This is a genomic window from Inquilinus limosus, assembly GCF_051487185.1.
Lineage (GTDB): Bacteria > Pseudomonadota > Alphaproteobacteria > DSM-16000 > Inquilinaceae > Inquilinus > Inquilinus limosus_F.
In genome coordinates, this window is the sequence record NZ_JAHVDK010000005.1 from 170,226 (window position 1) to 264,862 (window position 94,637).

Genomic DNA, 94,637 nt, shown 5'->3' on the forward strand with positions numbered 1-94,637 from the left:
GTCGGCTTCGCCTCCTCGCAATGACGGTAAGGGAAGAGCGTCCTCAAAGAGCCTCAATTCGAGAGGGTACCCATGGACCGGCTGGACGATCTCGCCGCCTTCATCGCCGTGGTCGAGGCCGGCGGGCTGAGCGCGGCGGCGCGCGACCTGCGCCGGTCGCTGCAATCCGTCAGCCGGTCGCTGGCGACGCTGGAGCAGGGGCTGGGCGTGGCGCTGGTGCAGCGGACCACCCGGCGGTCGACGCCGACCGATGCCGGCCTCGCCTTCTACCGGCGGGTGAAGCCGGCGCTGGCGGAGATCCTGGAGGCGCGGGCCGAGGCCGCGGAACGGCGGGCGGAGCCCTCCAGCCTGCTCAGGATCAGCGCCTCGGTACTGTTCGCGCCGCCGCATCTGGTGCCGGTGGTGGCCGGCTTCATGCGGCGCCATCCGCGGATCGAGGTGGAGCTGAAGCTCTCCGACCGCTTCGTCGACCTGACCGACGGCGCCTTCGACCTGGCGGTGCGGATCGGCGAGCTGCCGGATTCGGCGCTGAAGGCCCGCCGGCTGGGCGCGCTGCGGCGGGTGGCGTTCGGCGCGCCCTCCTATTTCGACCGGCACGGCCGGCCGCAGCATCCCGACGATCTGGTCCGGCACCAATGCGTGGTGCGGACGGCTGAGGGCGAGGCCTGGCCGTTCCGGATCGGGGGCCGGACCCGCACGGTCCGGGTCAACGGCCGGTTCCGGGCCGACGGCACGGCGGCGACCTATGCCGCGGTGGCGGAAGGGCTCGGCATCGGCTTCACGCCGCTGTGGCAGATCCGCGACCTGGTCGACCGGGGCGTGCTGGAGCTGATCCTGACCGAATACGAGGTGCCGAAGGTGCCGATCCACGCGGTTTGGCCGGCGACGCGGCTGCCGCCGGCGAAGACCCGCCTGTTCGTCGACTACCTGGCGGAGAACCTGAAGCTGGACCGGCTCTAGCCGACGCGCTCGTAGCGCAGGCGGCGGGCCAGCCAGCAGCCGAGCTCGACCGCTGTCGCCCGGCCGATGCCGTCGCGGCGGAAGGCCAGCGTCCAGTCGCCCGGCGGGGTGTGGTCCAGCGCGCGCGGGCAGGGCAGGGTCCAGACATCCGGCCCGACCGGGTCCAGCAGCTCCATCCGGCCCTGGCCGAGGAAGCCGGAGAAGCCGCCATAGAGCACGCCGCCGGCGTCGGCGACCTCCAGCTCGGCGTCCAGCTCCGCGCAGCGGTAGCGGCCGGCGAGGTCGAGGGCCGGCGCGCCGGCGCAGGGCACCAGGCGCGAGCTCTGGTTCTCCTGCGGCCGGTCCAGCCACAGCCCGTCCACGGCGGGGCGCAGCCGGGTGCGGCCGTTGCCGGCGCCGCCGTCGGGCCGCAGCTCCAGCCGCTCGGCCGAATGGCCGTAGCGCAGCCGCACCCGGCCCTCCGCCATGTCGATGCGCGCGACCAGGCCGGTCTCGGGTTCGGTGTAGCTGCCCAGCCAGTCCGGCGCGGGCAGGCCGGCGGCCGGCTTCGCCCGCTCCTCGCCCAGCACGGCGGCCAGCAGGTCCAGTGCCGCGGCCTGGGCGTCGGAGAGATGGTTGAACATCACCACGACGGAGACGCGCTCCGACGGCACGTACAGCCGATGGCTGCGCCAGCCGCGCAGCGCGCCGCCATGGCCGGTGATGGCGCGGCCGAACTCGGTCGCCCGGTTCAGGCCGAAGCCGTAGGGGGCTGGGGCTCCGTTCGAGAAGGTGACCGGTGCCGACAGGCGGCTGTACAGGGCCTCGGGATCGTCGCGGGTGGCGTCGATGTGGCGCTCCCAGGCGATCATGTCATCGAGGCTGGCGCCGAGCCCGGCGTCGCCGGTCCACAGCACCCGGTTCTCGGCGGCGCGGAAGCCGCCGGCCTGGCTTCCTTCATAGCCCTCGGTGCCGTCCGGCATGGCGCGGGTGTCGGCGGCGAGGAAGGCGCTGCCCATGCCGACGCGATCGAAGATGCGGGTGCGCAGCAGCTCGCCGAAGCCGCGGCCGGTGCGGTCCTCGATAATGTCCGAGAGCAGCCGGAAATTCTGGTTGACGTAGGAATAGCGGGTGCCGGGCGAGAACTGCAGCGTCCGGGTGCCGGCGATCACCCGCGCGGCCTCTCGGTCGCCGAAGGGCGACTCGGCCGGGGCGCCGTGCAGCATCGCGACGGCCCAGTAGTCGCGCAGGCCGGACTGGTTGTGGCAGAGATGCCGCGCGCCCGGCGCCTCGCCTTCCAGCCGCGGCAGGCGGGCGCTCACGTCGCCGTCCAGCGCCATCGGGTTGGGGAAGGCGTCGAGCACCAGGCCGCAGGTGAACTGCTTGGTGATCGAGCACATCCGGAACAGCGTCCGCGGCGTGAACGGGATGCGCCGTTCGGCATTGGCCCAGCCCCAGGCGTGGCGGGCCAGGACCTCGCTGTCGCGCAGCACGGCGGCGGCGCCGCCCGGCCCGGGAAAGCTGCGGGGAAGGGCGGCGAGAGCCCGGTCGAGGCGGGAGGAGAGAGTCGTCATGATGGCCGCCACCCTGGCGTCCCGCCTCGGTCGTGTAAAGATGGCCGCCGCCGGAATCGCGGGTGACAGCCGCCGCGCCGCGTTTTATCAGACATAACACCCTGCCCGAGAAGCCCCTACCCAAGAAGACTGCCGATGCCGACCATCACCAACATCCAGGACTTGAGAGTGCTGGCGGCGCGCCGCATCCCGCGCGCCATCTTCGACTACGCCGACCGCGGTTCCTATGACGAGGTGACGCTGCGGTCGAACCGGGCGGACCTGGCGGCGATCGGGCTGCGCCAGCGGGTGATGATCGATGTCGACAAGCGGAATGTCGCGACCAAAATCCTGGGCGAGGACGTGACCATGCCCCTCGCGATCGCGCCGACCGGCCTGACCGGCCTGTTCCACGGCGACGGCGAGATCCACGGCGCCCGCGCGGCCCAGGCCTTCGGCATTCCCTTCACCCTCAGCACCATGTCGATCTGCTCGATCGAGGATGTGCGCGGGGCGGTGCAGAAGCCGTTCTGGTTCCAGCTCTACGTCATGCGCGACCGCGGCTTCTCCAAGTCGCTGATCGAGCGCGCCGTGGCCGCCCAGTGCTCGGCCCTGGTGCTGACCCTCGATCTGCAGATCCAGGGGCAGCGGCACCGTGACCTGAAGAACGGCCTGACCGTGCCGCCGCGGCTGACGCTGATGAACGCGCTCGACATCGCCACCAAGCCGGCCTGGGCGATGGGGGTGCTGCTCGGCAAGCGGCGCAGCTTCGGCAACCTGCAGCGCCAGGTGAAGGGGGCGGACAGCCTGACCACCCTGTCGCAATGGATCGCCAGCCAGTTCGACGCCTCGCTGAGCTGGAAGGATGTCGAATGGGTGCGCAGCATCTGGCCCGGCAAGCTGATCCTGAAGGGCGTGCTGGACGAGGAGGATGCGAAGATCGCGGCCTCGACCGGGGCCGATGCGGTGGTCGTGTCCAACCATGGCGGCCGCCAGCTTGACGGCGCGCGCTCCTCGATCTCGGCCTTGCCGGGCATCGTCCAGGCGATCGGCGACAAGACCGAGATCCTGTTCGACGGCGGCGTGCAGTCCGGCCAGGACATCCTGAAGGCGGTGGCGCTCGGCGCCCGCGGCTGCCTGATGGGCAAGGCCTTCCTCTACGGCCTGGCGGCGATGGGCGAGAAGGGCGTGACCCTGGCGCTGGAGATCATGCGCAAGGAGCTCGACGTCAGCATGGCGCTGACTGGCACCAGCGACATCACCAAGGTCGACCGCAGCAGTTTGGTGATCCGGGGGTAGGGGCGGGCGCTGGCGTCTGGCGCTCGGGAGGCGTTCGCCTGGGACCAGGTGAATACCGCGAACGGCGTATGACTATTCGGAATTTGGGGGAGCTTGAGCCACGTATCGGGCGCAGTGCCGGGGCTGGGGCTGTACCATTGGGCTAGTCGCGATCGTGTGAGCAATGAGTCATCGTCCAGCAGACCGCCGGTGAAATTCCCCTGCCAAAGAAGCCATGGGACGGGCGGCGAGGTGAGAAGACACCATCGGCGTCGAACAACGCGGTGGACGCTCGCCCTCTCGAAGAAATGATCTGAGTCGTCATGTCGCCGCTCCGGATCAGGACAGCACATTGCCGCCATCGTTGCGTTGAGCCAGTCGAACTGGCTGGTCCCCGGAATGATAGGCTCGTATCGCGGCTAGACCTCGATATGGGCGAGGAGGTCAGATGAAGTCTCTGGCCGACAATCGGATTCGGCTCGAGCATGAGCGAAATAATGCCAGCAGCACTGCCGTCCGCCGCGCGGCCGCGGTGCTGCTCATCTTCACCTCGGTCGGCTGCTCCACTCTTGACGAGCTGGGAATCGGGTGGGGCGATCCCGCTCCCGTCGCAGCAGCCGTCGAAGCCCCGCAAGCATCCGCCGCCACCAATCCCGCGACCCCTGCTGCGCAGGCCGCGCCCGTGATTCTTTTGGCCCCCGCTCCAGCGGTGGCCGCGGCATCGCCGCAAGAAGCCGGCACTGCTGCCGTTCCGGCCGGCAATCCGGCAGCGGACGTGCCGCTGCCGGACAACGCCTCTGCGGAGCTGCGCGGCCTGGCGCAGAAGGCCATCGCCGGCGACGCGAATGCCGAGTATCAGATCGGCACCGTCTTTGCGCGCGGCATAGACGTGCCGCAGAGCTACGAGCGCGCCGCTTATTGGTATCGTCGCGCCGCCGATCAGGGCATAGCCGGCGCCGCATACGATTTGGGCGTCATGCTGGAACGAGGTCTGGGAGTCCCACGCGATTCCGAGGCGGCCGTGGCACGGTTCCGCGACGCGGCGAAGGCTAAGCATGCCGACGCACTCTATGCTTTGGGCCTCGCCTATCTCAACGGCTCCGGCGTGCCGTCTGACGCAAGAGAGGCGTTGACGTGGTTCCGCCGGGCGAGTGTCGCGGGCAATCCGCGCGGTGCGTACGACGTGGCCCGCCTCTATGAGAGTGGCGAGCTCGGGCCGCCCAATCCGCGAATGGCCGCCCGTTGGTATCGGATCGCGGCCGATGCCGGCGACGAGCAGGCCAAAGAGGCTGTGGCGAGACTGCAGGCGGCCCCAGGCGCTGGCACATCGGCCATGCCCCGCACCGCCCGCACCGGAATTGCCGGCTCGGCGCCGGCCGCCAGCCCTCTCGCACCGACCCCAACCGTCACGGCCGCCACGAGCCCGGAGCGGGTCCTCGAGAATCCAGCGGGCCAGATGGCTGCGCCGGAGCCGGCCGGCCCCGCCGAAACGGCAGCGGCTTCTCCAGCGGCCATGCCTACGCCGCAGCCGACAATGGCGCCGGAACGGCCGGTCACCGGCGCCCAGCTCAAGGAAATCCAGCAGCTGCTCGCGGGGCTGAACCTGGATGCAGGTCAGGCCAATGGCCGGCTGGGGCGCAAGACCCAGGCCGCCATCGCCGCCTTCCAGGAGAGCCAGGGGATGCCGGTCACGGGCCGGCCCTCGACGGCGTTGCTGGAGGCGCTTCGCACCGCCGCTTCGCCGCCTGGCTTTGATTGACCCGCAGCGCCGCAGGACCACCGGCGTGCCGCTGGTTCCCAGTCACTCCGGCACGCCGGCCTTGACGAGGCCCTCGACGAAGGTGTCGCAATGCGCGAAGCCGGCCAGAGCCCGGCGGAGCTCGCCGACATGGATGGGGGGCCCGACCCTGTTCCGCGCCTCGATGAAGGCCTGCGCCTCCTGCATCAGCCCGAGATGGCCGCAGCAGCTGATCAGCGTGTTGTAGTGTCCCGAGTACTCGGCGAACGCGGCCACCGAGGCGCGCAGGAAGGGCAGCGCCTCGCCGAACCGCCGCGCGCCGAGCAGGGCGAGGCCATGGATGGCGGTGTAGATCCCGGCGAAGCTGTCCATCGGGCTCATGCGCAGCGCCTTGCCGGTCTCGGCGATAGCCTCCTCGAACTGCCCGGCGCGGAGCAGCGCCCATCCGAGCGCCGTCCGGCCCAGCGCGAAGCTGGGGTTGAGGTCGTGCATCGCCCGGAGCTCGGCGAGCGCCCGTTCGTGGTGCCTTCCGGTGCTGAGGCTCAGCCCCAGCGTCATTCGCGCCCAGGGCTCGCTGGGATCGAGCGCGATGGCGTCCTCGGCGTGCCGAGCCGCCTGCCGGTAGCCGTCCGTCCTGTCCGGCCACCAGTAGCACAGCGCCGCCCACCAGACGGCCCAGCTCAACAGGGCGTGGGCCCTGGCGTAGCCCGGCTCGATCTCGATCGCCCGCCGTAGGAGGGCCCGCGCCTCCTCGTTCTGCCGGCGGCCGACGCGGTTGATCAGGCCCATCGCGCGCACCACCAGGCCCCAGGCATCGATGCTTCCAGGCGGCCTGGATGCGGCGCGGAAGCTCTCCTCGGCGTAAAGATGGGGCTCGATCGCGGCGACGACGTGGCCGGTGATCTCGTCCTGGACCGCGAAGATGTCGTCGAGCGCGCGGTCGTACCGCTCGGCCCAGATGTGCTTGCCGGTCTCCGCATCGATCAGCTGGGCCGTCACCCGGATGCGTCCGACGGCGGTCCTGACACTTCCCTCGACGACATAGCGGACCCCCAGCTCATGCGCGACCTGCCGGACGTCGACGGATCTTCCCTTGTAAGTGAAGGCCGAGTTGCGGGCGATCACGAAGAGCCAGCGCAGGCGGGAGAGGGCCGTGGTGATATCCTCGGTGATCCCGTCCGCGAGATAGTCCTGAGCGGGATCGCCGCTCATGTTGAGGAACGGCAGGACCGCGATCGACGGGCCGCCGGGAAACCCCGGGGCGCTTTCGGGCGCGGCCCCTCGGCGATCCACCTCGCCGGGCTGCCCGGCGATGACCACACCGAGTGTTTTGACCGGGGTGGCGATATTCTTGAGTTTCCTGGGGCCGAGATCGACGAAGGCGGCATCCACCTTGCCTCGGACCTCATGGTAGACCTTCTCGGACAGGCAGATGCCGCCAGGCTGTGCTATCGCTTCCAATCTCGCGGCGACGTTCACGCCTTCGCCATAGATGTCCGATCCCTCTCCGACGACTTCGCCGAGGTTGATGCCGATCCTGAGGACCATGTGTTCCGGCTCGGGCGTGCCGGCATTGGCCTCAGCCATCTTTCTCTGAAGCTGGATCGCGCACTCGACTGCGGCAACCGCGCTCGCGAACTCCAATAGAACCCCGTCGCCCAGCAGCTTGACGATCCGGCCGCCGTGGGAGAGCACGGTGGGCTCAAGCACCTCGCTTCTGCGTCGCTTCAGCAGCGCGAGCGTTCCCGCCTCATCGGCTTCCACCATCCGTGAAAAGCCGACCACATCTGCCATCAGAATGGCAGCCAACCGGCGATGATGGCCCGATCCTTCAATCAACTTCGGAGACCCGTTGCGACGCAGCGAACGTCGGCCTCGCAAGGGTCTCACGAGCAATGCCCGTTCGCAATGAGGGGAGCGACTGGCGCAATGGCGTTGGCATGCCGACGACCGCTTGTTGGAAACAGGCATCTTGACATGAGACGATCATCTCATGATACGATCTTTGTATCAAATACCCGATCGAGGATCCGGCCATGTCCCTGACACCTGCCGAGATGGATCAGAAGATCGACGAGCACTTCGGCTTCGAAGCCCGCGACGACGTGGACGGCGTTCTGTCCACCCTCGCGCCGGACGTGCAGCATGATGTGATCGGATGGCCGACCGGCCCGATCCAGGGCCGCGAGAATGTGCGGCCCTTCTACGAGGCGCTGTTCGCGGATCTGGCGGAAGGCGAGGTGACGGGCAGCCGGCGGCTCTACGGCGAGGGATTCCTCGTCGACGAATCTATCTGGCGCGGCCGGGCGGTCGGGCGCCCCTTCGGTCTCGAAGGCCGGGGGCGGCCGCTCGAGTTCCGCCTGCTGCACGTGATCGAGTTCGCCGAGGACGGCGGAATCCAACGGGAAGCCGTGTGGACCGATCTGGCCGCGATCATCCGGCAACTGCCGCAGGGCTGACATGTCGACCAGAAGTGCGCCGGAGCGCGCGAACCAGCGCTACCGGACCCGCAAGGACCTGATCGCCGCGGCCGCGCGTCTGATGAAGAACGGGCGGAAGCCGAGCCTCGAGGAGGTCGCCGAGGCGGCGCTGGTCTCGCGGGCCACCGCCTATCGCTATTTTCCCAATATCGAAGCGCTTCTGGTCGAAGCCACCGTCGATATTGCCGTGCCCAACGGCGAGGCCGTGTTCGCCGACGATCCGTCGGAGGACATGGAAGAGCGGGTCGACAGGGCCGAGGCGGCGATGCACCGCATCGTGTTCGGGAACGAAGCGGCGATCCGGCTGATTCTGGCGGCCTCCCTGACCCGGGCGGCGGCGGGGCCGGTCGACGAGGCCATGCCGCTGCGCCAGAACCGCCGCACGCCCCTGATCGAGGCCGCCCTGGCTCCCGCCCGCCGCCGGCTCAGGAAGGACAGCTATGACCGGCTTCGGGCCGCGCTCGCCATGATCTTCGGCTCCGAATCGATGATCGTCTTCCGCGACGTCCTGCGCCTCGACGAGACCGTCGCCCGCGAGGTGAAGAGCTGGGCCGTCCGTGCCCTGGTCCGTGCCGCTCTCGAGGAGTCGCAGCCGGCTCGCCCCGCCGGGGAACGCGTCTCGGAAACTACAGCGAATTCCCGGAAGGGCTCGCGGCTCGGAGACCGGAGCAAGGGCGGGTCGCCCGCCATCGAGCGAAGCCCAGGAGGGTGATTTCCATGCCAAGGTCGACTGTCTGGTCGGGTTCGGTCTGCTCGAGCCCGGAGCCCGTGCACGACGACGCCCGACCCGCCCGGCCCATCAACCCGGACGCGACCGAAGCTTGTCGATCCATGCGCGGGCGGTCCTGAGATCGTTCGTCTCGTAGCCTTCGGTAAAGCGGTCGTAGACGGAGGAGAGGAGTTCGTGGGCCCCGGAGATCTCGCCGCTTCGGTGCCGGAGCTGGGCCAGGCTCGTCGCGGCCCGCAACTCCCATGACAAGGCGCCCTGCCGCCGCGCCAGATCGAGCGCCTGTCGGCAGTCTTCCTCCGATTGCAGGAGCTCGCCCTTGACGCGCAGCAATTCCGGCAGGCACCAGAGCTCCTCGTTCCGCTCCGCCATCCCGAGCGCCTCCTCGATCACGCTGCGGGCCTCCGCCGGCCGCCCGTCAAGGGCCAGGCCCTGGGCCAGTGTCCCGAGATAAGCCGGTAGGCGCATGAAAAACTCCGCCTCGCGAATCAGTCCGATGGCGAAGGCCAGAGCGCTCGGCACGAGTTGCGGATCGCGCAATGGTGCCAGGTCGACAAACCAGATCCCGTGCTCATAGGCGGAAATCAGGGCGTCGGCGGTGGCGAGCGCGACGGTCGTCTTGCCGATGCCGCCCGGCCCGACGATGGAGACGATCCGGTGCTGCGGCAGCTGCCGCAGCAACGCTTCAAGGGTATCGGCGCGACCGATCGTCCGCATGGAGGAACGCGGCAGGTTGTGCAGACGCGGGGCAGCGGGAGGCCGGACCGCCGCGACCGGCTCGCAGAGTTCGACCGGCGCGACGAAACGGTAGCCGCGGCCGGGAACGTTCGCGACATAGCGGTGGCCGGGCCGGCCCTCGCCCAACGCCTTTCTCAGCGCCGTGATATGGACCCGGAGATTGGTCTCCTCGACGATGACATCAGGCCAGACGCGGGCCATCAATTCTCTCTTGGTGACCAACTCGCCTGCACGTTCGACCAGGGCGGCCAGGATCTCCAGGGACCGATGGCCCAGGCGCACTGGTCTTTCCCCCTCCAGAAGGAGTTGCCGGGACGGAAGGAGGCGGAAAGGGCCGAACGAAAAGGCGCGTTCGCGCGAGGCGGACGCGTCGACCACGGCAGTTAACCTCTTTTAACGAATCCTAACTTGACGAAGAGTATGGGCGACGCGGTCGGCTTGTCTATTCGACGGTGCGGGCGCATCGGCGATGCCCGCCGCTCGGAACTGTCAGGTCTCGGATCGTGCGGCAGGACACCGATCCGTCCCTCACAGATTCACAACGCTTAACTCGTCCCGGCCCGCTTCAGCTGGCTAACGTCTGTCGGCCACCTCGATTGGCCGGACAGCCGCGCCCGACCGGAAGGAAGCCCGCCGATGCCCTATGCGCTCAACGTCAATGGCAAGACCCATTCGGTCGATGTGGACGGGGACATACCCCTGCTGTGGGTGCTGCGGGACCTCATCGGCCTGACCGGAACCAAGTTCGGCTGCGGCATCGCGATGTGCGGCGCCTGCACGGTCCATCTCGACGGGCAGGCGGCACGGTCCTGCGTCACCACCGTCGAGGACGCCGCCTCATCCGCGATCACCACCATCGAGGCGATCGGCGAGACCGATCCGGGCGCCCGCGTCCAGCGGGCGTGGCTCGCGGAAGAGGTCGTGCAGTGCGGCTACTGCCAGTCCGGCCAGATCATGTCGGCCGCGGCTCTGCTCGCGGTCAATTCCTCACCGACCGACGAGGACATCGACGCCGTGATGGCCGGCAACATCTGCCGCTGCGGCACCTATCCGCGCATCCGCGCCGCCATCAAGCGGGCCGCCGGCCTGACGGTGACCGAGGAGGGCCGTTGATATGAGCATCCTCGCCGCCACTCTTTCCGGCCAGCTCTCGCGCCGGTCCTTCCTGATTTCCGCGGCCCTGGCGGGCGGCAGCCTGGTGATCGGGCCACGCTTCGCCGAGGCCGCCGAGACGTTCGTCCCGGACCCCTTCATCCGCATTCCGCAGGCCGGCAAGATCGAGCTGGTGATCCCATCCGCGGAGATGGGGCAGGGTGTCTACACGGCGATCGCCATGCTGATCGCCGAGGAGCTGGAGGTCTCGCTGGACCAGGTCCAGGTCACCCCGGCGCCCGCCGATCCCTCGCGCTATGCGCACCCCCTGCTCGGCGACCAGGTGACGGGCGGTTCCGTCACCATCCGCGGCTTCTGGGAGCCGATGCGCCGCGCCGGAGCCGCGGCCCGGATGATGCTGATCGCCGCCGCCGCGCGGGACTGGGGTGTCTCTGCCTCGGCCTGCCGGGCCGAGGGCGGCGAAGTCATTCATCCCGAGAGCGGCCGCCGCGTCGCCTACGGCGCGCTCGCCGACAAGGCCGCGCGGGAACCGGTGCCGCAACAGGTCGATCTGAAGCCGGCGGCGGAGTTCAAGCTGATCGGCAAGACGCTGCGGCGCATCGACACCCCGGACAAGGTGAACGGCAAGGCCCTGTTCGGGCTCGACGCCCATCCGCCCGGCGTCAGGTTCGCGGCCCTGGCCATCTGCCCGACCTTCGGGGGAACGCTGAAGGCGGTGGACGACAGCGACGCGCTGCGGGTCAAAGGCGTGCGCCAGATCGTCCGGCTGAGCGATGCCGTCGCCGTCGTGGCCGACCACACGGGGGCCGCCCGCAAGGGACTCGCCGCGCTGCGCGTCACCTGGGATCCGGGCGCCAACGGCAGCCTGACGACGGCCGAGCTCGAGCGCCGCGCCGACGCCGCCATGGCCGGCGACGCAGCGCTGGTGGCGCATGAGAGCGGCGATGTCGCCGACGCCGAGGCCGCCGGTTCCGGCGGCATCGAAGCCGTCTACCGCATGCCCATCCTCGCCCATACCGCCATGGAGCCGATGAACTGCACGGTCCATGTGCGCCCGGACTCCTGCGAGGTCTGGGTCGGCACACAGGTGGCGGGCCGTGCCCGCCAGGGCGCCGCGCAGGTCACCGGCCTGCCGGTCGAGAAGGTGGTCGTCCACAACCACCTGCTCGGCGGCGGGTTCGGCCGGCGCCTCGATTTCGACGGCGTCGTCATGGCGACCCGGGTGGCGCAGCAGGTGGACGGGCCGGTGCAGGTGGTCTGGAGCCGGGAGGAGGACATCCGCCACGACTCCTACCGCTATCTCAATCTGAGCCGGCTCGTGGTCAGGCTCGGCCCCGACGGGCTGCCGGTCTCCTGGCGGCACCGCGTGGTCGGCCCCGCGATCATGGCGCGGTTCCTGCCGATCCTGTTCAAGGACGGGATCGACCTCGACATCACCGGCGGCGCCGAGAGCCCGTACGACATCCCGAACAAGCGGGTGGAATTCGTCCGGCACGAGGGGCCCGAGGGCATGCTGACGGGCAACTGGCGCGGCGTCGGACCCACCCGCAACGCCCCGGCCATCGAGGGCGGCATCGACGAGGCGGCGCATCTCGCCGGCCGCGATCCCGTGGAGTATCGCCGTCAGCTCCTGGGTGGGGCGCCGCGGCTGCGGGGCGTGCTGGACCTGGCGGCCGAGCGCTCCGGCTGGGGCACGCCGCTCGGGACCGATCGTGGCCACGGCGTGGCCGTGCTGGCGGATTTCGGCAGCTTCGCCGCTCTGGTCGCGCAGGTGCATGTCCACCAGGACGGCACCCTGAAGGTCGAGCGCATGGTCTGCGCCGTCGATTGCGGGCAGGTCGTCAATCCCGACATCCTGCGGCAGCAGGTCGAGAGCGGCATCGTCTACGGGCTGAGCGCCGCGTTGTACGGCCGCCTCACCATCGCGGACGGGGCCGTCGTCGAGGGCAATTTCGACGACTCGCCCGTTCTGCGCATCCACGAGTGCCCCCCGATCGAGATCCACATCGTCTCCAGCAGCCAATCACCGGGCGGGGTCGGCGAGCTCGGCACGCCGGGGGTCGCGCCGGCGCTGATGAACGCGATCTTCGCCGCGACCGGCAAGCGCCTGCGGGAGCTGCCGATCGACACTCGCCAGCTGAGGAGGGCGTGAGGATGCCACCGCGTTCACGCCAGATCGGTCTGGTGGTCCTGGCCTCGATCACCTCGGCGGCGATCACGCTCGGGGTCGGGTACAGCATTGCCAACTCTGCACCGCAGGGCCAGGAGGCGGCCCGGCAACTCAAGGATGTCGCCGCGTTCCAGTCGATCGCGGACATCGGCGACCGCTCGCGCGCCCTCTTCACCGAGGCGGCGAAGGTCATCACCGACCCGCGCTGCATGAACTGCCACCCGGTCACGCGCCAACCCACGCAGGGCGACGACATGCATCCGCACATCCCGTTCATGCAGGCGGGCGTCAGCGGCATCGGCGTGGATGGCCTGGCCTGCAGCACCTGCCATCGGGCGGAGAACACGAGCGTCTCGGGCAGCCGCCTCCGATCCATCCCCGGCAACGCGCACTGGTCCCTGGCGCCGCTGAGCATGGGCTGGCAAGGGCATTCGCTCGGCTATATCTGCCGCCAGCTCAAGGATCCCGAGCGCAATGGCGGCCGCAGCCTGGCCCAGATCCGGCAGCACCTGGCCGAGGACCATCTCGTGGCCTGGGCGTGGCATCCGGGCGAGGGGCGCCGGCCCGCCCCCGGCACCCAGGCCGAGTTCGGCGCGCTCGTCGCCGCCTGGATCGAGACGGGCGCCGAGTGCCCGCCGGAGTGAAGCAGCGGGATCGCCAGGCCGCATCGCGGATGAAGGGAGATCCGTTATGAAGACCTGGTTCATCACTGGCGCATCGCGTGGCTTCGGCCTGCGGATCGCGCAGCTGGCGCTGGCGCAGGGCGACAATGTCGTCGCCACCGCACGCAAGGCGGCGGCCGTGGCCGAAAGGCTGGGGGAGCATCCGAACCTGTTGGCCATGCCGCTCGACGTCACCGACGAAACGCAGGCCCGCGCGGCTGCGGCCAGGGCGGTCGAGCGGTTCGGCCGGATCGACGTGCTGCTCAACAATGCGGGCTTCGGCCTGCTCGGCGCCGTCGAGGAGGCGACGGCCGAGGAGGTCGAGGCGCTGTACCGCACCAATGTGTTCGGCCTGCTCGCGGTCACGCGCGCGGTGCTGCCGCAGATGCGGGCGCAGCGGTCCGGACGCATCCTCAACATCTCGTCGATCGGTGGCTATCGCAGCGCGCCGGGGTTCGGGGTCTACTGCTCGACCAAATTCGCGGTGGAAGGTCTTTCCGAAGCGCTCCACCACGAGCTGGCGCCGCTCGGCATCCATGTCACCGTCGTCGAACCCGGCTATTTCCGCACCGATTTCCTGGATTCGTCATCGCTGACCACGAGCGGCACCCGGATCGGCGACTATGACGGCACGGCCGGCGCCACGCGCAGCCGCGCGGCCGACCTCAATCACGGCCAGCCGGGCGATCCCGACAAGCTCGCCAGCGTGCTTGTCGCCTTTGCCGACACGCCCAACCCGCCGCTGCGCCTGCCGCTGGGGAGCGACACCGTGGCCGCCATCGAAGCCAAGCACGTCGCCGACGCCGCGATCCTGGCGGAATGGCGATCCGTGGCTGTCTCGACCGACTTCGTCCCGCCGGGTTCCGGCGCGGGCTGACGAGCGACACCGCAGCCGGCTTCACGCCGGCTGCGGCAGGCCGGATCAGTCGCCCCGCATCTCCAGCTCCTTGTTCACCCGCAGCGCAGCCAGGGTGCAGACCGCGCCCGACAGCAGATAGGCGCCGACCAGGGCGAGGCCGAACTGGCTGGCGATGACCAGCGCGACCAGCGGCGCGAAGCCGGCGCCGACCATCCAGGCGAGATCCGAGGTCAGGGCCGAGGCGGTGTAGCGGTAGGCGTTCGGGAAATTCGCCGCCACCGCGCCGCTGGCCTGGCCGAAGGACAGGCCGAGGAGGGCGAAGCCGATCATCACATAGGCGACCCGCGCCTCCGGCCCGCCGCCGAGGAGCAGCGGCGTGACGAAGCTGTAGATCGCGATCAGCACCGCGCAGATGGCGAGCAGGGTGCGCCGCCCGGTGCGGTCGGCGATGATCCCCGAAGCCATGATGGTGATCACGCCGAGGACGGCGGCGCCGATCTCCCGCAGCAGGAACGCCCCCGGATCATGGTCGGTGTTGAGCACGACCCAGCTGAACGGGAACACGGTCACCAGGTGGAACAGGGCGAAGGTCGCCAGCGGCACGAAGGCGCCGACGAGGATGTTGGGGCCCTGCGCCTTCACCGTTTCCGACACGCTCCGCGCCTCGAGATCGCGGCTTTCCATCAGCCGCACGAATTCGGGCGTCTCGACCATCCGCAGGCGGGCGAAGAGGGCGACGACGTTGATCGCGAAGGCGACGAAGAATGGGAAGCGCCAGCCCCAGTCGAAGAAGTCCCCGGCCGACAGGCTGGTGACGAAATAGGCGAACAGCCCGGCCGCCAGCATGAAGCCGAGCGGGGCGCCGAGCTGCGGCATCATCGCGTACCAGCCGCGCCGGTTCTTCGGCGCGTTCAGCGCGAGGAGCGAGGCGAGGCCGTCCCAGGTGCCGCCGAGGGCCAGGCCCTGGCCGATCCGGCACAGCGACAAGAGGACGATCGCCGCCGGGCCGATGTCGTTGGTGCCGGGCAGGAAGGCCATCGCCGCGGTCGAGCTGCCGAGCAGGAACATCGCCGCGGTCAGCTTGACGCCGCGCCCGTGCCGCCGGTCGATCGCCATGAACAGGACCGACCCGAGCGGGCGGGCGACGAAGGCGAGGGCGAAGACGGCGAAGGAGTAGAGCTGGGCCTGCAGCGGCGCGGCGTCCGGGAAGAAGAACCGCGGGAAGACGAGGACGGAGGCGATGGCGTAGACGAAGAAATCGAAGAACTCCGCGGTCCGGCCGATCACGACTCCGATCGCGATATCGCCGGGGGATACGCCGGAACGGCGTCGAGACGCGGCGGTCGGGGGCGCAGAGCCGAGGTCTCGACTGACAGTGGCCATTAGGTTTCCTCCTGGGTGGGCCGATGCCGAGATGCCGCTTTTTTCTTTTGAGTATGACCCAGGATTCCGGTGCGTCAAATCGTACCAAGCGAGGCGGAGCGGCGGCTGAATCAACCGGGATCCCTCGCGTCAACCCGGGTGCGACGATGTTGCACTGCAACCATTCGCTATCTGGTAGGACAAACTGTCCACTGTTTAATCGCGTTACGCTTCGGTAAGGCAGCCGCGCCCTTCGGTTTCTCTCTTTCAGGCAACGGCATGCCCATCAAAGCTTTAGGCCGCCTCGCTGCGCTTCCGCTCCTGGTCCTCCTGGGCGGGTGCAATATGGTGGTCCTGCAACCCTCCGGCGATATTGCAGTGCAGCAGCGGGACCTGATCGTGATCTCCACGATCCTGATGCTGCTGATCATCGTGCCGGTGATCGCTCTGACGCTGTTCTTCGCCTGGAAGTACCGGCAGTCGAACAAGGCGGCCGCCTACGACCCCGACTGGCACCACTCGACTCGGCTCGAATTCATCATCTGGTCGGCGCCGCTCGCCATCATCATCGCGCTGGGGGCGCTGACCTGGGTCGCCACCCACAAGCTCGACCCGTACCGGCCGCTCGACCGGATCGATTCGGAGCGGCCGCTGGCAGCCGATGTGAAGCCGCTGACCGTCGAGGTCGTGGCGCTCGACTGGAAATGGCTGTTCCTCTACCCGGAGCAGGGCATCGCCACGGTGAACGAGCTGGCGGCGCCGGTGGACGTGCCAATCCAGTTCAAGATCACCTCCGCGACCGTCATGAACTCCTTCTACGTGCCGGCGCTGGCGGGCCAGATCTACGCCATGGCGGGCATGGAGACGAAGCTGCACGCCGTGATCAACAAGCCCGGCGAGTACGAGGGCTTCTCCGCCAACTACAGCGGCGCCGGCTTCTCCGGCATGCGCTTCGCCTTCCACGGCCTGGCCCCGGCCGATTTCGACGCCTGGGTGCAGAAGGTGAAGGCCGCGGGCGGCAATCTCAGCCGCGAGGAGTACCTGACGCTGGAGCGGCCGAGCGAGCGCGAGCCGGTGCGCCACTACGGCACGGTCGCCCCGGACCTCTACACCGCCATCCTCAACATGTGCGTCGACCGGTCGAAGATGTGCATGAACGAGATGATGAGCATCGACGCCCGCGGCGGCGGCGGCATGGCCGGCCTCAACAACGTCATCGCGCTGACCCATGACAAGGACGTCCGGCGCGGCGCCGGGCCGGTCCGGACCTATGTCGCCGCGATCTGCACCACCGAGGGCGACATGGCCGAGGCCAGCGCGGCGACCCCGCTGCTGACCCGCTGGACGCCGCCGCGAACGGAATGACGGCCGACCCGATGCCCGCCGCGGGTCCAACAGGGGCCGCGCAACCGACACCTTTGCGGAGGCCGCCGCCCGCAGCGACGGTCTCCGGAACGACAGAGTAGCCCGATGTTCTCAGACATAGATCTCCAGAAGCTGGTCTTCGGAAAGCTGACCTTCGAGGCGCTGCCGCTGCACGAGCCGATCCTGGTCGTCACCTTCATCGCGGTGGCGCTCGGCGGCATCGCGCTGCTCGGCGGCATCACCTATTTCCGCCTGTGGGGCACTCTCTGGCGCGACTGGTTCACCAGCATCGACCACAAGAAGATCGGGATCATGTATGTGATCCTGGCGCTGGTGATGCTGCTGCGCGGCTTCGCCGACGCGATCATGATGAGGGCGCAGCAGGCGATCGCCTTCGGCGCCAACGAAGGCTATCTGCCGCCGCACCACTACGACCAAGTCTTCACGGCCCATGGCGTGATCATGATCTTCTTCATGGCCATGCCCTTCGTCACCGGGCTGATGAACTTCGTGGTGCCGCTGCAGATCGGCGCGCGCGACGTCGCCTTCCCGTTCCTGAACAACTTCAGCTTCTGGATGACCACCGCCGGCGCCGTGGTCGTCATGATCTCGCTGTTCATCGGTGAGTTCGCGAAGACCGGCTGGCTGGCCTATCCGCCGCTGTCCGGCATCGCCTACAGCCCGGATGTCGGCGTCGACTACTACATCTGGGGATTGCAGGTCGCGGGCATAGGAACGCTGTTATCAGGCGTCAACCTGATCGCCACCATCGTCAAGATGCGGGCGCCGGGCATGACCATGATGAAGATGCCGGTCTTCACCTGGACCGCGCTGTGCACCAACGTCCTGATCGTCGCTGCCTTCCCGGTGCTGACCGCCGTCCTCGCCCTGCTGTCGCTCGACCGCTACGCCGGGACGAACTTCTTCACCAACGACTTCGGCGGCAGCCCGATGATGTATGTGAACCTCATCTGGATCTGGGGGCATCCGGAGGTCTACATCCTCATCCTGCCGGCCTTCGGCATCTTCTCCGAAGTCGTCGCCACCTTCTGCGGCAAGCGCCTGTTCGGCTACAGCTCGATGGTCTACGCCACGGTGGTGATCACCATCCTGTCGTACCTGGTGTGGCTGCATCACTTCTTCACGATGGGCTCCGGCGCCAGCGTGAACTCCTTCTTCGGCATCACCACGATGATCATCTCGATCCCGACCGGGGCGAAGATGTTCAACTGGCTGTTCACCATGTATCGCGGCCGCATCCGCTTCGAGGTGCCGATGCTGTGGACGATCGGCTTCATGGTGACCTTCGTCCTCGGCGGCATGTCGGGCGTGCTGCTGGCGGTGCCGCCGGCCGACTTCGTGCTGCACAACAGCCTGTTCCTGATCGCCCATTTCCACAACGTCATCATCGGCGGCGTGGTGTTCGGGCTGATGGCCGGCGTCACCTACTGGTTCCCGAAGGCCTTCGGCTTCAAGCTGGATCCCTTCTGGGGCAAGATGTCGTTCTGGTTCTGGCTGACCGGCTTCTACTTCGCCTTCATGCCGCTCTATGTGCTGGGCCTGATGGGCGTGACCCGGCGGATGAACCATTTCGACGACCCGTCGCTGCAGATCTGGTTCGTCATCGCCGCCTTCGGCGCGGTGCTGATCGCCTTCGGCATCCTGTCCTTCATCATCCAGCTGGTGGTCAGCTTCGTCCGGCGCGAGCAGCTGCGCGACCTGACCGGCGACCCGTGGAACGCCCGCACCCTCGAGTGGTCCACCTCGTCGCCGCCGCCGGAGTACAACTTCGCCTTCACCCCGCTGGTGCACGACCACGACGCCTGGTGGGACATGAAGAAGCGCGGCTATGCCCGGCCGCTGGCCGGCTTCAAGGCGATCCACATGCCCAAGAACACCGGCACCGGCGTGATCCTGGCGGGGCTGAGCGTGGTCCTGTCCTTCGCCCTGGTCTGGCACATCTGGTGGCTGGCCGCGTTCAGCTTCCTGGCCATGCTGGCCGTGTCGATCGGGCACACCTTCAACTACAAGCGCGACTACCACATCCCGGCCGACATCGTCGCCAAGGCCGAGGGTGAGCGCAGCCGCGTGCTGGCCCGGGCGGGAGCCGCTTTCTGATGACGCCACCACTCGATCAAGCCGCAGCCGGCGCGGTCCGCTTCCACGTCGAGGAAGAGCACGAGCATTCGGGCGGCAGCACGATGCTCGGCTTCTGGATCTACCTGATGAGCGACTGCCTGATCTTCGCAGTCCTCTTCGCCACCTTCGGCGTGCTCGGCCGCAGCTACGCCGCCGGCCCGTCCGGGGCGGATCTGTTCGACCTGCCGCTGGTGGCGGTCAACACCTCGATGCTGCTCCTGTCCTCCATCACCTGCGGCTTCGCCATGCTGGAGATGGAGCGGCGGCGCGTGGGGGCGACGCTGTTCTGGCTGGGCGTCACCGCCCTGTTCGGCGTCGCCTTCGTCGGCCTCGAGCTCTACGAATTCGCTCATCTGATCCATGAGGGGGCGGGGCCGTGGCGCAGCGCCTTCCTGTCGTCCTTCTTCACCCTGGTGGGGACGCACGGGCTGCACGTCACCGTCGGCATCGTCTGGATGGTGACGATGATGGTCCAGGTCGCCCAGCACGGGCTGATCGCCGACAACAAGCGGCGGCTGATGTGCCTCAGCCTGTTCTGGCACTTCCTCGACGTCATCTGGATCGGCGTCTTCACCTTCGTCTATCTGATGGGGACCCTCCAGTGAACGCACAGTCCCACGCCCACCACGACCATCACGACGACGGTGCCGCCCACGGCACGCTGAAGGGCTACCTGACCGGCTTCATTCTGTCGGTGATCCTGACCGCGATCCCGTTCTGGCTGGTCATGGGCGACGTGCTGGCCGACGCCCAGACCACGGCGCTCGTGATCATGGCATTCGCGGTCGTCCAGATCATCGTCCACATGGTCTACTTCCTCCACATGAACTCGAAGTCGGAGGGCGGCTGGACCATGCTGGCGCTGATCTTCACCGTGGTGCTGGTGGTGATCACGCTCGCCGGCTCGCTGTGGGTGATGTACCACCTCAACCACAACATGATGCCGGTCTCCGCGCACGACATGCGCAACATGCCGTGACCGAGGGCGAGGCCCGCCGGCCCCGCTCGATCGCCGCCCTGATCGTAATCGGGGCGGCGGCCCTCGCGGTGTTCGTCGGCCTGCTGGCGCTCGGCACCTGGCAGATCGAGCGGCGGGCCTGGAAGCACGAGCTGATCGCCCGGGTCGACCAGCGCGTCGGCGCCGAGCCGGTGGCGCCGCCGGACCCGGCCGACTGGCCCGAGGTCACCGCCGCCGCCGACGAGTACCGCCATGTCCGCGTCTCCGGCCGGTTCCTGCACGACCGCGAGGCCCAGGTCGTCGCCTCGACGGCCAAAGGCAGCGGCTATTGGGTGATGACGCCGCTGCAGACGGCAGATGGTTCGGTGATCCTGGTCAACCGCGGCTTCGTGCCGACCGAGAACCGCGATCCGGCGACCCGGGCGGCGGGGCAGGTCGACGGCCCGGTCACCGTCACCGGCCTGCTGCGCATGACCGAGCCGAAGGGCGGGTTCCTGCGCTCGAACGAGCCGGCGGCGGAGCGCTGGTACTCCCGCGACGTCGCCGCCATCGCCGCCGCCCGCGGCCTCGCCGACATCGCCCCCTATTTCATCGACGCCGACGCCACGCCCAACCCCGGCGGGCTGCCGATCGGCGGCCTGACCGTCATCGCCTTCCCGGACAACCACCTGGTCTACGCCATCACCTGGTACGGGCTGGCGGCGCTGCTGGCCTTCGGCGTGGTCCGCGCCATCCGGTCGGAACGCCGCGCCCGGCGGGTGCATCCAAAGGCGCGCTGACGGAAAGCTGGGCAGGGGCCGCGCATGGCCGCTGCCCGCCCGCCGCAGCTTCTCCATCCCGCTGTGCTGCTCTACCGTCGCATCGTCGCCGCCGAGACGGCGGCACGACCGCACGAGGTTCTGATGGCGCACGAATTGCAGTTCTACATCGATGGCGCATGGGTCGACCCGATCACGCCGAAGACGCTCGACGTGATCGACCCTTCGACCGAGGAGCCCTTCGCCCAGATCTCGCTCGGCTCCGCGGCCGATGTCGACCGCGCGGTGGTGGCGGCGAAGCGGGCCTTCCCGGCCTTCTCCCGTACCAGCCGGCAGGAGCGGCTGGAGCTGCTGCGCCGGATCCTCGAGATCTACAAGCGCCGCGCCGCCGACATCGCGCTGGCCGTGTCGCGCGAGATGGGCGCGCCGCGCAAATTCGCGCTCGACTCCCAGACCTGGGCCGGCGAGGCGCATCTGACCCGGATCATCGAGGCGTTGGAGACCTTCCAGTTCGAGCGGCCGAAGGGCACCACGATGGTGGTGAAGGAGCCGGTCGGCGTGGTCGGCATGATCACCCCGTGGAACTGGCCGCTGAACCAGATCACCTGCAAGGTCGGCCCGGCGCTGGCCGCCGGCTGCACCATGGTGCTGAAGCCGAGCGAGATCGCGCCGCTCGACGCCATCATCTTCGCCGAGATCCTGCATGAGGCCGGCGTGCCGAAGGGCGTGTTCAACCTGGTCAATGGCGACGGGCCGACGGTCGGCGCCGCGATCTCCAGCCACCCCGACGTCGACATGGTGTCCTTCACCGGCTCGACCCGCGCCGGCATCCTGGTGGCCAAGGCCGCGGCCGACACGGTCAAGCGGGTGCATCAGGAGCTCGGCGGCAAGTCGGCCAACATCATCCTGCCGGACGCCGACCTGAAGCGGGCGGTGACCAAGGGCGTCGCCGGCTGCTTCGGCAACAGCGGCCAGTCCTGCAACGCCCCGACCCGGATGTTCGTGCCGCTGGACCGGGAGGAGGAGGCGATCGGCTACGCCAAGGCGGCGGCGGAGGGCTTCAAGGTCGGCCCGGCCGACGCGCCGGACACCATGCTCGGCCCCGTGGTCAGCCAGCTCCAGTACGACAAGATCCAGCGCCTGATCGAGAGCGGCATCGCCGAGGGGGCGGAACTGGTGGCCGGCGGCCCCGGCCGGCCGGAAGGGCTGAACCGCGGCTATTTCGTCCGTCCGACCGTCTTCGCCCGCGTGACGCCGGAGACGACGATCGCGCGCGAGGAGATCTTCGGCCCGGTGCTGTCGATCCTGACCTACGAGACCGAGGAGCAGGCGATCGCGCTGGCCAACGACACCCCCTACGGCCTCGCCGCCTATGTCCAGTCGGGCAGCCTGGAGCGGGCGCGCAAGGTGGCGTCGCAGCTGCGCGTCGGCAATGTCCACATCAACTACCCTGCCTGGGACACCGCCGCGCCCTTCGGCGGCTACAAGCAGTCGGGCAACGGCCGGGAATATGCCGAGTTCGGCCTCGAGGAGTTCCTCGAGATCAAGGGCGTGATCGGCTACGAGGCGGCCTGAGTCCTTGCCGGAGCCTTCCCGCGGGAGGGCTCCGGCCGCGCCCGGGCGGATGGGAGGGCCGGACGGGCGAGGCTCAGCCGTTGGCCCGGGACCGGCGCCTCGCCGTGCGGCGCAGCTGGCTGGTCCCCAGCCCCTGGGCCTTGGCGTAGACCGATTTCGACCGGGCATAGTTCGGCGCCACCATCGGGTAATCCGGCGGCAGGTTCCATTTGGCGCGATACTGCTCCGGCGTCATGCCGTAGGTGGCGCGCAGCCAGCGCTTCATCATCTTGAAGGGCCGGCCGTCCTCGAGGCAGATGATGTAATCCGGCGTCACCGATTCCGAGATCGGCACGGCCGGGACGGGGCGGGACGGCAACGCCGCTTGGCGCTCCGCTGTGCCGGACGCGTCCGTTCGGCTCGTCTCCGCGGCGTTGCCGTTGGCCTCTGCGGCGATCCCGGGGACCGGCATGCCGACGGCCTCGATCAGCGACAGATGCACCCTTCGGATGAGGTCAGGCAGGCTTTCGCTGTCCACTGCGTTATTGGACACATGGGCGACGATGATGTCCCTGGTGAAACTCAGGATTTCGCCCTCGCTGAGCGTCGACATCGCGCTGTCCCCTCCGCATCCTTCCCTGTCCGCCGGCCGTGACGCCCGACCGATGCCGCCGCCGAGAATGTGCCCGCTGCGGCAAAGGCTACAAGTCAGGAACGACGGCAGGGTTCCAGAGGATTCAAAAAAAAGGATTTGATCCCGCGATCTTTTCGCTTGGAACCTGCGGAATTGGGAATGTGAGTCTGGTCATTCTCGATTGTTGCGCCGGAGTCCTTCCTCGTCCGATGTCGCCGCGAGGAAGATCTTCCCGACACTTTCCGGTGTGATATCGGAACGAATCCTCCGCCGGCCCTCAGCGGTCGAAATCGACCGCGGTGGTGTTGCCGCCGCTGACCACGACTCCGATCCGCTCGCCCGCGGCCGGCCGGTAGCGGCCCGACAGCAGCGCCGCGAAGGCGGCGGCGCCGCCTGGCTCGGCGACGATGCGCAGCCCCTGCCACAGCGCGCGCTGGGCCTCGCGGATTGCCTCGTCGGCGACCAGGATCGCGGCCGCCACATGCTGCCGAGCCACCGGGAAGACCAGCTCACCGATCCGCTTCGGCGCCAGGGAATCGGCGGCGATGCCGCCGGTCTCGGCATCGACCGGCCGGCCGGCCTCGAAGGCCCGGTGCAAGGTGGGCGAGGCCTCGGGCTCGACGCCGACGACCTTGGTCCGGCCGGCATACCAGGCGGCGATGCCGCCGATCAACCCGCCGCCGCCGACCCCGACCAGAATTGTGTCGAGATCCGGCGCCTGGTCCTCCAGCTCCAGCGCCAGCGTGCCCTGGCCCAGCATGGTCTCGGCCTGGTCGAAGGCGTGGATCGAGAGGGCGCCGGAGGCCGCGACCCAGGTTTCGCAGGCGGCCAGCGCATCTGCGTAGCGGTCGCCGCCGACCACCAGATCGGCACCGGTGCGGCGGATCCGGTCGATCTTGGCGGGCGAGGAGATGCCAGGCACGAAGATCCGCGCCGGCAGGCCCAGCGACGCCGCGGCATGGGCCACCGCCGCGCCGTGATTGCCGCCGGACGCTGCGGCGACCCCGACGGCCGGCACCTCGCGGGTCAGCAGGTTGGCGAAGGCGCCGCGGGTCTTGAACGACCCGGCATGCTGCAGCAGCTCCAGCTTGAAGGTGATCGGCCCGGCGTCGATGCCGAAATCGCGCCCGGCGGCCTCGATCACCGGCGTCCGCCGGATATGCGGCCGGATGACCGGTTCGATCCGCGCGATGCTGTCCCGGTCCACCCGCGTCTCGGCCATTCTCGTCTCTCCCGCTGGGAATCGATGGTCCGGCTGGTTGGCCAGATAGTTCGTCACATAGCTAATTGCCTACGCATTGGAAAGCAACAGGGATGGATCGGCAGGCTCGCGGCGCTACAGCGTCAGCGAGCGGACGAAGTCGCTGACGCCACTCAGCGTGATCTGCGTGCCGACGCACAGCAAGAGGAAGGCCATCAGCCGCGACAGCACGCGGGCCTGGGATTGGCCCAGCAGGGCGACCAGCCGGTCGGCCGAGGAATAGGCGATCCAGACGCCGATCGCGATCACCAGCGCCGCTGCCGAGGCGCCGAGCACGAAGGGCAGGAAGCTCGGCTGCCCGACCGGCAAGTTCGAGCCGATCGCGATGGCGACGGAGATCGTGCCGGGCCCGGTGGTGAAGGGCATGGTCAGCGGATAGAAGGCGACCGAATCGATGCCTTCCGCCTCCGACGCCTGCTGCTGCTTGCGTTCCTCCTGCTGCTCGGGCGACTGCAGCAGCCGCCAGGCGCTGGCGGCGACGATCAGCCCGCCGGCGATGCGCAGGGCGGAGAGGCTGATGCCGAAGAAGCTCAGCACATAGGCGCCGCCCCACAGCGCTCCCAGCATGACGAGCGCGGAATAGACCCCGATCATCCGCGCCAGCTGCAGCCGTTCCGCATGGGACCGGCCGGCGGTGATCTGGCTGAAGATGAGGGCGGCACCGATCGGGTTGACGATCGAGAACAGGGCCGAGAGGGTGAGCAGAAAGGTCTGGATCGAACCGCTCATCCGCGACTCCCGTTGATTGCCGACAGCCTGACCGATCTGCGGCCCCGGCCGCAATATCGGGATCGGCCGGAGGCGCGGGTTCGGGCGGCCTCGCGGAGCGGTTCGCGGACACAGCGCTCGGAGGGCCGGACCATGGCACAGGTGACGGAGCCGGGATGGATCGTCGTCCTCAACGGGGCGCCACGATCGGGGAAGTCGAGCATCGTCGCGGCGATCCAGGACGGATTCGACGGCCCGTGGATGAATCTGGGCGTCGATGTCCATGCCCGGCATGTGACGCCGCCGCGCTACCGGCCCGGGATCGGGCTGCGGCCCGGCGGCGAGCGGCCGGAGATCGAGGCCTGGGTCCCGGTGTTCTATGCCGCGCTCTACGACTCGGTCGCCGCCCACAGCCGCGCCGGGCTGAACGTGGTGGTCGATGTCGGGCATCACGAGGCGCACGCCACGCACCACGGCATCCTGCGCGACTGCGCCCGGCGCCTGGCGGGGCTGCCGGCGCTCCTGGTCGGCGTGCATTGCCCGGTGGAGGAGATCATGCGCCGGCGGCGGGCCGGGCAGCCGGGACGGGAAGGCGAATACGCCGTCGGGTCGGCGGCCGAACCGGTGCCGGAGGCGGTCCTGCGCTGGCAGAGCGAGGTGCACCGTCCCGGGATCTACGACCTGGAGGTCGACACGGCGCGGCTGAGCCCGGAGGACTGCGCCGCGGCGATCCGTTGGCGCCTCGACGACCCGACGCCGCCCTCGGCTTTTCGCCGGCTGGCCGATCTGGCCTGAACGCTACCGATCAGGCGGCGGGGATGGCCATCAGGCCACCCGCAGCGCGGCCCAGCCGGTAGCGGACGGGGCGCCGCCCGTATAGTGCAGGGTGGTGACGCCGCCGAATTCGTAGATCACGGCGGTCAGCGTGCAGCTCCGATCCGGCGACGCGACGGGATCGGGCACGATCGAGACCGGCGATGCCGGATCGTCGCGTGACGCCAGGGCGGATTTCACCGCCGTCAGATCGACTTGCGCCGCGGGATCGGCCAGGCGCCGCTCCAGCGCGGCGCAGCGCAGGCCTGAATCCGTGCGCCAGTCGTCGCCGATGCCGCCTGAGGCGAAGTCCCGGCTGGCCAGCGGATGATTGGTGTGCCACAGCCGGTCGGCGCCGGGCCGGTGCTCCGCCTTGGCCCCGGCCGAGCATTCGATCATGGCGACGCCGTGCCGGTCGCCGAGCACGTAGTTCTGGCCCGAGGCATGGTCGACCGTGGTCAGAAAACGCGCCGCCGCCGCCCGGTCCGGCTGCGCCAGCACATCGCGGACGACGCAGGCGACGGGCAGGCCCTTCGGGCTGTGGCGCAGCTGGATCAGGGTGTTGACGCACAGGCCGAAGCCGCGGGCGGTCACGCCCATCAGCCCGATCATGCCGGCGCAGGTGAAGATGTAGGCCGGCCCGCCTTCGGCATCGGTGACGCGCAGTACTGCCTGCAGCCCCTCGCGCCATTGCGGCAGGTCCAGCGTCTGCGCGACCCGGGCCGGCCGGCCGTCGCGCGGCGCCAGGGCCAGGCTGCTGCAATGGGCCGGCCATCGGGCGCCGCCATACCACCATTCCTCGTCCAGAAGCTGCAGCGCGAAGATGATCTCCGCCGGCTGGTTCGCGCCTTCGGCGATGCCCTGGATCTCCGACTCCAGCTCCGGGGTCCAGCGGGCGATCGCCGGCCGGAAGTCGGTCTCGGCCAGGAAGCGGTCGAGGAACGCGTCGACGGCGCCGCCGGTCCGGTGCGCGACCCGGCGGCTCCAGCGATCGACCATTTCGGCGATCGGCGGCCGCAGCGCCTCGCCATGCGCACGGCCGCGCTGATGCGGCGTGCCGGCGATATCGACGATCGGCATGTCTTCGGTCCGCATGGTGCCTCTCTGTGATTTTTATTCTCATGAAAGACATAGAAGGGAAGCGTGATCGCGATGCCGGCGTCAAGAGGCGGAGCAGCGGAGACGGGTTAAGCCGATCGTCGCCCGCCCGGCCACGGCGCCCCGCAATTTTAATTTCGGGCTTCGGCGGGGTCATTATGGCCCGGCGCCGGAACCGCTGCCGGCGTCGACCGTTGGCGGGAGAGGGGGAGCAGCCTCGACCGCCATCCGACCCGGCCTCGCGCCGGGCCGTTCCGCAACAGGCCTCGTCCGAAGGCCGATCCGGTTCCGGAGTGGAGACGTCACATGCCCCAGAAGCTCTGCGACATCTGCCAGGCCCGGCCCGCGACGGTGCGTGTCACCGTGCTGCGGAACGGCCAACGCCGGCAGCTTGATGTCTGCGATTTTCACTACGCCCAGATCGCCCGGCATCAGCGCTACGTCTCGCCGCTGGAGGCGCTGGTCCGCGGCGGCGTGTTGGAGGACTTCTTCGGCCAGGCCGAGCCCGTCGGGCTGCCCCGGCGCGGCCCGCCCCGGCCCGAGCATGCTGGCGTGGATCTGCAGAGCCATTTCAGCGAGCAGGCGAAGGAGATGCTGCAGCGGGCGGGCGAGCGGGCGGTCCAGTTCGGCAAAGGGGAGGTCGACACCGAGCACCTGCTCTACGAGCTGACGGAGAGCGAGGTGGTCCAGACGATCCTGCATGCGTTCAAGATCTCGCCCGAGGATCTGCGCAGCTATATCGACCAGAATGCGCTGCGCGGCAATGCCCGGGTCGGGCCGCGCACCGAGATCGGCGTCTCGCCGCGGATGAAGGCGGCGCTCGACCATGCTTTCCTGACCTCGCGCCAGCTCGGCCACAGCTATGTCGGGCCGGAGCACATGCTGCTCGGCCTCGCCGAGGTGCCGGAGAGCTTCGCCGGAAACCTGCTGCGCAAATACGGGCTGACGCCGCAGGCGCTGCGGCAGCAGGCCGTGCGCATCGTCGGCCCTGGGGCGGAGGAGGGGCGTGTGGCCGTCCCGTCCAACACACCGCAGCTCGACAAGTACAGCCGCGACCTGACCCTGCTGGCGCGCGCGGGCAAGCTCGATCCCGTGATCGGCCGGTCGCGGGAGGTTGAGACCACGATCGAGGTGCTGGCCCGGCGCAAGAAGAACAACCCGGTGCTGATCGGCGAGCCCGGCGTCGGCAAGACCGCGATCGTTGAAGGGCTGGCGCAGCGCATCGTCAGCGGCGACGTGCCGGAGACGCTGCGCGACAAGCGGCTGGTCGAGCTCAATGTCAACAGCCTGGTTGCCGGCTCGAAATACCGCGGCGAGTTCGAGGAGCGGGTGAAGCAGGCCCTCGACGAGATCACGCAGCACCGCGATGAGCTGCTGCTGTTCATCGACGAGGTGCACACCATCGTCGGCGCCGGGCAGGGCGGCGGTGAGGGCGGGCTCGACATCGCCAATGTGTTCAAGCCGGCTATGGCGCGCGGCGAGCTGAACCTGATCGGCGCCACCACGCTGAACGAGTACCAGAAGTATATCGAGAGGGACGCGGCGCTGGAGCGGCGCTTCCAGCCGGTCTTCGTCTCCGAGCCGACGGTGGAGCAGACGGTCAACATCCTGCGCGGGCTGCGCGACCGGTTGGAGGGCCACCACAATGTGACGATCCAGGACCAGGCCTTCGTCGCGGCGGCCGAGCTGTCGGACCGCTACATCTCCGGCCGCTTCCTGCCGGACAAGGCGATCGACCTGATCGACCAGGCGGCAGCGCGGGTGCATCTCTCCACCACCTCGCGCCCAGCCGAGATCCAGGAGCTGGAGGCGGAGATCGCCCAGCTCAAGCGCGAACAGGACTATGCCGGCTCGCGCAAGCGTTACGACCAGGCCAAGGCGTTCGCGGAGCAGATCGCCGAGAAGGAGAAGGAGCTGGCGGCGCTGACCGACGAGTGGAAGCACCGGATCGGGTCGAGCACGGCCGAGGTGATGGTCGAACACGTCGCCGAGATCGTGTCGAAGCTGACCGGCATCCCAGTCACCGAGCTGACGGCGGAGGAGAAGACGAAGCTGCTGCAGATGGAGGAGCGGCTGCACCAGCGGGTGATCGGCCAGGAGGAGGCGATCCGCGCGGTCAGCGACGCCATCCGCCTGGCCCGGGCCGGGCTGCGGCAGGCCGACAAGCCGATCGCCACCTTCCTGTTCCTCGGCCCGACCGGCGTCGGCAAGACCGAGCTGGCCAAGGCGCTGGCCGAGGTGATGTTCGGCGACGAGAACGCAATGATCCGCATCGACATGAGCGAATACATGGAGCGCCACACCGTGTCGCGGCTGATCGGCGCGCCGCCCGGCTATGTCGGCTACGAGGAGGGCGGCCAGCTGACCGAACGCGTGCGCCGGCGGCCCTACAGCGTGATTCTGCTCGACGAGATCGAGAAGGCGCATGCCGATGTCTACAACGTGCTGCTGCAAGTGTTCGACGACGGCCGGCTGACCGACGGCAAGGGCCGGGTGGTCGACTTCACCAACACGCTGATCGTCGCGACCTCGAACCTCGCCTCCGACATCATCATGGGGCGGCAGCGCCCGGTCGGCTTCAACGTGACCGCCGCCGCGGTGCAGGACGATGTGATGGGCGTGCTGCGGCAGCATTTCCGCCCCGAATTCCTGAACCGGATCGACGAGATCATCATCTTCCAGGCGCTGACCACGGAGCAGATCAAGCAGATTGTCCAGCTGCAGGTCGATGGCGTGATCAAGAGCGCACGGGGGCAGGACATCGAGCTGGTGATCGATGACTCCCTGGTCGATCACCTCGCCGCCGAAGGCTACCAGCCGGAATACGGCGCCCGCGAGCTGCGGCGGCAGATTCGGCAGCTGGTGGAAACCCGGCTGGCCAAGGCGATGCTGAGCGGCGAGGCGAAGGAGGGGGATCGCGTCGTCTTCAACTACGACGAGGGCAGGGGCGAGGTTGCCATCAAGGTCAGGGGGCCGAAGCCCGCCAAGCCATGGGAAGGCAAGGCGGCGCCGGCGAGGCGCGCCAAATCGGCGAAGGGCGGTCGGGCGCCGGCGAAACGAGCGGCGGCGAAGACGACCAAGACGACGAAGCGCAGTCCGCGGCCCCGGCCGAAGGGCTGATTCACGGCATTTGCCTCGCTTTTGGGCAGGCGCGGGGCGGCGACGGGCCGCACCCGCGCCTGCCTCAACCGACGCATGCGCCGGACCGGCCCTAAGCCCGCATTTCTCTCTGGCACTTGCCGCCCGGGCCGTCGATAACAGCGGCTCGATGTGGTCCCGAGGATTGGATACATGATCGCGCGCGTCATCGCCGTGGAGCCATTCGACATCGTCGTGTTCGGCGCGACGGGAGACCTGTCCCAGCGCAAGCTGCTGCCGGCGCTCTATGAGCGCGACAAGGCCGGGCAGGTGCCGCGGGAGGCGAAGATCATCGGCACGTCCCGCCGGCCGATGTCGGATGCCGAGTTCCGCGATTTCGCCCGCAAGGCGGTCCTGGAGCATATTCCGTCGGCGGAGCAGAGCGGCACGGTTCTCGACGATTTCCTGGCCCGGCTGTCCTATGTCGCGATCGACGCCACGGCCCAGACCGGCTGGACGGATCTGGGCCGGGCCCTGGAGTCGAACCCGGACCGCATCCGCATCTTCTATCTCGCCACCTCACCCGACCTGTTCGACGAGATCTGCGGCCAGCTGGGCCGGCACGGGCTGGTGACCGAGAAGGCGCGGGTGGTGGTGGAGAAGCCGATCGGCAAGGACCTGGACTCGGCCCGGGCCCTGAACGACGCCATCGGCAAGGTCTTCCCCGAGGAGTCGATCTACCGGATCGACCATTACCTCGGGAAGGAGACGGTGCAGAACCTGATGGCGCTGCGCTTCGCCAACGCCCTGTTCGAGCCGCTGTGGAACGCGTCCCACATCGACCACGTCCAGATCACCGTGGCCGAGAGCCTGGGGGTCGAGGGCCGCGCCGGCTACTACGACGGCGCCGGCGCGCTGCGCGACATGGTGCAGAACCACATGCTGCAGCTGCTCTGCCTCGTCGCCATGGAACCGCCGACCTCGATGGACGCGGATGCGCTGCGCGACGAGAAGCTGAAGGTGCTGAAGGCCCTGAAGCCGATCACCGAGGCCACGGTCAACCACATCACCGTGCGCGGCCAGTACCGCGCGGGCGCCTCCTCCGGCGGCGCGGTGCCTGGCTATCTCGATGAGCTCGGCAATTCGGCGAGCCACACCGAGACCTTCGTCGCGCTGAAGGCAGAGATCGAGAACTGGCGCTGGGCCAACGTCCCCTTCTATCTGCGCACCGGCAAGCGCTTGGCGACCCGGATGTCGGAGATCGTCGTGACCTTCCGCGCCATCCCGCACTCCGTGTTCGACAACTCGGCCGGCACGATCTCGCAGAACCACCTCGTCATCCGGCTGCAGCCGGACGAGGGCGTGAAGCTGTGGCTGATGATCAAGGATCCGGGCCCGGGTGGCATGCGGCTGCAGCACGTGCCGCTGGACATGAGCTTCGCCGAGGCCTTCAACGTGCGCAATCCCGACGCCTATGAGCGGCTGGTGATGGACGTGGTCCGCGGCAATCAGAGCCTGTTCATGCGCCGCGACGAGGTCGAGCAGGCCTGGACCTGGGTCGACCCGATCATCGAGGCCTGGCGCGCCTCGAAGGAGCCGCCGAAGCCCTACACCGCCGGCACCTGGGGCCCTTCCGCCGCGATCGCCCTGATCGAGCGCGACGGCCGCACCTGGCACGAGGACGAGGATTGAGGCCATGCCGATCGCCCGCCACGACTTCCCGACCCCCGAGGCGCTGGCGAATGCCTTGGCCGATCGCGTCGCGGCGGCGCTGACCGCTCGCCTGTCCCGCTCCGATCGCGCCGCGCTCGCCGTCTCCGGCGGGCGCACCCCGACCCGGTTCTTCGAGGCGCTGTCGAAGCGGTCGGTGGAGTGGTCCCGGATCGACGTCACCCTGGTCGACGAGCGCTGGGTGGGCGAGGATTCCGACCGTTCCAACGCCCGGCTGGTCCGGGCGCATCTGCTGCAGGGGCCGGCCGTGGCGGCGAGTTTCGTGCCGCTGCATGTCGATGCGCCGACGCCCGAGGACGGGCTGGCGCAAGTGGAGACGCGGATCGCCGCCCTGCCGCTGCCCTTCGCCGCGCTGGTGCTGGGCATGGGCGACGACGGCCACACCGCCTCCTTCTTCCCCGGCGGCGACCGGCTGGCCCAGGCGCTGGATCGGACCCCCGGGCAACTGCTGGAGACCATGCGGGCACCCGCGGCGGGCGAGCCGCGCATCACCCTGACGCTGCCGGTCTTGCTGGCGGCGGAGACTCTGTGCCTTCATATCGAAGGGGCAGGGAAGCAGCGCGTGCTGGAGGCGGCCCTGGTCAGTGGCCCGGCCGAGGCAATGCCGATCCGCGCCGTGCTGACCCGGTCGGAGCGGCCGGTCGAGATCTTCTGGTGCCCATGACGGCCCTGCCGGAAGGCCAACAATAAACTTCAACATAGCGTGCTAACGTATTGATCATGTTGCATGATCGGGCCGGAGGCTGCCGTCTGGCCCGGTCGGCGGCGAGACAGTGAGCCAAGGAGCCAGCCCGATGGTGCAAGCCCGCATTGCCGAGGTGACTGAGCGGATCGCGCGGCGCAGCCACGACGCCCGGTCCGCCTATCTCGACCGCGTCGCCAAGGCGGCGGAGGCCGGCCCGGCCCGCCGGCGCCTGGGCTGCGCCAACTTCGCCCACGGATTTGCCGCCTGCGGCATCGACAAGGGCGCGCTACGCGAGGGCGAGGGGCCGAACCTCGCCATCGTCACCTCCTACAACGACATGCTGTCGGCGCATCAGCCCTTCGAGCGCTTCCCGGAGCTGATCCGGCAGGCCGCGCGGTCGGTCGGCGGCACGGCACAGGTGGCGGGCGGCGTTCCGGCGATGTGCGACGGCGTCACCCAGGGCGAGGCGGGGATGGAGCTGTCGCTGTTCTCGCGCGACGTCATCGCCCTCTCCACCGCGGTCGCCCTGTCGCACCAGATGTTCGACGCCGCCGTGTATCTCGGCGTCTGCGACAAGATCGTGCCCGGGCTGGTGATCGGCGCGCTGTCCTTCGGCCATCTGCCGGCGGTGTTCATCCCGGCCGGACCGATGACCTCCGGCCTGCCGAACGACGAGAAGGCCAAGGCCCGGCAGCTCTACGCCGAGGGCAAGGTCGGGCGCGACGCCCTGCTGGAGGCCGAGGCCAAGTCCTATCACGGGCCGGGCACCTGCACCTTCTACGGCACCGCCAATACCAATCAGATGCTGATGGAGATCATGGGCCTGCACCTGCCGGGCTCCTCCTTCGTCAACCCGAACACGCCGCTGCGCGACGCGCTGACGCTCGAGGCGGCGAAGCGGGCGCTGGCGATCACGGCTCTGGGCAACGAGTTCTTGCCGGTCGGCCGGCTGCTCGACGAGCGCGCCTTTGTCAACGGCGTGATCGGGCTGCACGCCACCGGCGGGTCGACCAACCACACCATCCACCTGATCGCCATGGCCCATGCGGCCGGTATTACCTTGACCTGGGACGATTTCTCCGACCTCGCCGAGGTCACGCCGCTGCTCTGCCGCGTCTATCCGAACGGCAAGGCCGACGTGAACCATTTCCACGCCGCCGGCGGCACCGGCTTCCTGATCCGCGAGCTGCTCGGCGCCGGCCTCTTGCACGACGACGTCGCCACCGTCTGGGGCGGCGGGCTGGACCGCTACACGGTCGAGCCCGGCCTCGACGGCAATGGCGAGGTGGTGTGGCGCGACGTGGCGGAGGCCAGCGGCGACACCGCGGTGCTGCGCGGCGCGGCCGAGCCGTTCCAGGCGACAGGCGGACTGCGGGTGCTGGACGGGGATCTCGGCCGGGCGGTGATCAAGACCTCGGCCGTGGCGCCGGAGCGGCATGTGATCGAGGCGCCGGCGAAGGTCTTCCATTCTCAGGAGGAGCTTCAGGCCGCGTTCCGAGCCGGCGCGCTCGACCAGGACTTCATCGCCGTGGTCCGGTTCCAGGGGCCGAAGGCCAACGGCATGCCGGAGCTGCACAAGCTGATGCCGCCGCTGGGCGCGCTGCAGGACCGCGGCCGCAAGGTGGCGCTGGTCACCGACGGCCGCCTGTCCGGCGCCTCGGGCAAGGTGCCGGCGGCGATCCATGTGACGCCGGAGGCGGCAGTCGGTGGGCCGATCGCCAAGCTGCGCGACGGCGACATCCTGCGCCTCGACGCGGTGACCGGCCGGCTCGAGATCCGCGACATCGACGCCGAGGAATGGGCGGCGCGCAAGGACGCCACGGCGGATCTGGCGCCGTCGCATGTCGGGGTCGGGCGCGAGCTGTTCGCCGCCTTCCGCCACGCCGCCGGACGGGCCGATGCCGGGGCCTCGATTTTCTGAGGGGCTGCGTCAGGCGATCCCGAGCAGCCGGATCAGGCCGAAGCTGATCGCGCCGAGCACCAGCAGCGACAGGGTGACCGCCGCCGTGACCCGGCCGCCCGCCTTCGCCACGCTGCCGAGGTCGGTGCTGAGGCCGAGCGCGGCCATCGACAGCACCGTCAGCCAGGTCGCCGCCGCGGCCGCCGGGGCCAGCACCACCTCCGGCAGCAGCCCGAAGGAGCGCAGGACGGCCAGCAGCAGGAAGCCATCGATGAACCATGGCACCAGCCTGTGCCACGGCATCCGGCGCGTGGAGGCCGGGGCGGCGCCATCGGTCCGGCGCCGCGTCACCAGCGTCAGGACCAGGATCATCGGCCCGAGCATCAGCACGCGCACCAGCTTGACCAGCGTGCCGAGCTGCAGCGCGATCGCCCCGATCGGTGCCGTGGCGGCCAGCACCTGCGGCACGGCATAGACGGTCAGCCCCGCCAGCACGCCGTACTGCACCTCGCTGATCTGCAGCAGCGCCGGCAGGAACGGCAGGCCGAGCACCACCAGGACGCCGAGCACGGCCGTGAAGGCGATCGACGCCGCCACCTCCTCGCCGTCGGCGCCGATCACCGGCGCGACGGCAGCGATCGCGGAGTTGCCGCAGATCGAGTTGCCGCAGGCGACCAGGACCGCCATGCGGTGGGGCAGGCCCAGCAGGCGCCCGATCCCGTAGCTGGCGGCGATGGCGGCGACGACCACGGCGGCGATGCCGAGCAGCAGCAGCGGGCCCGCGGACACGATCGCGCCGACGCTGACCGAGGCGCCGAGCAGGACGACCGCGATCTCCAGCAAAGTCTTGGCGCTGAAGGCGATGCCAGGCATCCAGTGCCGGCTCGGCGTCCATAGCGTGCGCACCAGCGCGCCGACCAGGATCGCCAGCACCAGCGCTTCCAGCCAGGCATGGCCGAACAGCCCGGCTTCGATGCGCTCCAGCAGCAGGGCGGCGAAAGTCACCGCACCGCACAGCACCAGGCCGGGGGCCATCCGGGCGATGGCGCCGGGGATCGACCCGGCGGCCGTCAGGCGTTGCGTTGCGGGAAGGGAAGGCCGGAGCGGATTGACGATCGCCATGACAGTCTCGTTGCAGAACCATCACGAAGATGATCCGCGGCTTTCAACCAATCCAACGCATTCGTTTTTTGAAATCGATCGATTTTGCCGATTGGTTTGTATTTTACAGGCTGCCGGCGCGGCATGCCTTTGAAGTGTGAAGAGCGTCGATCCAATAGGAATGTGTTGCACAAAATTGTAACAATAAATTCACATTTGTGCCGGCAGAACGCGAGGATTTCCTCCCTAGGAGTCGCGTAAGAAGGGCGATCGTGAGCTTCTCTTGGGGGAGAAACCATGTCGCTCAGAATCGAGCGCAGTGACCGGCCGTTCGTCAGCACCAGCATCTCGGGGCAGCAGCAGGCCTTCCAGGCGGCGCTGCAGCGGGCGGCCTCGGCGCGCCCCGCCTCGCTGCCTGCCTACGTGCCGGAGGAACCATCGACGGAAGCGGAACTGATCGAGCTGCTCCGCAGTGAGATCGTGATGGAGCGCAACCCCGAGGCGAACGAGATGGGCGGGGCCATGGCCCTCAACCAAGTGATGCCGTTTCTCGAGAAGCAGCGTCCGGCGGAGCGGCAGGCGACCGTGCTGCGCCTGCTCGAGGCCTTCCCGAAGGGCGGCACCTCGGATGCGACGGACACGAGGGAAGCCTGGGTGCGAAACGGCATCGAATACGCCGCCACCCTGGCGGGACTCGCCACGGACCCTGCGGAGGCGCAGCGGCGCGAAGGCGAGGAGGCGTTCGCAACGCAGCTCTTCAGCCGCGGCAACCGGCTCGAATACCACCCCGACGAGACCGACGACAGCGCAGGGGCGATGGCGGACGACATCCGGGCATTCCTCGACGAGACGACGCGCGGCGGCGAGAGCGCCTCGGCCTCGAAATGGGGAGTGCTCAATCGGCTCTACGAGCGGGATTGGGTCGATGCCGGGCCGGTGATGCAGGCCATCGAACAGGTCGCCGCGGAGGATTTCGGCCGGGAGCTGGAGCCGACCTCGCACAAGGGCGCGGGCACGCATGCGGCGGCCGAGGCGATCCATGCCAGGGCGGCCGCCATGGGCGGCTATTCCGAGACGCAGGAATACGGCATCCCGAACCAGCAATTCTATGACCTGGCGATCGGCGCCCGATATGCGTCGCCGGCGGCGCAGCAGGAGCTGGCGCAGAAGCTGTCCGAGGAACGCTTCGCCCTCAGCTCCCTCAGCCGGTTCGTCACGATGCCGCTGGATGATCCTCGCCGGTCCCTGCACGAAGGCGGGCTGGAGATGTTCCGGCGCCTGGAATGGCTGACCCGGGACATGGAAGGGCCTCTGGCCGCGCAGGTCGTCGGCCAGAGCCTGAACGAGATGGAGAGCTTGGGCGGCCTGCCCGACCCGATCGACTTCACCGGCTGGAAGGGGGACTCGGAGTCGTTCGAGGGCAGCGCCCTGGGCAATCTGCACGCCGTCGTGAACCGGATCGAAGGCACGACGGACGGCGACGCCGTGATCACGCGGATGCGGGACCACGGCATGATTCCAGACTAGGCAGCCGAAGACAGAAGGAGCAGTCGGGCCTTACGCCGTCTGCTCCTTGGTCTTCAGGAAGCGCAGCGCCGGGTTCTCCTTGGTCACCGTCTCGAGGTGCCAGGCGTTGCGCGCCAGGAACACGGGCGCGCCGTCATGGTCCTCGGCCATGGCGCTGCGGACGCTGTCCTGGAAGGACTTGAGGGCAGCCGGATCGTCCGACTCCACCCAGCGCGCGGTGTAGTAGGGCGCCGGCTCGAAATGCACGGGGATGCCGTATTCGGTGCGGATCCGGTCGGCCAGTACCTCGAACTGCAGCGCGCCGACCACGCCGACGATCCAGTTGGCGTCGAGCAGCGGCTTGAACACCCGGGCCGCGCCCTCCTCGGCCAGCTGCTCCAGCGCCCGGCCGAGATGCTTGGCCTTCATCGGGTCGTCCGGGCGCACCCGCTGCAGCAGCTCCGGCGCGAAGCTGGGGATGCCGGTGAAGCGCAGATCCTCGCCCTCGGTCAGCGCGTCGCCGATGCGCAGATTGCCGTGGTTCGGGATGCCGACGATGTCGCCGGCCCAGGCCTCCTCCGCCAGCTCGCGGTCCTGGGCCAGGAACAGCACCGGGTTGTGCATGTTCATGACCTTGCCGGAGCGGACATGCTTCAGCTTCATGCCGCGCTTGAAGTGGCCCGAGGCGAGGCGGACGAAGGCGATGCGGTCGCGATGCTTCGGATCCATGTTGGCCTGGATCTTGAACACGAAGGCCGAGACGCTGTCCTCGAAAGGATTCACCAGCCTGTCCGCCGTCGGCTGCGGCCGGGGCGAGGGGGCGAGGGCGCCGAGCCCGTCCAGCAGCTCGCGCACGCCGAAATTGTTGACCGCCGACCCGAAGAACACCGGCGTCAGATGGCCCTCGCGGAACATCTGCAGGTCGAATTCGGGGCACAGGCCGCGCGCCATCTCCACCTGCTCGCGCAGCGTGGCCACGGCGTCGGCCGGCAGCAGCCGGTCCAGCTTCGGGTCGTCCAGCCCGGTGCAGGTCTCGCCCGCCTCGGGCAGGGCGCCCTTGGCGCCCTTCTCCATCAGCACCAGCCGGTCATGGAACAGGTCGTAGCAGCCCAGGAAGCCGCGGCCGCTGCCGATCGGCCAGGTTGCCGGGGTGACGTGCAACTGCAGCTCCTGCTCGATCTGGTCCAGGAGGTCGAAGGGGTCGCGGCTCTCCCGGTCCATCTTGTTGATGAAGGTGGTGATCGGGACGTCGCGCATGCGGCAGACCTCGAACAGCTTCCGGGTCTGGTCCTCGATGCCCTTGGCCGCGTCGATCACCATCACCGCGCTGTCGACGGCCGTGAGGGTGCGGTAGGTGTCCTCCGAGAAGTCCTCGTGGCCCGGCGTGTCCAGCAGGTTGAAGGTGCGCCCGCCATAGTCGTAGGTCATCACCGAGGCGGTGACCGAGATGCCGCGCTCGCGCTCCACCTTCATCCAGTCCGACCGGGCGCGGCGCTGCTCGCCGCGGGCCTTGACCGCGCCGGCCATCTGGATGGCGCCGCCGAACAGCAGCAGCTTCTCGGTCAGGGTGGTCTTGCCGGCGTCGGGGTGGGCGATGATGGCGAAGGTGCGGCGGCGGTCGATCGGGTCGATGTTCGAAGGCATGGGGGCAATGACATTCATGTTTGTCATTGCCGGGCTTGACCCGGCAATCCAGAAGGTCTCGACAGACTCTGGATGCCCGGGTCAAGCCCGGGCATGACAGGAGTGGGAAAAAAGGGCTTCGGTTAAATCGAGCCGCTACATCAGCCCGTCCCGCCGCAGCAGCGCATCCGGGTCCGGCTCGCGGCCGCGGAAGCGCTTGTACAGCTCCATCGGGTGCTCGGTGCCGCCGCGCTCCAGGATGTTCTCCTTGAAGCTGCGGGCGGTCTCGGGGTCGAATAGACCCTTCTCCTTGAACAGCTCGAAGGCGTCGGCGTCCAGCACCTCGGCCCATTTGTAGCTGTAATAGCCGGCGGAATAGCCGCCGCCGAAGATGTGGCTGAAGCCGGAGGAGGTGTTCGCCTCCGGGATCGGCGACAGCACCTGGGCGCGGGCGATGGCGGCGCGCTCGAACTCCGGCACCGATTCGATCGCGCTCGGGTCCCCGCCGTGCCAGGCCATGTCGAGCAGGCCGAAGGAGGTCTGGCGCAGCGACTGCCAGCCGGCCATGAAGCGGGCGGCATCGCGGATCCTCTGCACCAGCTCGGCCGGCATCGGCTCGCCGGTGCGGTAGTGCCTGGCGAAGAGGTCCAGCCCGTCCTTCTCCTGCACCCAGTTCTCGAAGATCTGCGACGGCAGCTCGACGAAGTCCCAGTAGACATTGGTGCCGCCGAGCGAACGGTAGGTGCAGCGCGACAGCAGGCCGTGCAGAGCGTGGCCCATCTCGTGGAAGAAGGTCCGCACCTCGTCATAGGAGAGGAGCGAGGGCCGGTCTGCCGTCGGCTTGGTGAAGTTGCAGACGATGGCGACATGCGGCCGCTTGATGCCGTCGCGATACAGCCCCTGGTCGCGATAGGTCGTCATCCAGGCGCCGTTGCGCTTGGACGCGCGTGGGAAGAAGTCGGCATAGAACAGGCCGACATAGCGGTCCTCGGCCTCGTCATAGACCTCATAAGCCTTCACGTCCGGGTGCCAGACCGGATAGGCCTCGGACGGCCGGAACACCAGGCCGTAGAGCCGCCGACAGTGCTCGAACACGCCGTCGATCACCCGCTGCAGCGGGAAATAAGGGCGCAGCGCCTCCTCGTCGAAGGCGAAGCGGTGCTGCTTCAGCTTCTCGGAATAATAGCCGACGTCCCAGGGCTGCAGCGGCTCGGGGCCACCGAGAGACTTGGCGTGGGCCTGGATGTCGGCGAGGTCGCGCTCCGCCGCCGGCTTCGAGGCGCCGAGCAGCCGCTCGAGGAAGGCGTGCACCGCGGCCGGCGTCTCCGCCATCCGCTTCTCCAGCACGAAATCGGCATGGGTCGCATAGCCCAGCAGCTTGGCGCGCCGGAAGCGCAGCGCCGCGATCTCCTTGATCAGCGGCTGGTTGTCGAACTCGCCGCCGAAGGCGCGGGAATTGAAGGCGCGCCACAGCGTTTCGCGCAGATCGCGGCGGTCGGCATAGGTCATGAAGGGGACGTAGCTGGGCGCGTCGAGCGTGATCAGCCAGGCTTCCGGCCGGCCGCGCTCCTCCGCCGCCAGCTTCGCCGCCTTGACCGCGCCCTCCGGCAGGCCCGACAGGTCGGCCTCGTTCTCGAGCCACAGGGTGAAGGCGTTGGTCGCCTTCAGGACGTTGTGCTGGAAGTCGGGCGTCAGCTTGGCCAGCCGTTCGTCGATCGCCCGCAGCTCGCCCTTCTCGTTGTCCGAAAGCAGGGCGCCGTTGCGGACGAAGCCGCTGTAGGTGTCGTCCAGCAGCCGCGCCTTCTCACCCGACAGGCCCAGGCTCTCCCGCTTGTCCCAGACTGCCTTGACCTGGGCGAAGACGCGCGGATCGAGCGAGACATCGGAGGAGAAGTTGGCGCTCTTCGCCCCGAAATCGGCGGCCAGCGCCTGCAGCTCGTCCGAGGTCTTGGCCGAGAGCTGGTTGTAGAAGACCGAGGAGACGCGGTCGACATCCTGGCCTGCCTGCTCCAGCGCCACGATGGTATTCTCGAAATCCGGCTCCGCCGGGTTCGCCAGGATCTCCTCGATCCGGCTTTTCGCCTCGGGGATCGCATGGTCCAGCGCCGGCAGGTAGTGCGCGACCTCGATGCGGTCGAACGGCACTGCCTGGTCCTGCAGCGGCGAGGGCGCGATCAGCGGGTTGTCGAAGGATTGCGAGTCCATGCGGCCGGGATGTCCAGTGAGGGGGAAGAGCGGGCGGTGCAGGGGGCAATATAGGGATGGGCACCCACCTCTGCCAGCGGAACGCCACTCACGGCCGGCGGCATCTTAACGAAACGGTCACCTCCGCCGTTTAGACTGCATTTCCGTAAAAACTTGTCAGCGACGAGGTCTTGGTGTCGAAGTTCCTTCGTCTCCGGCGCGAGGCCTATTCTGGCCTAGCGCGATCCGGCCGGCTTGCAGCCGCCGCGGTTCTCATCCTGGTTGCGGCGGCGCTCTCGGTGCCGGCCCAGGCGCAGCCCATCCGCGGTTCGGGATCGACCTTCGCCTTTCCCGTTATCGCCGCCTGGTCGGACGGGTTTCTCCGCGATCGCGCCGATGGCGGCGACTTCGTGAACAACGATGCCGGGGTGGACTACGAGCCGGTCGGATCCCTCGGCGGAATCATGCGCCTGAGCCAGGCCGAGATCGACTTCGCCGCCTCGGACGCACCGCTGCGGTTCGAGGAGACGACCAAGCGCGACCTCGCCCAGTTTCCGATCGTCCTCGGCGGCATTGCGCCCGTGGTCAATCTCGATGGGCTGGAACCGGCTCGGCTGAAGCTGACGGGCGCCGTCATCGCCGACATCTATCTCGGCAGCATCGAGCGCTGGAACCATCCGGCGATCCAGGCCGTCAACCCCGGCCTGGCACTGCCGGACCTGCAGATCAGCGTGGTCCACCGGTCGGACGGCTCCGGATCGACCCTGGCCTGGACCCGGTTCCTGTCCCGCGCGAGCACGGACTGGCGGCAGAAGGTCGGGGCCGACACCCTGGTCGCCTGGCCTCGCGGCGCCGATGCCAAGGGCAGCTCGGGCATGATTGAGGCCGTGGCGGGGACCAGGGGCGCGATCGGCTATGCCGAGTTCGGACAGATCCTTCGCAGCGGCCTTCCCTTCGCGCAGGTCCAGAACCATGCCGGCGTCTTCGTCACGCCTGGCCCCGAAGCCTTCGCGGCGACCGCCCGGGCCGTGCGCTGGGATCCTGACAGAGATTTCTATGCCGACCTCAGCGAGGCCGATGCGGCCGATGCCTATCCGCTCACGGCGGCGACCTTCATCCTCATGCATAAGCGCGACCGGTCCGAAGGGCGCACGCTGAGGACGCTCTATTTCCTGTCCTACGCGCTCGACAAGGGGGCGAAGGAGGCGGCGGCGCTCGGGTATGTGCCGCTGCCCGAGGATCTGGCCGGGCAGGTCAAGGACTACTGGCGGGCCGCTCTTCCCGGCGGCGCCGGCCTCTAAGAGGGCCGGGCGCGACGCCGGCGACAGGCGCGGCCCGTCCGATCTCGATACGATTTTGGATTTTGGGGGACGTCATGCAGGTGGACTATTTCCGGGACATGATCGTCCCCATCATCGGGGGCTTGGGCGTCTTCCTGCTCGGCCTCGAGTTCATGTCGAACGGGATCCAGGCGCTGGCGGTGAATCGCATGCGCGATCTGCTGGCGAAATTCGCCGGCACGCCGTCCAAGGGCGTCGTGGCGGGGACCGTCATCACCGGCATCCTGCAGTCCTCCACCGCGATGACGGTGATGGTCGTGGGCCTGGTCAATGCCGGGGTGGTGGCGCTGCGGCCCGCGATCAGCGTGATCATGGGCGCCAATATCGGCACGACCCTGGGGAACGGCCTGATCGCACTGCCGCTCGGCCCGCTCGGCCTTCTCGGCGCAGGCATCGCGGCCCTGTTCTACGTCTTCGGGAAGAGCGAGAAGACCCGCAACATCGCGCTGGCCTGCATGGGCTTCGCCCTGATCTTCTACGGCCTCAACCTGATGACGGGCGGCCTCAAGCCGTTGCGCAACATGCCCGAGATCATGGAGGTGATCTCGAGCCTGGGGGCCGACAGCTTCGGCGGCCTGATCGCCTGCGTGCTGATCGCGGCCTTCATCACCGCCCTGATCCATTCCTCTTCCGCGACGATCGGAATCGTCATGGGGCTGGGGGCGTCCGGCATCCTCGACTGGCAGACCGCGGTCGCGTTCTCGCTCGGCGCCGATCTCGGCACCACGATCACCTCCTGGATGGCCTCGCTCAACCTCTCGAAGAACGCCAAGCGGGCGGCCTACGCCCATATTTCCTTCAACTTCATCGGCGTGGCGGTGATGCTGCCGCTGTTCTTCCTGTCGATGCCGCTGCTGGAATATGTGATGGGCTGGTTCGGCGGCAATCCGGGCGCGCCGGTGATGGTCGACGGCAAGGAGACCTTTCCTCTGGTGCCGGTCGCGATCGGCCTCTATTCGACCGTCTTCAACATCTTCAACACCCTGCTGCTGTTCCCCTTCGTCGGCGTGTTCGAACGGTTCCTGTCCCGCATCGGCCGCACCGACGCCGAGGACATCGAGGACTACTCGACCCCGAAATATCTCGACCGGTCGATCGCGGGCGACCTGGTCCGCGCCGTGCCGGCGGTGCAGAACGAGACGCTGCGGGACCTGCAGGCCGGGGCGCTGTTCCTCGATATCGCCCGCGGCAAGAAGGGTGTGCCCGCTGACCCCGGAGAGCACTACGTCGCGGTCGATATCCTGAACCGCGATATCCGGTCCTACACCGCGTCGCTGTTCAAGCGGGACATGTCCTATGACCAGCTCGACCTCGTCGCGAGCCTGATCGAGGAGGCGGACTTCACCGCGAGCCTGGCGGAGGCGCTGCATCAGGTCGCGCGTCGGACCAAGCGGCAGACCTTCGGGCCCGAGGCCCAGGCCATCGTCTCCGCGGCGCTCGACAAGCTCGACCTGGCGCTGCGTCCGATCCTGCCGACCGGCCCCCTGGAGCCCACGCTGCCGGCCGGCCACGTCCAGAGCCCGCCGGTGGAGGAGCTGCGCCTGCGGACCTTGAAGGCCGGCGGCATCACCCCGGCCGAACGCGGCGCGATCCTCGCGATCCTCGGCAGCGTCGAGCGTGCGGAGCTGCTGATCGCGCGCATCGACGCGGAACGCCGGTCGGTGGATCGGGCCGCGGTCCTGGAGAGGATGGAGAAGCTGTCCGGGGCCGGCGGCCGGCCCGTCACCGGGGAACCGGGCTTGGTTCCGGCGCAGTGAGAGGAGGCGTGTGCTAGATCAGAACGCGCCCCTCGAACGGGTGCCGGCCCTCGCGGTCCTCGATCTCGACCACCCACAGGTCGGGATCGCGCTGGACCGCGCGGGCGATATAGGCATCGGCCTCCGCCTCCGGCAGCAGCTCGCCTGCCTTGGCGGGCAGCCAGGCGAGGGCGCCGTCCAGGTCGCGCGACTGGCTCAGCACCCGGCAGCCCGGCGCACCCAGGTTGAGCTTGAGGATCAAGAGGCCGGCGCGCGGGTCGCCCTTGCGGACGACATAAGCGGGAATCGCCTGCTGCCCCAGTTGGCGCAGATGGGCGCGGATCCAGAGCTCAGTCGGAAGGCGGTCGGTGGTCATGGGGCAGGGGTATAGCAGAGACACCCCGCCCCGGGGACCCAACGTCGCCCTACTTGAACAGCCCCAGATCCACCGCGTTCGCCATCGCCTCATAGCCGGCGGCGTTCGGGTGCAGGTGGTCGCCTTCGTCGAACTCCTTCCTCAGCTTTGAGGGCTGCGCCGGGTCGCGCACCGCGGCGTCGAAGTCGATCACCGCGTCGCAGCCCTTACCAGTGCGGATCCACTGGTTCACCGCCTGGCGCTTCGTCTCGCCCTCAGCGCTGTAGTAGTTGGCGAAGACCGTGCCCTCATAGGGCGTCAGCGTGGCGCAATAGGCCTTCAGCCCGGCGCCGTGGGCGCGGGCGACCAGCTGGCGCAGCCCGCCGATGATCTCCTCGGCCGACACCGCCTGCTCGGGCAGGCCGGCGGAGCCGGAATGGCCGATGTCGTTGATGCCTTCCATGATGACCACCCAGCGCACGCCGGGCACCGACAGCACGTCGCGGTCGAAGCGCGACAGCGCGCTGGGGCCGAACATCTGCTCCGGCAGGTCGTGCAGGATGCGATTGCCGCTGATGCCGGAATTGACCACGCCGATGGACGGGCCGCCGGCCTTGGCCAGCCGCTCGGCCAGGATGTCCGGCCAGCGCCGGCTGGCGTCGACGCCGGAGCCGTAGCCGTCGGTGATCGAATCGCCCAGCGTCACCACGGTGCCGCCCTCCGCCGCCACCTCGACCCGCGACAGCAGGAAGCGCATGGTCGATTCGGTGGCATCCGGCAGGGTCGGCGCCGCGGTGCTGTCGCCGGCGATCGAGATCCAGGCGGTCTGCACACCGAGCGGATGCACGACCGAAGGGCCGGTCCAGCGCGGCACGAACAGGCTGATGGTCAGCGTGTCGAGCGGAGAGACGGCGAGGTCCACCGGGTCGGAGACGGCCGGCGCGCCGGGCGGGATGGTAATCGAGGTCGCACCGCCGAAGGTCAGCGCCTTGCTGCTGGCCGGGTCGATCGAGCCCGGGGCGTTGCCGGGCCGGGCGATGGTGGCGGCGCCGATCACCAGCGGTTGGGTGCTGGTCTCGTTGGTGAAGCGCACCCGGACCTTGCTGCCGCCGGCGCTGATCCGCACCACCTGGCGGATGGTGGCGTTGTTCAGCTCCGGCCCCACCGGAAAGGCCGGGCTGGCGCCCCAGCTGCCGATCCAGGCCTCCTGCGCCGCGACGGCGCCGGATCCAGCCAGCGCGATCAGCAGGCAGGCGGCGGCCAGCCAGGGCCGCCCGGTTGCGTTGCGTCGGATCATTCGGCTTCTCCTCCCGCTCCGGCCGCCGACGGTTTCGGCGTCCCCACCGGACTCATGCCGGCGGTCGAAGTATGAGGAAAACAAGCCTGTGGGGGCAACGCCGCGCGAACAGGATCGCGGGCGTGGAGAGGTCTCCACGCCCGCGATCAATCCCCCCGATGAGGTTCAGGGGCTAGCGGAAACGCCGCAGCGCTGCCACCTGCTCCGAGGCGTCCTCGCCCTCGGCCAGCCTCTCCAGCAGGCCGTAGAGGCGATCCACCTCCTGCCGGGTCAGGGGCGTCATGCCCATCGGCCCCATATAGGTCTCGCGCCGGCGGTCGATCGGCAGGTTCATCGATTTCCAGCAGGCGATCGCGCCGGTGGCCGAATCGCGGGCCAGGAAGTTGCAGCCGCTGCGGAAGTAGTCCGCCTCCCATGGATCGAGCGGCTGGTTCAGGCGCTGCAGGTAGCGACGGGCCCATTCGGCGGTCATCCGGGTGGGCGGAGGTTGTTCCATACTGCGCATGATCAGTCCCCGAATTGATCGAAGGTTTCGGTCGATATCGTGGGGACGGTAGATCCTTGCGCGTGAATTCACCGTGATTGCGCCGGTCACGATCACGATCAGACGGTGACGACGATCTTTCCGATCTGCTGGTTGGCCTCGAGGTAGCGATGGGCCTCGACGATCTGGTCGAAAGGGAAGACCCGGTCGATCACCGGTTTCAGCGAGCCGTCGGCCAGCCCCTCCAGGATGAAGTGCTTGGCGCGGTCCAGCCGGGCCGGGTCGCGGACGATCTCCTTGTACTGATAGCCCTTGAAGGTCAGCCCTTTGACCAGGGTCGGGAACAGCGGGAAAGGCGTCGGCTCGGGGCTCAGCGCGCCGTATTCGACCAGGATGCCGCCCTGGGCCAGCGCCTCGGCCAGCGTGGCGAAGGACGGGCCGGCGACCGGGTCGAACACCACCCGGACCCCGGCGCCTCCGGTGATCGCCCGGGCTCTCGCCACGAGGTCCTCCTCGTCGGTCACGATCACATGGGCGGCGCCGGCGTCACGCAGAGCCGCGGCCTTGGCGGTGATGCGGGTAGCGGCGATCGAGATCGCGCCGATGCGGTTGGTGATCTGGATCGCGGCCAGGCCGACGCTGCTGGAGGCGGCGGTGATCAGCACCGCGTCACCGCGGCCGACGCTGGCGACCTCGATCAGCGCGCCATAGGCGGTGACATATTGCATCCAGACCGCGGCGGCCTCGGTCCAGGACAGGGTTTCCGGATGCCTCACCGTCACCTCGGCCGGGACATTGGCGACCTCGCCATAAGTGCCCCAGCGTGTGATCGACAGCGGCGGCACGAGACTGACCGCGTCGCCAACGGCGAAGCCGGTGACGCCCGGGCCCAACGCCTCGACCACCCCGGCGGCCTCGTAGCCGAGCCGGGCCGGGAACTCCGGCGATTCCGGGTAATAGCCGGTGCGGAACATCGATTCGGCGCGGTTGAGGCCCAGGGCCTTCACGCGCAGGCGGATCTCGCCGGGGCCGGGCGGCGGCACCTCGACCTCGTCGATGCGAAGCACCTCGGGGCCGCCGAGCTCATGAATGCGGACGATGCGGGCCATGTCGGACTCCTCTGAAAGGGATGTCCGTTCGATATGATTGCCCCTCCGGATGCGATAAATATCGGCTTTGGCGCGATACCCGAAACCAGCGGTTTCCAATCATGGACCGGCTCACCAGCATGGCAGTGTTCGTCCGCGCGGTCGACACCGGCTCCTTCGCCGCTGCGGCCGAGGCGCTGGGCATCTCCGCGCCGATGGTCGGCAAGCATGTGCGGTTCCTCGAGGACCGGCTCGGCGCCAGGCTGCTGGCCCGCACCACGCGGCGGCAGAGCCTGACCGAGGTCGGCCGCGCCTTCTACGAGCGCTGCCGCAACGTGCTGGCCGAGGCGGAGGCGGCGGAGGCGCTGGCCGCGGATCTGCGCGCCGTCCCGCGCGGCCGGCTGCGGCTCAACGCGCCGGTCACCTTCGGCGCGCATGAGCTGATGCCGATGGTGGCGCGCTATCTGCGGGCCCATCCGGAGGTCAGCATCGAGGTGACGCTGAGCGACCGCATCGTCGATCTGGTGGAGGAAGGGTACGAGGCGGTGATCCGGATCGCGCCCTTGCCCGATTCCAGCCTGATCGCCCGCCGGCTGCGGCCCTACCGTCTGGTCGCCTGCGCAGCGCCCGCCTATCTCGCCGAACGCGGCGCGCCGCGGCGGCCGGAGGATCTGGGGAGCCATGAATGCCTCGGCTTCGCCCATTGGATGCCGCGCGACCTGCTGCAATTCACCGGCCCGGACGGGGTTCTGCATTCCGTGCACGTCCGCGGCCGGTTCTCGGTCAACAGCGGCCAGGCGCTGCGCAGCGCCGCGCTGGAGGGGCTGGGCATCATCCTGCAGCCGGAAGGGCTGCTGCGCGACGACATCGCCGCCGGCCGGCTGGTGCGGGTGCTGCCGGGCTACGAGCCGCCGTCGCGGCCGATGCACATCCTGTTCGCTCCGGACCGCCGGCCGACGCCGAAGCTGCGCAGCTTCATCGACGCGGTTGTCGAGGCGTTCGGATAGGGCTGCGAGGGGCGGGGCCTATTCGGCCCCCTCCATCGCGACCCCGGCGGCCCGCCCGCGCGGCTCACGGATGAAGACCAGCGCCGCCAGGGCGCCGAGCACGGCGAGGCCGCCGGCCAGGACGAAGGCGCTGGTGTAGACGCCGCCCGTGGCCTGGACGATGAAGCCGGTGACCGCCGGCCCGATGATGCCGGCGAGATTGGCCAGGAAGTGGATGAAGCCGCCGACGCCGCCGACATTCTCGCCGCGCACCGCGTCCTGGATCACCGCCCAGTAGATCGAGCCGGTGAGGTACAGGCCGAAGATCGACACCGACATCAGCGCCACCGCGCTGCTCACATCGGCCACGTCCCCGGCCAGGGCCACGCCCACGGCGGCGACGCCGAGCCCGCCGATCAGCACCAGCTTGCGCGACACGAGGGCCCGGCCGGTCATGCGGAAGATGCGGTCGGAGACGAAGCCGCCCAGCGCCAAGCCGAGGAAGCCCAGCACCCAGGGGATAACCGTGGCCAGGCTCATATCCTTGATGCTGAGCTTGTGCACCTCGGTCAGGTAGCTCGGGAACCAGGTCAGGAAGAAGAACAGCACGTAGTTGTAGGTGAAGAAGGCGAAGGCGGTGGCCAGCACGATCGGCTGCCGCAGGTAGAAGCCCAGACCCTGGGCCGGCAGCTGCGCGGCCGGGTCGATCTGCGTCTGGCCCTCCTCGATCAGCCGGCGCTCGGCGTCGCTGATCCGCGGGTGCTGGTCGGGGCGGTCGGTCGACATCCGCAGCCAGAAGACCAGCCACACGAAGCCGAGCAGCATGATGATGACGAAGGCCAGGCGCCAGCCGAAGGCCAGCGCCAGATAGCCGACGATCGGGCCGGCCACGGCGCCGCCCAGCGGCGTGCCGGAATTGACAATGCCGATCGCCGTCGCCGCCTCGCGCCGCGGGAACCAGTTGCTGACCGTCTTGCTCATGGTCGAGCTGAGCGGCCCTTCGCCGACGCCGAACAGCACGCGCAGCACGATCATCGAGACGAAGCCGGTGGCGGCCGCGGTCAGGCCGCAGAACAGCGACCACATTCCCATGGCGCCGCTGAACACCGCCTTCGGCCCGATGCGGTCGGACAGCCAGCCGCCGATGAAGTTGAACAGGGCATAGCCGGCGAAGAAGCTGCTGAAGATCACGCCCATCTGCGCGTGGTCCAGGCCGAGATCCTGCTGGATCAGCGGCGCCGCGATCGAGAGGGCCGAGCGGTCGAGATAGTTGATCACGCCGGCGACGAAAAGCAGGCCGACGATCAGCCAGCGAACGCTTCTGAACATGGTTTTCCTTCCGCTTGCGGGGCGGGTGCGGCTCGGAGGCCGCTTAGAGGTCCAGCAGGTGGACCTTCATCGACTGGTTGCGGTCGAGGGCGATCTGGAAGGCCTGGTCCGCGTCGCGGACCGGGAAGCGATGGGTCATCAGCGGCTTCAGGTCGATCCGCCGCCCGGCGATCATCTCGACCGCCAGCGCATATTCCTCGGCGAAGCGGAAGGAGCCGCGATACTCCAGCTCCTTCGCCATCACCAGATTGGCCGAGACCGGCGACTGGCCGCTCGGCAGATTACCGAGCTGGACCACCCGGCCGCGGGCGCGGGCGGCGCGCAGGGCGGTGTCCAGCCCCGCCGGGCTGCCCGAGGCCTCGACCACCACGCCGAAGCGGCCGCGGTTCCGGCTCCACGCCGCGATGCGGTCCTCGTCCTTGGCGTCGACCGCCTCGTCGGCGCCGAGGCCGAGCGCCGTCTCGCGCGCCTTCTCGGCCAGGTCGACGACGGTGATGCGGCGGGCGCCGGCCTGGCGCGCGACCAGCAGCACCAGCGCGCCGATCGGGCCACAGCCGACGATCAGCACCTCCTCGCCCAGGATCGGTCCGGCGCGGCGGACGGCATGCAGCGACACCGCCAGCGGCTCGGCCATCGAGGCCTCGGCGAAGCTGACATGCTCCGGCACCGGGACGCATTGCCGCGCCGGCACGGTGAGGTATTCGCGGAAGGCGCCCTGCATGTGCGGGAAGATCGAGGCGCTGCCCAGGAACCGCATGTTCAGGCACTGGTTCTCCAGCCCGGCCATGCAGTACTCGCAGCGGCCGCAGGCCCGGCTGGGGTTGACCGCGACCGGCTGGCCGATCGACAGCCCCTCGACGTCGGGCGCCACCTCCGCGACCTCGCCAGCCATCTCATGGCCGAGGATCAGCGGCTCGCGCAGATGGAAGTCGCCGGTCTTTCCCTTGGAGTAGTAGGCGAGATCGGAGCCGCAGATGCCGCCGGCGCGGAACCGCACCTTGACCTCGCCGGGGGCGAGCGTCGGCGGCTCGCGGTCCTCGATCCGCAGATCCTTCGCTTGGTGCAGCACGGCGGCGAACATGGGCGTCTCCTGAGGCGATGGTGGCCGGAAGGGTGGTCCTACCAGCTGGTCAGCGTGCCGTCTTCCAGCCGCGCCACCGGCAGATAGGCGGGCTCGTAGGGGAAGCGGGCGGCCAGCTTTTCGTCAATGTCGACGCCATGGCCGGGCGCCTCGCCCGGATGCATGGTGCCGTCGGCGAAGGACCAGGCGTGGGGGAAGACCTCCAGCGCCGGCTCGGGATAGCCCATGTATTCCTGCACCCCGAAATTCGGCACCCACAGGTCGAAATGCAGCGCGGCGCCCATGCAGACCGGCGACAGGTCCGACGGGCCGTGGAAGCCGGTACGCACATGGTGCAGGGCGGCGAAATCGGCGATACGGCGCAGATGGGTGATGCCGCCGGCATGGGTCAGCGTCGCCCGGATATAGTCGATCAGCTGCTCCTCGATCAGCAGCTTGCAGTCCCAGATGCTGTTGAACACCTCGCCCACCGCGATCGGCGTCGTGGTGTGCTGCCGGATCAGCCGGAAGCCCTCCTGGTTCTCGGCCGGGGTCGGGTCCTCCAGCCAGAACAGGGCGCAGGGCTCGACTGCCTTGCCCAGCCGCGCCGCCTCGATCGGCGTCAGCCGGTGGTGGATGTCGTGCAGCAGATGGGTGTCGAAGCCGAACTTGTCGCGCACCGCCTCGAACAGCTTCGGCACGAAGTTCAGGTACTTCTCGGTCGACCAGGGCTGCTCCTCCGGCCAGCCCTTGGTGGCCGGCTCATAGGCGTCGCCGCCCTTGGCCACGCCGTAGACCGAGGCCATGCCGGGCACGCCGCACTGGACGCGGATCGCCTTGTAGCCCTTCTCCAGATAGGCGGCATAGCGGTCCAGCGCCTCGGGGATGTCGCGGCCGGTGGCGTGGCTGTAGACCATCACGCCCTCGCGCGAGGCCCCGCCCAGCAGCTGGTACAGCGGCAGCCCGGCGACCTTCGCCTTGATGTCCCACAGCGCCATGTCGACGGCGCCGATCGCGCTCATCGTCACCGGGCCGCGGCGCCAATAGGCGCCCTTGTAGAGATACTGCCAGATGTCCTCGATGCGGTGCGGGTCGCGCCCGACCAGCAGCGGGCAGACATGGTCGCGGAGATAGCTGGCCACCGCCAGCTCGCGCCCGTTCAGCGTGGCGTCGCCGATGCCGTGTACGCCGTCGTCGGTGACCAGCTTCAGCGTGACGAAGTTGCGGCCGGGGCAGGTGACGATGACATCGGCGCGGACGATCTTCATGGCGCGTTCTCTCCCGGCTTGCCGCTTGTCCATCGCCGCTTTCTCGCGACGGGAAGTAACCCGACCCTTAGCGCATCTTGAATCACCATACAAGTATGGCAAATGTGAATGGTCATGGTCTACCGGACCCGGCGATCCTCTGTATGCTGGGGCACGACGAGCCGAAACGGGAGGAAAGATGGCCGGACGACGAAGGGCGCAGGAGCCGGGGACGTTGCCGGGGCGCATCCCGCTGAGCGGCGAGGGGCCGATCGGCCGGCAGGTCTATGAGGGGCTGCGCCAGGCGATCATCACCGGCCTGCTGCCACCCGGCACCGCTTTGTCCGAGAAGGACGGGTCGGAGATGTTCGGCGTGTCGCGGCAGCCGGTGCGCGAGGCCTTCATAAAGCTGGTGGAAGCGGGGCTGCTGCAGGTTCTGCCGCAGCGCGGCACCCGGGTGCGCAAGATCTCGAAGCGGCAGGTCGAGCAGGGGCGCTTCATCCGCGAGGCGGTGGAGGCGGCGGTGGTGCGCCTCGCCGCCGAGACGATCGGGGAGGCGGAGCTGCAGCGGCTGAACCGCAACCTGGAGGCGCAGCGCGACGCGGCCCGCCGGCAGGACCATGCCGGCTTCCTGGCGCTCGACGAGGCTTTCCACCGCCTGATCATCGAGGCGATCGACTGTCTGCCGGCCTGGAGCACGATCGAGCACATGAAGGCGCAGATGGACCGGGTGCGCTATCTCAGCCTGCCCGACGTCTCGCCTTTGGAGATGCTGATCGCGCAGCATGAGGAGATCGTGGCGGGGCTGCGGGCGCATGATCCCGACGCCGCCGAGGCAGCGATGCGCCGGCATCTGCGCGAGATCCTGTCGTCGCTCGGACCCATCGCTCAACGCCGGCCGGAGCTGTTCGAGCTCGATGCCTGAAGGAGGAAGAAGATGATCGTCCGCGTCTGGCGCGGCTGGGCCGCGCCGTCCAACCCGTTGGCCTATCCCGAGCATTTCCACGGCGCCGTGCTGCCGGCGCTGCGCGGCATCGCCGGGTTCCGCGGCGCCTCGCTGCTGCGCCAGAACCGGCCGGGCGAGATCGAGTTCATGGTGCTGACCCGCTGGGAGTCGATGGAGGCGATCCGCGCCTTCGCCGGCGATGATCCGGAACAGGCTGTGGTCGAGCCGGAAGCCGTGGCGGCGCTGATGCGGTTCGACGGCAGGGTCCAGCATTACGCGGTTGTCGAGGAAGGGGCCGGTCCCGGATGATCGCGGGCTTCTCAAGCGACAGGAGAGACCGGTGAGCGATCGACAGACCCTGGCCCTGATGCGGATCGTGGCCGAGGCGCTGGCCCGGGCCGGCGGCCGTCTGGCCTTGGCCCAGCTGGCCGAGCGCCGGGACCTCGCGGTCGAGGCCAAGGGGCCGCAGGATTTCGTCACCGCGGTCGACAAGGCGGTCGAGACCCTGATCCGCAACCGGCTGCGCGAGACCTTCCCCGACCACGCCGTGCTGGGCGAGGAGTTCGGGCTGGACCGGCAGGACGCCCGCATCGTCTGGGGGCTGGACCCGATCGACGGCACTGCCAACTTCATGCGCGGCCGGCCGATCTGGTGCGTCTCGATCGGCGCCACCGTCGACGGAAAGCCGGCGCTGGGCGTGATCTACGATCCGGTGCATGACGAGCTGTACAGCGCCGTGGCGGGGCAGGGCGCCATCCGGAACGGCGCGCCGATCGCGGTCAACGCCGCCGCCCGGCCGGAGGCGGCGGTGATCGGCGTCGGCTACGCGCCGGGCCGGAAGGTCGACGCGCATGTCCGCCAGATCGACCACATCCTGTCGCACGGCGCGGAATATCGGCGGATCGGCTCCTCGGCCCTGCTGCTGGCCTATGTCGCCGACGGCCGGATCGACGGCTTCTCCGCCGCCCACATCAACGCCTGGGATGTGATGGCCGGCCTGGTTCTGGTGCGCGAGGCGGGCGGCGTGACCGACGATTTCCTGGAGAGCGGGGCGCAGAGTGGCCCGGTCACCGCCGTGGCGCCGGGCGTCGCCGATTTGGCGCGACAGCTGATGGCGCTGGTCTGAGCGCGCCGTCATAGCTCGGCGGCGGCACCCCGGCCGCCAGCCAGGCCGCGATCTCCGCCATCGTGGCGAAGCTGCGGCCGGCGCCGGCGGCCCTGAGGCGCAGCGCCAGCTCGGGGTCGGCATGGCCACCGCCGGTGAAGCCGACCACCTTCATCCCGGCCCGGCGGGCGGCGGTGACGCCAGCGACCGAATCCTCGATCACCAGGCAGTCGGCCGGGTCGGCGCCCATCTGCGAGGCGGCGTAGAGGAAGACGTCCGGCGCTGGCTTGCCGCGCGCCACCTGGCTGGCCGAGAAGACATGCGGGTCCAGCCGCGGCAGCAGCCCCGCCGTCTCCAGGTTGCGGCGCAGATTGGGCAGGCCGGTGGAGGAGGCGACGCAAGGCGGGTGACCGAGCCCGGCGGCCGCCATGATCGCATCGACGGCGCCAGCGATCGGCCGCAGCTCGTCGGCGAAACGGCGGGCGCATTCCGCCCGGATGTCCTCGATCATCCGCTCCTCGACCGTGAAGCCGAGCTCTGCCGCCAGCGTGCTCCAGGCCACATGGTGCGGCGTGCCGCAGAAGCGACGGGCGATCTCGCTCGGCGGTACGAGATGGCCGAGCCGGGCCAGGGCCTCGGAATCGACGGCGCAGAAGATCACTTCCGAGTCGATCAGCACGCCGTCGCAGTCGAAGATCACCAGCATGGCAGGCCCGGGGCAGGAAAAGGCGGAAGGGAAAGGCGGGGCGACAACATCATGTCCCTGCTCTATGTGCAAGGCGCAGAGCGTGAGGGGGAAGTCATGGCGCCCAGACGCATCCACATCACCGGCGCATCCGGCTCCGGCACCACGACGCTGGGCCGGGCGCTGGCGGCTGAAACCGGCGCGCGGCACCTGGACACGGACGACTTCTACTGGCTGCCGACCGATCCGCCGTTCCGGGAGAAGCGGCCGGTTCCCGAGCGTCTGGCGCTGATCGACGAAGCCATCGGCCCGGCCGAACGCTGGGTCCTGACCGGTTCGCTGATGGGGTGGGGCGATCCGCTGATCCCGCGATTCGACCTGGTCGTCTTCCTCACCATCCCGCCAGCGCTGCGGCTCGCCCGGCTGCGGGCCCGCGAGGTGGAGCGCTACGGCGCCGCGGCGCTGGCCCCCGGCGGCGCCATGCATGTGATCCACCAGGTCTTCCTCGACTGGGCGGAGGCCTACGATGTCGGCACCCGCGTCGGCCGCAACCGCGAGGCGCACGAGGCCTGGCTGGCACAGCTGCCCTGCCCGGTGCTGCGCATCGAGGGCGACACGACGGTGGAGGAGCGGGTGCGGCGGGTGCTGTCCTTTCGCATCCGCGAGGGCCGGGCATGGCGGGGATGAGCGGCTGGAGTAGACTGCACGAGACGCGAGAAGGGGATGCATGACCATGACCGAACCTGACGCCTTGCCCCGCCTGGACGGGGAGATGGCCCTGGTCACCGGGGCCAGCCGCGGCATCGGCGCCGCCGCGGCGCGGGCGCTGGCGGCGCAAGGCGCGGCGGTGGCGCTGACCGCGCGGTCGGCCGAGGCGATCGACGGCATCGCCCGCGAGCTGCGCGACGCCGGCGGCCGGGCGATTGCCATCGCCGGCGACATCGGCGACGTCGCCTGGGCCGGCACGATGGTGAAGCAAGCGGCCGACGCGCTGGGCGCGCCGACCATCCTGGTCAACAATGCCGGCATGGTCAGGCCGATCGGCCGGCTCCTCGACTGCGAGCCCGCCGAATGGGCCCGCAATTTCACGGTCAACCTGCTTGGTGCCTATGCCGTGCTGCGGGCGGTGCTGCCCGGCATGGTGGCGCGCGGCGGCGGCACTGTGGTCAATGTCAGCTCCGGCGCCGCCGAGAACGTCTATGAGGGCTGGAGCGCATACTGCGCCGGCAAGGCCGGCCTGGCGATGCTGACCCGGTCGCTGCATCTGGAATATGGCGGGCAGGGCGTCCGCGCCTTCGGCTTCCGCCCGGGCACCGTCGACACCGAGATGCAGGGCGAGATCCGCGCTTCCGGCATCAATCCGGTCAGCCAGATGCCGCGCGAGGCGCATGCGCCGCCGGAGCATCCGGCCCGCGTCATCGCCTGGCTGTGCGGGCCCGAGGCGCAGGACCTGGTCGGGCGTGAGCTCAGCATCCGCGACCCGGAGCTGCGCCGCCGCACGGGGCTGCCGTCATGAGCGCCGGGAAGGAAGCGGGATTCGCCCTCGACCCGCGGATCGCGGCTTCGACCCTGGAATGGCGCGACTGGTCGCTGTCTCAGGTGCGGCTGATGAATGACCGTCGTTTCCCCTGGCTGCTGCTGGTGCCGCGGCGGGCGAAGGCGGTGGAATGGCACACCCTGGCGCCGGAGGACCAGGCGACGCTGCATCAGGAGACGATGCTGGCGGCGTGCGCGCTCGCCGCGGTGTTCCCGGCGATGAAGATCAACATCGGCGCGCTCGGCAACGTCGTGCCGCAGCTCCATGTTCATGTCCTGGCGCGGCGGGCGGGCGACCCCGCCTGGCCCGGCCCGGTCTGGGGCGCCGGCACCGCCGAGCCCTACGGCCCGGGCGAAGCCGAGGCGCTGTTGGCGAAGCTGGGGACGGTTCTCGACGAAGCGACGTGAGCCATGCACGGCGCCGACCTTGCATTTCGCCGCCGGTTTCGTTATACGGCCCCCTCGTTTGTGCGGAGCCCCCGGCCATGAAGACCGATATTCATCCTGACTACCACGAGATCACCGTCGTGATGACCGACGGGACCGAGTTCAAGACTCGCAGCACGTACGGCAAGCCGGGCGACACCCTGCGTCTCGACATCGACCCGAAGTCGCACCCGGCCTGGACCGGTGTGCAGAAGCTGGTCGACCGCGGCGGCCAGGTGGCGAAGTTCAACAAGCGCTTCGAGGCGTTCGGCCTGAAGAAGTCCTGATCGCGCGGCGCCCGGACGGGCGCCCGACGATGCTGGTCCGCGAGCCGGCCCCCGCATGGGAGGCCGGCTTTTCGTGTTCTCAGGCCTGCCGGCCCAGCGGGATGATGTCGCGCGACGACGGCGTCCAGGGGGCGCCGGTCCAGTCGCCCAGCCAGGAATCGACCGCCAGCCCGGCCTCGGCGATCAGCCGCTCGAGCTGGTCGCGCGGCGGGAAGGCGATGCGGGAGCATGAGGACAGGACCCGGCCGTCGGCGATGATCCGGTAGAAGGTGCCGTAGGTCACGATACCGGTGGCCGGGTCGTGCTCGACATCGTTCCAAGCGTCCACCGCGCCGAAGCGGGGATGCTCGATCCGGCGACCCGACTCCGCGGGCGTCCACTCCCGCCACTCCTCCATCGCCGGGTTGCGGCTGTCGAAGATGAACCGGCCTGCCGGCGCCAGATGCGCGGCGATGGTCTGCAGCGCCGCCAGCTGGTCCTCCGGCGTCAGGAAGACCTGGAAGGCGTGGCCGGTCAGCACGATGAAGTCGAAGCGCCGGCCCAGCCGGACACTGCGGCCGTCGCCCTGGACCCAGGTCACCCGGTCGCCGACCGGGCGGGTGCGGGCGATGTCCAGCATGGCCTCCGCCGGGTCGACGCCGAACACCGTGCGTCCCGGCTCGCCCGCCAGCTCCGCCGCCAGCCAGCCGGTGCCGCAGCCGAGATCGAGGACGGAGGCGCATCCCGCCGCCAGCGACCGGCAATACTCCCGGTCCGTCGACCAGCCGTTATCGACATCGTAGAAGCTGGCCAGATCCGGGTCGCCGTAGAGCCGATCCTGGGTCATCGGAATCCCCCAACCATCGTTATCAAGAACTCATGCCCCTCGTCGTCATGGCGAGCCCCGAAGGGGCGTGGCCATCCAGCGGCGCCGGCCCCTGGATGGCCGCGGCGCTGCGCGCCTCGCCATGACGAAAAAGGTCGGAAAGGTCGATCTCAAAGGCAGCCGGTCTTTCAGCGCCGCAGCTTCTTCCGGTCCAGGAATGCCTCGTTGACGCAGTTGCGCAGGGCGCCGCTGCGCAGATAGGTGACCGCGGTCTCGGCCGAGAGACGGCGGGCATCGGCTTGGCTCTCCGGGCTCGACCAAGCCGCGTGCGGCGTCAGGATCAGCCGGCCGCGCAGCCAGTCCGGCTGGTCGCGATAGGCGGCCAGCAGCGCCGGCAGCGGCTGGGGCGGCGGCTCCTCCGGCAGGACGTCGAGCGCGGCGCCGGCGATCCGTCCCGCCTCCAGCGCGCGGTGCAGCGCCTCCAGGTCGACGATGGCGCCGCGGGCGGTGTTGATCAGCACCGCGTGTGGCCGCATCACCGAGAAGGCGGCGTCGCCGAACAGCCGGCTGGTCTCCGGCGTCAGCGGCGCGTGGATCGATACGATGTCCGAGGCGGAGAGAAGATCGGAGAGGGTCTCGACCCGGGTGATGCCGAGGGCGATCTCCTGGCCGCGCGGGATGTAGGGGTCGTAGGCCAGGATCTCCAGCCCGAAGGCCCTGGCCCGCATCGCTGTGGCGGTGCCGATCCGGCCCAGCCCGACGATGCCGAAGCGGCCGCCGCGGATGCGCCGGGTCAGGCGCCCGGCCTCCAGCACGTAGTTCCCGGCCGGATCGGCCTGCAGCGCCTGGTCATAGGCCGGGATGCCGCGCAGCAGCGCCAGCATCAGGCCGATCGCGTGGTCGGCGACCTCGCTGGTGCCGTAGTCGGGTGTGTTCGCCACCGGGATGCCGGCGGCGCCGGCCGCCGCCAGGTCGATATGGTCGAAGCCGACCCCGGCGCGGACGATGACCCGGCAGCGGGTCAGCTTGTCGATCACCGACTGGTCGATCCTGAGCTCGTGCCAGGTCAGCAGCGCGTCGCAGTTGGCATAGACCTCGTCCGGGATCTTCCGGCGCTCGCGCTCGCGCCGGATCACGAACTCGACATCGGCGCCGCCGACCTGCCGTTCGATCACGGCGTCGTCGGCATATTGCGCGTCGGGCGACAGGATGGTGAAGCGGGGTGCCATCGCGGACCGGCCGGTCAGTGGTCGGCGCGGTGCAGGATCGTGCCGGCCAGGCCTGTGTCATAGGCCAGGCCGTCGGCGGTGAGCAGGGCGGCGCCGGGGAAGCCGGAGCGGATCAGCCCCTTGCGCTCGAGCGCCGCGAACACCGCGATGTTGTGCAGCCCGGTCATGTCCCGGCCCATCACCACCGCGTCGCCGACATGGTAGTGGTCGCCATGCGGCGGCGGGAAGCTGGAGACCAGCACCGTGCCGTCCTCCTGCGGCGTGGCGAAACGGGGGGTCTGCGCCATCTGCTGCAGCACCGTCAGGGTCTTGAGCTGCAGCGGGTTCAGGCCGAGCGGGTTCTTCTTGGCAGGCATTGGGCGTCGTCGGTTGTGAGCGTGGCGGGCCTCGAGAGCCGTCACGGAACCGTAGCAGCGCCGGCAGCCGGCCGCCACCGTCCCGCCGGTCAGCCGAATTCGGGACAGGCTGGTCCAGGACGAGTTGGCGTATAATTGACTTCAAAAGCAGCTCGAACGAGCCGGGAGGCCATATTCGGGGAGGAATTCGGAATGACGGTCTCGGCACCCACGGTTGCTGAAGGCGGCCGCCTCGTCAGCCGCCAGGAAGAGCGCAAGGTCATCTTCGCCTCGTCGCTCGGCACGGTCTTCGAGTGGTACGATTTCTATCTCTACGCGACGCTGGCGCCGTTCTTCGCGGCGCTGTTCTTCCCGCCCGGCAACGAGACGGCGGCACTGCTGTCCGCCTTCGCCACCTATGCCGCGGGCTTCCTGGTGCGGCCCTTCGGCGCCGTGGTGTTCGGCCATGTCGGCGACATCGTCGGACGGAAATACACCTTCCTCGTTACCATCCTGGTGATGGGCAGCGCGACCGTCCTGGTCGGTCTGCTGCCGACCTATGAGGCGATCGGCTATCTGGCGCCGATCCTCCTGGTCACGCTGCGCCTGCTGCAGGGGCTGGCGCTGGGTGGTGAATACGGCGGCGCCGCGACCTATGTGGCCGAGCACGCGCCGGCCAAAGGCCGCGGTTATTCCACCAGCTGGATCCAGACCACGGCGACGCTCGGCTTCTTCCTGTCGCTGCTGGTCATCGGCCTCTGCCGCATCGGCATGGACGACGCCTCGTTCCGGTCCTGGGGCTGGCGCGTGCCATTCCTGCTCTCCTTCGTCCTGCTGGTCTTCTCGGTCTACATCCGGATGCGGCTGAACGAGTCGCCGGTGTTCCGGCGGATGAAGGCGGAGGGCCGCGGCTCGGACCACCCGATCCGCGACAGCTTCTTCCGCTACCCCAACAACAAATACGTGTTGCTGGCCCTCCTGGGCGCCACGGCGGGGCAGGGGGTGATCTGGTACACGGGACAGTTCTACGCCCTGTTCTTCCTGCAGATCACGCTGAAGCTCGACTACCTGACCGCCTATACGCTGATCGCGATCGCGCTCCTGATCGGCACGCCGTTCTTCATCTTTTTCGGCTGGCTGTCGGACCGGATCGGCCGGCTGAAGATCATCCTGGTGGGTTGCCTGCTCGGCGCGCTCACCTATTTTCCGCTGTTCCAGGGCCTGACCCACTACGTCAACCCGGCGCTGGAGAGCTTCCAGGCGACGACGCCGATCACGGTCACGGCCGATCCGGCGACCTGCAGCTTCCACCTGTTCCCGACCGCCAGCACCGCCTACAGCGAATGCGACCGGGTGAAGAACTTCCTGACCAATGCCGGGCTGTCCTTCACCAGCGCCGACGCAGCGGCAGGCAGCCAGGTCGTGACCAGGATCGGCAACACGGAGGTCGCCGGCTGGAACCAGGACCAGCTCAAATCCGTGCTGACGGAGGCGAAATATCCGGCCGTCGCGGACCCGAGCCAGGTCAATTACGGCATGACGCTGCTGATCCTGGTGGTGATGCTGATCTATGTCACCATGGTCTACGGGCCGATCGCGGCCTTCCTGGTGGAGCTGTTCCCGACCAGGATCCGCTACACCTCGATGTCCCTGCCGTACCACATCGGCAACGGCTGGTTCGGCGGCATGCTGCCGCTCCTGGCCACCGCCGTGGTCGCGGCCTCGGGCAACATCTATGCCGGGCTGTGGTATCCGATCGGGGTCGCGGTGATGACGGTGGTCATCGGCCTGCTGTTCCTGCGCGACCGGACGAACGTCGACATCACGCAGTAGAACGCGCTCCGATCACGCGCCTCCCGGCGCGATGCCCTCCCGCATCAGCAGGCGGCGCAGCGGCGCGACCCGCTTCACCGCCTGCAGCGCCAGGGCACGCAGGGCGAGGGCAGGGGCCGCGTCGGTCAGCAGCGACCGGTTCAGCAGGTCGACCCCGGCGCTGCGGCTGGCGACGTCGCCGCGCCGCCGGGCCTCGTAGCGCGCCATCGCCGCCGCGGCGCCAGGGTTCGTTCCGGTGCGAACGGCCGCGGCCGCGATCTCGGCGATGGCGGCGGCGTCGCGGAAGCCGAGATTGAGGCCCTGGGCGCCGATCGGCGGCAGCGCATGGGCCGCCTCGCCGACCAGCGCCGCCCGCGGCACCGCCAGCCGCCGCGCGGCCAGGCCGGACAGCGGGAAGATCTGGCGCGGCCCGTCCAGCGTCACCGCGCCCAGGATCGGCTCGGCCCGCCGGCCGATGGCCCGGGCCAGCGCTGCGTCATCGAGCGCCGCCAGCGCCTCGGCCTCGGCCGGCCGTGTCACCCAGACCAGGCTCGACCGCCGCTCGCCCAGCGGCACCAGCGTGAAGGGGCCGGCGGTGGTGTGGATCTCGGTCGAGGTGTCGTCGTGGCCGCGGGCGTGGCGCAGCGTGGTCACCAGCGCCGCCTGGTCGTAGCCCCAGCGCCGCACACCGATGCCGGCTGCCGTGCGCACCACGGAATTGCGGCCGTCGGCGCCGACCGCCAGCCGGCCGCGCAGCGTCTCGCCGGCGCGGGTCCGAACCGTCGCACCGCCGATGCCGATGCGGATCTCCGCGGCCGCATCGGCCACCCGGCGCAGCTGCGGCGCGGCGGCGACGGCGTCGGCCAGGGCGGCGACCAGGTCGCGGTTGGCGACGTTGAAGCCGAAGGCCTCCAGGCCGATCTCGGCGGCGCGGAACACGACCTCCGGCGCGCGGATACGGCGATCGCGGTCGTCGATCAGCCGGATCGCCCGCATCGGCGCCGCCACGGGCCGCAGCGCCGGCCAGACCCCGGCCTGCTCCAGGATCCGCACCGACCCGGCCAGCAGCCCGGTGGTGCGATGATCCTCCGGCGCCGGCGGGGCGACCAGCACGGTCGCGATGCCGCCCCGGGCCAGCAGCAATGCCGTCAGCAGCCCGGCCGGGCCGCCGCCGACCACGATCGCGTCGGTCTCCGGGGCAGGTGTCTTGCGGGTGCGAGTCATGCCCATGTCATAGCAGGCGGAGAAGCGATGCGCCCATGGCCGAAGCAACCCTGGTTTTCGGCGTCCCCATGGGCTAAAACCCGGGCCTCCCCAGACCGGTTTGTGACGGAGCGGCTTCGATGGCCTCCTACCAGTACGTCTTCGTGATGAAGGACATGACCAAGGCCTATCCAGGCGGCAAGGTCGTGCTGGAGAAGATCTGGCTGTCCTTCCTGCCGGGCGCGAAGATCGGCGTGCTGGGCCCGAACGGCTCCGGCAAGTCGACGCTGATGCGGATCATGGCCGGCATCGACAAGGAGTTCACCGGCGAGGCCTGGGTGGCGCAGGGCGCCACCGTCGGCTATCTGCCGCAGGAGCCGCAGCTCGACCCGAACAAGACCGTGGCCGAGAACGTTATGGAGGGGCTGGGACCGATCAAGGCGATGGTCGACCGCTTCAACGCCGTCAGCGAGGCGATGGGCGAGCCGGATGCCGATTTCGACGCGCTGATCGCCGAGCAGGCCGAGCTGCAGGAGAAGATCGACGCGGCCGATGCCTGGGACCTCGACCGCACCGTCGAGATCGCCATGGACGCGCTGCGCTGCCCGCCCGGCGACAGCCCGGTGACCAACCTGTCGGGTGGCGAGAAGCGCCGCGTGTCCTTGGCCAAGCTCTTGCTGTCCAAGCCAGATCTGCTGCTGCTGGACGAGCCGACCAACCATCTCGACGCCGAATCCGTGGCCTGGCTGGAGCGTCATCTGGAGGACTATGCCGGCACCGTGGTGATGGTGACCCACGACCGCTACTTCCTCGACAACGTCACCGGCTGGATTCTCGAGCTCGACCGTGGCCGCGGCATCCCCTACGAGGGCAACTACTCGGCCTATCTCGACGCCAAGGAGAAGCGCCTGGCCCAGGAGGCCAAGGAGGAGTCGAGCCGGCAGAAGACCCTGGCCAGCGAGCTGGAGTGGATCCGGCAGGGCGCCCGCGGCCGCCAGGCCAAGCAAAAGGCGCGCATCCACGCCTATGAGGAGCTGCTGGCGCAAAGCCGCGAGCAGGCGCCCGGCCAGGCCCAGATCCTGATCCCGACGCCGGAGCGCCTGGGCGACAACGTGATCGAGGCTCAAGGGCTGTCGAAGGGCTTCGGCGACCGCCTCCTGATCGACAATCTCAGTTTCCGCCTGCCGCGCGGCGGCATCGTCGGCGTGATCGGCCCGAACGGCGCCGGCAAGTCGACGCTGTTCAAGATGATCACCGGGCAGGAGCAGCCGGACGGCGGCACGCTCAGGATCGGCGAGACGGTCAAGCTCGGCTATGTCGACCAGAGCCGCGACGACCTGGCGCCGAACAAGACGGTGTGGGAGGAGATCTCGGGCGGGCTCGACGAGATCGACCTCGGCAAGCGCAAGATGCCCAGCCGCGCCTATGTCGGCGCCTTCAACTTCAAGGGCGGCGACCAGCAGAAGAAGGTCGGCCAGCTCTCGGGCGGCGAGCGCAACCGCGTCCACCTGGCGAAGATGCTGAAGTCGGGCGCCAACGTCATCCTGCTCGACGAGCCGACCAACGATCTCGATGTCGAGACACTGCGGGCGCTCGAGGAATCGCTGCTGGCCTTCCCCGGCTGCGCCATCATCATCAGCCACGACCGCTTCTTCCTGGACCGCCTGGCCACCCACATGCTGGCCTTCGAGGGCGACAGCCAGGTGGTGTGGTTCGAGGGCAACTACGAGGATTACGAGAAGGACCGCAAGCGCCGCCTGGGTGTCGAGGCGGACCAGCCGCACCGGATCAAGTACAAGCCGCTGACTCGTTGACGGAACGGGCCGGCCCCGTTTTTCTCTAGATCCACGCGGGCGGGAGGGGCTTGCTCTCCGCCTGCGCCGGAACCGAGGGAGGCGGGGCATGGGCGATTTCGCGAGGATCGTCGCGCTGGCGGCGGAGCGCCGGGGCGGCATGGACGTGCTCGAGCGCGCGTTGGCCGAGACCAGGTCCCGCACCCCCGCGGAGATCGCTGCGACGCCGGACGACCGCATCCTCTCGGCGATGACGCGGCGGGTGTTCTACGCCGGCTTCTCGTCCAAAGTCATCGACAGCAAATGGGACGGCTTCGAGGCGGCTTTCGACGGCTTCGACCCCGCCCGCTGCGCCGCGCTGTCCGAGGAGCGCTTCGATGCCCTCCTGAAGGACGGCCGCATCGTCCGGCATGGGGCGAAGATCCAGTCGGTCCCGGCCAACGCCCAATTCGTGCTGGACCTGGCGGCCGAGCATGGCAGCGCCGCCCGATTCCTCGCGGAATGGCCGGACGACGACTATGTCGGCCTGCTGGAGGTCCTGAAGAAGCGCGGCAGCCGGATGGGGGGCGACACCGGCATGCGCTTCCTGCGCTCGATCGGCAAGCCGGCCTTCATCCCGACCCAGGACGTGGTGGCGGCGCTGATCCGCGAAGGCGTGCTGACTCGGGCTCCGAGCAGCAAGGGCGACTTCAAGGCCATGCAGCAGGCCTTCAACCGCTGGTCGGCGGAATCGGGGCGGGACCTCACCGAGATCAGCCGCATCCTGGCGATGAGCATCGGTGACGTCGGGGGCCGGCACGCCGGCCGGCGGTGACGGCGGGATCGGACTCTCGTTCCGCGAAGCGAGCCCATCGGACTCCCGCCACACTTGTCACTCCCCACTGTTCGATGCCCGGCATCAATCTACCTCACGACCAACAACGAGCGACGGCGTCGAATGAATTGCGCTTCGGCCACGTGGCGCGGGCATTCGGCCAAGTGAGGAGGGTTCAAAGCCATGACGACATCAGCCGAGAACGGACGGAAAGGCGCTGCCATGCACACGCCGCCGGTCGTGTCGCCGCAGGCGTGGGAGGCGGCCCGCCAGCAGCTGCTCGTGAAGGAAAAGGCCCTGACGCGCGCCCGCGACGCCCTGGCCGCCGAGCGCCGGCGAATGCCGTGGATGGCCGTGGAGAAGGCCTATGCGTTCGAGGGGCCTGCAGGGAAGGTCAGCCTGCTCGATCTGTTCGACGGCCGGCGTCAGCTGATCGTCTACCGCGCCTTCTTCGAGCCGGGAGTGTTTGGCTGGCCCGACCACGCCTGCCGGGGCTGCTCCATGGTGGCCGATCAGGTCGCCCACGTCGCCCACCTGAACGCCCGTGACACCACCCTCGTCTTCGTCTCGCGTGCGCCTCAGGCGGACATCGCGCGGCTGAAGGCGCGGATGGGCTGGAAGATGCCGTGGTTCACCATCACGGACAGCTTCGACGCCGATTTCGGCGTGGATGAGTGGCACGGCACGAACGTGTTCTACCGCGACGGCGACCGCGTGTTCCGCACTTACTTCGTCAACAACCGCGGCGACGAGCAGATGGGGGGTACCTGGAACTACCTCGACATCACGCCGCTGGGCCGGCAGGAAGTCTGGGAGGACTCGCCCGAGGGCTATCCTCAGACCCCGACCTACAAGTGGTGGAACTGGCACGACAGCTACGTCGCAGGCGCAGCGCCCGACAAGAAGTGGGTCGAGGTGTCGGACGCCGGAGAGGCGGCCTTCCGGAACCAACAGGCGAGCACGAAGCCATAGGCCGGGCCTGGTCCGGTGGGCCCGACGGGCGGCGACGGTCGGCCCGAGGGGGCTGCGACTGCCCGGAGCGCGAAGGTCGTGGCCCCGGGGCGGGTCGCTGCTGGCACCTCAAGAAGAACCACGGCACCCCGGCCGCCGGCTGATTTCGACGGCGAGACCGATGACGGTCTGCGATTGTCGGGGCCGGTGCCGGCCCCTGATCAGTTCAGCGGGATCGAGAGGTTCAGCGTCAAGGTCTCGACGCCCGGGTTCACGTCGCCGATGCCGGCGTTGGAGATGTGGTGGAAGGCGGCGCCGATCCGCATCCGGTTGTCGAACTCCCAGGCCGCCTCGATGCCGGTGCGGAATTCGAGGGTCGAGCCCATCTTGCGGCCGTCGCCATCGAAATAGGCGCCGATCGCGGCGTTCGGTGACAGGATGAAATGATCGCCGAAGCGGACGTCGACCATGCCGCCGCCATAGACATAGCCGGCCGAATCGGTGGTGCCCTCTACGCCGATGAAGGGTCGGATGCGCAGGAATTCCTGGTTGAAGCGCAGCTCCACGCGGCCGATGCCGGCGCCGCCCTTGTCGCGGTCCTCGTGGGCCTTGTCGCCCTTGTCGTTCAGGATGTTGTAGTAGCCCGCACCGACCGTCAGCGACATCGGCACGCCGGTGGCGCCGTTGCCGACGCGGATGTCGCCGACCTCCGACGTCTCGCCGATGATGCCGGCGGCGAGGATCGCGGCCGAACCGATCCCGATCCAGATAGGCACGGAAGCGGCCTGCGCCGCCTGCACGGATCCGAGCACGACGACAGCCGCCGCGACGCCGGTCAGGAGCTTCTTCATTCTGCACCCTTCATTCCTGCCAGGACCGCGGCCCCGGGGTCCGGGATGATTACGGTCCCAAGAAACCCGACGCAACGCTTTTCCGCCCGCTCACTGAGCTGTCGGAGTGACCTCCGGGCCGCTGTCGCCGCGCTGGTCGAGGCGCAGCTCGATGCGGCGGTTGCGGCGATAGGCGTCGGGTGTGCTGCCGGGATCGAGCGGCTGAAACTCGCCGAAACCCGCAGCCGCCATGCGCTGCGGCGGGATGCCCTGGCTCGCCAGGAAGTTCAGCACCGACAGCGCCCGGGCGGTCGAGAGCTGCCAATTGCTCGCGAACGGGCCGCCGGTGATCGGCTGCCGGTCTGTGTGCCCGTCGATGCGCAAGAGCCAGTCGACATCCGGCGGGAACTGGGCAGCGATTCGCTTCAGCGTCGCGGCGAAGGCGGCGAGCTGTTCCTGCCCGCCCGGCTGCAGCTCGGCCGAGCCGACCGGGAACAGCACCTCCGACTGGAAGACGAAGCGGTCGCCGACGACGCGGACATCCGGCCGGTCGCCGAGCACGTCGCGCAGCCGGCCGAAGAAGACCGAGCGCGAGCGGTTGAGCTCGTCGACCCGGCGCACCAGCGCCTGGTTCAGCCGGGAGGTGAGGTTGGCGATCTCGACATCCTTGTCGCTGACCGTCTTCTCCGAGTCGCGCAGAGTGGACTCGATCTGCGCCAGTTGCTGGCGCAGCGCCGCCGCTTCCTCCGCCAATTGCCGGCCACGGCTGCGCTCGCTCTCGCTGGTCGATTTCTCGGTCGCCAGCGCCGCCGTGGCGCGGTCGAGCGTGCCACTGAGATCGGCGATGCGGGCGTTGAGCTGCTCGACCCGGGCGGTCAGCTCCTGCACGTCCTTCTGCGAGGCGGCGGCCTGCGCCTCCAGCACCTGGACGCGGTTCTGCCCGGCCTGGACGTCCTGTTGGGCCTGGTCCCGTTCCGCTCGGGTGCGGTCCAGCTCCTGGCCGAGATCCGACGCCTCCTTGCGGGCGTCAGCGAGCGCGGTCGAGAGATTGCCGACGGTCAGGTCGCGGTCCTGGGTGCCGGTGCGCAGCGTCGCCAGGTCGGACTGCAGCTGCGCCAGCTCGCGCCGCTGCCGCTCGATCGTCGCCTGGTTGTCCTGGATCACCCGCGCCGCTTCCTTGAGCTGGGCGTCGCGGTCGGCGGTGCTGCCGGTCAGGGTCTCGATCTGGGCCAGGGCGGAGCGCAACTGCCGGTCGATCGCGTCGCGGTCCTGCTGCACGGTGGCGAGGCGGTTGCCGAGATCGGTGCGCTCGCGGGCGCTGCCCTCAAGATCGGCGGACAGCCGGTCGACGCGGGCCTTGAGGTCGCGCCCGCTCTCCTGCTCCAGCGCCAGCCGGTCGGTCAGCTCGTTGACCTGGCGGTTCAGCCGGCCGACGGTCTCGTCGCGGCCGCTGACCACGGTCGACAGGTAGAACTGCGAGGCCAGGAACACCATCAGCAGGAAGATGACGACCATCAGCAGCGAGGACAGCGCGTCCACCCAGCCGGGCCAGACATCGACCTGGCGCCGTTCGCTGAAGGAGAAGCGGCTGCGCATCAGCATCCGGTCAGCGCCCCTCGGCCCCTTCCGCCAGGGCGGCGATGGTGCGGGCCAGGAGCTTGATTTCGCTGCGGATCTCGCCGGAGAGCTGGATCCGGCCGGTCGACATCTCCTCGATCATCCGGCGGACCGTGGTGTCCAGGCTGCGGATGTGCTGCCGGGTCGGCTCGTCAATGCCGAAGCGGTCGGATTCGAGCGTGGCGGCGAGGCGGCCCAGCACCGCCGCAGTCGCCGCCTGGCCCTCGGCCAGCTTGGCCATCAGTGCTTGCTGGCCCTGCAGATGGTCGTCGATCGCCGCGAGCTGGTTGGCGACGGTGACGAGCGCACCGCCCTGGCCGCGGCGCTCCTCCTCCGCCTGCGCGGTCAGGCGGCGCAGCGCATCCAGGTTCTCCGCCGTCTGCGCCACCACTGATTCGACATAGGCCGGGGGCACCCGTTCGGCGACCTCGATCTCGAAGCCGCCCTGCTGCGGCCCGCCGGACAGGCGGGTGTAGGCCGAGAGCCAGTCCTCCAGCTCGTTGTAGAAGCGGTTCTGCGCCTGGCCCGCTTGCAGCTCGAGAAAGCCGAGGGCGAGCGAGCCGGCGAGGCCGAACAGCGAGGCGCTGAAGGCGGTGCCCATGCCCATCAGCGGCGCCTCCAGCCCGTGCTTCAGGGTGGCGAAGGCGGCGCTGGGGTCAGCCGCCTCCATGTCCAGCCCGGCGATCACGCCGCTGGCTGAGCGCACCGTCTCCAGGAGGCCCCAGAAGGTGCCGAGCAGGCCAAGGAAGATCAGCAGGCCGATCAGGTAGCGCGAGATCTCACGGCTTTCGCTGAGGCGGGCGCCGACGGCGTCGAGCAGCGAGCGGGTGGCGAGGGGGGACAGGCTCGGCTCGCCCTGCTGCTCCGCGATCACCCGGGCGATCGGGGCCAGGAGACGCGGCTGCACCGCCGCCATCCGGCCGCCCTGGGCGCGCTGCGCCAGATGGGCCTCGATCCAGCGGATGTCGGGCTCGAGGTTGAGCACCGCCCGGAAGCAGAAGACGATGCCGAACAGCGTGGCGCCCAGGATCACGCCGTTCAGCGCCGGGTTGGCCATGAAGGCGGAGGCGACGCCGGGCGCCAGCACGGCCGCGACGATGGCGACGACGATGACGAAGGCCGTCATCCGGACGAGGTACCGCCTCGGGCTGGACATCGCCGGGCGTATCGAGGACGGGCGGGACGCCAGGGCGGTAATCGACATCAGGGGCCTTCTATTGAATCCGCAGTTCGACGCGGTCCGCGGGCTGGTCCGGGGGCGAGGTGTTGCCGAGGGCGCGCAGGGCGATGCGCTTGCTGTCTATGCCGCGATCGATCAGGAAGGACCGGATGTTGAGCGCGCGGCTGAGCGAGATGCGGCGGGCCCCGGCCGGGTCCGGCTTCGCCCCGGCATAGGCCCGGATCTCGATCTTGCTGCCGCCGTCGGCGGCCAGCCGCTCGACCAGGCCGGACAGCAGGTCGCCCGCCTCGGTGCCGATCTCCTCGGCGCCGGGGGCGAAGCGGATGCGGAAGCCGTCGCCGACGACGAGGCCGACCATGTCCTTCGGGCCCATTCCCGGCACCGCCTTGACCTTGACGTTCGGATCGGCGAAGCCGGCGCCCTTGACGATGACGTCGGCGTCGAAGGCCGGCGGCGGCTCGTCGACCAGGCTGGGCAGGGACGGGATCTCGGCCCAGGACGGCTTGACGAACGGGATCGGGCCGTTGACCGGCCCGGCCGAGATCGGCACCGGCAGCGACGCCGACTGGGCGGTCTCGCTGCGGGTCAGGAGGCGGGTGTCGAGCGGCAGCTCGCCGGAGGCGAGCGGATCCTCCGCCGATGCGGTCGCCGCCGCCAGCATCAGGGCGGCGGGAAGGACCAGGACCGCCGCACGGGTCCACGCCCGCCGGTCGGTCTGCTGACGATGGGCCAAGCCGAACCTCTCCACGCTACGGATCACCGATCATACACCCGCATGCGACGGGGCGGACCATAGCTCAGGGGAGGAGGGCGAAACAATCGCCAAGCAGCATGAGGACAGGGTGATCGGTCAAAGGAATGCAGCCTTACGCCGCCTCTCCTGCTTTCGTGAGAGGCGGCGAGCGGCGTCAGGACGCGGCGGCCTTCGGCGCGCGCGGGGCGCGGGTCTTGGCGATCGCCATGGCGAGCGTCTTGTGGATCAGCGCGTTGCCGGCGACCACCGTGTCGGCGGTCAGGGCCGGGCCCTTGCCATCGATGTCGGTGACGAAGCCCCCGGCCTCCTGCACCAGGACGATGCCGGCGGCGATGTCCCAGGGGCTCAGCGCCGTCTCCCAGAATCCGTCGAAGCGGCCGGCGGCGACATAGGCGAGGTCGAGCGACGCCGCCCCCATCCGGCGGATGCCGGAGACATGCGGCATGATCATCGCCAGCTCGCGCTGATAGGCGACGCTGTCGCCGCGGCCCTTGAACGGCATGCCGGTGCCGATCAGCGCGTCGGACAGGTTCTTGCGGCTGGAGACGCGCAGGCGCCGGTCGTTGAGGAAGGCGCCGGCGCCCTTCTCGGCCCAGTACAGCTCGTCAGTAACCGGGTTGAAGATCACCCCGGCCACCGGCACGCCCTCCTGCTCCAGCGCGATCGAGATCGCGAAATGCGGGATGCCGTGCAGGAAGTTGGTGGTGCCGTCGAGCGGATCGACGATCCAGCGCCGGTCCTTGTCCTCGCCCTCGATCACGCCGCCTTCTTCCATCAGCCAGCCGAAGCGCGGGCGGGCGCGCGTCAGCTCCTCGCGCAGGATCTCCTCGGCCTTGAGGTCGGCGGCCGAGACGAAATCGGCGGGGCCCTTGCGGCTGACCTGCAGATTCTCGACCTCGCCGAAATCGCGGACGAGGCCGCGCCCGGCCCGCTGGGCCGCGCGGATCATGACGGTGATGAGGGGGGAACGTCCGGCCATCGGGGAGGATCAGTCCTTCGCGCGCTCGAGATAGGTGCCGTCGGCCGTGTTGATGACGATCCGGGTGCCCGAGGAGATGTGCGGCGGCACCATCACGCGCACGCCGTTCTCCAGCACCGCCGGCTTGTATGAGGAGGATGCGGTCTGCCCCTTCACCACCGGGTCGGCCTCGGTGATCGTCATGGTCACGGTCTGCGGCAGCTCGACCGACAGCGGCGAGCCCTCATACATGGTCACGGTGCAGACCATGCCTTCCTGCAGGAAGCGCGCCGGCTCGCCGACGACGTCGGCCGGAACCTGGGTCTGCTCGAAGCTCTCATTGTCCATGAAGGTGTAGTGGTCGCCTTCCTGGTACAGGAACTGCATCTCGTGCTCGTCCAGGCGGGCGCGCTCGACCGTCTCCTGGGTGCGGAACCGCTGCTGCGTCTTGGTGCCGGTGCGGGCGTCGCGCATCTCGACCTGGATGACGGCGTTGCCCTTGCCCGGCTGAATGATCTCGATCTTGGTCACCAGCATCAGCTTGCCCTCGTATTCGAGGACATTGCCCGGCCGGATCGTGATGGCGTTGACCTTCATGGCGGATCTTCTGCGATAAATGCGTTTCGCGCCCCGCTGGCGCGCCCGGGGCGGCACGACAGGGTGGCGCGATGGGCGCGGACCCTAGCAGCAAGTCCGGTGAAGGGCAAATGCCGAGTCGGCTGCGCCGAGGCGTGCGACCTGCTATCGAGACGGCATGACAGGATCGGATCGAACCATGGCGACGGAACCCGGCATCCGGGGCTTGCGCGGCCGCTGGTGGCAGAAGGGCGTCTATGCCCGCAAGCGGCCTTATCTGGAGGCGCGGGCGCGGATCACCGCCGCCATCCGGCAGGTCTTCGCCGAGCGCGGCTTCCTCGAGGTCGACACCCCGGCGCTGCAGGTCTCGCCGGGGCTGGAGCCGCATCTGGTCGCCTTCTCGACCGAGCTGCGCGGGCCGCATCCGGACGACGCGCAGCGGCTCTACCTGCACACCAGCCCCGAATTCGCGATGAAGAAGCTGCTCGCCGCCGGGCTGGAGCGGATCTTCCAGATGAGCCACGTGTTCCGCAACGCCGAGCGCTCGGCCACCCATCACCCGGAATTCACCATGATCGAATGGTACCGGGCGGGGGAGGGGTACCGGACGCTGATCGAGGACTGCCGCGGCCTGTTCAAGGCGGCGGCGCGGGCGGCGGGCCGCGACCGGCTGGAGTGGCGCGGCAAGTCCTGCGACCCCTTGGCCGAATGGCGGGTGCTGACGGTGCAGCAGGCGTTCCTGGAGTTCACCGGCATCGACCTGCTGGCGACAGCGCCGGACCCGTTGAATCCCGACCTGGCCCTGCTGAATGCGGCGACGACGGCGATCGGCATTCCGGCGCGCGAGGGCGACCGCTGGGACGACCTGTTCTTCCGCGTGTTCCTGGAGCGGATCGAGCCCCATCTCGGCCTCGGCAGCCCCTGCGTCCTGACCGAATACCCGCTGTCGATGGCGGCGCTGTCGCGGCCCAACCCAGCCGATCCGCGCACTGCCGAGCGCTTCGAGCTCTACGCCGCCGGGCTCGAGCTCGCCAACGCCTTCGGCGAGCTGACCGACACCGCGGCGCAGCGTGCCCGGTTCGAGGCCGACATGGAGCTGAAGCAGCAGCTCTACGGCGCGCGCTACCCGATCGACGAGGACTTCCTGGCGGCGCTCGATCCGGACCGCGGCGGCGGCCTTCCCGATTGCAGCGGGATCGCGCTAGGCTTCGATCGCTTGGTGATGCTCGCGACCGGGGCGGACCATATCGACGACGTGCTCTGGGCGCCCGTCATCGGAACGATGGTCGCGCGCTGAGCGTTTCGGCCGGGTGCTTGAGGGGCCCTGGTCGTTGGAGGGGCCGTTCCGTCGATCCGGAGTTCTTGATGATCCTGCATCCCGACTGCGAGGCGTATCTGGAGGCGGTGGAGCGGTGGCGGGAGAAGACGAGCATCCAATCCTGGGCCGATATCGGGGCGGACCGGGCGAAGGCGGTGTTCAGCGAGCTGAAGCTGTCGCGGATGCCGAGACTGCCGGAGATGGAGCTCGTCGAGGATTACGAGATCGAGGGCCGCGCCGGCCCGCGCCGGGTGCGCATCCTGCGTCCGAAGGGGGCGGGGACGCGGCCGCTGCCGGTGGCGCTCTATTTTCACCGCGGCGGCTATGTTCTCGGCGGCATCGAGGAGAGCGAGGACGAGGCCCGGCGCATCGCCGCCAACACCCCGGCGCTGGTGATCTCGGCCAGCTACCGCCTGGGGCCCGACCATCCCTTCCCGGCGGCGATCGACGACGCCTATGACGCGCTGCTGTGGGCCGCGCATCACGCCGCCTCCTTCGGCGGCGATCCGCGCCGTCTGATGGTCGGCGGCACCAGCGCCGGCGGCGGCCTCGCCGCCGCGATCAGCCGGCTGGCGGCGGCCGAGAACGGGCCGCGCATCGCCCTGACCTATCTCCTGTGCCCCTGGCTCGACCTGACGATGAGCCAGCATTCGGTGCTGGATTACGGCGAGGGCTACGGCCTGGACCGCGCCGACCTCGAATGGTTCCGGCAATGCTATCTCGGGCCGGAGGAGGCGCCCGACCATCCGCTGGCCTCGCCGATCCTGCATCCGGTGCCGTCGCGGCTGCCGAAGACCTTCGTGCTGGCGGCGGAATGCGACCCGCTGCGCGACGAGGCGCGGGTCTATGCCCGGATGCTGAAGGAGGCGAAGGTGCCGGTCACCTATGTGATGGCGCCCGGCATGATCCACGCCTTCAACGCCCTGACCCATCTGATCCCCGGCGGCCTGCCGCACATCGCCGCGATCGACGAGGCGCTCCGGGGCGTGTGATGCTGCATAGGGCCGTGACGAGCGCGATGACGACGATCTCCAGCCATGAGTTCAGCCAAGACGTCGGCCGAGCCAAGCGCGAGGCCGATCGGGCACCCGTGATCATCACCGATCGCGGGAAGCCGGCCTACGTGCTGATGCGCCATGACACCTATCGCCGGCTGACCGGAGGCCAGCCCAGCATCATCGAACTGCTTGACCTCCCGGGAACGGAGGACATTGATTTCGATCCGCCCCGGATCGACATCGTCCCGCGCATAGTTTCGTAGCTTGGGTTCGCGGCACGCGAACCCAAGCTACGCCGTAGCCTCACTCTTCCGCCCGCTCCACCCTGAACCGCGTTCCGACCACCGCGACGATGCGGATGCGGGTGCCGGCGGGCAGGTCCGGGCCCTCGACGCCCCAGGTATTGTCGGCGATGCGGATCCGGCCGACGCCGTTGACGATCGGCTCGGTCAGCGTCACCACCCGGCCGATATACTGCTCGCCGCGGCGGTTCAGCGTCGGCTGGTCGCTGACCTCGGCCCGCGGCTTCAGATAGACTCGCCAGACGACCACGGCGGCGACCGACAGCACGGCGAAGATCAGCACCTGCGCTTCCCAGCCGAGCGGGAGCAGCCAGGACAACAGGCCGACCACTCCGGCGGAGATGGCGAGCCAGAGGAAGAAGGTGGCGGGCACCATCACCTCGAGGATCAGCAGCACCACGCCGGCGATCCACCACCACCAGAATTCCGGGCCCTCGACGATCATGACTTCGGCCCCCACGGCCCGCCCTCGGGCACCGGCGCGGCAGGGACGGGGGCGGGGCCGGCGGGCGGCCGCCGCGGCGGGGTCGGCGGGGCGGCGCCGTCGGTTCCGGGGCCGGGCGGGCCGAAGGCCTCGCGCGCGATCTCGGCGATGCCGCCGATGGCGCCGATCACGCTCGCCGCCTCGACCGGCATGAACAGCACCTTCTGGTTCGGCGCGCTGGCGATCGCCTTCAGCGAATCGACGTATCGGGTGGCGACGAAGTAGTTGATCGCCTGGACGCTGCCGGCGGCGATCGCCTCGCTGACCATCGCGGTGGCCTTGGCCTCGGCCTCGGCCGAGCGCTCGCGCGCCTCGGCGTCGCGGAACGCCGCCTCGCGCCGGCCCTCGGCCTCCAGGATCGCCGCCTGCTTCAGGCCCTCGGCACGCAGGATCTGCGCCTGCCGGGTGCCTTCGGCCTCGAGGATGGTGGCGCGGCGGTCGCGCTCGGCCTTCATCTGCCGGGCCATGCTGTCGACCAGGTCGCGCGGCGGGGTGATGTCGCGGATCTCGATGCGGGTGACCTTGACGCCCCAGGGCTCGGTGGCGTCGTCCACCACCTTCATCAGCCGGGCGTTGATCTGGTCGCGGTTGGACAGCAGCTCGTCGAGATCCATCGAGCCCATGACCGTGCGGATGTTGGTCATGGTCAGGTTGATGATCGCGGTTTCGAGATTGCCGACCTCATAGGCCGCCTTGGCCGCGTCCAGCACCTGGTAGAAGATCACCCCGTCGACCGTCACCATGGCGTTGTCCTTGGTGATGACCTCCTGCTGCGGCACCTCCAGCACCGTCTCCATCATCGACAGCTTGGCGCCGATCTGGTCGACGAAGGGGACGATCAGGTTCAGGCCGGGGCGCAGGGTGCGGGTGTAGCGGCCGAATCGTTCCACCGTCCATTCGCGGCCCTGGGGCACCGATTTGACGCCCATGAAGATGACGAGGATCGCCAGGACCAGGATGGCCAGGACGATGATCGCGAACGGCGAAATCGGCATAATGGAATTCCGCTCCTCTTGGCGCGGCCGCAGTGTGCCATAAAGGCCACACGGCCAGACGGATTATTTCACCGAACTTTGTGGCGGAATCACAGCGAGGCGGAGCGGCCTTCGCGACGCTCGCTAGGGCTCGAACTGCTCCTTCAGGATTCTCTCCTCCAGCGACTTGCCGGGGTCGAACAGCAGGTGCAGCGACACCGACCGGTCCTCGGCGATCTCGACCCGGGCCACATCGCGCACCTCGTATGAATCGGCGACGGCGCTGACCGGGCGCTTCGCCACCTCCAGGATGTCGAGGACGATCGTCGCCTGGTGCGGCAGCAGGGCGCCGCGCCAGCGCCGCGGCCGGAAGGCGCTGATCGGCGTCAGCGCCAGGATGCCGGCGCCGAGCGGGATGATCGGGCCGTGCGCCGACAGGTTGTAGGCGGTGCTGCCGGCCGGGGTCGACACGATCGCGCCGTCGCAGATCAGCTCCGGCATGCGCACGACCCCGTCGACCGTGATCTGCAGCTTCGCCGCCTGCCGGGTCTGGCGCAGCACCGACACGTCGTTGATGCCCAGCGCCTCGTGCACCCTGCCGTCGATCGCGGTTGCCCGCATCCGCAGCGGATGCAGGATCACGATTCGCGCCGCCGCCACCCGGCGCGGCAGATCCTCTTCCTGGAAGTCGTTCAGCAGGAAGCCGACCGAGCCGCAATTCATGCCGTAGATCGGTCGGCGCCGTTCGACGCAGCGGTGCAGCGTCTCCAGCAGGAAGCCGTCGCCCCCCAGCGCGACGATCACATCGGCCGAATCCGGCGGATGCTGGCCCCAGCGGGCGACGAGCCGCGCCTGGGCTGCGAGGGCCTCGGCGGTATCGGCGGCGAGGATCGCCATTCGGGGCGAGGCCGCATCGGGAGTGACCTGGGTCATAACCGGGGGGCTGCAGTCGATGGGAAGATCCGGTCTACCACCGGCCAAGCCCTTCCGTGAATGAGCCGTTCACGTTGGCTTCACGGCCGATGACAGAAAGTTGCCACGATGAAGCCATGAGGGAGGACGGAAAATGATGATCCCGGCTTTGGCGGCAGCGTTCGTGACGGTCGCCGTGCTGCTGTCGCGCTGCGGCCTGCACTTCGCCATGGTGACCACCGGCACCGCGTTGTCGGGGACCATCCTGATGCTGACGCTGTGACCGGCGGGACTAACCGCCGGTCACGCTCATGTGCCGCGCCACGGCGGGCTGCATGTGGCGGCGGTCGATGATGAAGTCGTGCCCCTTCGGCTTGCGCAGGATGGCCTCGCGAATGGCGGCTTCCAGCGCCGCATCGGTCGGGTCGGTGCGCAGCGGCGTCCGCAGATCCGCCGCGTCTTCCTGGCCGAGGCACATATAGAGGGTGCCGGTGCAGGTCAGCCGCACCCGGTTGCAGCTCTCGCAGAAATTATGGGTGAGCGGGGTGATGAAACCGAGCCGCCCGCCCGTCTCCTCCACCTGGACGTAGCGCGCCGGCCCGCCGGTGCGGTAGTCGGTTTCGGTCAGAGTCCAGCGCCGGGCGAGATCGGCCCGCACCTGCGACAGCGGCAGATACTGGTCGAGCCGGGTCTCGCCGCCGATGTCGCCCATCGGCATCACCTCGATCAGCGTCAGGTCGTGGCCGTTCTCGCCGCACCAGCGGATCAGCGTGTCGAACTCGTCGTCGTTGACGCCCTTCAGCGCCACGGCGTTGATCTTGACCCGGATGCCGGCGGCCTTGGCCGCGGCAATGCCCTCCATCACCTTGTCGAACTTGCCCCAGCGGGTGATGGCGAGGAACTTGGCGGGGTCGAGCGTGTCGAGACTGACATTGATCCGCCGGACACCGCAGGCGGCGAGATCCTCGGCATGGCGGGCGAGTTGGCTGCCATTGGTGGTCAGCGTCAGCTCCTCCAGGGCGCCGGTGCCGAGATGCCGCGACAGGTTGCGGATCAGCGTCATCACGTCGCGCCGGACCAGGGGCTCGCCGCCGGTCAGGCGCAGCTTGCCGACGCCGAAGCGGATGAAGGCGCTGCACAGCCGGTCCAGCTCCTCCAGCGTCAGCAGCTCCGCCTTCGGCAGGAAGGTCATCTCCTCCGCCATGCAGTAGACGCAGCGGAAGTCGCAGCGGTCGGTCACCGAGACCCGCAGATAGCGGATGGCGCGACCGAACGGGTCCACCAGCGGGGCGCCGGAGGCGGGCGATGGATCGATCCTGGGCATCGGCGTCTGGAGCGTCATATACGACAATATAGGACGCTCCCCCCGGGAACGCGATAGGCCGTTCCGCGGTGAACGCGTATGCTTTTTCGCGATGTGAGATGACAGCGGGGACAGATGATCCGGAGACTGGTGGGCGTGCTGCTGCTGGTGGTCGGCGCGTTCCGGGTGTTCGGCGCCGGCGAGGCCGCCTGGGACCGCGAGCAGTGGCGCGAGAGCGCGGTCGAGGCCCAGGGGCTGGTGCTGCCGCCCGGGGGCGGGGGCAGGCTGACGCCGGCACTGGCCTCGGCGCAGACCGTGGTGCGCCTGGGCACGCTGCGCGCCATCTACGCCGCGGTCGACACCGGCCTGGCCGCGGCGCCGCAGCCGGGCGAACGGGTGGCCGTGCTGATCGACCCCGATCAGCAGGACCGGGCCGTGCTGGATCATCCGCTGGCGATCTGGGGCGACCAGCTTCTCGCCGGCGGCATCGGCGCGGTGCTGGCGCTCGTCGGGCTGGGCCTGATGCGATCCCGGTCGCGCCAGCCGGCCGCCACCACCGGCGACGCGACGGCGGCAATTGCCTCGGCGCTGCGCCAGGCGGTGGCGCGGCGGACGGATGCCAGGACCAAGCCCGCCCCGCAGCAAATGGCGGCCGCCCCCGCCCGCGTCGTTCGCCCGGCGGCGACCGGCGGCGTGGTCCAGCGCATGCGCGACAGCCCGGTCACGGTGCAGCGGGCGAGCGGCCCCGCCGTCACCCGCACCATCGAACGGCCCAGCGGCGCCGGCCCGATCCTGATCTTCGTGCTCGTGGTGCTGGCTCTGGCCGCTACTCTGATTCTCGGGGCATGAGCACGACTCCGCCGGTGCTCGGCGTGATCCTGGCCGGCGGGCTGGCCCGGCGCATGGGCGGCGGGGACAAGGCGCTGCGGCCGCTCGGCGGCAGGGCGCTGCTGGATCGGGTGATCGCCCGGGCCGCGCCGCAGGTGGCGGCGCTGTGCCTCAACGCCAATGGCGACCCGTCGCGCTTCGCGCGCTGGGGCCTGCCGGTGGTGCCGGACGACGTGCCCGGCGCGCCGGGGCCACTGGCCGGCATCCTGGCGGCGTTGGACTGGGCGGCGGCGACGCGGCCGGAGGTCGGGCTGGTGGCCAGCTTCCCTTGCGACGCGCCCTTCATCCCCCGCGACCTGGTGGCGCGGCTGTCGGCGGCGCGGCGGGAGGAGGGGGCGGAGATCGCGGTCGCCGCCTCGGCCGGCCGGACCCATCCGGTGGTGGCGCTGTGGCCGGTGGCGTTGCGCGCCGGGCTGCGGCAGGCGCTGGTCGAGGAGGAGATCCGCAAGGTCGAGCGCTGGACCGCGCGCCACCCGACCGCGGTGGTCGAGTTCGCCTGCGACCCGGTCGATCCCTTCCTCAACGGCAACACGCCGGAGGATCTGGCGGAGGCGGAGCGGCTGCTGGCGCGGCATCCGGAGCTGGCATGACGGCCGAACCGGTCTGCGCCGGCGACGCGCCGATCCCGGTCGAGCTGGCCGAGGGACAGGCGGTGCGCTGGTGCGCCTGCGGCCGCAGCGCCGCCCAGCCCTTCTGCGACGGCTCGCACGAAGGCTGCGGCATCGGCCCGGTCGCCTTCGTGGCGTCCCGGGCCAAGACCTATTTCTTCTGCACCTGCAAGCGCAGCGGCCGACAGCCCCTGTGCGACGGCCGCCACAACTTTATGGCGCCACAGGGGGAGCCAGCTAGCGCGCCCGAATAACAAACGGTGCGGTGATCTGCCTTGGAAAGCCCTCGGGAGGCTCCGGTGCCGACAACCGCCGAAGAACCCGTAGCACGCTGTCGTCGACGCTGCCGCTCTCCGACGATACGACCAGAGACGGGTTTTCGAGGCTGCCGTCCGGCTGCAACGCGAAGTGGACGGTAATGGTGGTGTCTCGCCGGACCCTTATGTTGGCTCGGTTCAGCCGCGTCTGGATGTAGTTCACCAACTTGTTCTGATAGCTCGCAGCTTGTGCCGAACTGGCCGATGAGGATGCCGGCGGTTGGACGACAGGTTTGGGCGGAAGCGCCGCCTGCTCCGTGGGCGCCGGAGAAGCCTCCGCCGGCTGCTCCGTCCGGCGCGGCTGCTCGCGCCGCGGCCGCCGCTCGGTGCGGGGCTTCGGCCTGGTCGGCGGCGGCTGCACCACTTCCGGCTCTTTCGCCTGGACGGTCTCCGGCACGGCGGCGACCACCGCCTCGGTCTGGCCGGTGGTGGTCACGACCTCCGGCGGGGGCTCCTCCGGCGGCTCGATCTCCGCTGTCTCGGTGACCGGCGTCTCGGCCGGCGGGGGCGGCTCCTCGACCACGGTTTCCACCGGCACGTCGTCGGCCGTCTCGACCGGCTCCGCCTGCACGGTCTCGGTCGGCACGGCCTCCGCCGTGTCGACCGGCTCGGCCGCGTCCACCGGCTCCGCCGGCGTGCCGAAACCGGCCATCTCGACCGCCATCGGCGTCTCGGCCGGCGTCGGCGCGGCCGACCCGGTCAGGCTGGGCAGCAAGGCCCAGACCACTCCGCCGTGAATCAGCGCGGACGCGGCATAGGCGATGCCGCGTCCCGACAGGCGCAAGCGGGTCATGGCGCGGTCGGCGCGGCGCCGGCACCGGCTGCGGGCGCGCCGGCGGGCGCCGGCTGGGGCGCCGCCCCCTGGGCGATCAGCGAGACCTTGGCGAAGCCGGCCTGGCCGACCACGCCCATCGCCTCCATCACCTTGCCATAGGGCACGTCACGGTCGCCGCGGACATAGACGACGGCATCAGGATTGGCCTGGTGCGCCGCCTGCAGCGCGGCGGGCGCCGTCTCCGGCGTCAGCACCTGGCCGTCGCCGAGCGACCAGGTGCCGGCCTTGTCGACGGTCAGGATCACCGGCTTCTGCGGCTGGCCGATCTTGGCGGCGCTGGTCTTCGGCAGGTCGACCGGCACGCCCACCATCATCAGCGGGGCCGCCACCATGAAGATGATCAGCAGCACCAGCATGACGTCGACCAGCGGCGTCACGTTGATCTCCGACAGCGGCGCGTAGTCCTCGCCGTCGCCGGAATCGAGCAGGCCGGCCGCCATTATTCGGCCGCCTCGCGCCGGGCGGCGGCGCGGCGTGCGCCGGACAGATGCTCGGCCATCAGGCCGATCGCGGTGACGAAGGTCTGATTGATCCGGCGCAGATCGGTCGAGAACTTGTTGTAGGCCATCACCGCCGGGATCGCGGCGACGAGGCCGATCGCCGTGGCGAACAGCGCCTCGGCGATGCCGGGGGCGACGACCGCCAGGCTGGTGTCCTGCGAATTCGCGATCGAGGTGAAGCTGTTCATGATGCCCCAGACCGTGCCGAACAGCCCGACGAAGGGCGCGGCCGAGCCGATGGTGGCGAGGAAGGGCAGGCCCAGCTCGCGCCGGCGCACCACCTCTCCGGCGGCACGGCGCATCGCCCGCTCGATCCGGTCGCGGTACTCGGCCCGGCTTTCCTCCGGATCGATCGACCGCCACTGGGTCAGGCCGGCCTCGACGATCGGCTTCGCCGGATCCGCCGGTATCAGGTCGACCTCATGCTCGGTGTCCATACGCCGGCGCAGCGCGGCCGCGGCGCGGCGCAGCCGGCCGATGGTGAACAGCTTGTCGAGAATGATGCCCCAGCAGCCGATCGAGGCCAGCACCAGCAGCGCCAGCACGCTCTGGACGATGACGTCCGCCTGCTGCACCAGGGCGATGATCGAGAGATCGTGCGACATTCGGATGCCCTCCTCAGCGCATCAGGGCGACGGGCAGGCGCGACTTGGTCTCGAGCCGGTCGATGCAATCGGCCACCGCGCCGGCCTCGGTCCGGCAGTCGAGCACGTCGTTGACCAGGACCGAGCCGATCGCGTCGCAGGCCAGGCCCTGGACCTCGAAGGCCTTGACGCTGGTCTTGCGGGCGCGCAGCGGCGCCGCGTCGACCGCCAGGCGCTTGCGGATGGCGCCGTCGGTGCCGAAGAAGACGAGGTCGAGCTTGAACGACTGGTAGGCGTCATCGCGGGTGCCGAACACCATGTTCACGGCGCAGTTCTGGCCGCGCGGCTCGAGCGTGTTGAGCTCCAGGCTGACGCCGTTCGGGGCCGCATCGGCGGCCAGGGCCGGCGCCGCGGAAAAGGCGAGGAGCAGGGCGGAGAGCGCGGACACTGATTGGCGTCGGCTGGTCATGATGTCCTCAGATCGGAACAAGGATGGGCTTGTCGGATTGCGGGTGGGAAATGATCTCGACCGGGCAGCCGAACACGGCCTCCACGGTCGCGGCGGTCAGCACCTCGGCCGGCGGGCCGGCGGCGAAGATGCGGCCGCGGCGCAGCAGCAGGATCTCGTCGGCGAAGCGGGCCGCCTGGTTCAAATCGTGCAGGATCGCCAGCACGCCGGTGCCGGCATCGGCCAGCCGGCGGGCAATGCGCAGCACCGCGGATTGGTGCGCCAGGTCCAGGCTGGCGGTGGGCTCGTCCAGCAGCAGATAGGTCGGCGCCGCGGCGCCGGAGATCTGCGCCAGGGTTCGAGCGAACTGGACGCGCTGCTGCTCGCCGCCGGACAGGGTCGGGTAGGAGCGGTCGGCCAGGGCCGCGGCGTCGGCGGCCTCGAGTGCCGCCTCGACGGCGCGGCGGTCGGCGGCGGCATCGGCGACGCCGCGATGCGGCCCCCGCCCCAGCGTCACCACCTCGCGCGCGGTCAGCGGGAAGTCCAGCGTCACCTGCTGCGGCAGCACCGCGCGGCGGCGCGCCAGGGCGACCAGGTCCCAGCCGGCGATCGGCATGCCGTCGAGGGTGACTCGGCCGGCGGCCGGCGCGATCTCGCCCGCAAGGCATCGCAGCAGCGTCGACTTGCCGGCGCCGTTCGGGCCGACGACCGCGATGAAGCGGCCGGGGGCGACCATAAGGTCTACGCCGTCGAGCAGCACGGTTCGGCCGATGCGGACGACGAGGGAGTCGGCCCGGATCACGGCTCGGACCTCCGCCGGCGCAGCAGCAGGGCCAGGAACACCGGGGCGCCGAGGCCGGTGGTGACGATGCCGATCGGCAGCTCGGCCGGGGCGACCGCGACGCGGGCGGCCAGATCGGCGCCCAGCAGCAGGGCGGCGCCCAGCAGGGCCGAAGCCGGCAGCAGGCCACGATGATCGGCGCCGATGACGAGCCGCAACATGTGCGGCACCAGGAGGCCGACAAAGCCGATCATGCCGCTGACCGCAACCGCGGCGCCGACCGCGAGCGCCACCGTGCCGACCAGCAGACGGGTCACCTTCTCGACCGGGAAGCCCAGATGCACCGCCACCGCCTCGCCCAGCAGCATGCCGTTCAAGGCCCGTGCCGCCAGGGCGACGGCGGCGAGCAGGACCAGGGCGAAGGGCAGCACGGCGAGCACCGCTGTCCAGGTCGCGCCGCTCAGGCTGCCCATGGTCCAGAAGGTGATGGTGCGCATCGCGTTCTCGTCGGCCTTGAACACGACGTAGCCGGTGCCGGTGGCGACTAGCGCGTTCACCGCGATGCCGGTCAGCAGCATCATGGTCACCGAGATCCGGCCGTCGCGCTTCGACAGGCGGTAGACGGCGAGGGTGGCGATGAGGCCGCCCAGGAACGCCGCGAGCGGCAGGGTGTAGAGGCGGAGGAGGGGGATGCCGGCCAGCGCCGCGGGCAGGCCGAGCGAGATCACCGAGACGCCGGCGAAGGCGGCGCCGCCGCTGACCCCGATCAGGCCCGGATCGGCCAGCGGGTTGCGGAACAGCCCCTGCATCATCGCCCCGGACACGGCGAGGACCGCGCCGACCATGGCGCCGAGCAGCGTCCGCGGCAATCGGATGGCGTCGACGATGGCGGCGTCGCGTGTCGTCACCGCATCGAGGCTGCCGAGCCCGAGATGGTGGCCGAGGATCGCCAGCACATGGCCGACCGGGATGTCCGCCGGCCCGATGCTGATGCTGGCCAGCACCGTCGCGGTCAGCAGCAGCACCAGCCCCGTGAGGGTGAACGACAGGCGCCGCGCCCGCCGCCGCTCCGCCGGGGCCGGGACCGCGCCGCTGGCAGCCAGCACGGTCACGAGCCGGTGCTCCAGGCGCGCTCCGGCAGGGCGGGCGGGGCCCAGCCGGGATGGATCGCTGCCGCCAGGTCGCGTACCGCCTGCGGCGTGCGCGGCCCGAAGCCGAGCAGGTAGAGCGAATCCATCGAGATGATCCGGCCGGTCTTGGCAGCCGGGGTCTCGGCGAAGACCGGCAGCTTTGTAATCTTGTCCATGCCGCCATTGGGCTCGACGGCGTGGCCGGCGATCACGACCACATCCGGGGCCGCGGCGGCCACCGCCTCGGGCGACAGCGGCTTGTAGCGCTCGATCTCGCCGACTGCGTTGGTGCCGCCGGCCAGGCGGATCATGCCGTCCGCCGCGGTGCCCCGGCCGCCGCCGAGCGGCGCGCCGTTGGTGATCGACAGCACGAACAACACCCGCGGCTTCGAGGTCGCCTTAGCCACCGCCTCGGCCACCGTCGCGAAATCGGCGCGGACCGCCTGGCTCAAGCCTTGGTCGGGCAGGCCGAGCGCTTTCTCCACCCCTTCGATCTTTGCGACCACGCCTTCGGCGGTGAAGCCTTCGGGCAGGATCTCGAGCGGCGTGCCGGCGGAGCGGATCTGCTCCAGCACCGCCGGCGGGCCGGCGGATGTCGTGGTCAGCACCAGGTCGGGGCCGAGCGAGAGGATGCCTTCGGCCGACAGCTGGCGCAGATAGCCGATATCAGGCAGCTCCCGCGCCGCCGGCGGATACAGGCTGGTGGTGTCGACCCCGACGATGCGGTCCTGGGCATGCAGGGCGTAGACGATCTCGGTCAGGTCGCCGCCGGCGACGGCGATCCGCTTCGGCGGCTCCGCCCGGGCGGGCAGGGCGATCGCCAGCAGCGCCGCGGCGAGGGTGAGGAGCAGGCGCATCAGGCGGCGCCCAGGGCGCTGACCCGGCCCACCAGGTCGCGCCAGTCATCCCGCTCCGGCTGGCCCGGCTTGCGGGCGCCGAAGAGCATCGCCATCAGCGCGCCGTCGATGTCGAACAGCTCGAGCGAGGTGACGACGCCGTCCCGGGTCGGCTTGCGCACCACCCAGGCGCTGTCGATCCGGTCCTCGCGCAGATGCAGGTTGAACCCCGGGTCCAGCACGTTCAGCCAGGGTCCGACATCCTTCAGGTTGTGCACCGGCCCGGTGTGGATCTGCAGGCAGCCGGGGTTGCCGACGAAGACCATGATCGCGGTGCCGCTCCCCGCCGCGCCGGTCAGCACCCGGCGCAGCGCGTCGCGGCCGACCGGCTCGGCCCGCTGCGGCTCGGCCAGGCGCATCGCCTGCAGCCGGTCGAGCCGGTGCGATTTCAGCAGGCCGAAGAACTGGTGCGTGTCCTCCATCGCGTCCCAGCCGGCGCGGAAGCCGGCCACGTCGATCTCGGCGTCGTCCAGGATCGTCGGGCGGAGGATCTCCTGCGGCACCAGCACTGGCGCCTGGTCGGCATGGCGGAAGCGGTCGACCAGGGCGGCGAAGGCGGCGCGGTCGCTGGCCTCGGTCAGGAAGATCTTGTGGATCGCGGTGCCGGCGGCATCGAAGAACTGCAGGCTCGGCTTCGCCCCCGCTTGTGTTGGCTCGGCGCTGCCGACCGCGAAGCCGTGCGCCCAGCGGGTGTAGAACAGCCGCAGGTCGATATCGGGGCCCAGCGCCAGCCCGACATGGCTGCCGGCCGAGACGTTTTGGTAGATGCCGGTCTTCTCGTGCACGACGCTTTCGTTGCGGGTCAGCGCCATGACCGGCCCGAGCGCTTCGATCGCCTGCAGGATCGTGCTCCAGTCCCCGCCGATCCGGCCCCCAGCGATCCGGACCGTGCCGGCACCGACCTGCGAAGCGACCAGCTCGCCCTCGCTGACGCCCAGCGCCGCCGCGGCGTCGCGGGCGCGGAGCTGCGGCTGCTCGGCGCGCAGCGCGGCCCAGCGGGCGGCGAGGGCGGTCGGGGCAGCCAGGCGATCAGGTTCGAGGCTCTGCATCATGCTCTCCGATCACCGGTGGTCAGGCTGGCGCCGGCGGCCGGCGGGCGCGGCAGGACATGCGAAAACGCGGCCAAAAAAGGGGCCGCCGGGGTGCGAAGCATGACGAGAACCTGTTCGGGCGACGGGTTCTCGCGCAGACCTGGCGGCGGGCAAAGCCCGGCTTGCTGGGGGCGCGAGCCGAGGGAAGGACTACTTGGTCAGGATGAGCTTGCTGTTCCGGGTGATCCGCAGGCGGTAGACGTCATCGCCGTGTTGGATCGTCAGCTCGCGGCGGGAGCCGAACAGGTCGCGCGTGTCGAGATTGGCAGGGGCGGGCCGCTGCGGCGGCTCGACGGCATGCGCTGTGGGTTGATCCAGCATGGTCCCCATCCGACGGTGATTGGTCGATGAACGATGTTGAGAGTCATTCTCACATCCATCTGCGCTGGTCAAGCAAATGCGTGTCATTCCTACTTGCAATTGTCGAAAACGCCTCGCGTCGATATGGAGACGGGTCCGGAAACCTTGCGAAACGCAATGTTTGGTGCTGGCAGCCTCGGCGCGCATATATAATGCGGGCATCAGCGGAAGCCGATGAGGGCGGGTGCCGATGGATAAAGAGGCCGTGCGATGATCGAAGTGCAGGAGATCGAGCGCAGGCCGGCGGAGCGGCCGGTCCAGCCCTCAACCGGCCTCCTAGTCTGTGAGGACCGCGTGGTCGAGCGCTTCCTCGACCGTCCCGCCGCGCCGCGCGGCGACACCGACTTCCTGCGCAAGCTCAATCGCAGCCTGTTTGACGAGCCGGAGTATCGGCCGAGTGTGCCAAGCCTGCGCAGCCTAGTGCCCGTGGCGGTCGTGGTGCTGCTGGCGTTGGGGGCGGCGGCGCTGATCGGCACCGCCTGGCACGATCTCCGTGGCGACCGGACCGCGGAGCAGGAGGTCCGCTGAGCCGCGGAGCCGATGTCCTCAACTGTCGTATTGCAGCAGCGAGAGAACCGGCGTGTCTATCTTCTGCCGGCCGCCGAGGAAGGACAGCTCGATCAGGCAGGCAGCGCCGCGGACATCGGCGCCGACCCGGCGCAGCAGCTGGATCGCCGCCGCCATGGTGCCGCCGGTCGCCAGCAGGTCGTCGAGCACCGCGACGCGCATGCCGGGCTTGATCGCATCGGCCTGGATCTCGATCGCATCCGACCCGTATTCGAGTTGGTAGAGATGGCCGATCGTCTCGCCCGGCAGCTTGCCGCGCTTGCGGCACATCACGAAGCCGCAGCCCAGGACATAGGCCAGCGGCGCCGCGGTCAGGAAGCCGCGGGATTCGATGCCCACCAGGATATCGGGTTGCCATTCGCGGACCGAAGCCGCCATGGTCTCGACCGCGTGGCGCCATGCCTGCGGATGGGCCAAAAGCGGCGAGATGTCGTAGAACAGGATGCCTGGCTTGGGAAAATCCGGGATACCGCGTATGTGCGACTTGAGATCCATGAGACGTCCTTGGTTGCGGGCCGGAGTGACCATGCATCGTAGTCCCTGCCGCCCGAAAGGCAATTCGCAGGTGCGGAAGCCGGATGCGGCGGAGATGGCCTCGTGACCACCGCGGCGGCCGCCGAGGCCAGCATCGACAGCAGCGTCGAGCGCGGCGTCACCTGGCTGCGCCTGGCCGGCCCCTGGGTGACGCGGGCGGCGGCGCCCCTGGACCACGAGCTGGCGGCGCTGGTGCAGAGGCGCCCATCGGGCGAGGTGGTGCTGGACCTGTCCGGCGTCACCCGGCTCGACACCGTCGGTGCCTGGCTGGTGCACCGCACCCAGGAGGACTTGGCCGCGGCCGGCGCCACGGTCCGGGTCGAGGGCGTGTCGGAGGACCAGAGAGGTCTGCTCGAGGCGGTGTCCCGGGTCGAGCGCGACGAGCCGATCGCGCATCCCGACCGCAACATCCTGTACGAGCTGGCGCTGCGCACCGGCAAGGCGACCTTCCATTTCCGCGACGAGGCGCTGGCGCTCCTGAGCTTCCTCGGCGTGCTGATGGTCAAGAGCGTCGGCACGCTGCTGCGGCCCAGCCGGATCCGGATGACGGCGCTGGCCCACAACATCGAGACCACCGGCCTCCACGCCATGCCGATCGTCGGACTTCTGTCCTTCCTGATCGGCGTCGTGCTCGCCTATCAGGGGGCGGACCAGCTCAGCCGCTTCGGCGCCCAGATCTTCGTGGTCAACCTGCTCGGCGTCTCGGTGCTGCGCGAGCTCGGCGTGCTGATGACGGCAATCATCGTCGCCGGCCGCTCCGGCTCCGCCTTCACCGCGCAGATCGGCACCATGCAGGTGAACCAGGAGGTCGACGCGATGGAGACGCTGGGCCTCGACCCGATCGAGGTGCTGGTCATCCCCCGCGTCTTCGCCCTCGCCATCACCCTGCCACTTTTGAGCTTCTATGCCAGCATGATGGCGATCCTCGGCGGCGCGTTCATGTCGTATTTCGCGTTGAACATCAGCTTCGTGCAGTTCCTGCAGCAGTTCCAGGCGGCAATCGGCGTGAACACCTTCTGGGTCGGCATGGTCAAGGCCCCGGTCTTCGCCTTCACCATCGCCATGGTCGGCTGCTATGAAGGGCTGAAGGTCTCCGGCAGCGCCGAGAGCGTCGGCCGGCTGACCACACAATCGGTGGTCGTCTCGATCTTCCTGGTGATCGTGCTCGACGCCGTGTTCTCGATCCTGTTCGCCACCCTGGGGGTTTGACGATGCACAAGAATCCCCAGGCGCCGCCTCAGGCGCCGGATGACGGCGTCGTGATCCGCGTGCGCGGGCTCAAGACCCAGTTCGGCAGCCAGGTGATCCATGAGGGTCTGGACCTCGACGTCCGGCGCGGCGAGGTGCTGGGCGTCGTCGGCGGCTCCGGCACCGGCAAATCGGTGCTGCTGAAGGAGATCATCGGTCTGATCCGGCCCGCCGCCGGATCGATCGAGGTGCTCGGCGTCAATATGGACGAGGTCGGCGAAGCGGAACGGAGGGCGGTGCAGCGCCGTTGGGGCGTGATGTTCCAGGACGGTGCACTGTTCAGCTCGATGACCGTGGCCGAGAACATCCAGGTGCCGATGAAGGAGTACACCCGGCTGTCGCGGGAGATGATGGATGATCTGGCCCGGGTGAAGATCGCCATGGCCGGCCTGGCCTGCAGCGCCGCCGTGAAGCACCCGTCGGAGCTGTCCGGCGGCATGCGCAAGCGCGCGGCCCTGGCCCGGGCGCTGGCACTCGACCCCGAGATCATCTTCCTCGACGAGCCGACGGCAGGTCTCGACCCGATCGGCGCCGCCGCCTTCGACCAGCTCATCGCCGAGCTGCAACGCAGCCTCAGGCTCACGGTGTTCATGGTCACCCACGATCTCGACAGCCTGGTCACGATCTGCGACCGGATCGCCGTGCTGATCGACAAGAAGGTCCTGGTCGACACCTACGAGAACCTGCTGAAGATCGACCATCCCTGGATCCAGGAATATTTCCACGGACCGCGTGGCCGCGCCGCAGCGGCCGAGCACGCCGCTTTGGAGCGTGCGCAGACAGGGGCGGAGGGCTGAGATGGAGACGCGTGCGAGCTATGTCGCCGTCGGCAGCTTCGTCCTGATCCTGATGGTCGGGCTGGTGGTGTTCGCCGTCTGGCTCGGCGGATCGGGGCTGCGCGAGAATGCGGAGCGCTATCTGATCTACTTCTCCGGCAACGTCACCGGGCTGCAGGAGGGCAGCCAGGTTCGCTATCGCGGCATCCCGGTCGGCTCGGTCGAGGATGTGCAGATCGATCCGTCCAATGTCGAGCGGGTGCAGGTCCAGATCGCGGTCCGGCCGAAGACGCCGATCGTCAAGGGCACGGTGGCGTCGCTGGAGATCCAGGGGCTGACCGGCGGCGCCTTCATCCTGCTCAGCGGCGGGGTTCAGGGCGCGCCGCCGCTGGAGAAGGAGGGTAAGGAATACGCCGTCATTCCGTCCCGCCAGTCGGGGCTGCAGGCGATCGTCGACACCGTGCCGCAGCTGCTCGAACGGCTGTCGGAGACCTCGCGCGAGGTCCAGCGGATCTTCTCCGAGGAGAACCGCCAGAACATCACCGAGATCCTGGCCAATGTGAACACCCTCACGGCGGCGCTGGCGCAGCGTTCGACTCAGCTCGCCACCACGATCGAGCGGATCGACTCGCTGACCCAGAATGTCGACGGGCTGGTCACCGAGGCGCGGACCGACCTGAACAAGCTCACCACCAGCGCGACCGGCTTCCTGTCGACCACTGACACCCAGGTCAACGCCACGGTGGCCGATGCCCGGGCGATGATCGCGTCGCTGCGCCAGAGCGCCGACGGGGTGGCCCGGCTCCTGAGGCAGTCCGGCCCGGGGGTGGAGAGCTTCTCCGTCGACGGGCTCTACGAGATCACGCAGCTGATCACACAGCTGCGGCAACTGACCGACAACCTGAATCGGACCCTGTCGCGGCTCGACCGCAGCCCGGCGCAGTTCCTGTTCGGCGGCTCGTCCGGCGGCGTCCCGCCGCAAGGATCCTCGAGGTGAAGATGACATTCTCCCCCCTGTCCCGGCGCCTCTTCCTGCGGCAGGTCGCGCTCTCCTCGGCCGCGATGGGCCTCGCCGGCTGCGGCGGGATCAGCGCGCTGGCCCCGCCGGCGCCGCAGGTCTATGAGCTGACGCCGAAGTCCACCTTCGACTCCGGTCTGCCGGAGGTCACCTGGCAGCTCCTGGTCGACATGCCGGCCGCCAATGCCGGAATCGACACCGACCGGATCGCGATCAGCGAGAGCCCGACCTCGCTCGACTATTTCGCCAAGGTGGCCTGGGTCGACCGGGCCCCGGCTATGGTCGTCGGCCTCTTGGTCGAGAGCTTCGAGAACACCGGCAAGATCGTCTCGGTCGGGCGACAGATCTCCGGCCTGCGTGCGAATTATGTGCTGCAGCCCGAGATCCGCGAGTTCCGGGCTGAGCGCTGGCCCGGCGAGCCCTACCGGGTGCGGGTGCGGATCGGCGCCAAGCTGGTGCGCTTTCCGGAGCGGACGATCATCGGCGGCGAGAGCTTCGAGCGGGTGGTCGAGGTCAAAGGGCCGAATTTCACGGACGTGATCCGGGCCTGGGACGACGCCCTGGGCGGCGTGATGAAGCAGGTGGTGGAGTGGACGCTTCGCACCGGCGAACGCGACGACCGCACCGGCGGTCGGCCGCGGCGGTAGGAGCGGCGCACGCCGACGTGAGTGGAGTCGTGGTCAGCGGGTGACGGTCTGCCAAAAGAAGAAGGCGATGACGCCGATGATGATGACCCACTCTGCACCCATGACCCTCTCCATCCCCATGCGTCTTGTCGCCCTTCATAGCACGGGACGGCCGGATCGCAAGGCGCTCGCCGCGGTCGCTCGCCCAGGCCATGTTCGCAAATGAAAATATTGGCATCGTTTCCGCTTCCCCATTAGCATTCTTTTTCGTCCAGCCACGATAGAAGAGCGGCCATGAACGCCACGGCGCGGCAGAACCAGATCGTCGAGCTGGTCCGCCAGGAAGGCTATGTCACAGTCGAGACCCTGGCCGACCGCTTCCAGGTGACGCCGCAGACGATCCGACGCGATATCTCGCTGCTGCAGGACAGGGCCCTGCTGCGGCGCTTCCACGGCGGCGTCACGGTGCCGGGCAGCGTCGAGAACTTCGCCTATTCGACCCGCCAGGTGCTGTGCCTGGAGGAGAAGCGCCGGATCGCCAGGCTCACCGCGCGGCAGGTGCCGGACAACGCCTCGCTGTTCCTCAACATCGGCACGACGACGGAGGAGGTGGCACGCGCGCTGCTTGGCCATCGTGGCCTCAGGGTGATCACCAACAACATCAACGTCGCCAACATCCTGTATTCGAATGCGAGCTGCGAGGTGATCGTCGCCGGCGGCGTGGTCCGGGCGCGCGACGGCGGCATCGTCGGCGAGGCGACGCTCGATTTCGTGCGTCAGTTCAAGGTCGATGTCGGGATCATCGGCATCAGCGGCATCGACGAGGACGGCACGCTGCTCGACTACGACTACCGCGAGGTGCGGGTGGCGCGGGCGATCATCGACAATTCGCGCCAGGTGTTCCTGGTGGCCGACCACACCAAGTTCGGCCGCAACGCCATGGTGCGGCTGGCCTCGATCGGCGAGATCCACGACCTGTTCACCGACCGGGTCCCGCCCGCGCCCTTCCGCGAGGCGATCGCCACCACCAGCTGCCGCGTCCACGTCGCCGATTAGGGCCGATTCGAGGCTAGATCACCCCGTCCTGCCGCAACCGGGCGACCAGGTCCTTGGCCGCACGGGCGGCGAGGTCGGCGAAATCGGCGCTGGAGCTGCCGCGGGCGGTAGCGTCGCCCGTCCAGATGACGGCGGTGCCGCCGGCCTCCTGCACCCTGGCCTCGTAGCGGGCGACCGGCTCGTCGACCCAGCTGCCGCTGCTGACCGGCCCGGCGAACGGATAGCGGCCATACCCATAGCCATAGGGCCAGGGGCCATAGGGAAAGAACGGATCGCCGACATAGGTCGGCGGGATGTAGCGGGCGACCGTGGCGCGCTGGTCGACGGCGATGCGCAGCACGGCGCGCACGCCCGCCGTCCGGATCGCAGCGATCTCGGCGGCCGGGCCGCCAAGCCGGGTCGGCGGCACCAGGTCGATCATCCGCACGGCACGGACGCCGTTGGCCGTAAGCTCGGCGACGGCCGCGCTCTCGAGCGCTTCGCGCTCCCCGAGTCGCGGTGTCTCCGCGACCACCGCCATCGAGCGGATCGTCGCCCCGCCGCGATAGGCGGGATCCACATAGCCCGCCACCCGCGTCTGCACGCAGGCGCCGAGGAGCAGGGCGGTCAGGGCAAGGACGAGAACGCGCATGACGTCTCCCGAGAATCGCTCTCAATGAGATGGCGTGGCCGAGCGCGGCCGCCAAGATCAACGCCGCGATTGTGACAAATTTGTCTCCCTCCCAGGAAGGCGGCAGCGGAGAAGCGCATACAGCCTGATGCAGCCGCTGGGCTTCCGTGGACGTCTTGTGTATGCAGGGCGGGTGATTGGGGGCCGTCCGGGGGGAATAATGGCCGTTGCCAGGAAGATTGCCATTGCCGTCGCTGCTGCCATTCTGTCCGGCGCCGCGCTCGCGACGGTGTCCGGAACGGCGGTGGCCAGCCCGTGGGCGGAACCGGGCGATGCGACGTTGCGCAACGACATCCACGTCCTGGAGAATTACGGCCTGATCGACGGCGTTCTGAACGCCTGGCCGATCCCCTGGGCACAGGTCACCTACCGCCTGGCCAAGGCCGATCGGGATCTGCTGCCGCCCTATGTCCAGGCGGCGCTGGACCGCGTCCGCGCCCGGGCCGCTTCCGAGACCCGGCAAGGGCAGCTGCACGCGATGCTGCGGGCCGACCTGACCAACCAGCCCGCCCTGGTGCACGGCTTCGAATACACGGCGCGCCAGCGGGGAGAGGTGACCGCCTCCTTCGAATATATGGGCGATTCGACCGCGTTGCGGCTGTCCCTCGGCGCCTATTCCCGTTTCGTCAAGGGGGACAGCCCCTGGTACTACGCCGGCCAGGACACGTTCCAGGCGTCGCTCGACGGCACCTACATCGCCCAGCGGGTCGACAACTGGATCCTCTATGCCGGCTGGCTCGACACATGGTGGGGGCCGGGCGAGACCACCAGCCTGATCCTCTCGACCAATGCCCGGCCCTTTCCGAAGGCCGGCTTCATGCGCTCCAACCCGCATGCCTTCGAGACGCCGTGGTTGAGCTGGATCGGCCCCTGGCAGATCACCGGCTTCCTCGGCGTCCTGCCGGACGACCGGGACGTCACCTACCCGTTGATGTTCGGCCTGCGGGCCTCGATCAACCCGATCCCGGGGCTCGAGCTCGGCGCCTCGCGCATCATGATGTTCTGCGGCAGTGGCCGACCCTGCGGCCTCAGTACCTTCTTCGACGGCTTCTTCGGCAACACCAACGTCGATCCCTCGCAGCAGGCCCAGGACCCGGCCAACCAGATCGCCGGCTTCGACGCCCGCTTCAGCAGCCAGCTCTTCGGCCAGCCCTTCGAGATCTATGGCGAGCTGACCGGTGAAGACGCGGCCACTTCCGACATCGGCATTCCGCTGCCGTCGCGGAACGCCGCCGTGCTCGGTGGATCGCTATGGAACGGCTGGGGTGACGAAGGGGCGATGTGGAAGGTCAACGTCGAGTATTCGAACTCGACCGCGAACTTTCTGGACAGGAAGATCTACGGCTACTTCTACGAGAGTGGCGCCTATCCGGACGGCTACCGCTTCTACAAACGTTCGATGGGCGACAGCCTCGACGGTGACGCCGAGCTGTTCGGCGTCACCGGCACCTTCATCGACGCCGACAATTGGACCTACAAGGTTGCCTACCACCACGCCAACCTGAATCCGAAGGACAACCCGCGCAACACCGTCAGCCAGAGCGCGGAGGAGATCAACATGCTCGATCTCGGCGTCTCGATCCCGATGCGGCGCAACACGGTCGGCATCAATCTGCGGCTGCAGGATGATTCGCCGAACAGTCCCGGGGAGCAGAAGCCGATGGCGGCTCTGGGCCTGTCGACGACGATCCGGTTCTGACCGCCGTCGACAGGCCCCGAGGGGTCCTTCAGGGCTCCTCCAGCCGGACGACGTCGTCTTCGCCGAGATAGGGACCGGTGCGGACTTCGATGAGCTCGAGGTCGATCTTGCCGGGGTTCTCGAGCTTGTGGTCGGTGCCGATCGGCAGGTAGACGGCCTCGTTCTCGCGCAGGATGCGGGACTGGCCCTCCATGGTGACGCGGGCGGTGCCGGAGAGCACGACCCAGTGCTCGGA

94 protein-coding genes are annotated in these 94,637 nt (G+C 69.4%); 49 read left to right on the forward strand and 45 right to left on the reverse strand.

The genetic code is table 11. The features are described from left to right. Positions 1–72: 72 nt before the first annotated feature. Positions 73–960 carry a LysR family transcriptional regulator gene (locus KXR53_RS07740; protein ID WP_437374527.1) on the forward strand — a complete coding sequence of 296 codons (888 nt, stop codon included), beginning with the start codon at positions 73–75 and terminating at the stop codon, positions 958–960. Here the strand turns inward: KXR53_RS07740 and KXR53_RS07745 are convergent. After that, the gene (locus KXR53_RS07745) at positions 957–2,513 is read right to left on the reverse strand and encodes a D-aminopeptidase (protein ID WP_437374528.1); all 1,557 of its coding nucleotides are present in this window, start codon (positions 2,511–2,513) and stop codon (positions 957–959) included. The genes KXR53_RS07740 and KXR53_RS07745 overlap by 4 nt on opposite strands. Before the next feature lie 135 nt (positions 2,514–2,648). On the opposite strand from KXR53_RS07745, the gene KXR53_RS07750 reads away from it, so the two are divergent. Next, positions 2,649–3,791: an alpha-hydroxy acid oxidase gene (locus KXR53_RS07750; RefSeq protein ID WP_437374529.1), complete on the forward strand. Its 1,143-nt coding sequence runs from the start codon at positions 2,649–2,651 to the stop codon at positions 3,789–3,791. Positions 3,792–4,218: 427 nt separating this feature from the next. After that, the gene (locus tag KXR53_RS07755; RefSeq protein ID WP_437374530.1) at positions 4,219–5,529 is read left to right on the forward strand and encodes a peptidoglycan-binding protein; all 1,311 of its coding nucleotides are present in this window, start codon (positions 4,219–4,221) and stop codon (positions 5,527–5,529) included. A 42-nt stretch (positions 5,530–5,571) separates the two neighbouring features. Here the strand turns inward: KXR53_RS07755 and KXR53_RS07760 are convergent, their stop codons facing one another. Then, positions 5,572–7,479 carry an adenylate/guanylate cyclase domain-containing protein gene (locus KXR53_RS07760; RefSeq protein WP_437374531.1) on the reverse strand — a complete coding sequence of 636 codons (1,908 nt, stop codon included), beginning with the start codon at positions 7,477–7,479 and terminating at the stop codon, positions 5,572–5,574. Positions 7,480–7,544: 65 nt separating this feature from the next. Here KXR53_RS07760 and KXR53_RS07765 point away from each other — a divergent pair, with 65 nt between their 5' ends. Both KXR53_RS07765 and KXR53_RS07770 read left to right on the forward strand, forming a co-directional pair. Then, the gene (locus tag KXR53_RS07765) at positions 7,545–7,967 is read left to right on the forward strand and encodes an ester cyclase (protein WP_437374532.1); all 423 of its coding nucleotides are present in this window, start codon (positions 7,545–7,547) and stop codon (positions 7,965–7,967) included. A 1-nt stretch (position 7,968) separates the two neighbouring features. Next, positions 7,969–8,700 carry a TetR/AcrR family transcriptional regulator gene (locus KXR53_RS07770; protein WP_437374533.1) on the forward strand — a complete coding sequence of 244 codons (732 nt, stop codon included), beginning with the start codon at positions 7,969–7,971 and terminating at the stop codon, positions 8,698–8,700. Positions 8,701–8,787: 87 nt separating this feature from the next. Here the strand turns inward: KXR53_RS07770 and KXR53_RS07775 are convergent, their stop codons facing one another. Next, a complete protein-coding gene (locus tag KXR53_RS07775) occupies positions 8,788–9,831 on the reverse strand; it encodes a winged helix-turn-helix domain-containing protein (RefSeq protein ID WP_437374534.1) in 1,044 nt (347 codons plus the stop codon). 258 nt (positions 9,832–10,089) lie between these two features. On the opposite strand from KXR53_RS07775, the gene KXR53_RS07780 reads away from it, so the two are divergent. From KXR53_RS07780 to KXR53_RS07795, 4 genes are read left to right on the forward strand one after another with little or no spacing between them, the layout of a single operon-like run. Continuing rightward, on the forward strand, positions 10,090–10,566 hold the full coding sequence (locus KXR53_RS07780; RefSeq protein ID WP_437374535.1) for a (2Fe-2S)-binding protein: 477 nt from the start codon (positions 10,090–10,092) through the stop codon (positions 10,564–10,566). Position 10,567: 1 nt separating this feature from the next. Further along, positions 10,568–12,718 (forward strand): molybdopterin cofactor-binding domain-containing protein, encoded by a 2,151-nt coding sequence (locus KXR53_RS07785; RefSeq protein ID WP_437374536.1) that lies wholly within the window; start codon positions 10,568–10,570, stop codon positions 12,716–12,718. A 2-nt stretch (positions 12,719–12,720) separates the two neighbouring features. Further along, positions 12,721–13,380 carry a hypothetical protein gene (locus KXR53_RS07790; protein WP_437374537.1) on the forward strand — a complete coding sequence of 220 codons (660 nt, stop codon included), beginning with the start codon at positions 12,721–12,723 and terminating at the stop codon, positions 13,378–13,380. A 46-nt stretch (positions 13,381–13,426) separates the two neighbouring features. After that, a complete protein-coding gene (locus KXR53_RS07795) occupies positions 13,427–14,275 on the forward strand; it encodes an oxidoreductase (RefSeq protein ID WP_437374538.1) in 849 nt (282 codons plus the stop codon). A gap of 45 nt (positions 14,276–14,320) precedes the next feature. Here the strand turns inward: KXR53_RS07795 and KXR53_RS07800 are convergent, their stop codons facing one another. After that, complete coding sequence (locus KXR53_RS07800) at positions 14,321–15,544, reverse strand: MFS transporter (RefSeq protein ID WP_437374539.1); 1,224 nt, start codon at positions 15,542–15,544, stop codon at positions 14,321–14,323. Between the two features lie 420 nt (positions 15,545–15,964). On the opposite strand from KXR53_RS07800, the gene cyoA reads away from it, so the two are divergent. The 6 genes from cyoA (at position 15,965) to KXR53_RS07830 (ending at position 22,414) form a co-directional block, all read left to right on the forward strand. Beyond that, positions 15,965–16,984 carry a ubiquinol oxidase subunit II gene (gene cyoA / locus KXR53_RS07805; protein ID WP_437374540.1) on the forward strand — a complete coding sequence of 340 codons (1,020 nt, stop codon included), beginning with the start codon at positions 15,965–15,967 and terminating at the stop codon, positions 16,982–16,984. Positions 16,985–17,089: 105 nt separating this feature from the next. Next, positions 17,090–19,102, forward strand: coding sequence for a cytochrome o ubiquinol oxidase subunit I (gene cyoB, locus KXR53_RS07810; RefSeq protein ID WP_437374541.1), 2,013 nt, complete (start codon positions 17,090–17,092; stop codon positions 19,100–19,102). After that, positions 19,102–19,728 (forward strand): cytochrome o ubiquinol oxidase subunit III, encoded by a 627-nt coding sequence (gene cyoC, locus KXR53_RS07815; RefSeq protein WP_437374542.1) that lies wholly within the window; start codon positions 19,102–19,104, stop codon positions 19,726–19,728. The genes cyoB and cyoC overlap by 1 nt, the downstream gene beginning before the upstream one ends. Beyond that, positions 19,725–20,102, forward strand: a complete 378-nt coding sequence (gene cyoD, locus KXR53_RS07820; RefSeq protein ID WP_437374543.1) for a cytochrome o ubiquinol oxidase subunit IV — start codon at positions 19,725–19,727, stop codon at positions 20,100–20,102. Before cyoC ends, cyoD begins: the two co-directional genes overlap by 4 nt. After that, positions 20,099–20,860 (forward strand): SURF1 family protein, encoded by a 762-nt coding sequence (locus tag KXR53_RS07825; RefSeq protein WP_437374544.1) that lies wholly within the window; start codon positions 20,099–20,101, stop codon positions 20,858–20,860. Before cyoD ends, KXR53_RS07825 begins: the two co-directional genes overlap by 4 nt. 24 nt (positions 20,861–20,884) lie before the next feature. Next, entirely contained in the window at positions 20,885–22,414 is a 1,530-nt protein-coding gene (locus tag KXR53_RS07830; protein ID WP_437374545.1) for an aldehyde dehydrogenase family protein, read from the forward strand. Positions 22,415–22,487: 73 nt separating this feature from the next. Here the strand turns inward: KXR53_RS07830 and KXR53_RS07835 are convergent, their stop codons facing one another. The 3 genes from KXR53_RS07835 to KXR53_RS07845 form a co-directional block, all read right to left on the reverse strand. Further along, positions 22,488–23,006, reverse strand: coding sequence for a MucR family transcriptional regulator (locus tag KXR53_RS07835; protein WP_437374546.1), 519 nt, complete (start codon positions 23,004–23,006; stop codon positions 22,488–22,490). A gap of 298 nt (positions 23,007–23,304) precedes the next feature. Beyond that, on the reverse strand, positions 23,305–24,249 hold the full coding sequence (locus KXR53_RS07840; RefSeq protein WP_437374547.1) for a threonine/serine dehydratase: 945 nt from the start codon (positions 24,247–24,249) through the stop codon (positions 23,305–23,307). A 114-nt stretch (positions 24,250–24,363) separates the two neighbouring features. Then, complete coding sequence (locus KXR53_RS07845) at positions 24,364–25,017, reverse strand: MarC family protein (RefSeq protein WP_437374548.1); 654 nt, start codon at positions 25,015–25,017, stop codon at positions 24,364–24,366. Positions 25,018–25,149: 132 nt separating this feature from the next. Between KXR53_RS07845 and KXR53_RS07850 the strand changes: the two genes are divergently transcribed. Then, entirely contained in the window at positions 25,150–25,791 is a 642-nt protein-coding gene (locus KXR53_RS07850; RefSeq protein ID WP_437374549.1) for a chloramphenicol phosphotransferase CPT family protein, read from the forward strand. 30 nt (positions 25,792–25,821) lie between these two features. On the opposite strand, the gene KXR53_RS07855 is transcribed toward KXR53_RS07850, so the two are convergent. After that, on the reverse strand, positions 25,822–26,904 hold the full coding sequence (locus tag KXR53_RS07855) for a C45 family autoproteolytic acyltransferase/hydolase (protein WP_437374550.1): 1,083 nt from the start codon (positions 26,902–26,904) through the stop codon (positions 25,822–25,824). A gap of 309 nt (positions 26,905–27,213) precedes the next feature. Here KXR53_RS07855 and KXR53_RS07860 point away from each other — a divergent pair, with 309 nt between their 5' ends. The 4 genes from KXR53_RS07860 (at position 27,214) to edd (ending at position 34,322) form a co-directional block, all read left to right on the forward strand. Beyond that, entirely contained in the window at positions 27,214–30,027 is a 2,814-nt protein-coding gene (locus tag KXR53_RS07860; protein ID WP_437374551.1) for an AAA family ATPase, read from the forward strand. Positions 30,028–30,198: 171 nt separating this feature from the next. Then, positions 30,199–31,677, forward strand: a complete 1,479-nt coding sequence (gene zwf / locus KXR53_RS07865) for a glucose-6-phosphate dehydrogenase (RefSeq protein ID WP_437374552.1) — start codon at positions 30,199–30,201, stop codon at positions 31,675–31,677. 4 nt (positions 31,678–31,681) lie between these two features. Beyond that, a complete protein-coding gene (gene pgl / locus KXR53_RS07870) occupies positions 31,682–32,380 on the forward strand; it encodes a 6-phosphogluconolactonase (protein WP_437374553.1) in 699 nt (232 codons plus the stop codon). A 130-nt stretch (positions 32,381–32,510) separates the two neighbouring features. Then, the gene (edd, locus tag KXR53_RS07875) at positions 32,511–34,322 is read left to right on the forward strand and encodes a phosphogluconate dehydratase (RefSeq protein ID WP_437374554.1); all 1,812 of its coding nucleotides are present in this window, start codon (positions 32,511–32,513) and stop codon (positions 34,320–34,322) included. A gap of 9 nt (positions 34,323–34,331) precedes the next feature. Here the strand turns inward: edd and KXR53_RS07880 are convergent, their stop codons facing one another. Beyond that, positions 34,332–35,423 (reverse strand): YeiH family protein, encoded by a 1,092-nt coding sequence (locus KXR53_RS07880; protein WP_437374555.1) that lies wholly within the window; start codon positions 35,421–35,423, stop codon positions 34,332–34,334. Between the two features lie 276 nt (positions 35,424–35,699). Between KXR53_RS07880 and KXR53_RS07885 the strand changes: the two genes are divergently transcribed. After that, complete coding sequence (locus tag KXR53_RS07885; protein WP_437374556.1) at positions 35,700–36,929, forward strand: hypothetical protein; 1,230 nt, start codon at positions 35,700–35,702, stop codon at positions 36,927–36,929. Positions 36,930–36,959: 30 nt separating this feature from the next. Here the strand turns inward: KXR53_RS07885 and KXR53_RS07890 are convergent, their stop codons facing one another. Beyond that, entirely contained in the window at positions 36,960–38,552 is a 1,593-nt protein-coding gene (locus tag KXR53_RS07890) for a peptide chain release factor 3 (protein WP_437374557.1), read from the reverse strand. Between the two features lie 135 nt (positions 38,553–38,687). Further along, a complete protein-coding gene (locus KXR53_RS07895) occupies positions 38,688–40,736 on the reverse strand; it encodes a M3 family metallopeptidase (protein WP_437374558.1) in 2,049 nt (682 codons plus the stop codon). Between the two features lie 173 nt (positions 40,737–40,909). Here KXR53_RS07895 and pstS point away from each other — a divergent pair, with 173 nt between their 5' ends. Together pstS and KXR53_RS07905 are read left to right on the forward strand one after the other, a co-directional pair. Continuing rightward, the gene (gene pstS, locus KXR53_RS07900; RefSeq protein ID WP_437374559.1) at positions 40,910–42,016 is read left to right on the forward strand and encodes a phosphate ABC transporter substrate-binding protein PstS; all 1,107 of its coding nucleotides are present in this window, start codon (positions 40,910–40,912) and stop codon (positions 42,014–42,016) included. Between the two features lie 74 nt (positions 42,017–42,090). Beyond that, positions 42,091–43,812 (forward strand): Na/Pi cotransporter family protein, encoded by a 1,722-nt coding sequence (locus KXR53_RS07905; RefSeq protein WP_437374560.1) that lies wholly within the window; start codon positions 42,091–42,093, stop codon positions 43,810–43,812. A 13-nt stretch (positions 43,813–43,825) separates the two neighbouring features. On the opposite strand, the gene KXR53_RS07910 is transcribed toward KXR53_RS07905, so the two are convergent. The 4 genes from KXR53_RS07910 to KXR53_RS07925 all read right to left on the reverse strand — a co-directional run bounded on the left by KXR53_RS07910 (position 43,826) and on the right by KXR53_RS07925 (position 47,036). Beyond that, complete coding sequence (locus KXR53_RS07910) at positions 43,826–44,167, reverse strand: DUF1491 family protein (RefSeq protein ID WP_437374561.1); 342 nt, start codon at positions 44,165–44,167, stop codon at positions 43,826–43,828. Between the two features lie 49 nt (positions 44,168–44,216). Then, positions 44,217–45,443 carry an SGNH/GDSL hydrolase family protein gene (locus KXR53_RS07915; RefSeq protein ID WP_437374562.1) on the reverse strand — a complete coding sequence of 409 codons (1,227 nt, stop codon included), beginning with the start codon at positions 45,441–45,443 and terminating at the stop codon, positions 44,217–44,219. A gap of 172 nt (positions 45,444–45,615) precedes the next feature. After that, on the reverse strand, positions 45,616–45,948 hold the full coding sequence (locus KXR53_RS07920) for a hypothetical protein (protein ID WP_437374563.1): 333 nt from the start codon (positions 45,946–45,948) through the stop codon (positions 45,616–45,618). A gap of 98 nt (positions 45,949–46,046) precedes the next feature. Continuing rightward, positions 46,047–47,036, reverse strand: a complete 990-nt coding sequence (locus KXR53_RS07925; RefSeq protein ID WP_437374564.1) for a zinc-dependent alcohol dehydrogenase family protein — start codon at positions 47,034–47,036, stop codon at positions 46,047–46,049. Between the two features lie 101 nt (positions 47,037–47,137). On the opposite strand from KXR53_RS07925, the gene KXR53_RS07930 reads away from it, so the two are divergent. Continuing rightward, the gene (locus tag KXR53_RS07930; RefSeq protein WP_437374565.1) at positions 47,138–48,022 is read left to right on the forward strand and encodes a LysR family transcriptional regulator; all 885 of its coding nucleotides are present in this window, start codon (positions 47,138–47,140) and stop codon (positions 48,020–48,022) included. Positions 48,023–48,040: 18 nt separating this feature from the next. Here KXR53_RS07930 and KXR53_RS07935 read toward each other — a convergent pair whose 3' ends face one another. The 3 genes from KXR53_RS07935 to manD are packed head-to-tail and all read right to left on the reverse strand — an operon-like array spanning position 48,041 to position 51,658. Then, positions 48,041–49,330 (reverse strand): MFS transporter, encoded by a 1,290-nt coding sequence (locus KXR53_RS07935; protein ID WP_437374566.1) that lies wholly within the window; start codon positions 49,328–49,330, stop codon positions 48,041–48,043. Positions 49,331–49,373: 43 nt separating this feature from the next. Next, positions 49,374–50,411, reverse strand: a complete 1,038-nt coding sequence (locus tag KXR53_RS07940) for an L-idonate 5-dehydrogenase (RefSeq protein WP_437374567.1) — start codon at positions 50,409–50,411, stop codon at positions 49,374–49,376. Between the two features lie 38 nt (positions 50,412–50,449). Next, positions 50,450–51,658 carry a D-mannonate dehydratase ManD gene (gene manD, locus KXR53_RS07945; RefSeq protein WP_437374568.1) on the reverse strand — a complete coding sequence of 403 codons (1,209 nt, stop codon included), beginning with the start codon at positions 51,656–51,658 and terminating at the stop codon, positions 50,450–50,452. 178 nt (positions 51,659–51,836) lie between these two features. Between manD and KXR53_RS07950 the strand changes: the two genes are divergently transcribed. The 3 genes from KXR53_RS07950 to KXR53_RS07960 are packed head-to-tail and all read left to right on the forward strand — an operon-like array spanning position 51,837 to position 53,709. Beyond that, positions 51,837–52,562 (forward strand): GntR family transcriptional regulator, encoded by a 726-nt coding sequence (locus KXR53_RS07950; protein WP_437374569.1) that lies wholly within the window; start codon positions 51,837–51,839, stop codon positions 52,560–52,562. A gap of 12 nt (positions 52,563–52,574) precedes the next feature. Beyond that, on the forward strand, positions 52,575–52,892 hold the full coding sequence (locus KXR53_RS07955) for an antibiotic biosynthesis monooxygenase family protein (RefSeq protein WP_437374570.1): 318 nt from the start codon (positions 52,575–52,577) through the stop codon (positions 52,890–52,892). A gap of 31 nt (positions 52,893–52,923) precedes the next feature. Next, positions 52,924–53,709, forward strand: a complete 786-nt coding sequence (locus KXR53_RS07960; RefSeq protein ID WP_437374571.1) for an inositol monophosphatase family protein — start codon at positions 52,924–52,926, stop codon at positions 53,707–53,709. Here the strand turns inward: KXR53_RS07960 and KXR53_RS07965 are convergent. Next, positions 53,651–54,394, reverse strand: coding sequence for an HAD family hydrolase (locus tag KXR53_RS07965; RefSeq protein ID WP_437374572.1), 744 nt, complete (start codon positions 54,392–54,394; stop codon positions 53,651–53,653). The two genes, KXR53_RS07960 and KXR53_RS07965, sit on opposite strands and share 59 nt — an antisense overlap. Positions 54,395–54,490: 96 nt before the next feature. Between KXR53_RS07965 and KXR53_RS07970 the strand changes: the two genes are divergently transcribed. From KXR53_RS07970 to rpmE, 4 genes are all read left to right on the forward strand, one after another. Continuing rightward, positions 54,491–55,060, forward strand: coding sequence for an AAA family ATPase (locus KXR53_RS07970; protein WP_437374573.1), 570 nt, complete (start codon positions 54,491–54,493; stop codon positions 55,058–55,060). Between the two features lie 46 nt (positions 55,061–55,106). Next, entirely contained in the window at positions 55,107–55,889 is a 783-nt protein-coding gene (locus KXR53_RS07975; RefSeq protein WP_437374574.1) for an SDR family NAD(P)-dependent oxidoreductase, read from the forward strand. Beyond that, positions 55,886–56,317: an HIT domain-containing protein gene (locus KXR53_RS07980; protein WP_437374575.1), complete on the forward strand. Its 432-nt coding sequence runs from the start codon at positions 55,886–55,888 to the stop codon at positions 56,315–56,317. Before KXR53_RS07975 ends, KXR53_RS07980 begins: the two co-directional genes overlap by 4 nt. A 77-nt stretch (positions 56,318–56,394) precedes the next feature. Continuing rightward, entirely contained in the window at positions 56,395–56,622 is a 228-nt protein-coding gene (gene rpmE / locus KXR53_RS07985; protein WP_437374576.1) for a 50S ribosomal protein L31, read from the forward strand. 79 nt (positions 56,623–56,701) lie between these two features. On the opposite strand, the gene KXR53_RS07990 is transcribed toward rpmE, so the two are convergent. The 3 genes from KXR53_RS07990 to KXR53_RS08000 all read right to left on the reverse strand — a co-directional run bounded on the left by KXR53_RS07990 (position 56,702) and on the right by KXR53_RS08000 (position 59,012). Next, the gene (locus KXR53_RS07990; protein WP_437374577.1) at positions 56,702–57,448 is read right to left on the reverse strand and encodes a class I SAM-dependent methyltransferase; all 747 of its coding nucleotides are present in this window, start codon (positions 57,446–57,448) and stop codon (positions 56,702–56,704) included. 167 nt (positions 57,449–57,615) lie between these two features. Then, positions 57,616–58,656, reverse strand: coding sequence for a C-terminal binding protein (locus KXR53_RS07995; RefSeq protein ID WP_437374578.1), 1,041 nt, complete (start codon positions 58,654–58,656; stop codon positions 57,616–57,618). Positions 58,657–58,670: 14 nt separating this feature from the next. Further along, positions 58,671–59,012 (reverse strand): hypothetical protein, encoded by a 342-nt coding sequence (locus KXR53_RS08000; protein WP_437374579.1) that lies wholly within the window; start codon positions 59,010–59,012, stop codon positions 58,671–58,673. Between the two features lie 192 nt (positions 59,013–59,204). Here KXR53_RS08000 and KXR53_RS08005 point away from each other — a divergent pair, with 192 nt between their 5' ends. Next, positions 59,205–60,824, forward strand: coding sequence for an MFS transporter (locus tag KXR53_RS08005; protein WP_437374580.1), 1,620 nt, complete (start codon positions 59,205–59,207; stop codon positions 60,822–60,824). 12 nt (positions 60,825–60,836) lie between these two features. Here KXR53_RS08005 and KXR53_RS08010 read toward each other — a convergent pair whose 3' ends face one another. Further along, positions 60,837–62,027 carry a UbiH/UbiF family hydroxylase gene (locus KXR53_RS08010; RefSeq protein WP_437374581.1) on the reverse strand — a complete coding sequence of 397 codons (1,191 nt, stop codon included), beginning with the start codon at positions 62,025–62,027 and terminating at the stop codon, positions 60,837–60,839. 119 nt (positions 62,028–62,146) lie between these two features. Between KXR53_RS08010 and ettA the strand changes: the two genes are divergently transcribed. From ettA to KXR53_RS08025, 3 genes are all read left to right on the forward strand, one after another. Further along, on the forward strand, positions 62,147–63,820 hold the full coding sequence (ettA, locus tag KXR53_RS08015; RefSeq protein ID WP_437374582.1) for an energy-dependent translational throttle protein EttA: 1,674 nt from the start codon (positions 62,147–62,149) through the stop codon (positions 63,818–63,820). 88 nt (positions 63,821–63,908) lie between these two features. Further along, entirely contained in the window at positions 63,909–64,613 is a 705-nt protein-coding gene (locus KXR53_RS08020; RefSeq protein WP_437374583.1) for a DNA-3-methyladenine glycosylase I, read from the forward strand. Positions 64,614–64,796: 183 nt separating this feature from the next. Next, positions 64,797–65,585, forward strand: a complete 789-nt coding sequence (locus KXR53_RS08025) for a DUF899 domain-containing protein (protein ID WP_437374584.1) — start codon at positions 64,797–64,799, stop codon at positions 65,583–65,585. 200 nt (positions 65,586–65,785) lie between these two features. On the opposite strand, the gene KXR53_RS08030 is transcribed toward KXR53_RS08025, so the two are convergent. The 6 genes from KXR53_RS08030 to efp all read right to left on the reverse strand — a co-directional run bounded on the left by KXR53_RS08030 (position 65,786) and on the right by efp (position 71,500). Beyond that, positions 65,786–66,415 carry an acyloxyacyl hydrolase gene (locus tag KXR53_RS08030; RefSeq protein WP_437374585.1) on the reverse strand — a complete coding sequence of 210 codons (630 nt, stop codon included), beginning with the start codon at positions 66,413–66,415 and terminating at the stop codon, positions 65,786–65,788. Between the two features lie 90 nt (positions 66,416–66,505). Next, on the reverse strand, positions 66,506–67,996 hold the full coding sequence (locus KXR53_RS08035) for a peptidoglycan -binding protein (protein ID WP_437374586.1): 1,491 nt from the start codon (positions 67,994–67,996) through the stop codon (positions 66,506–66,508). A gap of 4 nt (positions 67,997–68,000) precedes the next feature. Continuing rightward, positions 68,001–69,215, reverse strand: a complete 1,215-nt coding sequence (locus KXR53_RS08040) for a flagellar motor protein MotA (protein WP_437374587.1) — start codon at positions 69,213–69,215, stop codon at positions 68,001–68,003. 10 nt (positions 69,216–69,225) lie between these two features. After that, complete coding sequence (locus KXR53_RS08045) at positions 69,226–69,924, reverse strand: OmpA family protein (protein WP_437374588.1); 699 nt, start codon at positions 69,922–69,924, stop codon at positions 69,226–69,228. A 175-nt stretch (positions 69,925–70,099) separates the two neighbouring features. Continuing rightward, the gene (locus tag KXR53_RS08050) at positions 70,100–70,924 is read right to left on the reverse strand and encodes an inositol monophosphatase family protein (protein ID WP_437374589.1); all 825 of its coding nucleotides are present in this window, start codon (positions 70,922–70,924) and stop codon (positions 70,100–70,102) included. Between the two features lie 9 nt (positions 70,925–70,933). Next, on the reverse strand, positions 70,934–71,500 hold the full coding sequence (gene efp / locus KXR53_RS08055; RefSeq protein WP_026873981.1) for an elongation factor P: 567 nt from the start codon (positions 71,498–71,500) through the stop codon (positions 70,934–70,936). Positions 71,501–71,678: 178 nt separating this feature from the next. On the opposite strand from efp, the gene epmA reads away from it, so the two are divergent. The 3 genes from epmA to KXR53_RS08070 all read left to right on the forward strand — a co-directional run bounded on the left by epmA (position 71,679) and on the right by KXR53_RS08070 (position 74,058). Further along, positions 71,679–72,776: an EF-P lysine aminoacylase EpmA gene (epmA, locus tag KXR53_RS08060; protein WP_437374590.1), complete on the forward strand. Its 1,098-nt coding sequence runs from the start codon at positions 71,679–71,681 to the stop codon at positions 72,774–72,776. Positions 72,777–72,844: 68 nt separating this feature from the next. Further along, positions 72,845–73,789, forward strand: a complete 945-nt coding sequence (locus KXR53_RS08065; RefSeq protein ID WP_437374591.1) for an alpha/beta hydrolase — start codon at positions 72,845–72,847, stop codon at positions 73,787–73,789. 26 nt (positions 73,790–73,815) lie between these two features. Next, the gene (locus tag KXR53_RS08070; protein WP_437374592.1) at positions 73,816–74,058 is read left to right on the forward strand and encodes a type II toxin-antitoxin system Phd/YefM family antitoxin; all 243 of its coding nucleotides are present in this window, start codon (positions 73,816–73,818) and stop codon (positions 74,056–74,058) included. Between the two features lie 40 nt (positions 74,059–74,098). Here the strand turns inward: KXR53_RS08070 and KXR53_RS08075 are convergent, their stop codons facing one another. The 3 genes from KXR53_RS08075 to KXR53_RS08085 form a co-directional block, all read right to left on the reverse strand. After that, positions 74,099–74,557, reverse strand: coding sequence for an NfeD family protein (locus tag KXR53_RS08075; protein ID WP_437374593.1), 459 nt, complete (start codon positions 74,555–74,557; stop codon positions 74,099–74,101). Further along, a complete protein-coding gene (locus KXR53_RS08080; RefSeq protein WP_437374594.1) occupies positions 74,539–75,576 on the reverse strand; it encodes an SPFH domain-containing protein in 1,038 nt (345 codons plus the stop codon). The genes KXR53_RS08075 and KXR53_RS08080 overlap by 19 nt, the downstream gene beginning before the upstream one ends. A gap of 123 nt (positions 75,577–75,699) precedes the next feature. Beyond that, on the reverse strand, positions 75,700–76,488 hold the full coding sequence (locus tag KXR53_RS08085) for an NAD kinase (protein ID WP_437374595.1): 789 nt from the start codon (positions 76,486–76,488) through the stop codon (positions 75,700–75,702). Between the two features lie 133 nt (positions 76,489–76,621). Here KXR53_RS08085 and KXR53_RS08090 point away from each other — a divergent pair, with 133 nt between their 5' ends. Beyond that, positions 76,622–76,750, forward strand: a complete 129-nt coding sequence (locus KXR53_RS08090) for a hypothetical protein (RefSeq protein ID WP_437374596.1) — start codon at positions 76,622–76,624, stop codon at positions 76,748–76,750. Between the two features lie 9 nt (positions 76,751–76,759). Here the strand turns inward: KXR53_RS08090 and moaA are convergent, their stop codons facing one another. Beyond that, a complete protein-coding gene (gene moaA, locus KXR53_RS08095; protein ID WP_437374597.1) occupies positions 76,760–77,791 on the reverse strand; it encodes a GTP 3',8-cyclase MoaA in 1,032 nt (343 codons plus the stop codon). Between the two features lie 114 nt (positions 77,792–77,905). On the opposite strand from moaA, the gene KXR53_RS08100 reads away from it, so the two are divergent. Genes KXR53_RS08100 through KXR53_RS08110 form a run of 3 tightly spaced genes read left to right on the forward strand, consistent with a single transcriptional unit; the run spans position 77,906 to position 79,520 of the window. After that, a complete protein-coding gene (locus KXR53_RS08100) occupies positions 77,906–78,619 on the forward strand; it encodes a hypothetical protein (protein WP_437374598.1) in 714 nt (237 codons plus the stop codon). Beyond that, entirely contained in the window at positions 78,616–79,248 is a 633-nt protein-coding gene (mobA, locus tag KXR53_RS08105) for a molybdenum cofactor guanylyltransferase MobA (RefSeq protein WP_437374599.1), read from the forward strand. Before KXR53_RS08100 ends, mobA begins: the two co-directional genes overlap by 4 nt. Continuing rightward, the gene (locus KXR53_RS08110; RefSeq protein WP_437374600.1) at positions 79,245–79,520 is read left to right on the forward strand and encodes a CDGSH iron-sulfur domain-containing protein; all 276 of its coding nucleotides are present in this window, start codon (positions 79,245–79,247) and stop codon (positions 79,518–79,520) included. The genes mobA and KXR53_RS08110 overlap by 4 nt, the downstream gene beginning before the upstream one ends. On the opposite strand, the gene KXR53_RS08115 is transcribed toward KXR53_RS08110, so the two are convergent. The 9 genes from KXR53_RS08115 to hemP form a co-directional block, all read right to left on the reverse strand. After that, positions 79,504–80,376, reverse strand: coding sequence for a TonB family protein (locus tag KXR53_RS08115; protein WP_437374601.1), 873 nt, complete (start codon positions 80,374–80,376; stop codon positions 79,504–79,506). The genes KXR53_RS08110 and KXR53_RS08115 overlap by 17 nt on opposite strands. Continuing rightward, positions 80,373–80,858, reverse strand: a complete 486-nt coding sequence (locus KXR53_RS08120; RefSeq protein WP_437374602.1) for an ExbD/TolR family protein — start codon at positions 80,856–80,858, stop codon at positions 80,373–80,375. Before KXR53_RS08120 ends, KXR53_RS08115 begins: the two co-directional genes overlap by 4 nt. Next, positions 80,858–81,523, reverse strand: a complete 666-nt coding sequence (locus tag KXR53_RS08125) for a MotA/TolQ/ExbB proton channel family protein (protein WP_437374603.1) — start codon at positions 81,521–81,523, stop codon at positions 80,858–80,860. The genes KXR53_RS08120 and KXR53_RS08125 overlap by 1 nt, the downstream gene beginning before the upstream one ends. 13 nt (positions 81,524–81,536) lie before the next feature. Next, positions 81,537–81,971 (reverse strand): Tat pathway signal sequence domain protein, encoded by a 435-nt coding sequence (locus KXR53_RS08130; protein ID WP_437374604.1) that lies wholly within the window; start codon positions 81,969–81,971, stop codon positions 81,537–81,539. Positions 81,972–81,978: 7 nt separating this feature from the next. Continuing rightward, entirely contained in the window at positions 81,979–82,752 is a 774-nt protein-coding gene (locus KXR53_RS08135) for a heme ABC transporter ATP-binding protein (protein ID WP_437374605.1), read from the reverse strand. Next, positions 82,749–83,843 carry a FecCD family ABC transporter permease gene (locus KXR53_RS08140; protein WP_437374606.1) on the reverse strand — a complete coding sequence of 365 codons (1,095 nt, stop codon included), beginning with the start codon at positions 83,841–83,843 and terminating at the stop codon, positions 82,749–82,751. The genes KXR53_RS08135 and KXR53_RS08140 overlap by 4 nt, the downstream gene beginning before the upstream one ends. Continuing rightward, positions 83,840–84,718, reverse strand: a complete 879-nt coding sequence (locus KXR53_RS08145; protein ID WP_437374607.1) for a heme/hemin ABC transporter substrate-binding protein — start codon at positions 84,716–84,718, stop codon at positions 83,840–83,842. Before KXR53_RS08145 ends, KXR53_RS08140 begins: the two co-directional genes overlap by 4 nt. Then, positions 84,718–85,806 (reverse strand): hemin-degrading factor, encoded by a 1,089-nt coding sequence (locus KXR53_RS08150; protein ID WP_437374608.1) that lies wholly within the window; start codon positions 85,804–85,806, stop codon positions 84,718–84,720. The genes KXR53_RS08145 and KXR53_RS08150 overlap by 1 nt, the downstream gene beginning before the upstream one ends. Positions 85,807–85,998: 192 nt before the next feature. Continuing rightward, a complete protein-coding gene (gene hemP, locus KXR53_RS08155) occupies positions 85,999–86,169 on the reverse strand; it encodes a hemin uptake protein HemP (RefSeq protein ID WP_437374609.1) in 171 nt (56 codons plus the stop codon). A gap of 249 nt (positions 86,170–86,418) precedes the next feature. On the opposite strand from hemP, the gene KXR53_RS08160 reads away from it, so the two are divergent. Beyond that, positions 86,419–86,736, forward strand: a complete 318-nt coding sequence (locus tag KXR53_RS08160) for a hypothetical protein (RefSeq protein ID WP_437374610.1) — start codon at positions 86,419–86,421, stop codon at positions 86,734–86,736. Positions 86,737–86,754: 18 nt separating this feature from the next. Here the strand turns inward: KXR53_RS08160 and KXR53_RS08165 are convergent, their stop codons facing one another. Continuing rightward, the gene (locus KXR53_RS08165; protein WP_437374611.1) at positions 86,755–87,270 is read right to left on the reverse strand and encodes an adenine phosphoribosyltransferase; all 516 of its coding nucleotides are present in this window, start codon (positions 87,268–87,270) and stop codon (positions 86,755–86,757) included. Between the two features lie 102 nt (positions 87,271–87,372). Here KXR53_RS08165 and KXR53_RS08170 point away from each other — a divergent pair, with 102 nt between their 5' ends. The 5 genes from KXR53_RS08170 to KXR53_RS08190 all read left to right on the forward strand — a co-directional run bounded on the left by KXR53_RS08170 (position 87,373) and on the right by KXR53_RS08190 (position 92,033). Continuing rightward, positions 87,373–88,518 (forward strand): MlaE family lipid ABC transporter permease subunit, encoded by a 1,146-nt coding sequence (locus KXR53_RS08170; protein ID WP_437374612.1) that lies wholly within the window; start codon positions 87,373–87,375, stop codon positions 88,516–88,518. A gap of 2 nt (positions 88,519–88,520) precedes the next feature. Then, entirely contained in the window at positions 88,521–89,354 is an 834-nt protein-coding gene (locus tag KXR53_RS08175; protein WP_437374613.1) for an ABC transporter ATP-binding protein, read from the forward strand. Between the two features lies 1 nt (position 89,355). Continuing rightward, the gene (locus KXR53_RS08180; protein ID WP_437374614.1) at positions 89,356–90,330 is read left to right on the forward strand and encodes an MlaD family protein; all 975 of its coding nucleotides are present in this window, start codon (positions 89,356–89,358) and stop codon (positions 90,328–90,330) included. Positions 90,331–90,332: 2 nt separating this feature from the next. Beyond that, positions 90,333–90,998, forward strand: a complete 666-nt coding sequence (locus KXR53_RS08185; protein WP_437374615.1) for an ABC-type transport auxiliary lipoprotein family protein — start codon at positions 90,333–90,335, stop codon at positions 90,996–90,998. A gap of 273 nt (positions 90,999–91,271) precedes the next feature. Then, positions 91,272–92,033: a DeoR/GlpR family DNA-binding transcription regulator gene (locus tag KXR53_RS08190; RefSeq protein ID WP_437374616.1), complete on the forward strand. Its 762-nt coding sequence runs from the start codon at positions 91,272–91,274 to the stop codon at positions 92,031–92,033. A 13-nt stretch (positions 92,034–92,046) separates the two neighbouring features. On the opposite strand, the gene KXR53_RS08195 is transcribed toward KXR53_RS08190, so the two are convergent. After that, positions 92,047–92,664, reverse strand: coding sequence for a hypothetical protein (locus tag KXR53_RS08195; protein WP_437374617.1), 618 nt, complete (start codon positions 92,662–92,664; stop codon positions 92,047–92,049). Positions 92,665–92,863: 199 nt separating this feature from the next. Between KXR53_RS08195 and KXR53_RS08200 the strand changes: the two genes are divergently transcribed. Further along, positions 92,864–94,402, forward strand: a complete 1,539-nt coding sequence (locus tag KXR53_RS08200) for a capsule assembly Wzi family protein (protein WP_437374618.1) — start codon at positions 92,864–92,866, stop codon at positions 94,400–94,402. A 28-nt stretch (positions 94,403–94,430) separates the two neighbouring features. On the opposite strand, the gene KXR53_RS08205 is transcribed toward KXR53_RS08200, so the two are convergent. Beyond that, on the reverse strand, positions 94,431–94,637 hold a 207-nt coding region (locus KXR53_RS08205), incomplete at its 5' end, for a cupin domain-containing protein (RefSeq protein WP_437374619.1).

Bases quoted from the DNA above. Each gene is read 5' to 3' on its own strand.
- KXR53_RS07740 (WP_437374527.1), top strand. From the start codon at position 73: ATGGACCGGCTGGACGATCTCGCCGCCTTCATCGCCGTGGTCGAGGCC.
- KXR53_RS07745 (WP_437374528.1), bottom strand. From the start codon at position 2,513: ATGACGACTCTCTCCTCCCGCCTCGACCGGGCTCTCGCCGCCCTTCCC.
- KXR53_RS07750 (WP_437374529.1), top strand. From the start codon at position 2,649: ATGCCGACCATCACCAACATCCAGGACTTGAGAGTGCTGGCGGCGCGC.
- KXR53_RS07755 (WP_437374530.1), top strand. From the start codon at position 4,219: ATGAAGTCTCTGGCCGACAATCGGATTCGGCTCGAGCATGAGCGAAAT.
- KXR53_RS07760 (WP_437374531.1), bottom strand. From the start codon at position 7,479: ATGCCTGTTTCCAACAAGCGGTCGTCGGCATGCCAACGCCATTGCGCC.
- KXR53_RS07765 (WP_437374532.1), top strand. From the start codon at position 7,545: ATGTCCCTGACACCTGCCGAGATGGATCAGAAGATCGACGAGCACTTC.
- KXR53_RS07770 (WP_437374533.1), top strand. From the start codon at position 7,969: ATGTCGACCAGAAGTGCGCCGGAGCGCGCGAACCAGCGCTACCGGACC.
- KXR53_RS07780 (WP_437374535.1), top strand. From the start codon at position 10,090: ATGCCCTATGCGCTCAACGTCAATGGCAAGACCCATTCGGTCGATGTG.
- KXR53_RS07785 (WP_437374536.1), top strand. From the start codon at position 10,568: ATGAGCATCCTCGCCGCCACTCTTTCCGGCCAGCTCTCGCGCCGGTCC.
- KXR53_RS07790 (WP_437374537.1), top strand. From the start codon at position 12,721: ATGCCACCGCGTTCACGCCAGATCGGTCTGGTGGTCCTGGCCTCGATC.
- KXR53_RS07795 (WP_437374538.1), top strand. From the start codon at position 13,427: ATGAAGACCTGGTTCATCACTGGCGCATCGCGTGGCTTCGGCCTGCGG.
- cyoA (WP_437374540.1), top strand. From the start codon at position 15,965: ATGGTGGTCCTGCAACCCTCCGGCGATATTGCAGTGCAGCAGCGGGAC.
- cyoB (WP_437374541.1), top strand. From the start codon at position 17,090: ATGTTCTCAGACATAGATCTCCAGAAGCTGGTCTTCGGAAAGCTGACC.
- cyoC (WP_437374542.1), top strand. From the start codon at position 19,102: ATGACGCCACCACTCGATCAAGCCGCAGCCGGCGCGGTCCGCTTCCAC.
- KXR53_RS07830 (WP_437374545.1), top strand. From the start codon at position 20,885: ATGGCCGCTGCCCGCCCGCCGCAGCTTCTCCATCCCGCTGTGCTGCTC.
- KXR53_RS07835 (WP_437374546.1), bottom strand. From the start codon at position 23,006: ATGTCGACGCTCAGCGAGGGCGAAATCCTGAGTTTCACCAGGGACATC.
- KXR53_RS07840 (WP_437374547.1), bottom strand. From the start codon at position 24,249: ATGGCCGAGACGCGGGTGGACCGGGACAGCATCGCGCGGATCGAACCG.
- KXR53_RS07845 (WP_437374548.1), bottom strand. From the start codon at position 25,017: ATGAGCGGTTCGATCCAGACCTTTCTGCTCACCCTCTCGGCCCTGTTC.
- KXR53_RS07850 (WP_437374549.1), top strand. From the start codon at position 25,150: ATGGCACAGGTGACGGAGCCGGGATGGATCGTCGTCCTCAACGGGGCG.
- KXR53_RS07855 (WP_437374550.1), bottom strand. From the start codon at position 26,904: ATGCGGACCGAAGACATGCCGATCGTCGATATCGCCGGCACGCCGCAT.
- KXR53_RS07860 (WP_437374551.1), top strand. From the start codon at position 27,214: ATGCCCCAGAAGCTCTGCGACATCTGCCAGGCCCGGCCCGCGACGGTG.
- zwf (WP_437374552.1), top strand. From the start codon at position 30,199: ATGATCGCGCGCGTCATCGCCGTGGAGCCATTCGACATCGTCGTGTTC.
- pgl (WP_437374553.1), top strand. From the start codon at position 31,682: ATGCCGATCGCCCGCCACGACTTCCCGACCCCCGAGGCGCTGGCGAAT.
- edd (WP_437374554.1), top strand. From the start codon at position 32,511: ATGGTGCAAGCCCGCATTGCCGAGGTGACTGAGCGGATCGCGCGGCGC.
- KXR53_RS07880 (WP_437374555.1), bottom strand. From the start codon at position 35,423: ATGGCGATCGTCAATCCGCTCCGGCCTTCCCTTCCCGCAACGCAACGC.
- KXR53_RS07885 (WP_437374556.1), top strand. From the start codon at position 35,700: ATGTCGCTCAGAATCGAGCGCAGTGACCGGCCGTTCGTCAGCACCAGC.
- KXR53_RS07890 (WP_437374557.1), bottom strand. From the start codon at position 38,552: ATGCCTTCGAACATCGACCCGATCGACCGCCGCCGCACCTTCGCCATC.
- KXR53_RS07895 (WP_437374558.1), bottom strand. From the start codon at position 40,736: ATGGACTCGCAATCCTTCGACAACCCGCTGATCGCGCCCTCGCCGCTG.
- KXR53_RS07905 (WP_437374560.1), top strand. From the start codon at position 42,091: ATGCAGGTGGACTATTTCCGGGACATGATCGTCCCCATCATCGGGGGC.
- KXR53_RS07910 (WP_437374561.1), bottom strand. From the start codon at position 44,167: ATGACCACCGACCGCCTTCCGACTGAGCTCTGGATCCGCGCCCATCTG.
- KXR53_RS07915 (WP_437374562.1), bottom strand. From the start codon at position 45,443: ATGATCCGACGCAACGCAACCGGGCGGCCCTGGCTGGCCGCCGCCTGC.
- KXR53_RS07920 (WP_437374563.1), bottom strand. From the start codon at position 45,948: ATGCGCAGTATGGAACAACCTCCGCCCACCCGGATGACCGCCGAATGG.
- KXR53_RS07925 (WP_437374564.1), bottom strand. From the start codon at position 47,036: ATGGCCCGCATCGTCCGCATTCATGAGCTCGGCGGCCCCGAGGTGCTT.
- KXR53_RS07930 (WP_437374565.1), top strand. From the start codon at position 47,138: ATGGACCGGCTCACCAGCATGGCAGTGTTCGTCCGCGCGGTCGACACC.
- KXR53_RS07935 (WP_437374566.1), bottom strand. From the start codon at position 49,330: ATGTTCAGAAGCGTTCGCTGGCTGATCGTCGGCCTGCTTTTCGTCGCC.
- KXR53_RS07940 (WP_437374567.1), bottom strand. From the start codon at position 50,411: ATGTTCGCCGCCGTGCTGCACCAAGCGAAGGATCTGCGGATCGAGGAC.
- manD (WP_437374568.1), bottom strand. From the start codon at position 51,658: ATGAAGATCGTCCGCGCCGATGTCATCGTCACCTGCCCCGGCCGCAAC.
- KXR53_RS07950 (WP_437374569.1), top strand. From the start codon at position 51,837: ATGGCCGGACGACGAAGGGCGCAGGAGCCGGGGACGTTGCCGGGGCGC.
- KXR53_RS07955 (WP_437374570.1), top strand. From the start codon at position 52,575: ATGATCGTCCGCGTCTGGCGCGGCTGGGCCGCGCCGTCCAACCCGTTG.
- KXR53_RS07965 (WP_437374572.1), bottom strand. From the start codon at position 54,394: ATGCTGGTGATCTTCGACTGCGACGGCGTGCTGATCGACTCGGAAGTG.
- KXR53_RS07970 (WP_437374573.1), top strand. From the start codon at position 54,491: ATGGCGCCCAGACGCATCCACATCACCGGCGCATCCGGCTCCGGCACC.
- KXR53_RS07975 (WP_437374574.1), top strand. From the start codon at position 55,107: ATGACCGAACCTGACGCCTTGCCCCGCCTGGACGGGGAGATGGCCCTG.
- KXR53_RS07980 (WP_437374575.1), top strand. From the start codon at position 55,886: ATGAGCGCCGGGAAGGAAGCGGGATTCGCCCTCGACCCGCGGATCGCG.
- rpmE (WP_437374576.1), top strand. From the start codon at position 56,395: ATGAAGACCGATATTCATCCTGACTACCACGAGATCACCGTCGTGATG.
- KXR53_RS07990 (WP_437374577.1), bottom strand. From the start codon at position 57,448: ATGACCCAGGATCGGCTCTACGGCGACCCGGATCTGGCCAGCTTCTAC.
- KXR53_RS07995 (WP_437374578.1), bottom strand. From the start codon at position 58,656: ATGGCACCCCGCTTCACCATCCTGTCGCCCGACGCGCAATATGCCGAC.
- KXR53_RS08000 (WP_437374579.1), bottom strand. From the start codon at position 59,012: ATGCCTGCCAAGAAGAACCCGCTCGGCCTGAACCCGCTGCAGCTCAAG.
- KXR53_RS08005 (WP_437374580.1), top strand. From the start codon at position 59,205: ATGACGGTCTCGGCACCCACGGTTGCTGAAGGCGGCCGCCTCGTCAGC.
- KXR53_RS08010 (WP_437374581.1), bottom strand. From the start codon at position 62,027: ATGACTCGCACCCGCAAGACACCTGCCCCGGAGACCGACGCGATCGTG.
- ettA (WP_437374582.1), top strand. From the start codon at position 62,147: ATGGCCTCCTACCAGTACGTCTTCGTGATGAAGGACATGACCAAGGCC.
- KXR53_RS08020 (WP_437374583.1), top strand. From the start codon at position 63,909: ATGGGCGATTTCGCGAGGATCGTCGCGCTGGCGGCGGAGCGCCGGGGC.
- KXR53_RS08025 (WP_437374584.1), top strand. From the start codon at position 64,797: ATGACGACATCAGCCGAGAACGGACGGAAAGGCGCTGCCATGCACACG.
- KXR53_RS08030 (WP_437374585.1), bottom strand. From the start codon at position 66,415: ATGAAGAAGCTCCTGACCGGCGTCGCGGCGGCTGTCGTCGTGCTCGGA.
- KXR53_RS08035 (WP_437374586.1), bottom strand. From the start codon at position 67,996: ATGCTGATGCGCAGCCGCTTCTCCTTCAGCGAACGGCGCCAGGTCGAT.
- KXR53_RS08040 (WP_437374587.1), bottom strand. From the start codon at position 69,215: ATGTCGATTACCGCCCTGGCGTCCCGCCCGTCCTCGATACGCCCGGCG.
- KXR53_RS08050 (WP_437374589.1), bottom strand. From the start codon at position 70,924: ATGGCCGGACGTTCCCCCCTCATCACCGTCATGATCCGCGCGGCCCAG.
- efp (WP_026873981.1), bottom strand. From the start codon at position 71,500: ATGAAGGTCAACGCCATCACGATCCGGCCGGGCAATGTCCTCGAATAC.
- epmA (WP_437374590.1), top strand. From the start codon at position 71,679: ATGGCGACGGAACCCGGCATCCGGGGCTTGCGCGGCCGCTGGTGGCAG.
- KXR53_RS08065 (WP_437374591.1), top strand. From the start codon at position 72,845: ATGATCCTGCATCCCGACTGCGAGGCGTATCTGGAGGCGGTGGAGCGG.
- KXR53_RS08070 (WP_437374592.1), top strand. From the start codon at position 73,816: ATGACGACGATCTCCAGCCATGAGTTCAGCCAAGACGTCGGCCGAGCC.
- KXR53_RS08080 (WP_437374594.1), bottom strand. From the start codon at position 75,576: ATGCCGATTTCGCCGTTCGCGATCATCGTCCTGGCCATCCTGGTCCTG.
- KXR53_RS08085 (WP_437374595.1), bottom strand. From the start codon at position 76,488: ATGACCCAGGTCACTCCCGATGCGGCCTCGCCCCGAATGGCGATCCTC.
- KXR53_RS08090 (WP_437374596.1), top strand. From the start codon at position 76,622: ATGATGATCCCGGCTTTGGCGGCAGCGTTCGTGACGGTCGCCGTGCTG.
- moaA (WP_437374597.1), bottom strand. From the start codon at position 77,791: ATGCCCAGGATCGATCCATCGCCCGCCTCCGGCGCCCCGCTGGTGGAC.
- KXR53_RS08100 (WP_437374598.1), top strand. From the start codon at position 77,906: ATGATCCGGAGACTGGTGGGCGTGCTGCTGCTGGTGGTCGGCGCGTTC.
- mobA (WP_437374599.1), top strand. From the start codon at position 78,616: ATGAGCACGACTCCGCCGGTGCTCGGCGTGATCCTGGCCGGCGGGCTG.
- KXR53_RS08110 (WP_437374600.1), top strand. From the start codon at position 79,245: ATGACGGCCGAACCGGTCTGCGCCGGCGACGCGCCGATCCCGGTCGAG.
- KXR53_RS08115 (WP_437374601.1), bottom strand. From the start codon at position 80,376: ATGACCCGCTTGCGCCTGTCGGGACGCGGCATCGCCTATGCCGCGTCC.
- KXR53_RS08120 (WP_437374602.1), bottom strand. From the start codon at position 80,858: ATGGCGGCCGGCCTGCTCGATTCCGGCGACGGCGAGGACTACGCGCCG.
- KXR53_RS08125 (WP_437374603.1), bottom strand. From the start codon at position 81,523: ATGTCGCACGATCTCTCGATCATCGCCCTGGTGCAGCAGGCGGACGTC.
- KXR53_RS08130 (WP_437374604.1), bottom strand. From the start codon at position 81,971: ATGACCAGCCGACGCCAATCAGTGTCCGCGCTCTCCGCCCTGCTCCTC.
- KXR53_RS08145 (WP_437374607.1), bottom strand. From the start codon at position 84,718: ATGCGCCTGCTCCTCACCCTCGCCGCGGCGCTGCTGGCGATCGCCCTG.
- KXR53_RS08150 (WP_437374608.1), bottom strand. From the start codon at position 85,806: ATGCAGAGCCTCGAACCTGATCGCCTGGCTGCCCCGACCGCCCTCGCC.
- hemP (WP_437374609.1), bottom strand. From the start codon at position 86,169: ATGCTGGATCAACCCACAGCGCATGCCGTCGAGCCGCCGCAGCGGCCC.
- KXR53_RS08160 (WP_437374610.1), top strand. From the start codon at position 86,419: ATGATCGAAGTGCAGGAGATCGAGCGCAGGCCGGCGGAGCGGCCGGTC.
- KXR53_RS08165 (WP_437374611.1), bottom strand. From the start codon at position 87,270: ATGGATCTCAAGTCGCACATACGCGGTATCCCGGATTTTCCCAAGCCA.
- KXR53_RS08175 (WP_437374613.1), top strand. From the start codon at position 88,521: ATGCACAAGAATCCCCAGGCGCCGCCTCAGGCGCCGGATGACGGCGTC.
- KXR53_RS08180 (WP_437374614.1), top strand. From the start codon at position 89,356: ATGGAGACGCGTGCGAGCTATGTCGCCGTCGGCAGCTTCGTCCTGATC.
- KXR53_RS08185 (WP_437374615.1), top strand. From the start codon at position 90,333: ATGACATTCTCCCCCCTGTCCCGGCGCCTCTTCCTGCGGCAGGTCGCG.
- KXR53_RS08190 (WP_437374616.1), top strand. From the start codon at position 91,272: ATGAACGCCACGGCGCGGCAGAACCAGATCGTCGAGCTGGTCCGCCAG.
- KXR53_RS08195 (WP_437374617.1), bottom strand. From the start codon at position 92,664: ATGCGCGTTCTCGTCCTTGCCCTGACCGCCCTGCTCCTCGGCGCCTGC.
- KXR53_RS08200 (WP_437374618.1), top strand. From the start codon at position 92,864: ATGGCCGTTGCCAGGAAGATTGCCATTGCCGTCGCTGCTGCCATTCTG.